General features: G+C 63.1%; 109 protein-coding genes and 1 pseudogene (2 of these 110 only partly in view). 46 read left to right on the top strand and 64 right to left on the bottom strand.

Translation table 11 applies throughout. From position 1 onward, the window contains the following. The 5 genes from HW932_RS01075 to HW932_RS01055 all read right to left on the bottom strand — a co-directional run. Positions 1–94, bottom strand: the beginning of a protein-coding gene (locus HW932_RS01075; RefSeq protein ID WP_176974653.1) for a peptidylprolyl isomerase. It extends 470 nt beyond the left edge of the window; the window shows 94 of its 564 coding nt (coding positions 1–94); it begins with the start codon at positions 92–94; its stop codon lies beyond the left edge, outside the window. 64 nt (positions 95–158) lie between these two features. Continuing rightward, positions 159–593 carry a rhodanese-like domain-containing protein gene (locus tag HW932_RS01070; RefSeq protein ID WP_176974652.1) on the bottom strand — a complete coding sequence of 145 codons (435 nt, stop codon included), beginning with the start codon at positions 591–593 and terminating at the stop codon, positions 159–161. A gap of 63 nt (positions 594–656) precedes the next feature. Then, positions 657–893 carry a Uma2 family endonuclease gene (locus HW932_RS01065; protein ID WP_176974651.1) on the bottom strand — a complete coding sequence of 79 codons (237 nt, stop codon included), beginning with the start codon at positions 891–893 and terminating at the stop codon, positions 657–659. 33 nt (positions 894–926) lie between these two features. Then, positions 927–4,088, bottom strand: coding sequence for an efflux RND transporter permease subunit (locus HW932_RS01060; RefSeq protein WP_176974650.1), 3,162 nt, complete (start codon positions 4,086–4,088; stop codon positions 927–929). Continuing rightward, entirely contained in the window at positions 4,085–5,320 is a 1,236-nt protein-coding gene (locus HW932_RS01055; RefSeq protein WP_176974649.1) for an efflux RND transporter periplasmic adaptor subunit, read from the bottom strand. Before HW932_RS01055 ends, HW932_RS01060 begins: the two co-directional genes overlap by 4 nt. A 96-nt stretch (positions 5,321–5,416) precedes the next feature. Between HW932_RS01055 and HW932_RS01050 the strand changes: the two genes are divergently transcribed. After that, on the top strand, positions 5,417–5,752 hold the full coding sequence (locus tag HW932_RS01050) for a flagellar protein FliT (protein WP_176974648.1): 336 nt from the start codon (positions 5,417–5,419) through the stop codon (positions 5,750–5,752). Between the two features lie 27 nt (positions 5,753–5,779). Here the strand turns inward: HW932_RS01050 and HW932_RS01045 are convergent, their stop codons facing one another. The 3 genes from HW932_RS01045 to HW932_RS01035 are packed head-to-tail and all read right to left on the bottom strand — an operon-like array spanning position 5,780 to position 7,603. Next, positions 5,780–6,619 carry a competence/damage-inducible protein A gene (locus tag HW932_RS01045; RefSeq protein WP_246296594.1) on the bottom strand — a complete coding sequence of 280 codons (840 nt, stop codon included), beginning with the start codon at positions 6,617–6,619 and terminating at the stop codon, positions 5,780–5,782. Beyond that, entirely contained in the window at positions 6,600–7,016 is a 417-nt protein-coding gene (locus HW932_RS01040) for a PaaI family thioesterase (protein WP_176974647.1), read from the bottom strand. Before HW932_RS01040 ends, HW932_RS01045 begins: the two co-directional genes overlap by 20 nt. Further along, on the bottom strand, positions 7,013–7,603 hold the full coding sequence (locus tag HW932_RS01035; RefSeq protein ID WP_176974646.1) for a Uma2 family endonuclease: 591 nt from the start codon (positions 7,601–7,603) through the stop codon (positions 7,013–7,015). The genes HW932_RS01040 and HW932_RS01035 overlap by 4 nt, the downstream gene beginning before the upstream one ends. Before the next feature lie 169 nt (positions 7,604–7,772). On the opposite strand from HW932_RS01035, the gene HW932_RS01030 reads away from it, so the two are divergent. Genes HW932_RS01030 through HW932_RS01020 form a run of 3 tightly spaced genes read left to right on the top strand, consistent with a single transcriptional unit; the run spans position 7,773 to position 11,736 of the window. Then, on the top strand, positions 7,773–9,944 hold the full coding sequence (locus HW932_RS01030) for an HAD-IIB family hydrolase (protein WP_176974645.1): 2,172 nt from the start codon (positions 7,773–7,775) through the stop codon (positions 9,942–9,944). Beyond that, entirely contained in the window at positions 9,941–10,777 is an 837-nt protein-coding gene (locus HW932_RS01025) for an HAD-IIB family hydrolase (protein WP_176974644.1), read from the top strand. Before HW932_RS01030 ends, HW932_RS01025 begins: the two co-directional genes overlap by 4 nt. A 14-nt stretch (positions 10,778–10,791) precedes the next feature. After that, positions 10,792–11,736: a PfkB family carbohydrate kinase gene (locus tag HW932_RS01020; RefSeq protein ID WP_176974643.1), complete on the top strand. Its 945-nt coding sequence runs from the start codon at positions 10,792–10,794 to the stop codon at positions 11,734–11,736. On the opposite strand, the gene HW932_RS01015 is transcribed toward HW932_RS01020, so the two are convergent. Together HW932_RS01015 and HW932_RS01010 are read right to left on the bottom strand one after the other, a co-directional pair. Next, entirely contained in the window at positions 11,733–12,146 is a 414-nt protein-coding gene (locus HW932_RS01015; protein ID WP_176974642.1) for a type II toxin-antitoxin system VapC family toxin, read from the bottom strand. The genes HW932_RS01020 and HW932_RS01015 overlap by 4 nt on opposite strands. Continuing rightward, a complete protein-coding gene (locus HW932_RS01010; RefSeq protein ID WP_176974641.1) occupies positions 12,146–12,406 on the bottom strand; it encodes a type II toxin-antitoxin system Phd/YefM family antitoxin in 261 nt (86 codons plus the stop codon). The genes HW932_RS01015 and HW932_RS01010 overlap by 1 nt, the downstream gene beginning before the upstream one ends. A gap of 145 nt (positions 12,407–12,551) precedes the next feature. On the opposite strand from HW932_RS01010, the gene HW932_RS01005 reads away from it, so the two are divergent. The 12 genes from HW932_RS01005 to HW932_RS00950 all read left to right on the top strand — a co-directional run bounded on the left by HW932_RS01005 (position 12,552) and on the right by HW932_RS00950 (position 29,557). Beyond that, complete coding sequence (locus HW932_RS01005) at positions 12,552–14,075, top strand: site-specific DNA-methyltransferase (protein WP_176974640.1); 1,524 nt, start codon at positions 12,552–12,554, stop codon at positions 14,073–14,075. Then, complete coding sequence (locus tag HW932_RS01000; RefSeq protein WP_176974639.1) at positions 14,056–14,310, top strand: DUF2442 domain-containing protein; 255 nt, start codon at positions 14,056–14,058, stop codon at positions 14,308–14,310. Before HW932_RS01005 ends, HW932_RS01000 begins: the two co-directional genes overlap by 20 nt. 13 nt (positions 14,311–14,323) lie before the next feature. Beyond that, positions 14,324–14,620, top strand: a complete 297-nt coding sequence (locus tag HW932_RS00995) for a type II toxin-antitoxin system RelE/ParE family toxin (protein ID WP_176974638.1) — start codon at positions 14,324–14,326, stop codon at positions 14,618–14,620. A 3-nt stretch (positions 14,621–14,623) separates the two neighbouring features. Then, positions 14,624–14,914, top strand: coding sequence for an addiction module antidote protein (locus HW932_RS00990; RefSeq protein WP_176974637.1), 291 nt, complete (start codon positions 14,624–14,626; stop codon positions 14,912–14,914). 33 nt (positions 14,915–14,947) lie between these two features. Further along, entirely contained in the window at positions 14,948–17,695 is a 2,748-nt protein-coding gene (locus HW932_RS00985) for a DEAD/DEAH box helicase family protein (RefSeq protein ID WP_176974636.1), read from the top strand. A 44-nt stretch (positions 17,696–17,739) separates the two neighbouring features. Next, a complete protein-coding gene (locus HW932_RS00980; RefSeq protein WP_176974635.1) occupies positions 17,740–19,713 on the top strand; it encodes an alpha-amylase family glycosyl hydrolase in 1,974 nt (657 codons plus the stop codon). A 67-nt stretch (positions 19,714–19,780) separates the two neighbouring features. Continuing rightward, complete coding sequence (locus HW932_RS00975) at positions 19,781–21,079, top strand: dicarboxylate/amino acid:cation symporter (protein ID WP_176974634.1); 1,299 nt, start codon at positions 19,781–19,783, stop codon at positions 21,077–21,079. A gap of 62 nt (positions 21,080–21,141) precedes the next feature. Next, complete coding sequence (locus HW932_RS00970) at positions 21,142–21,777, top strand: carbonic anhydrase (protein ID WP_176974633.1); 636 nt, start codon at positions 21,142–21,144, stop codon at positions 21,775–21,777. Between the two features lie 34 nt (positions 21,778–21,811). Next, complete coding sequence (locus tag HW932_RS00965; protein WP_176974632.1) at positions 21,812–24,883, top strand: response regulator; 3,072 nt, start codon at positions 21,812–21,814, stop codon at positions 24,881–24,883. Between the two features lie 113 nt (positions 24,884–24,996). Beyond that, positions 24,997–26,331 (top strand): ABC1 kinase family protein, encoded by a 1,335-nt coding sequence (locus HW932_RS00960; RefSeq protein WP_176974631.1) that lies wholly within the window; start codon positions 24,997–24,999, stop codon positions 26,329–26,331. 563 nt (positions 26,332–26,894) lie between these two features. Continuing rightward, positions 26,895–27,545 carry a hypothetical protein gene (locus HW932_RS00955; protein WP_176974630.1) on the top strand — a complete coding sequence of 217 codons (651 nt, stop codon included), beginning with the start codon at positions 26,895–26,897 and terminating at the stop codon, positions 27,543–27,545. 440 nt (positions 27,546–27,985) lie between these two features. Further along, entirely contained in the window at positions 27,986–29,557 is a 1,572-nt protein-coding gene (locus HW932_RS00950) for a methyl-accepting chemotaxis protein (RefSeq protein ID WP_176974629.1), read from the top strand. Between the two features lie 9 nt (positions 29,558–29,566). Here the strand turns inward: HW932_RS00950 and HW932_RS00945 are convergent, their stop codons facing one another. Then, a complete protein-coding gene (locus HW932_RS00945) occupies positions 29,567–31,054 on the bottom strand; it encodes a lipopolysaccharide biosynthesis protein (RefSeq protein ID WP_176974628.1) in 1,488 nt (495 codons plus the stop codon). Positions 31,055–31,156: 102 nt separating this feature from the next. Between HW932_RS00945 and HW932_RS00940 the strand changes: the two genes are divergently transcribed. Further along, positions 31,157–32,047, top strand: coding sequence for an ATP-binding protein (locus tag HW932_RS00940; RefSeq protein ID WP_176974627.1), 891 nt, complete (start codon positions 31,157–31,159; stop codon positions 32,045–32,047). Here HW932_RS00940 and HW932_RS00935 read toward each other — a convergent pair. From HW932_RS00935 to pyrG, 10 genes are all read right to left on the bottom strand, one after another. After that, the gene (locus tag HW932_RS00935) at positions 32,042–33,364 is read right to left on the bottom strand and encodes a TldD/PmbA family protein (RefSeq protein WP_176974626.1); all 1,323 of its coding nucleotides are present in this window, start codon (positions 33,362–33,364) and stop codon (positions 32,042–32,044) included. The two genes, HW932_RS00940 and HW932_RS00935, sit on opposite strands and share 6 nt — an antisense overlap. Then, positions 33,361–34,803, bottom strand: coding sequence for a TldD/PmbA family protein (locus HW932_RS00930; protein ID WP_176974625.1), 1,443 nt, complete (start codon positions 34,801–34,803; stop codon positions 33,361–33,363). The genes HW932_RS00935 and HW932_RS00930 overlap by 4 nt, the downstream gene beginning before the upstream one ends. 46 nt (positions 34,804–34,849) lie before the next feature. Further along, positions 34,850–35,773 (bottom strand): ATP-binding response regulator, encoded by a 924-nt coding sequence (locus tag HW932_RS00925; RefSeq protein ID WP_176974624.1) that lies wholly within the window; start codon positions 35,771–35,773, stop codon positions 34,850–34,852. Then, a complete protein-coding gene (gene truD, locus HW932_RS00920) occupies positions 35,766–36,851 on the bottom strand; it encodes a tRNA pseudouridine(13) synthase TruD (RefSeq protein WP_176974623.1) in 1,086 nt (361 codons plus the stop codon). The genes HW932_RS00925 and truD overlap by 8 nt, the downstream gene beginning before the upstream one ends. Before the next feature lie 8 nt (positions 36,852–36,859). Next, positions 36,860–37,339 carry a 2-C-methyl-D-erythritol 2,4-cyclodiphosphate synthase gene (ispF, locus tag HW932_RS00915; RefSeq protein WP_176974622.1) on the bottom strand — a complete coding sequence of 160 codons (480 nt, stop codon included), beginning with the start codon at positions 37,337–37,339 and terminating at the stop codon, positions 36,860–36,862. 12 nt (positions 37,340–37,351) lie between these two features. After that, entirely contained in the window at positions 37,352–38,053 is a 702-nt protein-coding gene (gene ispD, locus HW932_RS00910; protein WP_176974621.1) for a 2-C-methyl-D-erythritol 4-phosphate cytidylyltransferase, read from the bottom strand. Then, on the bottom strand, positions 38,050–38,352 hold the full coding sequence (gene ftsB / locus HW932_RS00905; RefSeq protein ID WP_176974620.1) for a cell division protein FtsB: 303 nt from the start codon (positions 38,350–38,352) through the stop codon (positions 38,050–38,052). Before ftsB ends, ispD begins: the two co-directional genes overlap by 4 nt. Before the next feature lie 61 nt (positions 38,353–38,413). Then, on the bottom strand, positions 38,414–39,691 hold the full coding sequence (gene eno / locus HW932_RS00900) for a phosphopyruvate hydratase (protein ID WP_176974619.1): 1,278 nt from the start codon (positions 39,689–39,691) through the stop codon (positions 38,414–38,416). 126 nt (positions 39,692–39,817) lie between these two features. Next, positions 39,818–40,651, bottom strand: coding sequence for a 3-deoxy-8-phosphooctulonate synthase (kdsA, locus tag HW932_RS00895; RefSeq protein ID WP_176974618.1), 834 nt, complete (start codon positions 40,649–40,651; stop codon positions 39,818–39,820). Then, positions 40,648–42,291, bottom strand: coding sequence for a CTP synthase (gene pyrG, locus HW932_RS00890; protein ID WP_176974617.1), 1,644 nt, complete (start codon positions 42,289–42,291; stop codon positions 40,648–40,650). Before pyrG ends, kdsA begins: the two co-directional genes overlap by 4 nt. A gap of 300 nt (positions 42,292–42,591) precedes the next feature. On the opposite strand from pyrG, the gene fnr reads away from it, so the two are divergent. After that, positions 42,592–43,359 carry a fumarate/nitrate reduction transcriptional regulator Fnr gene (gene fnr, locus HW932_RS00885; protein ID WP_176974912.1) on the top strand — a complete coding sequence of 256 codons (768 nt, stop codon included), beginning with the start codon at positions 42,592–42,594 and terminating at the stop codon, positions 43,357–43,359. Here fnr and dnaQ read toward each other — a convergent pair whose 3' ends face one another. From dnaQ to HW932_RS00870, 3 genes are read right to left on the bottom strand one after another with little or no spacing between them, the layout of a single operon-like run. Next, positions 43,360–44,082, bottom strand: coding sequence for a DNA polymerase III subunit epsilon (gene dnaQ / locus HW932_RS00880; RefSeq protein WP_176974616.1), 723 nt, complete (start codon positions 44,080–44,082; stop codon positions 43,360–43,362). Position 44,083: 1 nt separating this feature from the next. Continuing rightward, entirely contained in the window at positions 44,084–44,527 is a 444-nt protein-coding gene (gene rnhA / locus HW932_RS00875; protein WP_176974615.1) for a ribonuclease HI, read from the bottom strand. Further along, positions 44,520–45,287 (bottom strand): class I SAM-dependent methyltransferase, encoded by a 768-nt coding sequence (locus tag HW932_RS00870; RefSeq protein WP_176974614.1) that lies wholly within the window; start codon positions 45,285–45,287, stop codon positions 44,520–44,522. Before HW932_RS00870 ends, rnhA begins: the two co-directional genes overlap by 8 nt. A 181-nt stretch (positions 45,288–45,468) precedes the next feature. Between HW932_RS00870 and HW932_RS00865 the strand changes: the two genes are divergently transcribed. After that, positions 45,469–46,905 carry a LysM peptidoglycan-binding domain-containing protein gene (locus tag HW932_RS00865; RefSeq protein ID WP_176974613.1) on the top strand — a complete coding sequence of 479 codons (1,437 nt, stop codon included), beginning with the start codon at positions 45,469–45,471 and terminating at the stop codon, positions 46,903–46,905. Between the two features lie 58 nt (positions 46,906–46,963). Here HW932_RS00865 and HW932_RS00860 read toward each other — a convergent pair whose 3' ends face one another. The 7 genes from HW932_RS00860 to HW932_RS00830 all read right to left on the bottom strand — a co-directional run bounded on the left by HW932_RS00860 (position 46,964) and on the right by HW932_RS00830 (position 54,206). Then, positions 46,964–48,016 (bottom strand): extracellular catalytic domain type 1 short-chain-length polyhydroxyalkanoate depolymerase, encoded by a 1,053-nt coding sequence (locus HW932_RS00860; protein WP_176974612.1) that lies wholly within the window; start codon positions 48,014–48,016, stop codon positions 46,964–46,966. Positions 48,017–48,101: 85 nt separating this feature from the next. After that, positions 48,102–48,860: a phosphate signaling complex protein PhoU gene (phoU, locus tag HW932_RS00855; protein ID WP_176974611.1), complete on the bottom strand. Its 759-nt coding sequence runs from the start codon at positions 48,858–48,860 to the stop codon at positions 48,102–48,104. A 19-nt stretch (positions 48,861–48,879) separates the two neighbouring features. Further along, on the bottom strand, positions 48,880–49,722 hold the full coding sequence (pstB, locus tag HW932_RS00850) for a phosphate ABC transporter ATP-binding protein PstB (protein WP_425485081.1): 843 nt from the start codon (positions 49,720–49,722) through the stop codon (positions 48,880–48,882). 100 nt (positions 49,723–49,822) lie between these two features. Then, complete coding sequence (gene pstA / locus HW932_RS00845; protein WP_176974609.1) at positions 49,823–51,127, bottom strand: phosphate ABC transporter permease PstA; 1,305 nt, start codon at positions 51,125–51,127, stop codon at positions 49,823–49,825. Next, entirely contained in the window at positions 51,120–52,511 is a 1,392-nt protein-coding gene (gene pstC / locus HW932_RS00840) for a phosphate ABC transporter permease subunit PstC (protein ID WP_176974608.1), read from the bottom strand. The genes pstA and pstC overlap by 8 nt, the downstream gene beginning before the upstream one ends. Positions 52,512–52,596: 85 nt before the next feature. Then, complete coding sequence (locus HW932_RS00835) at positions 52,597–53,640, bottom strand: PstS family phosphate ABC transporter substrate-binding protein (RefSeq protein ID WP_176974607.1); 1,044 nt, start codon at positions 53,638–53,640, stop codon at positions 52,597–52,599. Positions 53,641–53,777: 137 nt separating this feature from the next. After that, positions 53,778–54,206 (bottom strand): hypothetical protein, encoded by a 429-nt coding sequence (locus HW932_RS00830; protein WP_176974606.1) that lies wholly within the window; start codon positions 54,204–54,206, stop codon positions 53,778–53,780. Positions 54,207–54,290: 84 nt separating this feature from the next. On the opposite strand from HW932_RS00830, the gene HW932_RS00825 reads away from it, so the two are divergent. After that, positions 54,291–55,475 carry a glycosyltransferase gene (locus tag HW932_RS00825; RefSeq protein WP_176974605.1) on the top strand — a complete coding sequence of 395 codons (1,185 nt, stop codon included), beginning with the start codon at positions 54,291–54,293 and terminating at the stop codon, positions 55,473–55,475. Here the strand turns inward: HW932_RS00825 and HW932_RS00820 are convergent. Next, positions 55,451–55,693: a hypothetical protein gene (locus HW932_RS00820; protein WP_176974604.1), complete on the bottom strand. Its 243-nt coding sequence runs from the start codon at positions 55,691–55,693 to the stop codon at positions 55,451–55,453. The genes HW932_RS00825 and HW932_RS00820 overlap by 25 nt on opposite strands. Before the next feature lie 203 nt (positions 55,694–55,896). Between HW932_RS00820 and HW932_RS00815 the strand changes: the two genes are divergently transcribed. The 5 genes from HW932_RS00815 (at position 55,897) to HW932_RS00795 (ending at position 58,873) form a co-directional block, all read left to right on the top strand. Continuing rightward, positions 55,897–56,136 carry a hypothetical protein gene (locus HW932_RS00815; RefSeq protein WP_176974452.1) on the top strand — a complete coding sequence of 80 codons (240 nt, stop codon included), beginning with the start codon at positions 55,897–55,899 and terminating at the stop codon, positions 56,134–56,136. Next, positions 56,136–57,341 carry an AAA family ATPase gene (locus tag HW932_RS00810; protein ID WP_176974603.1) on the top strand — a complete coding sequence of 402 codons (1,206 nt, stop codon included), beginning with the start codon at positions 56,136–56,138 and terminating at the stop codon, positions 57,339–57,341. Before HW932_RS00815 ends, HW932_RS00810 begins: the two co-directional genes overlap by 1 nt. Continuing rightward, positions 57,338–57,925, top strand: coding sequence for a DUF4276 family protein (locus HW932_RS00805; protein ID WP_176974602.1), 588 nt, complete (start codon positions 57,338–57,340; stop codon positions 57,923–57,925). The genes HW932_RS00810 and HW932_RS00805 overlap by 4 nt, the downstream gene beginning before the upstream one ends. Positions 57,926–58,085: 160 nt before the next feature. Beyond that, positions 58,086–58,664 (top strand): ATPase, encoded by a 579-nt coding sequence (locus HW932_RS00800; protein ID WP_176974601.1) that lies wholly within the window; start codon positions 58,086–58,088, stop codon positions 58,662–58,664. After that, positions 58,661–58,873 carry a hypothetical protein gene (locus HW932_RS00795; RefSeq protein WP_176974600.1) on the top strand — a complete coding sequence of 71 codons (213 nt, stop codon included), beginning with the start codon at positions 58,661–58,663 and terminating at the stop codon, positions 58,871–58,873. Before HW932_RS00800 ends, HW932_RS00795 begins: the two co-directional genes overlap by 4 nt. 158 nt (positions 58,874–59,031) lie before the next feature. Here HW932_RS00795 and HW932_RS00790 read toward each other — a convergent pair whose 3' ends face one another. The 6 genes from HW932_RS00790 to HW932_RS00765 all read right to left on the bottom strand — a co-directional run bounded on the left by HW932_RS00790 (position 59,032) and on the right by HW932_RS00765 (position 63,404). Beyond that, on the bottom strand, positions 59,032–59,805 hold the full coding sequence (locus HW932_RS00790; RefSeq protein ID WP_176974599.1) for a queuosine precursor transporter: 774 nt from the start codon (positions 59,803–59,805) through the stop codon (positions 59,032–59,034). Positions 59,806–59,820: 15 nt separating this feature from the next. Continuing rightward, positions 59,821–60,603 (bottom strand): PP2C family protein-serine/threonine phosphatase, encoded by a 783-nt coding sequence (locus HW932_RS00785; RefSeq protein ID WP_176974598.1) that lies wholly within the window; start codon positions 60,601–60,603, stop codon positions 59,821–59,823. A 27-nt stretch (positions 60,604–60,630) separates the two neighbouring features. Next, entirely contained in the window at positions 60,631–61,365 is a 735-nt protein-coding gene (locus HW932_RS00780; RefSeq protein ID WP_176974597.1) for a DsbC family protein, read from the bottom strand. Between the two features lie 13 nt (positions 61,366–61,378). Next, positions 61,379–61,861 (bottom strand): YajQ family cyclic di-GMP-binding protein, encoded by a 483-nt coding sequence (locus tag HW932_RS00775; RefSeq protein WP_176974596.1) that lies wholly within the window; start codon positions 61,859–61,861, stop codon positions 61,379–61,381. A 111-nt stretch (positions 61,862–61,972) separates the two neighbouring features. Next, complete coding sequence (gene xerD / locus HW932_RS00770; protein ID WP_176974595.1) at positions 61,973–62,866, bottom strand: site-specific tyrosine recombinase XerD; 894 nt, start codon at positions 62,864–62,866, stop codon at positions 61,973–61,975. Positions 62,867–62,873: 7 nt separating this feature from the next. Further along, positions 62,874–63,404, bottom strand: a complete 531-nt coding sequence (locus HW932_RS00765; RefSeq protein WP_176974594.1) for a methylated-DNA--[protein]-cysteine S-methyltransferase — start codon at positions 63,402–63,404, stop codon at positions 62,874–62,876. A 167-nt stretch (positions 63,405–63,571) separates the two neighbouring features. Between HW932_RS00765 and HW932_RS00760 the strand changes: the two genes are divergently transcribed. After that, positions 63,572–64,006, top strand: a complete 435-nt coding sequence (locus tag HW932_RS00760) for a YcgN family cysteine cluster protein (RefSeq protein ID WP_176974593.1) — start codon at positions 63,572–63,574, stop codon at positions 64,004–64,006. Here the strand turns inward: HW932_RS00760 and trhP are convergent. The 4 genes from trhP to HW932_RS00740 all read right to left on the bottom strand — a co-directional run bounded on the left by trhP (position 64,003) and on the right by HW932_RS00740 (position 69,384). Further along, complete coding sequence (gene trhP, locus HW932_RS00755) at positions 64,003–65,334, bottom strand: prephenate-dependent tRNA uridine(34) hydroxylase TrhP (RefSeq protein WP_176974592.1); 1,332 nt, start codon at positions 65,332–65,334, stop codon at positions 64,003–64,005. The genes HW932_RS00760 and trhP overlap by 4 nt on opposite strands. Before the next feature lie 71 nt (positions 65,335–65,405). Then, a complete protein-coding gene (locus HW932_RS00750) occupies positions 65,406–66,848 on the bottom strand; it encodes a hypothetical protein (protein WP_176974591.1) in 1,443 nt (480 codons plus the stop codon). Between the two features lie 332 nt (positions 66,849–67,180). Next, entirely contained in the window at positions 67,181–68,155 is a 975-nt protein-coding gene (locus HW932_RS00745; protein ID WP_176974590.1) for a hypothetical protein, read from the bottom strand. A gap of 80 nt (positions 68,156–68,235) precedes the next feature. Then, the gene (locus tag HW932_RS00740) at positions 68,236–69,384 is read right to left on the bottom strand and encodes a ChaN family lipoprotein (RefSeq protein ID WP_176974589.1); all 1,149 of its coding nucleotides are present in this window, start codon (positions 69,382–69,384) and stop codon (positions 68,236–68,238) included. Between the two features lie 274 nt (positions 69,385–69,658). Between HW932_RS00740 and HW932_RS00735 the strand changes: the two genes are divergently transcribed. The 4 genes from HW932_RS00735 (at position 69,659) to HW932_RS00720 (ending at position 72,733) form a co-directional block, all read left to right on the top strand. Further along, positions 69,659–71,497, top strand: a complete 1,839-nt coding sequence (locus tag HW932_RS00735) for a carbamoyltransferase family protein (RefSeq protein WP_222932172.1) — start codon at positions 69,659–69,661, stop codon at positions 71,495–71,497. A 12-nt stretch (positions 71,498–71,509) separates the two neighbouring features. Further along, positions 71,510–71,914 (top strand): SxtJ family membrane protein, encoded by a 405-nt coding sequence (locus HW932_RS00730; RefSeq protein WP_176974588.1) that lies wholly within the window; start codon positions 71,510–71,512, stop codon positions 71,912–71,914. Further along, entirely contained in the window at positions 71,914–72,066 is a 153-nt protein-coding gene (locus tag HW932_RS00725; protein WP_176974587.1) for a DUF5989 family protein, read from the top strand. Before HW932_RS00730 ends, HW932_RS00725 begins: the two co-directional genes overlap by 1 nt. 154 nt (positions 72,067–72,220) lie before the next feature. After that, a complete protein-coding gene (locus HW932_RS00720; protein ID WP_176974586.1) occupies positions 72,221–72,733 on the top strand; it encodes a hypothetical protein in 513 nt (170 codons plus the stop codon). 109 nt (positions 72,734–72,842) lie between these two features. Here HW932_RS00720 and HW932_RS00715 read toward each other — a convergent pair whose 3' ends face one another. From HW932_RS00715 to HW932_RS00700, 4 genes are all read right to left on the bottom strand, one after another. Beyond that, positions 72,843–73,982 (bottom strand): SGNH/GDSL hydrolase family protein, encoded by a 1,140-nt coding sequence (locus HW932_RS00715; protein WP_176974585.1) that lies wholly within the window; start codon positions 73,980–73,982, stop codon positions 72,843–72,845. Between the two features lie 14 nt (positions 73,983–73,996). Beyond that, complete coding sequence (locus tag HW932_RS00710; RefSeq protein WP_176974584.1) at positions 73,997–74,764, bottom strand: hypothetical protein; 768 nt, start codon at positions 74,762–74,764, stop codon at positions 73,997–73,999. Positions 74,765–75,189: 425 nt separating this feature from the next. Beyond that, the gene (locus tag HW932_RS00705) at positions 75,190–78,648 is read right to left on the bottom strand and encodes an acyl-[ACP]--phospholipid O-acyltransferase (protein ID WP_176974583.1); all 3,459 of its coding nucleotides are present in this window, start codon (positions 78,646–78,648) and stop codon (positions 75,190–75,192) included. Between the two features lie 28 nt (positions 78,649–78,676). Next, positions 78,677–79,810: a glycosyltransferase gene (locus HW932_RS00700; RefSeq protein WP_176974582.1), complete on the bottom strand. Its 1,134-nt coding sequence runs from the start codon at positions 79,808–79,810 to the stop codon at positions 78,677–78,679. A gap of 261 nt (positions 79,811–80,071) precedes the next feature. Between HW932_RS00700 and HW932_RS00695 the strand changes: the two genes are divergently transcribed. Further along, entirely contained in the window at positions 80,072–82,594 is a 2,523-nt protein-coding gene (locus HW932_RS00695) for a trypsin-like serine protease (protein WP_176974581.1), read from the top strand. A 195-nt stretch (positions 82,595–82,789) separates the two neighbouring features. Further along, the gene (locus HW932_RS00690) at positions 82,790–83,011 is read left to right on the top strand and encodes a hypothetical protein (protein WP_176974580.1); all 222 of its coding nucleotides are present in this window, start codon (positions 82,790–82,792) and stop codon (positions 83,009–83,011) included. Between the two features lie 42 nt (positions 83,012–83,053). Here HW932_RS00690 and HW932_RS00685 read toward each other — a convergent pair whose 3' ends face one another. The 10 genes from HW932_RS00685 to HW932_RS00640 form a co-directional block, all read right to left on the bottom strand. Beyond that, positions 83,054–83,479: an SUF system Fe-S cluster assembly protein gene (locus HW932_RS00685; RefSeq protein ID WP_176974579.1), complete on the bottom strand. Its 426-nt coding sequence runs from the start codon at positions 83,477–83,479 to the stop codon at positions 83,054–83,056. A 67-nt stretch (positions 83,480–83,546) separates the two neighbouring features. Further along, positions 83,547–84,848: a Fe-S cluster assembly protein SufD gene (sufD, locus tag HW932_RS00680; protein ID WP_176974578.1), complete on the bottom strand. Its 1,302-nt coding sequence runs from the start codon at positions 84,846–84,848 to the stop codon at positions 83,547–83,549. Next, complete coding sequence (gene sufC / locus HW932_RS00675; protein ID WP_176974577.1) at positions 84,845–85,597, bottom strand: Fe-S cluster assembly ATPase SufC; 753 nt, start codon at positions 85,595–85,597, stop codon at positions 84,845–84,847. Before sufC ends, sufD begins: the two co-directional genes overlap by 4 nt. A gap of 92 nt (positions 85,598–85,689) precedes the next feature. Continuing rightward, positions 85,690–87,135: a Fe-S cluster assembly protein SufB gene (gene sufB / locus HW932_RS00670; RefSeq protein ID WP_176974576.1), complete on the bottom strand. Its 1,446-nt coding sequence runs from the start codon at positions 87,133–87,135 to the stop codon at positions 85,690–85,692. Between the two features lie 122 nt (positions 87,136–87,257). Continuing rightward, positions 87,258–87,587, bottom strand: a complete 330-nt coding sequence (locus tag HW932_RS00665; protein WP_176974575.1) for a DUF190 domain-containing protein — start codon at positions 87,585–87,587, stop codon at positions 87,258–87,260. A gap of 56 nt (positions 87,588–87,643) precedes the next feature. Continuing rightward, positions 87,644–88,027 (bottom strand): fluoride efflux transporter CrcB, encoded by a 384-nt coding sequence (gene crcB / locus HW932_RS00660; RefSeq protein ID WP_176974574.1) that lies wholly within the window; start codon positions 88,025–88,027, stop codon positions 87,644–87,646. A 6-nt stretch (positions 88,028–88,033) separates the two neighbouring features. After that, on the bottom strand, positions 88,034–89,011 hold the full coding sequence (gene cmoB / locus HW932_RS00655; RefSeq protein ID WP_176974573.1) for a tRNA 5-methoxyuridine(34)/uridine 5-oxyacetic acid(34) synthase CmoB: 978 nt from the start codon (positions 89,009–89,011) through the stop codon (positions 88,034–88,036). Next, positions 89,002–89,733, bottom strand: a complete 732-nt coding sequence (gene cmoA, locus HW932_RS00650) for a carboxy-S-adenosyl-L-methionine synthase CmoA (RefSeq protein ID WP_176974572.1) — start codon at positions 89,731–89,733, stop codon at positions 89,002–89,004. The genes cmoB and cmoA overlap by 10 nt, the downstream gene beginning before the upstream one ends. Before the next feature lie 6 nt (positions 89,734–89,739). Beyond that, the gene (locus HW932_RS00645) at positions 89,740–89,982 is read right to left on the bottom strand and encodes a DUF2442 domain-containing protein (protein ID WP_176974571.1); all 243 of its coding nucleotides are present in this window, start codon (positions 89,980–89,982) and stop codon (positions 89,740–89,742) included. Between the two features lie 6 nt (positions 89,983–89,988). Next, positions 89,989–90,243 carry a DUF4160 domain-containing protein gene (locus HW932_RS00640; protein WP_176974570.1) on the bottom strand — a complete coding sequence of 85 codons (255 nt, stop codon included), beginning with the start codon at positions 90,241–90,243 and terminating at the stop codon, positions 89,989–89,991. A gap of 193 nt (positions 90,244–90,436) precedes the next feature. On the opposite strand from HW932_RS00640, the gene ppk1 reads away from it, so the two are divergent. The 8 genes from ppk1 to HW932_RS00600 all read left to right on the top strand — a co-directional run bounded on the left by ppk1 (position 90,437) and on the right by HW932_RS00600 (position 99,351). Beyond that, entirely contained in the window at positions 90,437–92,659 is a 2,223-nt protein-coding gene (ppk1, locus tag HW932_RS00635) for a polyphosphate kinase 1 (protein WP_176974569.1), read from the top strand. Positions 92,660–92,672: 13 nt separating this feature from the next. Then, positions 92,673–93,266, top strand: a complete 594-nt coding sequence (locus HW932_RS00630; protein ID WP_176974568.1) for a thermonuclease family protein — start codon at positions 92,673–92,675, stop codon at positions 93,264–93,266. 145 nt (positions 93,267–93,411) lie between these two features. Further along, positions 93,412–93,777, top strand: a complete 366-nt coding sequence (locus HW932_RS00625) for a TusE/DsrC/DsvC family sulfur relay protein (RefSeq protein ID WP_246296590.1) — start codon at positions 93,412–93,414, stop codon at positions 93,775–93,777. A gap of 79 nt (positions 93,778–93,856) precedes the next feature. Further along, a complete protein-coding gene (locus HW932_RS00620; RefSeq protein WP_176974567.1) occupies positions 93,857–94,057 on the top strand; it encodes a hypothetical protein in 201 nt (66 codons plus the stop codon). A 10-nt stretch (positions 94,058–94,067) separates the two neighbouring features. Continuing rightward, positions 94,068–96,809 (top strand): sensor histidine kinase, encoded by a 2,742-nt coding sequence (locus tag HW932_RS00615; protein WP_176974566.1) that lies wholly within the window; start codon positions 94,068–94,070, stop codon positions 96,807–96,809. Positions 96,810–96,819: 10 nt separating this feature from the next. Continuing rightward, positions 96,820–97,197, top strand: coding sequence for a response regulator transcription factor (locus HW932_RS00610; protein ID WP_176974565.1), 378 nt, complete (start codon positions 96,820–96,822; stop codon positions 97,195–97,197). A 33-nt stretch (positions 97,198–97,230) separates the two neighbouring features. Further along, positions 97,231–98,688: a DUF294 nucleotidyltransferase-like domain-containing protein gene (locus tag HW932_RS00605; protein WP_176974564.1), complete on the top strand. Its 1,458-nt coding sequence runs from the start codon at positions 97,231–97,233 to the stop codon at positions 98,686–98,688. Positions 98,689–98,742: 54 nt separating this feature from the next. Beyond that, positions 98,743–99,351: a hypothetical protein gene (locus HW932_RS00600; protein WP_176974563.1), complete on the top strand. Its 609-nt coding sequence runs from the start codon at positions 98,743–98,745 to the stop codon at positions 99,349–99,351. 67 nt (positions 99,352–99,418) lie between these two features. On the opposite strand, the gene HW932_RS00595 is transcribed toward HW932_RS00600, so the two are convergent. The 3 genes from HW932_RS00595 to HW932_RS00585 are packed head-to-tail and all read right to left on the bottom strand — an operon-like array spanning position 99,419 to position 102,004. Then, complete coding sequence (locus HW932_RS00595) at positions 99,419–100,429, bottom strand: S49 family peptidase (protein ID WP_176974562.1); 1,011 nt, start codon at positions 100,427–100,429, stop codon at positions 99,419–99,421. Between the two features lie 33 nt (positions 100,430–100,462). Next, positions 100,463–101,122 carry an HAD-IIIA family hydrolase gene (locus HW932_RS00590; protein ID WP_176974561.1) on the bottom strand — a complete coding sequence of 220 codons (660 nt, stop codon included), beginning with the start codon at positions 101,120–101,122 and terminating at the stop codon, positions 100,463–100,465. Positions 101,123–101,125: 3 nt separating this feature from the next. Then, complete coding sequence (locus HW932_RS00585; RefSeq protein ID WP_425485080.1) at positions 101,126–102,004, bottom strand: RluA family pseudouridine synthase; 879 nt, start codon at positions 102,002–102,004, stop codon at positions 101,126–101,128. A gap of 733 nt (positions 102,005–102,737) precedes the next feature. Here HW932_RS00585 and rne point away from each other — a divergent pair. Continuing rightward, positions 102,738–105,845: a ribonuclease E gene (rne, locus tag HW932_RS00580; RefSeq protein ID WP_176974559.1), complete on the top strand. Its 3,108-nt coding sequence runs from the start codon at positions 102,738–102,740 to the stop codon at positions 105,843–105,845. 108 nt (positions 105,846–105,953) lie between these two features. Here the strand turns inward: rne and HW932_RS00575 are convergent, their stop codons facing one another. The 3 genes and pseudogenes from HW932_RS00575 to HW932_RS21710 form a co-directional block, all read right to left on the bottom strand. Beyond that, positions 105,954–106,445 carry a low molecular weight protein-tyrosine-phosphatase gene (locus HW932_RS00575; RefSeq protein ID WP_176974558.1) on the bottom strand — a complete coding sequence of 164 codons (492 nt, stop codon included), beginning with the start codon at positions 106,443–106,445 and terminating at the stop codon, positions 105,954–105,956. Positions 106,446–106,565: 120 nt separating this feature from the next. Further along, a pseudogene (locus HW932_RS22145) lies at positions 106,566–106,808 on the bottom strand (tyrosine-type recombinase/integrase); the annotation flags it as partial. A 10-nt stretch (positions 106,809–106,818) separates the two neighbouring features. Then, positions 106,819–107,175, bottom strand: coding sequence for a hypothetical protein (locus tag HW932_RS21710; protein ID WP_246296588.1), 357 nt, complete (start codon positions 107,173–107,175; stop codon positions 106,819–106,821). Positions 107,176–107,365: 190 nt separating this feature from the next. Here HW932_RS21710 and HW932_RS00565 point away from each other — a divergent pair, with 190 nt between their 5' ends. From HW932_RS00565 to HW932_RS00555, 3 genes are all read left to right on the top strand, one after another. Further along, a complete protein-coding gene (locus HW932_RS00565; protein WP_176974557.1) occupies positions 107,366–108,685 on the top strand; it encodes an AAA family ATPase in 1,320 nt (439 codons plus the stop codon). A gap of 2 nt (positions 108,686–108,687) precedes the next feature. Next, positions 108,688–109,116, top strand: a complete 429-nt coding sequence (locus HW932_RS00560) for a hypothetical protein (RefSeq protein WP_176974556.1) — start codon at positions 108,688–108,690, stop codon at positions 109,114–109,116. 81 nt (positions 109,117–109,197) lie between these two features. Next, complete coding sequence (locus HW932_RS00555; RefSeq protein ID WP_176974555.1) at positions 109,198–109,668, top strand: hypothetical protein; 471 nt, start codon at positions 109,198–109,200, stop codon at positions 109,666–109,668. 198 nt (positions 109,669–109,866) lie between these two features. Here the strand turns inward: HW932_RS00555 and HW932_RS00550 are convergent, their stop codons facing one another. Beyond that, complete coding sequence (locus HW932_RS00550) at positions 109,867–110,088, bottom strand: hypothetical protein (RefSeq protein ID WP_176974554.1); 222 nt, start codon at positions 110,086–110,088, stop codon at positions 109,867–109,869. Between the two features lie 119 nt (positions 110,089–110,207). Here HW932_RS00550 and HW932_RS00545 point away from each other — a divergent pair, with 119 nt between their 5' ends. Beyond that, entirely contained in the window at positions 110,208–111,860 is a 1,653-nt protein-coding gene (locus HW932_RS00545; protein WP_176974553.1) for a hypothetical protein, read from the top strand. Positions 111,861–111,945: 85 nt separating this feature from the next. Further along, positions 111,946–112,536 carry a DUF4145 domain-containing protein gene (locus HW932_RS00540; protein ID WP_176974552.1) on the top strand — a complete coding sequence of 197 codons (591 nt, stop codon included), beginning with the start codon at positions 111,946–111,948 and terminating at the stop codon, positions 112,534–112,536. Positions 112,537–112,625: 89 nt separating this feature from the next. Here HW932_RS00540 and HW932_RS00535 read toward each other — a convergent pair whose 3' ends face one another. Beyond that, a protein-coding gene (locus HW932_RS00535) for an ABC transporter transmembrane domain-containing protein (RefSeq protein ID WP_176974551.1) crosses the window boundary here: on the bottom strand, positions 112,626–113,832 show its 3' portion. The gene runs 584 nt beyond the window's last position; the window shows 1,207 of its 1,791 coding nt (coding positions 585–1,791); its start codon lies off the right edge, out of view; it ends in the stop codon at positions 112,626–112,628.

Raw genomic sequence — 113,832 nt, 5'->3', positions numbered from 1 at the left:
TGACATCGAGCGCGACCCTGGGATTGGCGGCCAGGGCCGGCGTCGCGGCAGCGGCGAACAGGACGGTGGCGAGCACGAGCGGGGACGTCTTCATCAGGTTTCCTTCTTCGAGGTTGGTTGCAAGGGGTTGGAGATCCGGGATCGGCGGATGAACGGGATCAACAGTTGGTACAGGCATCCACCGGCAGACCGCGCCGCACCCAGCCCGGACCCGAGCGGCTACCCGCCATGCCCTCGGGGACGTTGTGGACCCGGCTGAACCCCATCTTCTGCAACTGTTGCTGCACATAGCCGCTGCGGTTGCCGGTCCGGCAGATCAGGGCGATGGGCGCCGACTTGTCGCCGCCCATGTCCTTGAGCAGACGCTCGACGAATTTGGGATCGGTCATATCGATGCGATGGGCCTTGGGGGCCACACCGGTCTCGCGCCACTCGGGCGGGGTACGGATGTCGATCAGCAGGATCTCGCCCGATCGGGCCTTGGCGAGCGCCTCTTCCGGACTGAGATCCAGGTCGCCCGCCTGGGCGCCGGCAGCGAAGACGAGACTGGTAGCGATGAGCGCGACGAAGCGCCGAACGGTTTTGTACAGCATGGTCATTTCGATGGTGACGTCGTTGGTTGATGGATCAATGGATTGATCAGGATTGGTGGCGACTCAGCCTGGAAACAACTCTGGGATCTCGAACGGGATCTCCACTTCCTCGATGGTAACGCTGATCCGGCCTTCGCTGACTGAGTGCAACTGCCGGTAACGTCCGCCGAAACGGTCGGGATCGCGATAGTCGTGCAGGGTGCGATGCGGGATGTCCGCGACCCAGTAGCGACCGATACCGGCGCGCGCATATTTGGCCAGCTTCAGACCCCGGTCGAGCGCCAGACTGCCATCCGTCATTCCTCCGCAATGGTCAGAGCGTCTTGAGCCGTATCATGGATGAACCTCACCGGGCTGGGCAGCGTCGGGTTCGACATGGCCGCCTCGGGAAGCACCGCCATGCACCCATTCGCGCAGTCGCTGGAACACCACATAGAGCATCGGGATCAGGAAGATACCGATCAAGGCCGCCGCCAGCATCCCGCCAAAGACCGCCGTGCCGACCGCGCGCTGACTGGCCTCCCCGGCTCCGCTGGCCAGGATCAGCGGCACCAGCCCCAGGATGAAGGCGAAACTGGTCATGAGCACGGCCCGGATCCGCAGACGCGCGCCCGTGACGGCGGCCTCCTGGATGGATTTGCCCAAGGCGCGCTGCTCCATGGCGAACTCGACGATGAGGATGGCGTTCTTGCTCGCCAGTCCGATCAGCACCACCAAGCCGACCTGCGCATAGAGATCGTTGGACAACTGAGCGACGAGCAGCGCGACCATGGCTCCGAGCACCCCGATCGTGACCGAGAGCAGCACCGCCGCCGGCATCGACCAGCTCTCGTAGAGTCCGACCAGGAACAGATAGGCGAAGAGCACCGCCAGTCCCAGCACGATCGGGGTCTTGCCGCCGGCCTCCTTCTCCTGCAAGGCCGTTCCGGTCCAGTCGAAACCATAGCCGTTCGGCAAGGTCTCGGCCGAGACGCGCTCCATGGCCGCGATCGCCTCGCCCGAGCTGTAACCCGGCTTGGGACCACCCTGGAGCGTGACACTGCGATAGTTGTTGTAACGTTGGATGAGCTGCGGGCCGACGATCAGCTTGGCGGACATGAGGGCACGCAGTGACACCATCTCGCCGTCGGTATTGCGCACATGGATGCGATAGACATCCTCGAAGGTCGCGCGATCGGACTCCTCGCCCTGGATCTGGACCTGCCAGACCCGTCCGAAACGGTTGAAGTCATTGACATAGTAACCGCCCAGCGTCGACTGGAGCACATTGAAGACGTCGCTGATCGGCACACCCAGTATCTGTGATTTTTCACGATCGAGTTTGAGGTCGATCTGCGGATTGGTGGTGGTCCAGGTCGAATAGACGCTCGAGAGCACCGGATCCCGGTTGGCCGCCAGCACCAGACCGCGCATCACAGCCGCCAGATCGGCCGGCTCGCGCCCCTGGAGATCGAGCAACTGATATTCGAAGCCGCTCCCCGTGCCCAGCCCCACGATGGGCGGCAGATTGAAGGGCATCACGCGCGCCGCCGGCAGGCCGGCGGTCTCGATGGCGATGCGCTGGATGACGGCCGGCGCCGCCAGATCCGGCGTGGTGCGTTCCTCGAACGGCTTGAGCCGACCGACGATCGCCGCCGCATTGGACTGGACGCTGGCATCGATGATGTTGAACCCAGGGATGGTGATCACATGCTCCACGGCCGGATCGGCGAGCACGATCTTCTCGATCTGCTCGACGGCCGCCAGGGTGCGGTTGAGCGAGGCGCCCTCGGGCAACTGGACATGGGCCATGAAGGCGCCCTGGTCCTCCGTCGGCAGGAAGCCGGTCGGCGTGACCTTGAACAGCCAGCCGGTCGCCAGCCCGACACCGGCGATCAACACCAGCACCAGGAGCGAGAATCGCAACAGACGCCGCACCACGGACGCATAGCCGTCGCGGATGCGGTCGATGCCGCCGAGGACATAGCGCATGGGGCCGCGTTTGTGATGCGTCGGCTTGAGCAGGATGGCGCACAGCGCCGGCGAGAGCGTGAGCGCGTTGATCGCCGAGATCAGCATCGAGAAGGCGACCACGGCCGCGAACTGCTGGAACAGTTGCCCGGTGATGCCGGGGATGAAGGCCACCGGCAGGAACACCGACAACAGCACCAGGGTGATGGCGACGATGGGACCTGTGATCTGGCCCATGGCCTTCTTGGACGCCTCGCGCGGCGACAACCCCTCTTCCTCCATGATCCGCTCGACGTTCTCGACCACCACGATGGCATCGTCGACCACGATGCCGATGGCCAGCACCATGGCCAGCAGCGAGATGGTGTTGAGCGAGAATCCGATCAGCAGCAGGAAGGCCAGGGAACCGATCAGGGCCACGGGCACCGCGATCAGCGGGATCAGGGTCGCGCGCCAACTGCCCAGGAACAGGAACACCACCAGGATGACGAGCACGAAGGCCTCGAAGAGCGTGTGGACCACCTTCTCCAGGCTGGCCTTGACGAAGTCTGTGGTGTCATAGACGACCGCATAGTCGAGATCGTCCGGGAAACGCTCGGCCAGCTTCTTCATGGCGGCGTCGACACCATCGGCCACAGACACCGCGTTGGCGCCCGGAGCCAGATAGATGGCCATGGCCGCCGTGGGCCGGCCATCGAGCCGGCTGACGGCGTCGGACTGCTGGGCGCCGAGTTCCACGCGCCCGAGGTCGCGTACCAGGATACGCGAGCCGTCCGCATTGGAGCGCACCAGGATGCGCTCGAATTCATCCACATCGCTCAGCCGGCCCTGGGTCTGGAGCGTGATCTGGAACTGCTGATCCGAGGTCATCGGCTGAGCGCCGATGCGACCGACGGCGGCCTGGACGTTCTGACTCTGGATCGCCGAGACCACGTCCGCCGGTGTCAGTCCGAGCGCGGTCAGCCGATCGGAATCGAGCCAGATGCGCATGCTGTAGTTGAGCGGCCCGAACTGCGCGACCTCGCCGACACCCGGCACGCGCGCCAGAGTGTCGATGAGGTTGATGGCGGCGTAGTTGCTCAGGAAAAGTCCGTCATAGGAGTCCTTGGGCGAATAGATCGCCACCACCTGCAGCATGGCCGAGGACTGCTTCTGGACCGTCACCCCCTGACGCTTGACCTCCTCCGGGAGCTGGGCCATGGCCAGGTTGGCGCGGTTCTGGACGTTGACCGTGTTGATGTCCGGATCCGTGCCGAGCGCGAAGGTGACGGTGAGCGAATAACTGCCGTCGTTGTTGCTCGACGACTTCATGTAGAGCATGTTGTCGACGCCGTTGATGCTCGACTCCAGCGGCTGAGCGACGGTCGACTCGACCACGGACGCGCTCGCCCCCGAATAGCTGGTGCTCACCGAGACCTGGGGCGGCACGATGTCGGGGAACTGGGCGACCGGAAGCTGGGTGAGGGCCACCAGACCGACCAGGGTCAGCACCACCGAGATGACGATCGCCAGCCGCGGGCGATCGATGAAGACGTCCGAGATCATGGCTGCGCCTCCGTCTCGGCCTGCTGGGGCGGAACGGCCTTGACCGGCTGACCGGGTATGACGCTCTGGATGCCCTCGACGATGACCAGATCGCCGGCGCTCAAGCCCTGGGTGACGGCGATCTCAGCCCCCTTGGCCGGGCCGGTCTTGACGCGGCGGATCTGCGCCTTGCTCTCGGCATCGACGATCAGGACATAGAACCCCTGCTGATCGACCTGCAGGGCGGACTGCGAAATCAGGATCGCCGCTTCCGGCTCACCGCTCTGCAACACCACGCCCACGTACTGACCATCGATCAGGATCCCCTCGGGATTGGGCAGCTCGGCGCGCAGGGTCACGGAATCCGTCGTGCGATCGGTCGTCACATCGACGAAGTCCAGGTGCCCGGAATGCTCGTAGAGCTTGCCGTCGGGCAGTCGGACCTGGAGCACGACCTTACTCGGATCACCGCCCTTGGACGCGATCCGACGCCGCGCGTCGAGCAGATCGCGCTGGGTGATGGGGAACTGGACATAGATCGGATCGCTGCTGACGATGGTGGCGAGCGCATCCGAGGACGACGGGCTGACCAGGGAGCCGACGCTCAGGCTCGACAAACCGATGCGCCCGGAGATCGGCGCGAGGATCTTGGTATAACTCAGATCCAGGCGCGCGGCATTCAGGGCGGCCTGGGCCTGGGCGATACCGGCCTTGGCGCCGACGGCGGCGGCCTGGAGCTTGTCGACATCGGACTGAGCGACGTTCTTCTGTTTGAGCAGCTCCAGACCGCGCGCAAGCTGGGCAGCGGCGTTCAGCGAGTCGGCCTTGGCCTTCTCCAGATCGGCCTCGCGCTGCTCGACCACGGACTGGTACTGATCGGGTTCGATCACGTAGAGCACATCGCCGACCGCGACCGCTTGTCCTTCCTGGAAGCGACGCTCCTTGAGGAAGCCCTCGACGCGGGCGCGCAGATCGACCCGATCGACCGCGACCACACGACCGACGAAGCGGGCTTCCTCCTCGATGCTCTGGGTCGTGGCGGCGACCGCGATCACGCTCGGCGGCGGCATCTCGCGTTGGGCGGACGTGGGCGTGGCCGGTTCGCAGCCGGTCAGGGCCAGGGCGAGCGCGGCGCTCAGCACCCCGCCCTGGAAGCCGCGAGCGGATATCGAGATCAGTGGGGGTAAACGCAAGAGCGAGGACGAACGAGCGGGCGAGATCCGGCGTTCCGGTAGGGCGGCATGAGCTGGCATCGAAAGAGATCCTCGTCGGCCGTGGGCGAAGCTGGCATATTAAACCGACACCCCCGGATCGGATACCGCCCAACACGCTTGAGATGGAGATTATCGATGGCCAATCTGACGGATCTCATCAGCGACCTGGTCGCCGCGACGGATCAGATGAAACCGGCTGCCCAGGGCGACGACTGGGACATGGTCGAGCGCTTGCAGAAGCGCCGCCGCGTCCTGATCGAGTCGATCGTCGAACGCGCCGAGCATGAACCCATCAGCGAAGAAGATACCGAGCGCCTGCGCGCCGTGCGTCGCCAGGAGGCGACTGTGGCCGCGCTCGCCGGGGCGCAGCGGCAGGCGTTGAGCGAGGCCATCGCCGAACTCCAGGGCGAGGGCCGCATCGACAGGCTCAGCCGGATGCAGCGCGCCTATCGCGACAGCGGACGTTCCTGAGCCGCATCCGGAGAGCGGAGGCGTTGTTCAGTCCTCCCGCGTCCCATCGACCGGCGCCTCGATGTACTCGAATGCGGCATCGTCGAGCGCCTGACGCAACTCGCGCATGGCGTCATCGAGTCCATCGCGTCCGCGAAAGCCGAGCCGGATGTGCGGATCTTCGCCCATGTGCGGCAGGCTGAAGTGCTTGAGTTCGGGATACTCCAGAGTCAAGCGGCGCATCAGCGGGATCAACTGACTCTCGGGCACGCCGCGCACCAGCACCGCTGACTCGCGCGCCTGGACGCAGCGTCCGAAGTGCCGGTCCAGCACCCACTCGGCCATCGGCCAGGCCATCTTCGGGAATCCGGGCAGGAACCAGTGCCGCGCCAGCGTGAACCCCGGCATCCGGTTGACCGGATTGGGCACCAGATCCGCCCCCGCCGGCAGATCGGCCATGAGGATACGATGCGGATAGGCCGACTCGCCGAATTTGTCTTCGATCAGTTGCGCCGCCTCGGGATGGCGCACCAGCTCGACATGCGCCGCTGCCGCCGCACAGGCGCGGGTGTGATCGTCCGGGGTCGCGCCGATGCCGCCGCAGACGAACACCGGCTCGGGCCGTCCCATCGAGAAGCGCAGATGCGCCGTCAGCACGTCCGGGTCGTCGGGGAGCATCCAGTAGCGGGCCAGGGTATGACCGCGCTCGCCGATCAGGCGCTTGAAGGCGGGCAGATGCCCGTCGACGCGCGCGCCGTTGAGCACCTCGTCGCCGATGACGATCAGACCGAAGGCGACCGGCTCACGGGCTTCGGTCTCGGTCTCCACGTCGTCCAGCGGCTCCGATCCGGCATCGGGCGAATATCCGTCAACGACCGATGTAGTCATCGAGCGCCTCCTGTTTGCGATAGACGGTCCCCTGCATCAGCGCCACGGCTTGACCGGCCTCGTCGCTGACGCGGATCACATAGGTCGCGAGCTTGGGATTGATCGAGACCTCCTCGGCCTCGGCGATCAGCAACCCGCGCCGTGCCGCCTTCATGAAAGAGACCGAGACGTTCACGCCGAGCGCGACCGTGCCATGCGAATTGGAGGCGACCGCGAACACCAGATCGGCCAGACTGAAGATGGCCGCGCCGTGCGCCACGCCGACGGCGTTCAGATGCCGGTCGTCGATCAGCAGCTGAGCGCGTGCCCGCCCCAACCCGACCTCCAGCAGCTCGATGCCGACATGGGCGGCGAAACGGTCGTTACGGAAAAAGTCCTGGATTTGGCTTGGATTCATACAGTGCGCTCCGCCGCAAAGACCACCTTGTCGTAGACCTCAGCCACCGTCAGCGTACAGCCGACGCTCGACAGATGGACAAAACCCGCCAGATCATCCACGCTGGTCAGCATCCAGCGCTCATCGTCGCCGCGCGTATAGAGCTCCAGTTGCACCCGGTGCTGAGCCACGAGCAGATATTCGCGCAGTGACGGCAGACGCCGGTAGAGCGCAAATTTGTCACCGCGATCATAGGCTTCGGTCGAACTCGACAGCACCTCGACGATCAGGCTTGGATTGAGCAGCAGATCGCGTCGACCATCGTGGAACTGCTGTTCGCCGCACAGCGCCATGAGATCCGGATACTTGCCCGCCTCAGCGGCCTGGATGCGCAGCTTCATGTCACTGGCATAGACCTGACAAGGACGCCCCTTCATCTGCATCCACAACTGACCGTGGATATTGCCGATGATGATCGCGTGCTCAGCCGTACCCCCGCTCATCGCGAAGACTTCGCCGTCGACATACTCATAGCGCGTCTCGAAACTCGCGCGCTCGCCGTCGAGCCAGTCGTCGAAACTCAAGCTTGGTTTGGGTTGAAGTGCCATCTGGATCTCCCATGATCGAGTCAGCCGCGATTGTAGACCGGATCACCGGGTGATGGCCTCCTGAGACGCCACGATTGGCATCAGCGGCAAAGTCACTTACCCTGAAACCCTATGGAGACAAGAAGGCGCCGCCCTTCGCGGTCGCCGGGAAACGGGGGAACTTCACCCGATGTATATTCTGATGCTCAGCATCCACGGACTGATCCGTGGTCATGACCTGGAACTCGGACGGGACGCGGACACCGGCGGACAGACCAAATACGTGGTCGATCTGGCCCGCGCACTCGGCGAACGCGCCGATGTCTCGCGGGTCGATCTGGTGACGCGGCGCGTCGTCGACCCGGCCGTCAGTCCCGACTACGCCGAAGCCGTCGAGCCGCTCAACGATAAAGCACGCATCCTGCGGCTCGACGCCGGTCCCGAGGGCTATCTGCCCAAGGAACAGCTCTGGGACCATCTCGACGGCTTCGTCGACAACCTGACCGCCTTTCTGCACGAACAGGGCCAGTGGCCCGACATCATCCACAGCCACTACGCCGACGCCGGCTATGTCGGGACGCGGCTGGCCAATCTCATCGGCGTGCCCCTGGTGCACACCGGCCACTCGCTCGGACGCGACAAGCGCCAGCGCCTGCTGGCCGCCGGTCTCGACAGCGACCAGATCGACGCGCGCTACAACATGCTGCGCCGCATCGACGCCGAGGAAACGACCCTGGCCACGGCCGAGCTGGTCATCACCAGCACCCACAACGAGATCGAGGAACAGTACGGGCTGTATGACTACTATCTGCCCGAGCGCATGCGCGTCATCCCGCCCGGTACGGATCTCAAGCAGTTCCATCCGCCGGCCGACGACGACCCGCTCCCGCCCTTCGCCGAGGTCGTCGAGCGCTTTCTCGACGAGCCGGACAAGCCGCTGATCCTGGCCCTCTCGCGCGCCGACCATCGCAAGAACATCGTCGCCCTGGTCGAGGCCTATGCCGAGAGTCCGCGTCTGCGCGAGCTGGCCAATCTGCTGATCGTCGCCGGCAACCGCGACGACATCCGCGATCTCGACGAGGGCGCGCGCGCCGTCCTGACCGATATCCTCATCACCATCGATGCCCATGACCTCTATGGTCGGGTCGCGCTGCCCAAGCACCACAGCGCCGACGAAGTCCCGGAGATCTATCGGCTGGTCGCGCGCTCGGGCGGGGTCTTCATCAATCCGGCGCTCACCGAGCCGTTCGGTCTGACCCTGCTCGAAGCGGCGGCGACCGGCCTGCCGCTGGTGGCGACCGAGAACGGCGGTCCGGTCGACATCATCGGCAACTGCAAGAACGGTCTGCTGGTCGATCCGCTCGACCGGACGGCGATCGCCGAGGCGCTGCTGAAGATCCTGGAAGATCGCGAAACCTGGCAGACCTATTCCAAAAACGGTCTGGCCGGCGTGCGCCGCTTCTATTCCTGGCAGGCCCATGCCGAGAGCTACCGCGCGCAGGTCGGGCCGCTGACCGAACGTCACGAATCGATCCCCGGCACGCCACCGATGCGCCGTAGTCTGGTCTACCGCGACCGCGCACTCTTCACCGACCTCGATCAGAGCCTGCTCGGCGATCCCGAGGGCGTCGAGCAGTTCGTAGCGATGATGAAGCGCAACAAACGCTGCGCCAACTTCGGCATCGTCACCGGGCGCCGGCTCGACTCGGTGCTGATCGAACTCAAACGCCACGGCATCCCGGTCCCGGATGTGCTCATCACCAGTCTCGGCACCGAGATCCATTACAGCGGCCAACTGGTGCTCGACGATTACTGGAGCGATCACGTCGACCATCTCTGGAAACCCAAGTCGGTCCGTCAGGCGCTGGCCGAGGTTCCGGGGCTGGTGCCTCAGGGCAAGATCGAACAGAGCCGGTTCAAGATCTCCTATCACTATGATCCGGCGATCGCGCCCTCGGTCGAGGAGATCTCGACCCTGCTGCGCACGCGCGAGCTGAGCGTCAACGTCATCCATGCCTTCGGGCAGTTCCTCGACATCGTGCCGATCCGCGCCAGCAAGGGTCAGGCGGTACGCTATGTCACCCACCGCTTCGGCATCCCGCTGGAGCATGTGCTGGTGGTCGGCGGCTCGGGCGCGGACGAGGACATGATGCGCGGCAATACGCTGGCGGTGGTGGTCGCCAATCGCCATCACGAGGAACTGTCGCAGCTCGCCGATCTCGACCGGATCTATTTCGCCGAGCAGGCCCATGCCAAGGGCATCCTGGAGGCGATCGACCATTACGACTTCTTCCGCTCCTGTCGCGTGCCGGACGCGGTCCCCCAGCCGGTCGCCGAACCTGAACCGGAGGCTCCAGCATGAACGCGCGTCCCCTGCTGCTGTGCACGGATCTGGATCGCACCCTGATCCCCAACGGGCGCGAACCCGAGTCGCACGAGGCGCGTCCCTGGTTCAGGCGTCTGGTGGCCGAACCTGAAGTAGCCCTGGCCTATGTCACCGGACGCCATCGGGCGCTGATCGAGTCGGCGATCGCCGAGTACGAACTGCCGGTCCCCAATTTCGTCATCGGCGATGTCGGGACCAGTCTGCATGTCATCGTCGATGGGGTCTGGGAGCGGGTGCACGACTGGGAGACAGAGATCGCGACCGACTGGGCCGGGCCGGCGGACATCGCCGACTGGCTGGCCGATCTCGACGGACTGCGCGAGCAGGAACGCGAAAAGCAGGGGCCGTTCAAACTGAGCTATTACACCCCGGCCGATCTCGATCCGGAGGCGCTGCGTGCCCGGATTCGCGAATGTCTGGAGCGTCATGAGGTTCGCGCCAATCTGATCTGGAGCATGGACGAGGCGGCTGGGGTCGGACTGCTCGACATCCTGCCGGCGAATGCGTCCAAGCGGCACGCCATCGAGTTTTTGATGTGCCGTATCGGGCGTGGTCTGGACACGACGCTCTTTGCCGGCGACAGCGGCAATGATCTGGAAGTGCTGGTCAGTCCGGTGCGTTCGATCCTGGTCGCCAATGCCCATCCCGAGGTGCGGGAGATGGCCGTCGCGCAGTCGCGTGAACTGGATCTGGCCGACCGGCTCTACTGCGCCCAGGGCAACTGGCGCGGGCTGAACGGCAACTATGGCGCGGGCATCCTGGAAGGCGTGGCCCATTTCAGGCCCGATCTGGCGGATCGGATCGGCTGATCGCGGAGACACTGATGAAACACACCAGCGTACAGATCTTCGGCGAGGTTCTCTTCGACCACTTCCCCGACGGGCGTCAGGTGCTCGGCGGTGCGCCCTTCAACGTGGCCTGGCATCTGGCTGGCTTCGGTGTCGCGCCGCGCTTCATCAGTGCCGTGGGCGCGGATGCGGAGGGCGCGCAGATTCGGGCGAGCATGGAGGACTGGGGGCTGATTACGTCCTGTCTCCAGACCGATCCCGAGCATCCGACCGGGGCGGTCACGGTCAGTCTGGTCGACGGCGAGCCGAGTTATGACATCGTGCCCGAGCGCGCCTATGACTTCGTGCGTGCGCCCGAGGACATCGCGCCGGGCGGTCTGCTCTATCACGGCACCCTGGCGCTACGCGGGCCGGTGTCGGCGGCGACGCTCGACGAACTCAAGAGTGCGGGGCCGGATCTGATCTTTCTCGATGTGAATCTGCGCGAACCCTGGTGGTCGCTCGACCAGACCCGCGAGCTGGTGACTGAGGCCGACTGGGTCAAGCTCAATCGCGACGAGCTGGCGCGGCTGTCGGATGCCGCGCCCGAGCACGAGGGCTGGCTGGCGTCGGACCCGGATTCGCGCTCGGCGCTGATCGAGTCGGCACAGCGTTTTCTGGAGCGCCACGATCTCGCCGGACTCATCGTCACGCTCGGCGCCGACGGGGCGCTCGGCTTGACTCAGGACGCCGATCCGGTCTTGGTCGCGCCGCCGCAAGCACTGGAGGTCGTCGATACGGTCGGCGCGGGGGATGCGTTCGCATCGGTCACGCTGCTTGGCTTGATCCACGGTTGGCCGCTGGCGACCATCCTCGAACGCGCTCAGGCGTTTGCGGCGCGGATCGTCGGCCAGCGGGGCGCGACCGGCACGGATCGCGCGATCTACGAAGTTCCGTGGAAAGGGGTCTTTTTCGACAGCAATGTATCCGACGCGCGCTAGGCGGCAGCCTCCCACGGATTGAGCACCTTGACACCTGTGGGCGTGAAGTGCCGAATGTTGCGTGTGACGACGGTCAAGCCGTGCTCCTGTGCCGTGGCGGCAATCAGCAAATCGGCGCTCTCATGGCCGATTTCGGCCGAGAACTGCCCCCAACGACGGGCGATCGCCGTGTCGATCCCGAGTATACGATCGGCGTACAGATGCAGGACCGTTTCCAACCACTGTGCCAGGGCGGCTGCAAACTCGGCGTTTTTGGTTCGTTGCAACAGGATGCCGCGCTCGATCTCGCCGATGGTCACAACGCTGAGGAACAGATCGGAAGGGCGCTGAGCCGAGATCCAGGCGACGACTCCGGGATGACGCTCACGGCGGCGGAGTTCGGATAGGACGACGGTATCGAGCAGGTACATCAGAACTCCACATCACGCTGCTGAAGCGGCAGGCGCTCAAAAGGTTCGTCGTCTTGCGGCAGATTCAGCAGCACGTCCGTAAACGACGGTGCGGAGGCTCTTTCCAGTTGCTGCAAACGCTCGAACGTCTCGGCGGAAATCACGACGCTGACCGGTTTGCCGCGTCGCGTGACCCACTGTGGTTCACCGCGCTGGGCGGCATCGACGACCGCACTGAAGCGATTCTTGGCGTCTTGGAGCGACCAGGTTGAAGCGGACATGATGGCGACCTGTCTAGTTGAGTCGGCTAGAGTCTAGGCGGCGCTGGGCTTGAGTGCAAAGGCTCGTTAAGATAGCTGTCGCTTGGGTCGCATCCACGGATCGCGGCTCGCTCTCTCGAATCACTCAGGACTGGACTGACCGACGATGCCCCAACTGACCTGGCTCGGCGATGCCGAGGCCAAGCGTGCCGCGCGGCGCGTGCCCTATCGATTGCTGGAAACGCAGTCCGTCCACGGCGACCCGGACGCCGACAACTGGCTCATTCAGGGCGACAATCTGGAGGCGCTCAAGTCGCTGTTGCCGTTCTGCGCGGGGCGGGTCAAGTGCATCTTCATCGATCCGCCGTACAACACCAAGAGCGCCTTCGAGCATTACGACGACAATCTGGAGCACAGTCAGTGGTTGTCGATGATGTATCCGCGTCTGGAGCTGTTGCGCGATCTGCTCGCCGAGGACGGGTCGATCTGGGTCACGATCGACGACAACGAGGGGCATTATTTGAAGGTCGTCATGGATGATGTGTTTGGGCGCGGGAATTTTATTGCAACAGGCATTTGGCAAAAGCTTCATGCTCGCAACAATTCAGCCCAGCATCTTTCTGACGACCATGATTTCATCATAGCGTTCGCTCGAAACCTCAAAATTTGGCGACCTAACAAAGTTTCAAGATCCTACGCAAGCGATGCGGATTTTTGGAATCCTGATGATGACCCTCGTGGGCTATGGCGTCGCTCTGACCTCACGGCTGCAAAACCTTATTCAGATGGACACTACGAAGTAACAGGTCCACATGGCGATATTTTCGTCCCGCGCAAGAATCGCTACTGGAGTCTATCCAGAGAAACTTTTGCGGCCCTCGAAAAAGACGACCGAATTTGGTGGGGAAAAACCGGCCGTACTTTTCCATTCCGCAAACGATTTCAATCTGAGTTAGGCGACTTGGTCCCAACAACTGTCTGGCTAAATACGGACGTTGGAAACAATAGAGAAGCAAAACAGGAAGTCGCAAAACTTTTCGGGCGAGATGACATTTTCTCTACTCCAAAACCAGAGCGTCTAGCACGGCACGTCCTCCACATCGCCACCAACCCCGGCGATCTCGTCCTCGATTCCTTCCTCGGCTCGGCCACGACCGCCGCCGTCGCGCACAAGATGGGCCGACGCTGGATCGGCATCGAGATGGGCGAACACGCCCGCACCCACTGCCTGCCGCGTCTGCTCAAGGTCATCGACGGCGAACCGGGCGGAATCTCCAAAGCGGTCGACTGGAACGGCGGCGGCGGATTCCGCTTCCTGACCCTCGGCCCGCCCGTCTTCGAGCCGGATGGACGAATCAACCCGGCCGTGCGCTTCCCGACCCTGGCCGGCTATCTCTGGTTCCTGGAAACCGGCACACCCTGGACGACCCATGACGCCACGCCCAGCCCCCTGCTCGGCCTCCACGACGACACCGCCGTTGTGCTGCTCTACAACGGCATTCTCGGCGACAGCCGGACCGACGGCGGCAACGTCCTGACCTCCGCCCTCTGGCGCGACCTCGAACCGCTCGCCGCCGGACGCGCCCGACGCTGGATCATCTACGGCGAAGCCGCCCTCATGCCCGAAACGCGCCGTCGTGAATTGAATATTCAGTTCAAGCAGATTCCCTATGACATTCAAATGCGTTGAGCCTGTAGATCCGCGCGCCGATCATATCGAATGCACCGAGGATGAACTGGTGGTGAGACTTGTCGATGGCCGTATCATCTCAGTGCCACTGGCGTGGTTTCCTCGTCTAGCCAACGCCATGCCGCCGGAGCGCGCTCAGTTCGAACTATTGGGCGACGGCAGGGGCATCCATTGGCCGCTGCTCGACGAAGATATCAGCGTTCAGAGTCTGCTCATTGGAAAATCGCGTCTTTGACGAATTCGCAAACATGATACAGATCAAGCAAACGGACGAGTTCGCGGCATGGTTGTCGGGACTTAAAGACGGACTCACCAAACGCCGTCTGGCCACTCGGTTGCGTAAAGCCTCGCTCGGCAACCTCGGCGACGTCCAACCTGTCGGCCATGGCGTTTTCGAGATGCGCGAACACTTCGGCCCCGGCTGGCGACTGTATTACGTCCGGCGCGGCCCGGTACTGATCCTGATGCTGGGCGGCGGCGATAAATCGACACAGGCCGCCGACATCGCCAAGGCCATCGCACTGGCGTCCACTCTTGAGGATTGAACCATGACCAAGAAAATCCGCATTGCCGACTTGCCTGAGTTCGACATCACCGAATACCTCGAAGACGATCAAGCGATCGTCGAATATCTGAGCATCGTACTCGAAGAAAATGATCCCGCCTTGCTGGCCGCCGCCATCGGCGACATTGCCCGCGCACGCGGCATGACCGAAATCGCCAAAGCAACCGGTCTTTCACGCGAGGCGTTCTACAAGGCATTACGCGCTGACGCACAAACACGCATCGACACCGCCAATCGTGTGTGTCAATCCTTGAGCATCAAGCGCGTTGCCTAGCCGCTCCATCAAACTCCGGCCTAACGACCACCCATGCCCCTGATCCTCAAGGACTACCAGAAACGCGCCCTGGGCACGCCCGACACCGAGGGCGCGCTCTCGGTGTTCCTGGAACTGGCGCGCGGCGCCCGAGACGCCAACGCCCTGAGCACCGCCTTCAACACCGCCCGCCGCCGCATCCTCGGCGAGCACCTGTGCGACGCACCCTATCGCCCGCTCTCCGCCGACGCCCCCGACATCCCCCAAGTCTGCCTGCGCATCCCGACCGGCGGCGGCAAGACTCTGATGGCCACGCACGCCATCGAACGCGCCGCCCGACTCTATGCCGGCGTCGACCATCCCGTCGTACTCTGGCTAGTGCCGACCAACACCATTCGCGCCCAGACCCGCGACGCCCTGCGCACCCCCGGCCACCCTTACCGCGAGGCCCTGCTGTCCTACTGGCCCGCCGACCGGCTGACGGTCATCGACATCGACGAAGGCGAACAGCTACGCGCCCAGGACTTCGGCGCGCGCACCATCCTCATCATCGCCACCATGCAGACCCTGCGCGTCGACAAGACCGCCGGCCGCGAGGTCTACGCCTACAAGGAAGCCTTCGAGCCGCATTTCAAGACCCTGCCCGACGCCGACTTCCTGGAACGGGTCAGCGACGCCGATCTCGCCGAACGCCCCTATCTGTGCAGCCTGATCGGCGACTCAAACGCGCGCCCGATCAAACGCTCGCTGGCCAACCTGCTGGCCTGGCATCGCCCCATCGTCATCGTCGACGAGGCCCACAACCACACCACCCCGCTGTCGTTCGAGGTGTTCCGGCGCATCCGCCCGGCCTGCGTCATCGAATGGACCGCCACCCCGGCCCCGGATCAGAACCTGCTCTATCACGTCTCGGCCCAGGAACTCAAAGCCGAGGACATGATCAAGCTGCCGATCCTGCTCGTACCGCATCCGAACTGGCGCGAGGCGGTGCGCGATGCCCTGCTGACGCGCGAGCGCCTGGCCGAACGGGCGCGGCTCGAACCGGATTACATCCGTCCGCTGGTGCTGTTCCAGGCCGAACCCAAGAACGGCGCGGTCACGGTCGAGGTCTTGCGCGCCCATCTGATCGAGGCGCACGGGATCGCCGAGCGACGCCTTGCCGTGGCCACCGGCGCCCAACGCGAACTCGAAGGCGTCGACCTGTTCGCGCCCGACTGCCCGATCGATTTCATCATCACCGTCGAAGCCCTGCGCGAGGGCTGGGACTGCTCCTTTGCCTATGTGTTCTGCACCGTGCAGAACATCCGCTCCAGCCGCGACATGGAACAGTTGCTCGGGCGCGTGCTGCGTCTGCCCTATGCACGCGAGCGCCGCGCACCCGAATTGAACCGCGCCTATGCCCATGTCTGCGGCTCGGGGAGCGTGCAGGTCGCGAGCGAACTGGTCGATCGGCTGGTGTCGATGGGTTTCGAGGAATTCGAGGCGGCGAGCGCCGTCCAGCCGGGAACGGACGATCTCTTCGGCGACCTTGACGACAACGGCAACGGCTCGGTCGCCGAACCGCCCCAGGTGCAAAGCGCCTTCGAGATCCCGGCGGCAGTCGCCGAACAGTTGCGCCGGAGCTTCGGCGAGCTGATGCCCGAGGGCGTGACGCTCGATCCGCCCGCGCCGGACACCGAGGCTCCACCCGTGGTCAGGGTGACTGGACTGCTCGCACCCGCGACCGTCGACGCCGTGGTCGAAGCCGTCCCGAAACGTCATCGGCCCGAGCTGTCGCGTCAGTTGGAGCGCCACCAGACCCGCGCCCAGATCGCCCTGGCGCCGGCTCAGCGGCGGCTCGACTTCGGCCCGCTGCCGCGACTGGCCCTGCCCGTGCAGGGTGAATTGCAGCTCCTGGAACCGGCCCTGCTCGCCGAACTGGCGCCGCTGTCATTGGCGGCGGCCCCGGCAGATCTGCCCGGCTTCACGCGCGAGGACGATGAAAAGCCCTTCCTGATCGACCTGGACCAGGGTCAGTTGCGGATCGCCGTCGAGCACCCGAACTACCGGCTCGATCTCGACAGCGGAACGGACGCCATGCCGCGCGCCGAACTGATCCGCCTGCTCGACCGCGCGATCCGGCGCGACAGTCTGCTGCAAGCCGATACCATCGCCTGGATCGGGCGTGTGCTCGATGGATTGAGCGCACGCGGGATCGATCTCAACTACTGCGCGCGTCACACCAACCGACTCGCCGAGGCCCTGGCGCAACGTCTCAAGACGCTGGTCGACTCACAGCGTCGTCAAACCTTCCAACACAGCCTGCTCGATGGATCGGCAGGCTTGTGCCTGTCGGAGCATCACGCCTTCCGCTTCGACCCCGAGCGCTATCCGGCACACTGGTGGTTCGAGGGACGCTACCACTTCGAGAAGCATTTCTATCCGCGCCCCGGCGAGCTGGATTCCGACCTGAACACCGAGGAAACCGCCTGCGCCATCGCGATCGACCGGCTGGACGCCGTGCGCTTCTGGGTGCGCAACCTGGAGCGCCAGCCGCTGACTTCTTTCTGGCTGCCGACCGCAACCGACCGTTTCTATCCGGATTTCGTGCTGCGTCTGGAAGATGAACGCCTGCTGGCGGTCGAGTACAAGGGCGGCGACCGCTTCAGCAACGACGACTCCAGGGAGAAACGCGACATCGGCGCCGTCTGGGCGGCGGCCAGCGGCGGGCGCTGTCTGTTCGCCATGATCACGGATGCCCGGACCGCCGGTTGCCCGGTCGAGCAGCAGCTAAAGCGTGCCATTGCCCAGAGCAGTGCCTGACGCACGCGATTCAGACCACCGACATCCAACAGGACGCGGCTCCCATGTACGAACAGGTTTCACACGCCCTTCTCAACGACATCCTCGACGATCTCAGCCATCAGGTGGTGCGCGAGGATCTGCGTCATTTCTACACCCGGCTGGGCGCGAACTTCTATGCCATCCATTCGCTGTTCGCCCATCTCTACGGCCATCGCGAGGACTTCAAGGAGCGGATCACTGAACTGACCGAGCGTCTGGCGCGCGCCTATATCGCCCGTCCCGAGCCGTTGCGCCGGCTCGACATGGAGCGTGAGGAGAACCACAACTGGTTCCTGAGCCAGGAGTGGACTGGCATGGCGCTCTATCTCGACGGTTTCGCCGGCAACCTCCAGGGCCTGATGCAGCGCCTGCCCTATCTCCAGGAGCTGGGCGTCAACATGGTCCATGTGATGCCGATCCTGCGCTGTCCGCTCGGGGCCAGCGACGGCGGCTATGCGGTCAGCGACTTTCGCGACATCGACCCGCGCGCCGGTACGGTCGAGGACGTGCGCGCGCTCGGCGAGGCGATGCGCGCGCGCGGGATGCTGCTCACCCTCGACGTGGTGGTCAACCACACCTCCAACGAGCACGCCTGGGCGCAGCAGGCACGTAACGGCGACAAGACCTATCAGGACTTCTACTACGTCTTCCCGAACCGCGACGTGCCCGATATGTTCGAGGAGACCCTGCCCGAGATCTTCCCCGAGACCGCGCCCGGCAACTTCACCTGGGACGCCGACATGGGCAAATGGGTGATGACGGTGTTCAACCACTATCAGTGGGATCTGAACTACTCCAATCCCGCCGTCTTCATCGAAATGCTCGACATCGTGCTGTTCTGGGCCAATCAGGGCGCCGACATCCTGCGGCTCGATGCCGTGGCGTTTCTGTGGAAGAAGATCGGGACCACCTCGCAGAACGAACGCGAGGCGCATCTGATCCTGCAAATGATGAAGGACTGCTGTCAGGTCGTCGCCCCAGGCACGCTGTTCATCGCCGAGGCCATCGTCGCGCCGTCTGAGATCATCAAGTATTTCGGCGAGGACGCGGTCATCGCCAAGGAATGCGAGATCGCCTACAACGCCACCTTCATGGCCCTGCTCTGGGACGCGGTGGCGACCAAGAACGCCAAGCTCCTGAGTCAGGGCATCAAGAGTCTGCCCGTCAAGCTCGACCGCGCCACCTGGTTGAACTATGTGCGCTGTCATGACGACATCGGTCTCGGCTTCGACGATGCCGACATCCGCGCCTGTGACTATGATCCCTACGCCCATCGGCGCTTCCTGGTCGACTGGTTCACGGGATCGTTCGAAGGCTCGCCGGCGCGCGGTCGGCCCTTCGGCGTCAATCACAAGACTGGGGACGCCCGTATCGCCGGGGCGCTGGCCTCGCTGGCCGGACTGGACGCGGCGCTCGACTCGGGCGATCAGACCGCCATCGACCACGCCGTCAATCTGATCCTGACCCTGCACGGCATGATCCTGTCCTTCGGCGGCATCCCGCTGATCTGGTACGGCGACGAGGTCGGCACCCTCAACGACTGCTCCTTCCTCGACGACGTGAACAAGGCGGGCGACGCGCGCTGGATCCATCGTCCGCGCATCGACTGGAACCGGGTCGAGCGTCGGCGCGAACAGGGCACGGTCGAGCAGCGGATCTTCGACGGACTCAAGCGCCTGATCGCGGTGCGCAAGAACACCCCGGCCTTCGCCGACTTCAACAACCGCGAGCTGATCGATGCGGGCAATCCGCACATCTTCGCCTTCCTGCGCACCCATCCGAGTATGCCGGGCAGTTCGGTGCTGGTGGCGGCCAACTTCGATGCCTCCTCGCAATATCTCGATCTGGACGCGCCGGCCTATCGCGGACTGTTCCGGGGCGGGCAGATCCAGGATCTGGTCAGCGGCGATTCACCGGCACTGCTCAACAACCGGGTGGTGATCCCGCCCTATCACTTCTACTGGCTCGCCGATCAGCGGGCGCGGTCGTTGCTCTGAATTCCCCCCCTCTCCCCAACCCCTCTCCCGCGAGGGGAGAGGGGCTTACAGCATGGGACACTTGGCTATGTCATTGCTCAAACTCAAGCTCCACTGGCAGATCCTGATCGCGCTCGTCCTGGCGGTCGTCGTCGGGCTGATCGTCGGACGTGAGATCGGTGTGTTCGGCGTGACCTTCCATGCCATCTTCGACTTCGTCGGCCAGCTCTTCCTCAATGCGCTCAAGATGCTGATCGTGCCCCTGATCGTCTCCTCGATCATCGTCGGCGTCTCCGGGCTGGGCGGGTCGGAACATCTCGGACGACTCGGCGGCAAGACGCTCGGCTATTACGCCATGACCAGTCTGCTGGCGATCCTGGTCGGTCTGACCCTGGCCAACCTGATCCAGCCCGGTGTCGTCGAGGGCGATCCGGCCGAGGTCTTCGGCTTCAGCGCCGAAGCCGCCGCGCTGCAGGAACGCATCGGCGATCGCGACGCGGGCGATGTGGTCGAGGTCTTCCTGCGCATGATCCCGACCAATGTGATCGAGGCCGCCGCCGATGGCCAGATGCTGGGACTGATCTTCTTCAGCCTACTCTACGGCTTCTTCCTCACCCGCCTGAACGAGACTCAGGGCGGCATCCAGCGCCGGTTCTTCGAGGGCCTGTTCGAGATCATGATGCGGATCACGGATCTCATCATGCGTTTTGCTCCGATCGGCGTCTTCGCCCTGGTCGCGCGCACCGTGGCCGACACCGGACTGGAGGCTTTCGGCCCGCTGGCGCTGTTCTTCCTGACCGTCACCCTGTCGCTCGCGACCCACTTCCTGGTCGTGCTGCCGCTACTGCTCTATTTCATCGGCGGCGTCGACCCGCGCCGCCACTATGCCGCCATGGGCGCGGCCCTGGTGACGGCCTTCTCGACCGCCTCGTCCTCGGCCACACTCCCGATCACCATGGACTGCGTGGAGAAGAACGCCGGCGTCTCCAACCGCACCAGCAGCTTCGTGCTCCCGCTCGGGGCCACGGTCAACATGGACGGCACCGCGCTCTATGAATGCGTCGCCGTGCTCTTCATCGCTCAGGCCTACGGACTGGAACTGACCCTCGGCACCCAATTCCTGGTCGTGCTGCTCGCGCTTCTGACCTCGATCGGCGTGGCCGGCATCCCGGCGGCCAGCCTGGTGGCCATCGCCGTCATCCTGAGCGCCGTGGGTCTGCCGCTCGAAGGCATCGGGCTGATCCTGGCCGTCGACCGCGTGCTCGACATGATGCGCACCGCCGTCAACGTCTTCAGCGACTCCTGCGGCGCCGTCATCATCGCCCGCAGCGAAGGCGAACGGAATGTATTGAAATTACAGCCAAACGACGCTGTTCCTTCGGTATAGAATGCGCGTTCGCCGCCCCGGCATCCCTCGAACATCACCGCCGAACCAGAGACATCCGCTCCATGCCCAACACGATCTCCGCCCTCGAGGCACTCGACCGTCTGCGCGAAGGCAATCAGCGCTTCTCGCAAAACCTCACCAGCCTCGACCGCATGATGAGCTATCAGCGCCGCGCCGAACTGACCGCCGGTCAGAAACCCTTCGCCATCATCCTCGGCTGCTCGGATTCGCGCGCCCCCGCCGAGATCCTCTTCGATCAGGGACTCGGCGACCTGTTCGTCATCCGGGTCGCCGGCAACGTGGTTGCGCCGTCGCAGATCGGCAGCGTCGAGTTCGCCGTCTCGCGTTACAACACCCGTCTGGTCGTGGTCCTGGGTCACTCACACTGCGGCGCCGTCTCCGCCACCATCGAGACCCTGCTCGAAGGCGAAGACAGCGAGTCGCGCAACATCGCCTCCATCGTCGACCGGGTCAAACCCTCCGTGCAGCCGCTGCTCGACACGGATCTGCGCCATGACCGCGACGCCCTGCGCGGCGCGGCCGTGCGCGCCAACGTCCGTGCCTCGGCCAACCAACTGCGTCACGGCTCGCGCATCATCGAATCGCTGATCGAAAGCGACGGACTGCTGGTGGTCGGCGCCGAATATGCGCTCGAGACCGGCGTGGTCGACTTCTTCGACGGGGTTCCGGACGTTTGAACGCTCACTCCCCGGATGTGGCCGGAGTCCGCCCGTGGATCCACAACTGAGCATTCCGGACCTGTTCTTTCTGTTCGCGCCCGACGGAACCATCCTCGAGTTTCGCGGGCCGACTGACAGGCTCTATGTGCCGCCCGAGCATTTCATCGGCAAGCATCCGGGCGAGGTGCTGCCATCCGAGGTGGCCGCGCTGTTCGATGCCCATCTCGCCGACGCCGCCCGGAGCGCCGAGCTGGTCAGCTTCCAATACGTCCTGCCCATGCCCGAGGGTCCGCGCGAGTTCGAGGCGCGCATCTGTCCCCTGGGCGCCAACGCACAATTCCTCGCCGTCGTGCACGATCTCACCGACAGACGCCGACTCGCCGAACGCGAACGTCTGATCGAGACCATGTTCTCCCAGACCACGGACTCCATCGTGCTGGTCGACCCGGAGACTGGTCGCTTCGTGGCGTTCAATGATGCGGTCGCGCGCGATCTCGGCTACACGCGCGAAGAATTCGCACAGCTGTCGATCGCCGACATCCAGGCCGAACATGATTCTGAGGAGATCGCCGCCAATATCGCCGCCATCCTGAACGAGGACATCGGCGGCTTCGAAACGCGCCATCGCGACAAGGGGGGCCGCCTTCACAACGTCGAAATCAACTTTCGGCGTGTCGTGCACGAGGGCCAAACGCTGATCTCCGGTGTCTGGCGCGACGTCACCGAACAGAAGAGGCAGGAACGCGAGCGCCTGAAGACGATGCGCGAGCTGGAAGCCTATCGCGGACATCTGGAGGAACTGGTCGCCACCCGCACCGCCGAACTGGAAGCGGCCAAGGTCGCCGCCGAGGGCGCCAATCGCGCCAAGAGCGCCTTCCTGTCGAACATGAGCCACGAGATCCGCACCCCGATGAACGCCATCATCGGCTACTCGCATCTCATGCGGCAGGATCCGCTCACCCCGCGCCAGATCGACCAGCTGAACCGACTCAACGACTCGGCCCAGCATCTGCTCCAGATCATCAACGACATCCTGGATCTGTCCAAGATCGAGGCCGAGAAGCTCACGCTCGAGGCCCGCGACTTCGAGCCGGCGCGCGTGGTCGATCACGTCTTCAATCTGGTCGCCGATCCGATCCAGGCCAAGGAGCTGGACGTGCTGGTGGATCTCGACCACATACCGGAACGGCTGCATGGCGATGGCGTTCGCTTCGGCCAGATCCTGCTCAATCTGGTCAGCAACGCGGTCAAGTTCACCGAGCGCGGTCAGATCGCCATCGCGGCGTACCCCCTGGCCGATCCGCCCGCCGGCGAATCCGATCCCGATGCGCTGTGGCTGGGCTGGACGGTTCGCGACACCGGCATCGGTATGACGCCCGAACAGCTCTCACGGCTGTTCCGTGCCTTCGAACAGGCCGATGCCGGCACCACGCGCCGCTATGGCGGCACCGGGCTGGGGCTGGCCATCAGCAAGCGTCTGACCGAACTCATGGGCGGACGCATCAGCGTGACCAGCCGTCCGGGCGAGGGCAGCGAATTCCGACTGGAGATCCCCTTCGCACCGGCGCGCGATCCGGCCCATCCCGACCCCAAGCTCGAAGGGCTGCGCGGACGTCGCGCCCTGGTCATCGACGATCATCTGGAGGCGCGCACCATCCTGCTGCACCTGCTCGAAAGCCTGGGACTGCGCGCCGAGGCCGTATCGAGCGGCCAGGAGGGGCTAGCGGCCGTCATCGGGGCCGACGGCGACGACGATCCTTATCACCTGGTCACGATCGACTGGAAGATGCCGGACATGGACGGTTTGGAGACGGTGCGGCGTCTGCGGGCGCTGCATCTGTGTCATCACCCGGATCTGCTCATGGTCACGGCCTATGGCGACCAGTTGCCCGCGCTACCGCCCGGAGAATCCATCCGCGTGCTCGCCAAGCCGGTCACGCCCTCGGGGCTGCACGATGCGCTGGTTGCTTCGCTCCAAGGGGCACGGGATCTGCCGGTCATCGAGACGCCCGCCTTCGAACAGCCGGATCATGCCGGGCGTCTGCACGGCGCGCGCATCCTCGTCGCCGAGGACAACGAGATCAATCAGGAGGTCATCCTCCAGCTGCTCGAAGCCACGGGCGCACGGGTGACGCTGGCCGAGAACGGGCTGGAGGCCCTGGAGATGGTGCGTGCCAACGCCTATGACCTGGTGCTGATGGATGTCCAGATGCCGGTCATGGACGGACTGGAGGCCACGCGCGCCATCCGTGCCGAACCCGAGCATCGTGAGCTGCCGATCCTGGCGATGACGGCCAATGCCTTCGAGAGCGACCGCCGACAGTGCATCGAAGCGGGCATGAACGACCACTTGGCCAAGCCCATCGAACCCGAGCAATTGACCGAGACCCTTGGACGCTGGCTGCCGCTCCAGGCGCAACAGGCTGAGGACGCGCCCCGGTCGCCGTGCGACGAGACCGACGACGACACGACAGTTCCGGGGACGCTGGTGGATCGACAAACCTTGGACTCGATTCCGGGACTGGATCCGGAACAGGGACTCAAGCCGCTGCGCGGCAATCTCGCGTTCTATCTCAATCTGCTCGGACGCTTCATCGACCAGCATGATGAGGAGACCGCCGCGCTGACCACGCATCTGGCGCGGGGCGATCTGGACGCGCTCGAACACGATGCCCACCGCCTCAAGGGTGCGGCGGCGACACTCGGCGCCCATGTGCTGCGCGATCTGGCCTACACTCTGGAGCAGTCCGCGCGCGCGCATGAACCCGTCGAGCGACTCCAGCCGTTGATTGATCTGCTCACCACCGAACTGGACGCCCTGACCGGGCATCTGCGAGTGGTCCTGCCGCATTCTGGGCCGGCTCAGCCGTCCGTCCCAGCCGAGCCGCCCGCCGCCGATCCGGATCACGCCCAATTGCGCGACATCCTGCCCCGGCTCGCCGAGTTGCTGACCCATCACGACACGGCCGTCAACGATCTCTTCGATCAGTCGCGATCATTGCTGCGCACCGCGCTCGGTGAGGTCGCCAACAAGCTCGAGCGTCAGATTCGCGGCTTCGACTATGAACAGGCGCTGGAAACGCTGCACACGATCCTCATTTCCGAGGAAGACTCTCGGGATTGAACTTTTCCGAAAATCGCCTTCAAAGGCTGTGTCTTTTGCCGGCGCCTCGCCGGCGATCCTCGTTCAATTCCGCCAACCTCTGGGTGGCCTAAGTCTTCACGGAACCTCGCTCCATGTCACAGCCTTCCGCTTCCGAATCACGCGGTCTCGCCGTCCCCAGTCAACGTCTGAGCCGACTGTGGCATCTCGGTCGCGCCACCGGCGATCTGGCCGCCGGCATCGGCGTCAAGGGTCTGATCGATCTGGCGCGCACCCGTGCTGGCGGTCAACCGGCGCGCATCCAGCTCTCGCCCGAGCACACCCGCCGCTTCACCGATCGTCTGGCGCGGATGCGCGGGGCGGTGATGAAGATGGGCCAGCTCATGTCGATGGACGGCTCGGACATCTTCACCCCTGAGGCGGCCGAGATCATGAGCACCCTGCGCGAGCGTGCCGAGCCGATGCCGCTGAGTCAGTTGGCGCAGGTTCTGGAGCGCGAGTACGGCACGGGCTGGGACAAGCAGTTCAAACGCTTCGAGTTCACCCCGATCGCGGCGGCCTCGATCGGTCAGGTGCATCGCGCCGAGACCCGCGACGGACGGCGGCTGGCGCTCAAGATCCAGTTCCCCGGCGTGCGCGAGAGCATCGACAGCGACATCGCCAATCTGGCCATGCTCGGGCGCTCGTTCGGGATGGCGCCCAAGGGGGTGGACATCGCGCCCTTTCTGGAAGAGGCGCGGCACCAGCTCCATCGCGAGGCCGATTACGACGCCGAGGCCGAGGCGCTGGAATCCTATCGCGTCTGGGTCGGGGATGATCCGGATTTCCATATCCCGGCGGTGCATCGCGATCTGACCACGCGCAACATCCTGGCGATGGATTTCGCCGAGGGCGTGCCGGTCGACCGGCTGGCCGGACCCGAATATCGACGCGCTGAGCGCGATCGGGCGGCGACGCTCCTGATGCGCCTGACGTTGCGTGAGCTGTTCGAGTTCGGGCTGGTGCAGACCGATCCGAACTTCGGCAACTATCTCTACGATGCGGCGAGCGGGCGCATCGTGCTGCTCGACTTCGGAGCGACCAAGCCGGTCGCGCCCCAGTTGGTCGAACGCTATCGCCAGCTTGCCAGCTCAGCCATTCGCGGTGATCGCGCCGGGATGCGCGCGGCCTCGGTCGCGCTCGGCTATGTCGGGGCCGATGATCCCGACGAGCACGTCGAGGCGATGATGGATCTGCTGGCGCTGGCCTCCGAGCCGCTGCGTCATCCGGGGCACTATGACTTCGGCCTCTCGGATCTGTTCGAGCGCGTCTACCATCGCGGGCGGGCGCTCTTCCACTCCGGCGTCTTCAGCACCGCGCCGGCGCCGGAGACGCTGTTTCTGCATCGCAAGTTCATGGGGTCTTTCATGCTGTCGCGCCGTCTGCGGGCACGCGTGGAGCTGAGCGAGATGGCGCGGATCTGTCTGTAGGCCGTCGGTCATCAGGTGCCGTTGTTGCCCAGTTGCAACCTGAACAGCTGATCGATCGTCAAGGTCAGGGCCAGACCTTGCTGTGGTGAGTCGAGGTTCAGTTCTTCCCTCAATCGCCTAGCCGATCTTGAGCCGCGACTCAACGCCGTCGGGCCAAACCAGAGTCATCGTCGGAACCCGGTTCGACGTCATGATCGGTTGTCGATCTCGCCGACGAAGAAGCCGAAGACGACCTTTTCTGGGTTCATGGGGGTGTGGTGTCCGGTGGTTGATGGTTCGGCACGAATCCGTGCCGCTATTCTAAACGGCTCTTGTCCGACTGTATCGGTCCGGAGCCGCTCCGGCGGTTCCGGGGCCTGCATCCAGGCATGTGTTTGTAGGCACTGCCGGCAGACTCGGCTCAGGCGACAAATCCGAATCGATCGGCGGGCACTGGGTAGCGGTCGATGCTTCGTTAGCTGCCGAACACATTAAGCGTAAATCTTGGGCATAAATATTGCTGAGAATTATAGGTACCAACCAACTCCATGAACGGCTCTTTACCTAAAGTCAGGAGATTTTTTATGAATAAACTAAAAGTAACCGCCGTTGCACTTACCTCATGGCTGGCTATTGGCCTGTATAGTGCGCCGGCTTCTTCAGCGATGATCTACGCTACCAATGCTGATTTTCAATATGTCACAGGCGAGGCTGGAATCGAGTCACCTCGCGGTAACAACGCGAATGCTCTTGGAGATAATATGAATACCTTTCGCAGCCTTGGCTCCGGAGGTGCCGGCGTCTTTAGCTTTGGCAGCGATTTTTCGGGAACGGTGACGATTTGGGAAAGGACTGGAGATAATAGCCAAAACCCCTCATGCACTGGCACTGGCACTACATGCTCAAACTGGCCGGAAGCCATTGATGTTTATGCAGGAAATACATGGAATGGCGACTTCGACTCCCTTAATACCTCATCAGGCTGGGAGTTTTTGGGAGAGCTTGGCAATGCTGAGGCATCTGGGATCAACGGCGGCAGCTTGCAGACCACTGGAACATTTAAGTATTTGCTCCTGATCGACAGAGGCTTGAGCACTAAAAGTCCAATCGATGGCTTCGATGTCGTCAAAGTTGGCGTCACGGCCGTTCCCCTCCCTAGCGCGGTCTGGCTGTTTGGCAGCGCACTCGTGGGCATGATTGGACTGGGGCGTCGGCATTCGGCAAAAAACGCTTAGATTATTGCAAACACTCACATCATAGCCCCGCCTCAAGCGGGGCTGTTTTATCCGGCTCGCATGAAAATCTCTATCGCACACAAAAAAGCAAAAATGCCTCACAAAAGATGCACGCCGCCTCATTCAATGCGTCACAAATTTGATACACACCACCACTGATTTACGATGACACCGTTCACCGTCACCACCGTACCCAGCTTCACAGCAAGCTACACGATCCAAGCCCGATCCGCTCCTCCAATCACCAAAACCGCATCCGCCTGACGCCACACGCACGGTTGCGCTAACATGCGCCATCGGCCCAAACCTGGCTCACGGCAAGATCCCAGCTTGATGTACGACTCTGGAGCGAGGATGCGCGGTTTGGCCGCGATGGACGCCAGTCGCTCACGGACAGCCCTCAACATCCATCAGCCAACGGTCAGCGGCGCCTCGAATCCATGAAGATCAATCTGCCGGTCACGCAACGCGAACACGACTACCCGGAATCCTGGGTCATCGTCTCCACCACCGACATCAAGGGCATCATCACCTACTGCAACAAGCCCTTCATCGAGATCAGCGGTTTCGATGAATCCGAACTGATCGGCGTCAATCACAACGTCATCCGCCATCCCGACATGCCGCCGGCGGCCTTCAAGAACCTCTGGGACACGGTCAAGAAGGGCAAGCCCTGGCGCGGCATCGTCAAGAACCGCTGCAAGAACGGCGATCACTACTGGGTGGACGCCTATGTCACCCCGGTCTATGAGGGTGAGACCCTGGTCGGTTATCAGTCGGTCCGCACCAAGCCGACCCGCGACCAGATCACCAGCGCCGAGCGGCTCTATGCGCGCGTTCGCGATCGTAATCTGGAGGAACTGCCGCACCGGCTCAATCTGGACTTCAGTCACACCATTTGGCTGAGTGCCGCCTTCGCCGTCGTGGGATCGGGAGCCGTCCTCGCCGGCTGGCTGGGCAACCCCTGGATCGGGCTTGGCGTACTGATCCTGGCGCTGATCCTGGCCCAGCTCAGTGCCCGCGCCATCTTCAAGCACATCCACGAATCCGTGCGGGTGGCCAAGAAGATCGCCGCCGGCGATCTCACCTCGTCGATCCAGGTCAAGGGCAACAACGAGACCGCCGAGATCCTGCAGGCGATCAAGATGCTTCAATCGCGACTGGCGACCGTGATGGGGCATATCCAGGAATCGGCGACCGGCGTCGCCTCGGCCGCCGCGCAACTGGCCCAGGCCACCAATTCCACCCACGGACTCATGGAGCAGCAGCATCAGGAGACCGACATGGTCGCCACAGCCATGAACGAAATGTCGGCCACGGTTGCCGAGGTCGCCAACAACACCACGGCCGCCGCCGACGCCGCGCACCAAGCCAGTCACAAGGCACGCGAGGGTCGCATGGTGGTTCGCCACAGCGTCGACGGTATCCGCGAACTGGCCGAAGGCGTGGGCGAGGCGGCCCGGACCATTCACCAGCTCGAGATCGAGTCGGCGAACATCGGCAAGATCCTCGATGTCATTCGCGGCATCGCCGGTCAGACCAACCTGCTGGCTCTGAATGCGGCCATCGAGGCCGCGCGCGCCGGTGAACAGGGACGCGGCTTCGCCGTGGTCGCCGACGAAGTGCGCGCCCTGGCGCAACGCACCCAGGAATCGACTCAGGAGATCCAGGACATGATCGCGCGCTTGCAGCAGGGTGCCCGCAGTGCGGTGTCCATGATGCAGCGCGGCCAGGATCAGGCCGAGCAGAGTGTGCAGGCCGCCAACGAGACCGATCAGTCACTCGACTCCATCACCCAGTCGGTCGAGCGCATCAATGACATGAGCGACCAGATCGCCACCGCCGCCGAGGAACAGAGCGCCGTGGTCGAGGAGATGAACCGCAACGTCGAGAGTATCCGTCACCTCTCGGTCCAAACGCTCCAGAGTACCGACGGCGTAGTGGGCGCCACCAGTCATCTGGAGGATCTGGCCGGGAAGCTGATGGGCTTGGTGCATCAGTACAAAACCTGAGTACCGGCGTCACGTGCCAGGGATGGCCGACGCCCCTCGCCGCAACCGCCACGCTTCCCAGCCGACCACGACCAGGAAGAGCGCCATACAGGCCGTCCCCGCCGCCAGTGTGTGCCATTCCTGTTCCGTCACCAGCCAGCGGCTACCCAGATAGAGTCCGACCCCGAAGGCGATATAGCCGAGTACGCGCCAGACGTCATAGGGCACCGGGTAGTAGCGTCGCCCGAGCGCGTAGGACAGGACCACCATCGTCCCATAGCAGACCAGATGCGCCCAGGCCGCGCCCATGTAACCGTGGACCGGCACCCACCAGAACAGCAGTCCGATGGTGATCGCCGAGCCGATCAGCGAGACACCGGCGCCCATGAGCGTGCGGTCGGTGAGCTTGTACCAGATCGAGAGATTCACATAGACGCCGAGCAGCAGATTGGCCAGCAGCAGCACGGGCACCACATCCAGTCCTTCACGATAGTCGGCCCCGACGAAATACTGGAAGACGTCGATGTAGAGCGTCACCAGCAGGAACAGGAAGACGCAGCAAAGCACGAACCAGTTGAGCACGACGGCATAGGTGCGCCCGGCGTCGTGCCGCTTGGCATAGCTGAAGAAGAAGGGCTCGCCGGCATAGCGGAACGCCTGGATGAACAGCGACATCAGGATCGAGAGCTTGTAGCAGGCGCTGTAGATGCCCAGTTGCGCCATGTTGGTCGCGTCGTCATAGGGCAGCAGGTATTTGAGGGCGGCGCGGTCGAGCATCTCGTTGACGATGCCGGCCATGCCGATGACCACCATCGGCAGCGAGTAGCGGATGAGCCGCTTGAACAGGACGCGATCGAAGATCCCGAGTCCGTCGACGAACCAGGGCGTAAGCAGCAGCAGCTTGAGCGCACTCGCCGCCAGATTGGCGATGAAGACATAGCCGATGCCGATCGCCGGATCCCAGAGCCGGCCGAGCAGAGTCTCGGGCGCGATGGCGTGAACCTCGCGACAGAGATAGATGAAGAAGATGGTCAGGCCGACATTGGCGCCGATCTCGATCAGCTTGATGGCGGCGAACGCTCCGGCCCGCTCCTCGGCGCGCAGTCGGGCGAAGGCCAGCGCCCCGATCGAGTCGAGCGCCAGGATGGCCGCGCACCAGCCGATGTATTCGGGATGTTCGGCATGACGCAGCAGCGCCGCGAGCGGCTGGCTCCACAGCAGGAAAGCCAGGAAGCAGAGCGCGTTGATCAGCACCAGGAACCTCAGCACCGTCCCGTAGACTGTCTCGGGAGCCCACTCGCCACCGGCGCGGAAGCGGAAATAGCCGGTCTCCAGCCCGAAGGCCAGAAGCACGGCCAGAAAGCCCATGTAGGCATAGAACTCGGCCACCACGCCATACTCGGCCGGGGCGAAGGTATAGGTCAGGAAGGGCACCAGCAGATAGTTCAGGAAGCGCCCGAGGACGCTGCTGACACCATAAATGGCGGTCTGCGAGGCGAGGCGTTTGAGTGGGTTCAAGGCGTTGCGGGATACGGCTGGTTGCGGGGAGTGCGGATGGTATCCTTAATCCGAATCGGATGGCGACCGGGACGCGCCTTGGATCATTGAACGGAGCCGGATATGACACCTTCACCCGCTTTCATCGACCGCTTGGATCGACTCATCGACCAACTGGAGCGTCTGCTGCCGCCGGCGAGCGCGCCGGTCGACTGGTCGGCCCAGGCTTTTCGCTGGCGTCGCGACGCTGCCGGGCGCGGCTGGTTGCAGCCGGTCCGCGCGCCGCATCGGCTGGAACTCGCCGATCTGCGCTGTCTGGAGCGTCAGGCCGCCGAGATCGAGCGCAACACGCGCCAGTTCCTCGCCGGCGGCGGGGCCAACAATGTGCTGTTGTGGGGGACGCGCGGCACCGGCAAGTCGTCGCTGGTCAAGGCCGTTTTCAATGCCCACCGCGACGCGGGGTTGCGTCTGATCGAGGTCGACAAGGACGATCTGATCGCGCTGCCTGACATCCTGGATCTGATCCGCGACCGGCCCGAGCGATTCATCCTCTTCTGCGACGATCTGTCGTTCGAGTCCGGCGAGTCGGGCTACAAGGCGCTCAAGGCGGCGCTCGAAGGCTCGATTGCGTCCACGCCCGAGAATCTGCTCATCTACGCCACGTCCAACCGTCGGCATCTGCTGCCCGAGTACCAGGCCGACAACCGCGATTCACGTATCCAGGACGGCGAGTTGCATCACGGCGAGGCGGTCGAGGAGAAGATCTCGCTCTCGGATCGGTTCGGGCTGTGGATCTCCTTCCATCCCTTCAGTCAGGCGCAGTATCTGGAGGTAGTGCGTCACTGGGTCGAGCGTCTCGCACCGACTGAGGCGCCGCGCGCTGAGTCGGACTGGGAGCCGATCGAACGGGCCGCGCTCCAGTGGGCGCTACGCCGGGGGGCGCGCGGCGGACGCACGGCCTGGCAGTTTGCGCGCGACTGGGCGGGGCGTGGTCTGGTCGATAAGGCACTATAACGTCAACTCGATCCCGGAGACCAGGACGCCCGGCAGCAGGGCGCTCGCGCTCGAACGCCCCTCATAGGTCTCGGGCGAGAGCCGTAGCTCGCGTTCGCGGGTGAGTGCTTCCAACCGCGTGCCGAGCAGTGCGTAGAGACTGTCGTCGAAGCGCATCACCTCGACCGGGCACCGGATCTCGCCGCCCTCGACCCAGAAGGTGCCGAAGCGCGTCATGCCGGTGACGCGCGCCTCATTCGGGTCCGACCAATTGCAGTACCAGAGATGGCCGATCCAGAGTCCGGTATCGAGCCGGGCGAGCACCTCGGATTCGGGCAGATCGCCCGGCTCCAGGCTCAGCGACTCGGGCGAACCGGAGGCGGCATTGACCGGCTCACCGTACTCACGCCCACTGCGAGCATCCACCAGACAGTCGCCGAAGGCACCGGCGTCGATCAGAGTCACGGACGGCGGCAGGATGAAGCCCTCGGGCGTGAATCCCGGCGTCAGACCCCGTGCATGATCCTCGCGCAGCGTGATACGCGGGTCGAAGGCGCGCTCGCCCCGGACCAGTTTGAGCAGCGGGGTCTGCTGGGTGCGGTGGTCACGCAGATCGAAGCCGCCCCAGGCCAGCATCCCCATGAGTTCCTCGACGGCCGGGGGCGCGAGATAGGCCCGATAGCGCCCCGGATCGAGACGGCGCGCCGGACGGCGCAGGATCTCCAGACCGGCGCGCATCGTGCGCAGACGCTCATGCACGACATCCGGGTTCCAGTCGAAACCGCTGTAGCTCGACTTGAGCGCCTTGTCGCCGCTGAGATAGACACTCCAGTCGAGATTGAAACTCGCACGCTCGTGCCAGTGACGATGACCGAGCGAGCTGGCCAGCCCGGTCTGGATGAGACCGCCAGCCCAGATGCCGACCAGATCAAGCCCCTCAGCCGCCTCGATCAGGGTTGCGACGGCCTCTTCAGCCGGCGGCAGCGCCTGAGATTCCTGACACGTCACCCCAGTGCTCGGTTCGGTCGCATACTGGAGATAGGGATCATCGGGCAGCACGGCGAGACGTTCGCGCAGCCGTCCGATCAGTGTGCGGCCGAGCGCCAGATCAGCCTCCGGATCGCCGCTCAGATCGAATGCCGCCTCGGCCTGACGCGCCCCGGCGATCAGAGTCAGCGTCAACCCAGCGGCGCGGACGTTGCCGGCCTGACGCACCCGATTGCGATTGAGCCGCACGAAATCCGAGACTTCGCCGCCCAGGTTGCAGAACAGCACCTCGTCGCCGGTCAGCCCTGCGGACAGCCGCTCGGCCAGCGCGAAGAAGGCATCCGGCGTCATTCGCCACCCCCGAACACCGCGACCCGCCGGAACAGACAGGGCGGCGCGGCATGGCCGACATAGACGGCCTGATTCGGCTCGCCCTTGCCGCAGTTGAGCACACCGCCGACACCCAGCGTCTCAGGTCCGCCGACACCGGCGAGACTGCGCCAGAACTCAGCCGAGAGTCCGCGATAACCGGGATTGCGCACCAGCCCCTTGAGCTGACCATCCTCGATCAGGCGTCCGAGCTCGCAGCCGAACTGAAACTTGTTGCGACTGTCGTCGATCGACCAGGAGCGGTTGGTGTCCATCAGGATGCCGCGCTCCACCTGCCCGACCAGATCGGCCAGACTCCCCTGCCCCGGCTCCAGATTGAGATTGCCCATGCGGTCGATCGGCGGACGATCCCAACCGCTGGCGCGACTGGTGGCCGTCCCCGGCAGCCCGGCACGCGCCTGCGACAGCGCACCGCCGAGCGGACGCTCCAGGATTCCGGCACGGATCAGCACCTCGCGCGCCGCCGGCGTGCCCTCGTCATCGGCTGCGACCGAGATCAGCTCGCCCGGCAGGGTCGGATCATGGGTGACGTTCAGCCACTCCGAGCCATAGCGATAGCGCCCAAACATCTCAGGCGTGACGAAGCTGGCGCCGGCATAGTTGCGCTCATCGCCGAGGATGCGGTCGAGTTCGAGCGGATGGCCGATGCTCTCGTGGATCTGGAGCGCCATCTGATTGGGCATGAGAATGAGGTCGCGCACGTCGCTCGGACACTCGGGCGCGTCGAGCAGGGCGATCGCCTCCTCGGCCAGACGTGCGGCGTCTTCCAGGAAGCCGAGCCGGACCAGATTCTCCAGTCCGCCCTGAAGCCCGCCATCGGCCCCGCCGCCGTGACGACGCTGGGTCTGGCTGCCGGCATTGGCGACGACCTGAAGACCGGGATGGACATAGTCGAGCACCTGGGTCACGCGCGCACCGACACTGCCGATCAGCAGTTGCTCGACACGCCGCTGAGTGAGCCAGGCCGACCAGTCCTGGATGCGCTCGTCGATCTCCAGCGCCTGATTGGCGGCCTGGAGCAGAGCGAGCTTGTCGGCCAGCGCTCGCGATTCCCAGGGTTCCTCTACCGGGGTGCGATAGTCGGCGACCGTGGTGCAGGGCGGCTGGAGCCGGGCGTCGAAGAGGCCGAGCCGGGCATGGACGCGCGCCCAGTCGAGCGCGCGCTCGGCGGCGGCGCGCAGACCGGACGGACTCAGGTCGCTGGCGGCCGCATAGCCGCTGCCCGCGCCCTCGACGACCGTGATCATGGCCCCGAGCGAACAGCCGATCAGGCTCGGTTCGACTACGCCCTGACGGACTTCCAGATGATCGCTGGTCTCGGCGATCAGACGCAGGGTCCAGGCGTCACAGGCCGGTGCGTGCGCGACGAAGCCCTGGGCGATGTCCAGGAGTCGAGCCATGTTCGGCGCACTCTCGTCGCGGGACGTGGTGATCCAGCGGCGAACCTCAGACCGCGTCATCGTTGGGCGCCTGGATCTCGGGAGGATCGGCCAGCGCCACAGTGACCTGGACTTCGTTGCCCGCGCCCCGATACTCCATGCTCGCGAAGGCCAGATGGCGCGCCATGGCGATGCCGCGGCCATGACTGTCGAAGGCGCGCGACGGATCGAGATCCAGATAACGCTGCCAGTCGAACCCCGGCCCCCGGTCGCGGATGGTGAAGCTCAGACAGGCCGGGTCGCGCCTCAACTCGACGATGGCATGACGCCCGGCCTGGGCAGGGTCGGCCAGCCGGCGCTCGACCTCCTCCTGCCAGAGCCCTTCTTCGATCAGGCGCCCCTTCTCGGCATAATCGATACCCAGATTTCCATGCTCCACGGCATTGAGCATGAGTTCGGACAACCCCATGGCCACGGTCTCGGGATTGGGGCACATCTGCGCCAGCGTCGAAGAGAGGGCCGAGACCTCGTCGAGCGTGCGGAAGCGGAAACTGGCCTGCTCGGTCAGGTCGAGGATGGCCTGGAGCCTGCCGCCGATATGGGCCAGATCCTTACGATTGCGCCGGTCGTCCAGGGCGGCGTTGACGATGCTGCGCAACGCCTTGGGTGCATAGGGCTTGGCCAGATAGTACCAGGCGCCGGCGGCCAGCCCTTCGGCGACCTGCTCGGAGCTGTCGGCCGCGCTCTGCATGATGACCGGCACGTCGCGAAAGCGCCTGTCGGCCTTGAGACGCCGAAGCACCTCCATGCCGTCCATGCGCGGCATCATGCGATCGAGGATCACGCCATCGTAAGCCTGTGGGGAAGCCTCCAGCATGGCCCAGGCTTCCAGCCCATCCTCGGCGAAGGCCAGTTGATGTTCGTCTTCCAGGCAATGACCGATGATCTCGAGGTTGATCGGTTCATCGTCCACTACCAGTAATTTAGCCATCGGAACCGTCCCGTCGTTGAACCTGCTCGAAAGTGTCAATGATTTCGCGCAACACGCTGGTTGCATAGGCCCCGGATGATAGCCCGAACTCGAGTGTCAGACAGCCATCGATCTGTTCGTGCTCCAGATTTTCGATCGTCAGACGCAGTGAACGGCGTTCCTGATCCAGCCCCTGTTCCGCCAGCCGTTCGGGCCAGGGCGCCAGTCCGGATGCGACCGCGAGTTCGAGCGCCTGAACGGTATGACGACTCGGCGGCTCGCCCCGGCCCCAGAGCGGACCCGTTGGATGCAGATCGAACCGCACGGCGCGCTCGTGCAGGGTCTCGTCGAGGGTCTCGGCGAGGAAGAAGGAATGACTGCCGGCCAGTTGCGGGCAGTCGCCGGGCTGGAGTCGGTCCCAGTCGCCACGGCGCACGCGCTCGGCCAGCAGTTCGTTGAAGATCTGAGAGCGCGCCGCGGAGAGCTGGAGACCGCGCTGATGCAGCGGCACCCGTTTGGCCGCGCCTGTCAGCAGCGCATGGGCGCGATGGAGATTGCCGTCGGCGTGACCGAAGCGTTGCTCGCCGAAATAGTTGGGCACACCGCGCGCGCGGATGGACTCCAGACGCGCATCGAGCGCTGCCGGGTCGAGTTGACAGTCACGGAGCCGAATCCGAAAGCGGTTGCCTGACAGGGAACCGCGCTTCAGCTTGCGCCGATGGGCGTGGACGGCGAGCACCTCGATCCCCTGCTCGGCGAGCGATCCCCAGTCCGGCTCGGGTTCACCTGTGCGCGGACGCGGCAGCGAGAACCACTGCTCGGTGACGGCCCAGCGGTCCTTGAGGCCGGCATAACCGACCGTCGAGACCGGCACGCCCGCCGTGGCCGCTAGCCGCCGCGCCACCCATTCGGTGTTGGCGCCGGTCTTGCGCACCCAGAGCAGCCAGTGATCGCCCTCCCCGTCCGGCTCGAAGCCCAGCACCTCCGTGACCTGGAAGTCTTCGGGTTCGACACGCAGCCGACCCGAGCCGAGCGGCTCGCCGTGGGCGCGTGGCAGATCGGTGAAGGTCGTCCAGCGGGGAAGCGTCGAATCGGACATCGCGTGATTCAGCCGTCCGCCTCGACCAGCAGCACCACCGCCGAGGCCGCGATGCCCTCGCCGCGCCCGGTGAAGCCCATGTGTTCCATGGTCGTCGCCTTGACATTGACGCGCTGGGGATCGCACTCCAGGTCGGCGGCCAGGGTCTCGCGCATGGCCGGGATGTAAGGGGCCAGCTTGGGCTGTTGCGCGATGAGCGTCATGTCAGCATTGTGGACGCGCAGACCGCGCTCACGCAGACTGTCGATCACGCGCCGCAGCAGGATGCGGCTGTCGATGTCGGCATAGGCGGCGTCCGTGTCCGGGAAGTGGCGTCCGATGTCACCCAGCCCGGCCGCGCCCAGCAGGGCATCACACAGGGCATGGATGAGCACGTCGCCATCGGAATGGGCGAGCATCCCCCGATCGTGCGGGATCTCGACCCCGCCGAGCACCAGCCGGCGATCCGGCGCGAAACGATGGGCATCGAAACCCTGACCAATCAACATTCTGGAGCCTCGTCAGATCCGTCCCTGGCGTTGTAGATGGAAGTGCGCGAGCGGCAGATCCTCGGCCCGCGTGATCTTGATGTTGTCGGCATGGCCCTCGATCAGACGCGGGGCCAGTCCCAGACGTTCGATGGCCGAGGCGTCGTCCGTGACCAGATCGCCGGCCTCCAGCGCCTCGTGCAGTGCGCGCCGCAGCAGACCGAGCCGGAACATCTGCGGCGTGTAGGCGTGCCACAGGCTGGAGCGATCCACCGTGGCGTCGATGCGTTCGTCCGCCCCGGCGCGTTTCATGGTGTCGCGCACCTGGATGCCGAGCAGACCGCCGACGTCGTCGTCGAGCAGAGCGTCGATCAGTCGGCCGAGATCGGCCACACGTAGACAGGGCCGCGCGGCATCATGCACCAGCACCCAGTCGTCGGCATCGGCCTCTCCGTCCAGGGCGGCGAGCGCATTGAGCACCGAATGACAGCGCTCGGCGCCGCCCGGCGCGCGCCGCACCCTGGGATGTGCGGCATAGGCGGTCGCGCCCCAGTAGCCGTCCTCGACGCCCAGCGCCACCACCACGCCCGCGATGCGCGCATGGTTGACGAAGAGCTCGAGCGTGTGCTCGATCACGGCGCGACCGGCCAGTTCCAGATACTGCTTGGGCACGGTGCTGCCCATCCGGCGCCCGACGCCCGCTGCGGGGAGAACGGCCCAGAGTCGTGTCGTCATGGTTTGCCCTCAGGGTTGACTGGCGCAGGCCGCTCGATGACCTGGATGAAGATCTCGCCGGGCTTGATCATGCCCAGTTCGCTGCGCGCGCGCTCCTCGATCGCCTCGGAGCCTTCGCGCAGGTCGTCGACCTCGGCCTGAAGCTCGCGATTGCGCGCGCGCAGACGCTCCAGCTCGGACTCCTCGAAGGCGATCTCGCGCTTGAGGCTGTGCAGCTCGGCGAGACTGCCCTCGCCGACCCAGAGCCGGTACTGGAGCGCGCCCAGGAGCAGGATCAACACCAGGATCAGCCAGTGCATACCCAAGCCTATGACGTTCAGGGTCAGGGAGCGCCAGACTCCGAGACCCCGACGGATGGCCTTAGAGCCACTTGAAAGCATCGCGGCCGGCATAGACAGCCTCGTCGGCCAACTGGTCCTCGATGCGCATCAGCTGATTGTACTTGGCCACGCGGTCGGAGCGCGACAGCGAGCCGGTCTTGATCTGACCGGCGCCCGTGGCGACCGCCAGATCGGCGATGGTCGAGTCCTCGGTCTCGCCCGAGCGGTGCGAGACGACCGCCGTGTAGCCGGCCTTGTGGGCCATGGCGATGGCGTCCAGGGTCTCGGTCAGGGTGCCGATCTGGTTGACCTTGATCAGGATCGAGTTGGCGATGCCCTTGTCGATGCCTTCCTGGAGGATGCGGGTGTTGGTGACGAAGAGGTCGTCGCCGACGATCTGCACCTTGTCGCCCAGGCGTTCGGTCAGACGCCTCCAGCCATCCCAGTCGCCCTCGGCCAGACCGTCCTCGATCGAGAGGATCGGATATTTCGACACCCACTGCTCCAGCAGGTCGATCATGCCGTCCGAGCTGAGGGTGCGGCCCTCGCCCTTGAGGACGTACTGACCGTCCTGATAGAACTCGGAGGCGGCCACGTCCAGCCCGAGATAGATGTCGGAGCCGAGCTTGAAGCCGGTCTTGTGGATGGCTTCGAGGATGGCCTCGATCGCCGCCTCGTTGGAGGCCAGATCGGGTGCGAAGCCGCCCTCGTCGCCGACCGCCGTGGCCAGACCGCGAGCGTGCAGAACGGACTTGAGCGCGTGGAAGACCTCAGCGCCGTAGCGCACGGCTTCGCGGATGCTGCCGGCGCCGACCGGCAGGATCATGAACTCCTGGAAGTCGACGCTGTTGTCGGCATGTTCGCCGCCGTTGATGATGTTCATCATCGGCACCGGCAGGCGGTAGGGGCCGCTGGCGAGCGACTGATAGAGCGGCAGGGCCTTTTCCTGTGCGGCGGCATGGGCGACGGCGAGCGAGACGCCGAGCAGGGCGTTGGCGCCGAGACGGGCCTTGTTGTCGGTGCCGTCGAGTTCAATCATGCAGCGGTCGATCGCGGTCTGATCGGCGACGTCCAGGCCGACGATGGCCTCGCGCAGCTCGCTGCGGATGTTGGCCACGGCGGTCAGCACGCCCTTGCCGTTGTAGCGCGACTTGTCGCCGTCGCGCAGTTCCAGCGCTTCGCGCGAGCCGGTGGAGGCGCCGGAGGGCACGATGGCGCGACCGATGGCGCCGTCGGCGGTGATGACATCGGCCTCGACAGTCGGATTGCCACGGGAATCCAGCACCTCACGGGCGCGGACGTCGACGATTTCGGACATGGTGGATGACTCCTTGAGGATTCAAGAGCTACGGATAGCTCGGTTTTATTCGATATGTTGATGCGGTTTGTGCAGAGGATGGTCTGGTGAATTCGGTCAGCACGCCAACCGATGGACAGCAAACGCCTAACCCTGCTCGACGAATCCAGCCGTTTTGACCAAGCGATCGATCTCGACGAGGGTCGACAGCAAGTCACGCATCCGCCCGAGCGGCCAAGCATTCGGACCATCGCTCAGGGCGCGATCGGGATCGGGATGGGTCTCCATGAAGAGTCCGGCGACGCCCGCCGCAACCGCCGCCCGCGCCAGCACCGGGACGAATTCGCGCTGCCCGCCCGAGCTGGTCCCCTGCCCGCCCGGCAATTGCACCGAATGCGTGGCGTCGAACACCACCGGACAGCCGGTCTCGCGCATGACGGCCAGCGAGCGCATGTCCGAGACCAGATTGTTGTAGCCGAAGGAGACGCCGCGCTCGCAGACCATGACGTGCGCGTTGCCGGTCGCGCGCGCCTTCTCGACCACATTCTTCATGTCCCAGGGCGCGAGGAACTGCCCCTTCTTGATGTTGACCGGACGCCCCTGCCGGGCGACAGCCTGGATGAAGTTGGTCTGACGACACAGAAAGGCCGGGGTCTGGAGCACGTCGACCACGGCGGCGACCTCAGCGAGCGGCGTGTCCTCGTGCACATCGGTCAGCACCGGCACGCCGATGGTCGCGCGCACCGACTCCAGGATACGCAAACCTTCCTCCAGCCCAGGACCGCGAAAGCTCGCGCCCGAAGAACGGTTGGCCTTGTCGAACGAGGATTTGTAGATGAAGGGAATGCCGAGCGCCTCGGTCAGCTCCTTCAGCGCCCCGGCGGTCTCCTGTGCCAGCGTCTCGCTCTCGATGACACAGGGTCCGGCGATCAGAAACAGCGGCCGGTCGAGACCGACCTCGAAACCGGCCAGCGGCATCATGCGGCGGGTTCTCCGTTGAACTGACGCTGTACCAGGGCCGCGCGCACGAAGCCCTCGAACAGCGGATGCCCATCGCGCGGGGTCGAGGTGAACTCGGGATGGAACTGACAGGCGATGAACCAGGGATGATCCGGGATCTCGATGATCTCGACCAGCCGATTGTCGAGCGACCAGCCCGAGAAGCGCATCCCGGCATCCTTCAGGGTGTCGAGATAGGCGTTGTTGAACTCATAGCGATGGCGATGGCGCTCGCGCACCTGAGGCTGACCATAGACCGAGCGCGCCAGACTGCCCGGCTCCAGCCGGCAGTTCTGACCGCCGAGCCGCATGGTGCCGCCCAGATCGTCGCTCTCCGAACGGGTCTCGATCCGCCCCTGCTCATCGCGCCACTGTGTGATGAGGGCGATGACCGGATGCGGGGTCTGGCGGTCGAACTCGGTGCTGTGCGCACCCTCCAGATCCGCCATGTGACGCGCATATTCGATCACCGCCACCTGCATCCCGAGACAGATGCCGAGATAGGGCACGCGCTGCTCGCGCGCATAGCGCACGGCCATGACCTTGCCCTCGACCCCGCGCTCGCCGAATCCGCCCGGCACCAGGATGGCATCGAGTCCGTCGAGACAGTCGGCGCCCTCGCGCTCGATGACCTCGGAGTCGACATAGACGATCTCGACCTTGGTGTTGGTGTGCACGCCGGCGTGCGCCAGCGCCTCCGACAGCGACTTATACGCCTCGGTCAGGTTCATGTACTTGCCGACCATGCCGATGCGTACCGACTGCTCGGGATGATCGAAGCCGTCCATCACCCGATCCCATTCGGCGAGATCCGCCTCCGGCACATCGAGATGGAACTGGCGCACCACCAGTTCGTCGAGGCTCTGGGCATGGAGCAGACGCGGGATGCGGTAGATGTTGTCGGCGTCGATGGCCGAGATGACCGCCTTCTCCGACACATTGGTGAAGAGCGCGATCTTGCGCCGTTCCTCGTCGGGCAGCAGGGTCGCGGCGCGGCACAGCAGGATGTCGGGCTGGATGCCGATGGAGCGCAGCTCCTTGACCGAGTGCTGGGTCGGCTTGGTCTTGATCTCGCCGGCGGTGCGGATGTGCGGCACCAGGGTCAGATGCATGAACAGCGAGTTCTCCGGCCCCTCCTCCACCCGCATCTGACGGATGGCCTCCAGGAACGGCAGCGATTCGATGTCGCCCACGGTGCCGCCGATCTCGACCATGGCGATGTCGGCGCCCTCTGCGCCGAGCCGGATGCTGGCCTTGATCTCGTCGGTGATGTGCGGGATGACCTGCACCGTGCGCCCGAGATAGTCGCCCCGGCGCTCCTTGCGGATCACGCTCTCGTAGATCTGGCCGGTGGTGAAGTTGTTGTTACGCCCCATGCGTGTACGCAGGAAGCGTTCGTAGTGGCCCAGATCCAGGTCGGTCTCGGCGCCGTCGTCGGTGACATAGACCTCGCCGTGCTGGAAGGGGCTCATGGTGCCCGGATCGACGTTGATGTAGGGATCGAGCTTGATCATGGTGACGCGCAGACCGCGCGCCTCCAGCAACGCCGCCAGCGAGGCCGATGCAATGCCTTTGCCCAGCGATGAAACCACACCGCCGGTGATGAAGATGAACTTTGTCATAGTGAATGGGAGCCGAGGGAGGGTCGAGGGAGTCGAGGGTCGCGACTCGGATACGCGGACAAGCTACCAAAATCGCCGCATCCGCTCAATGCGATCCTGCATAGTACCGGTTCGGCCCAAGCGTCTCGATCCCCGTGTCCGAGTCACCGACCCAGGGGCGATCCGATCCAAAAGTGTACGCTAATATAAGCACTTGAGTTTCAGAGGGGATCGGGTTAAAAAGCGGCGGCACTTGATCTAGATCAAAAACAAATCATATAGCCCCACATCGGGCCATGATGAGGAGCGAGGGTGGAAGTCTTGAATCAGAGTACGGTGATCTCGATCGAATCCATCCGCGTGGCCTGTCGCCATTGCACCCTCTCCTCGCTCTGCCTGCCCATGGGACTGACGCCCGAGGACGTCGAACGGCTCGACGACATCGTCAAGCGCGCGCGTCCGCTGCATCGCGGTGACATCCTGTTTCGCGAGGGCGACCGCTTCCGGTCGCTGTACGTCGTCAAGACCGGCTCGCTCAAGACCTTCGCCCCCAGCAGCGAGGGCGGTGAACAGGTGCTCAGCTTCCATCTGCCCGGCGAGATCATGGGGCTGGACGCCATCGACAAGGGCGAACACGCCTGCTCGGCCAGCGCGCTCGAGACCTCGGCCATCTGCGAGATCCCCTTCGGACGACTGGAGGAGCTGACCGCGATCATCCCCAGCCTCCAGCACCAGATGTACCGGCTGCTCAGCAAGGAGATCGGCCAGGACACCGACCTGCTGCTCCTGCTCGGCAAGAAGAACGCCGAGGAGCGACTGGCGGCCTTTCTGCTCAGCTTCTCGCAGCGCCTGCACAAGCGCGGACTCTCGGCCACGGATTTCCATCTCAGCATGTCCAGGCACGAGATCGGCAACTATCTCGGGCTGGCCGTCGAGACCGTCAGCCGTCTCTTCACCCGTTTTCAGGACGATGGTCTGGTGCGCGTCGAGCGCAAGCATATCGAACTGCTCGACCTCCAGGGGCTGGAAGAGATCGTCGGCGGCGTGGGCGCAGGACGACGCTCGCCGCAGTGTCGGCAGCACACCTGATCAACCGGCCGCGCCGAGCCAGACACACCCGCCGCTCGCCTTCTGGATCGCTTCCAGCCGGACGCGATGCGCCTCCAGTTCGTCCGGGGTCGCGCGCACCACCCGCAGACGCGGTCGCCCGGCGTCGATACGGCCGCGATAGACCCCACGCCCGCCCTCCCCGATGAGGTCGCCGCCCTCGCCGCCGAGATGCAGCGCGACCTGTCCGCCGGTCATCGCCAGATAGACGTCGGCCAGGATCTCGGCGTCGAGCAGCGCGCCGTGCAGGGTGCGGTGCGAGTTGTCGATCGCATAGCGTTTGCAGAGCGCGTCGAGTCCGTTGCGCTGGCCCGGATGGAGCTTGCGCGCCATCAGCAGGCTGTCGGTCACGGTGCAGAGATCGGCGATGCGCGGGGCCTCGCTGCCGCGCCACAGGCCGAACTCGTGATCGAGGAAGCCGACGTCGAAGGCGGCGTTGTGGATGATGAGTTCGGCGCCGCGCAGATACTCGACCAGCCGCTCGGCGAGATCGGCGAAGCGCGGCTTGTCGGCGAGGAAGGCGTTGCTGATCCCGTGCACGGCTTCGGCCTCGGCGTCGATCCGGCGCTCGGGATTGATGTATTCGTGGAAGTTGCGCCGGGTCGGGCGCCGGTCGATCAGCTCGACACAGCCGATCTCGATGATCCGGTGCCCCTCGCGCGGCTCCAGACCCGTGGTTTCGGTATCCAGGACGATCTGGCGCATCTCAACGCCCTCCGGTTTTTGGAACACCCAGATTGGCGAGCTGGTCGGCGCGTTCGTTCTCGGCGTGCCCGGCGTGGCCCTTGACCCAGCGCCAGCTCACCTCGTGCGCGCCGAGCGCCGCGTCGAGCCGCTCCCAGAGATCGCGGTTCTTGACCGGCTGACGGTCAGCGGTGCGCCAGCCATTGCGCTTCCAGCGCGGCATCCATTCGCCGACCCCGCGTTTGACGTATTGCGAGTCGGTGGTGATCCGAATCGGCGTCGGACGTGTGAGCGCTTCGAGCGCCATGATCACCGCCATCAATTCCATGCGATTGTTGGTGGTCTCGCGCTCGCCGCCGTGCAGTTCCTTCTCGACCTCGCCCCAGCGCAGCAGCACACCCCAGCCGCCGGGGCCGGGATTGCCCTTGCAGGCGCCGTCGGTGAAGGCTTCGACACAGTCAGACATGCCCGGTTCCTCGGGTGGTGGGACGCACGGCGCTGCCCGGCAGCAGGGCATGGCGCTTGGCGCGATAGGGTTTGATCGGGGTGAGAGGCGCGACCCGTTTGACGGCGCGGATGGCATAGAGACCGCCGAACAGCGGCCAGAAGCGGCGACCGAGCAACTCGACGGTCCGACAGCGCGATCCGGTGGGCGAGACGATCGGCGGACAGAAGAGCGCCCGCTCGCAGACCTCGATCTCGAAGCCCAGCTCGTTCAGCCAGTGCTCAACCTGGACGGCGAGCCGCCAGCGTCCGTTCCAGGGCGCGCGCCGACAGGCCGGCCGCCAGAGACGTCCCAGCGCCCACAGACTCAGCGGATCGAATCCCAGCAGGATCAGTCGCCCCTCGGGGATGAGCACGCGCTCGACCTCGGCGAGGATCGCGCGCGGGCTATCCGAATACTCCAGGACATGCGGCAGGAGAACGGCATCGATGCTGTCGGAGGCCAGCGGCAGCGCGCCCGGCTCGCCGACGATGCTCAGGCCCTGAGCCGCCTCGGTCGGCAGCGCACCGGGCAGCAGCACGCGGTGCCGGATCCGGCTCGCCGCCAGGGCCTCGCCGAAGCGCTCGCTCGAACCGATCTGCACCAGATAGTAGCCGAAGGTGTTGGCCAGCAGACGCCGGACACAGTCGCCCTCGTGGTTTGCCACCTCGGCGCCGAGCGCCGAGCGATACCACGCCTGCAATGGATCGGGCTGGTCGGGCTGGAGTGGATCTCTGGTCATGCTCTCGGCCTCGTCGGGGAGACCATGTTAACCGCGATCCTCACCGCTTGTCCCGACGCCGAATCTCACGCACCGGCCGCCCGATTCTGGAATTCAGCGCGTCCTTTGCGTATGATAGCCGGCACAATTTTAATAATGTTTCGCTCAATCAGAGAGTTACGTTAACTCAGTCGGGGTTCCCATGCCAGAAGTCAAGCTTCTGGGGCCGACGGCCTGCGCGTTGTCGGCCCTCGCCTTGCCCTTTTTCACCGGTTGTGCCGGCCAAGGCGGCCTCGCCGAGGCCGATTACTCCAGCGATCTGTACGCCGGCGTGGTCTCGGCGCGTGAATATGGTTATGTCAGACCCGCCCGTGATGTCAAGGTGACGGCCCGCTCGCGCGTCGTGGAGCACGGACGGATCGGTCCAGGGGGGGATCTCTGGCAGCGCGTGCGCTCGGGGATGCAGCTCGATCTTCAGGCCAACGCCGGCATCGACAGCACGCTGGAACGCTTCAGGCGCGATCCGCGCTATCTGGAGCGGCTCTCGCGACGCGCCTCGCCCTATCTGCCGGTCATCGTCGCCGAGATCGAGCGCCGCGGTTTCCCGATGGAGCTGGCCCTGCTGCCGCATGTCGAGAGCCGCTACGACCCGGCGGCCACCTCGCCCAAGTCCGCCGCCGGCATCTGGCAGTTCATGCCCTATACGGCCCGCGAGATGGGTCTGCGCCTGGACGACTACACTGACGAGCGGCGCGACGTGGTGGCCTCGACCCGCGCCGCGCTGGACTATCTGGAACGGCTCAACAAGCGCTTCGAGGGCGACTGGGAGCTGACCATGGCCGCCTACAACTGTGGTCCGGGCTGTGTGTCCTCGGCCATCGAGGCCAACCGCCGCGAGGGCAAGCCGACGGATTTCTGGTCGCTCAACCTGCCGAACGAGACCCGGCAGTACGTCCCGCAGATCCTGGCCGCCTCCAAGCTGGTGGCCGAGTCACGCCGCTACGGCCAGCACCTGCCCTCGATCCCGGATCGCATCGGCATCGACGTGATCCGCTCCAATCGGCCGATGGATCTGGCCAAGGTCGCTCTGGACAACGGCGTCAAGCTCGACGATCTCAAGCGTCTGAATCCCGAGCTGAAGATCGGGCGCTGGTCGCGTCCGACCGTCACCGAGTTGAACGTGCCCCAGGGTCAGGGGGCGCGCATCAGCGCCGGCTCATCGGCGATCCAGCTCGACGCACTGCCCCTGCCGATGGTCGCCGGCCGCGCTTCGACTCAGGTGCGTCTGACGGAGCGCCGACCGGCCGCCGCTGCGCCCACCGGCACACGCAGCCATACCGTCAGGAACGGCGAGACCCTGTCGGCCGTCGCACTGCGTCACGGCCTGGATCTCAAGACTCTGGCGGAGGCCAATGGTCTCTCCGAGCGCGATCCCCTGCTCCCTGGCCAGACGCTCGAAATACCGACCCGTCAGGCGCAAGCCGTCATCACGCATCGCGTCCAGCCCGGCGAATCACTCACTGGACTGGCGCGCCGCTATGGGGTCTCGATCGAAGAGATCCGGCGTTGGAACAAGCTCGCCGACAATACGCTCAAGAGCGGCGCCACGGTGCGGATCTATAAAAGCAATCGTTCCTGAGCGAACGGCCAGGACCGGCGGATCTTCGACCGGTCTGGTCGCCTTGGCGTACCCGGCCTCAAGCCGCCGGAGCGAGGCTCAGAAAGAAACGCAGCATTTCATGTGAGGCATCCGGCCCCTTGGACTCGGCGAAGGAGCCGGCCGGATCGCCGCCGAACCAGCCGTGTCCGCCGCCCTGCACCATCCAGAGCTCGGCGCGGATCGCGCCGTCGGCGTCCAGATAGCGGGTGCGGGTGTAGTCCAGACCGCCCGGCGCCCGCCCCGTCTCGCGCTCGATGCGCGGCTCGTCATCCCCGGCCAGCGCCTGTTCGACGATCCAGGAGGCATTGACCGGATTGACCCTGAGATCCGCGTCGCCCTGGAAGACGATGACCGGCACGCCGATACCTTCCATGTCCGCTTTCCCTCTGACGGCCGACGGTCCCTGATGCATGAGCGTCAGCGCCGACATCTGATCGCGCGCCAATCCATACGGCAGGCCGGAATGCACACCGACGGCAGCAAAGAGTTCTGGATGGATCGCAGCGAGCGTCAGAGCCATGGCGCCGCCGGCTGAGAGTCCGGCGACATACAGACGGCGCGGATCGGCGCCATGCCGGACGGCGATATCACGGGTCAGGGCCGCGAGCAGTGCCGCCTCCCCCTGATCGGGACGCTGATGCTCGGGCAGGAACCAGTTCCAGCAGCCCGTGGCATTGGCGGTGCGTGACTGGCTCGGATAGAGGACGATGAAGCCCAGCTCGTCGGCGAGCCAGTTGAAGCGGGTCAGACGCGCAACATCGGCGGCATCCTGCTGGCAGCCGTGCAGCATCAGGATCAGCGGACGCGGCGCACCATCCGTGTCAGCCGGTACATAGAGGTCATAGTCACGCGCCTCAGACCCATGCGTGTAGCGACCATGGAGCGAGCGTCCGCCCGTGGGGCCGACATCCTCGATGGCCTCGAAATCACCGTCGATGATGCCGTGACGATCAGCGGCGGCGGCATCCGCCCTGGCCGTGTCGCGCGTCAGATGCAGACCACGCTGAATGAGGGCCGTGGCCTCGGTGAAGCGACCATCGCGTCCCAGATGCATGGCTTCGGCCAGGATCGTCTTCAGTGTCTCGTTCATCATCGATCGACGGTTTGCCACTCGAACTGAGTCCGGACAGATTAAACCGTTCCGTCGACGGCGTCGATCGCCAACGCCGACGCGCTCAGTAACCGTGATGACGCAACGTCTCGATCAGGATCTCGCGGTTGCGATAGCGCACGTCCTGGCCGAGCGCCACATAGATGACCTGCTCGGCGATGCTGGAGGCATGATTGCCGATGTGCTTGAGCGCCTGCGCGCAGTGGAACAGCGCAATGGTCTGACGCGGCACCAGTCCATCGGTATCCGATTCGCTCAGCAGATCGCGCAATGCACGCGCGGCCTCGTGGAGCTTCGACTCGTTTTCGAAGATGGTCAGGGCTTGGGTCACGTCGAAGCTGGTGACGGCATGGACACTGCGCTCGAACATGCAGCAGGCCTTGTCGTCGAGGCGCTGGAAGGCGGCACGCAGCGGTTCGACGAGCAACTCGCCGCCCGACTCCTGCTGACGCAGCTCCAGCGCCTGACGGGCGATGCGCGCCGCCTTGTCGCCGGCACGCTCGACCTCGCCGGCGATCTTGGACAGCGCCAGCACGATGCGCAGATCCACCGCCGTCGGCTGACGCCGGGCGATGACCCGAAACACCTCTTCGTCCGCATCGAGCGAGAGATAGTCGATCAGGGGTTCGCGATCGAGCACACGATAGGCCTGGGACTCATCGTCCTCGATCAGCGCGGCGACCGCCGCCTGGGTCTGGTCGACGACACGCTCGCCCATCTGCAGGATGATGGCGCGCAGCTTGGCCAGCTCCTGGTCGTAGCGGCGCACGGTATGGCCGGTGGTGAGATCGCCGGCCGGCTTGTCGATGGCTGTGTCGCTCATCCTCGACTCCGCGCGCGCTTCAACCGAAGCGCCCGGTGATGTAATCCTCGGTGAGCCGGTGCTGAGGATTGGTGAAGATCTGGTTGGTCTCGCCGACCTCGATCAGATCACCGAGATGGAAATAGGCGGTGCGCTGCGAGACGCGCGCGGCCTGTTGCATCGAGTGGGTGACGATGGCGATCGAGTAGTTGGCCCGTAGTTCGTCGATCAGTTCCTCGATGATGGCGGTGGCGATGGGGTCGAGCGCCGAGCAGGGCTCGTCCATCAGGATCACCTCGGGCGAGACGGCGATGGTGCGGGCGATGCACAGTCGCTGCTGCTGACCGCCCGACAGGCCGGTGCCGGGCTGATCGAGCCGATCCTTGACCTCATTCCAGAGTCCGGCCTTCTGCAGACTGGTCTCGACCAGTTCGTCCAGCTCGGCCTTGTTGTTGGTCAACCCATGGATGCGCGGCCCATAGGCGACGTTCTCATAGATCGACTTGGGGAAGGGATTGGGCTTCTGGAACACCATGCCGACCTGGGCGCGCAGCGGCACCGGGTCGAGTCCCTTGTCATAGATGTCCTGCTCGTCGAGCTTGATCGAGCCTGTGACCCGACAGCCGTCGATGGTGTCGTTCATGCGATTGAGACAGCGCAGGAAGGTCGATTTGCCGCAGCCCGAGGGGCCGATCATCGACAGCACCTCGTTCTTGCCGATGTCCAGGCTCACGCCCTTGATGGCCTGCTTGGCGCCGTACCAGACGTCGACGTTGCGGCAGGTCATACGCGGATCGGCGACCGTGACGTCGCCGACGGTGGCCGCGGACGGCCGGTCTTGTGCCAAGTCGGCGGAGCTGATGGCGCCTGTCGTCTTGTCCATTGTTTCAACCAGGGTATTCATAAACACTTAGCCTCTAGCTCGCACCGCGCCGGCCGTTCGGAGACGCCCGGACGCGGTGCGAGACGATGGATGTCAGGCCCTACCAGCGTCGCTCGAACCGGCGGCGCAGCAGCACGGCGGCCAGATTCATGACGAACAGGAAGGCCAGCAGCACGAGGATGGCCGCTGAGGTGCGCTCGACGAAGCCGCGCTCGGGACTGTCGGCCCACAGGAAGATCTGCACCGGCAGCACGGTCGCGGCATCGTTGAAGCCCTTGGGGATGTCGACGATGAAGGCGATCATGCCGATCATCAGCAAGGGCGCGGTTTCACCGAGCGCGCGCGCCATGCCGATGATCGAGCCGGTCAGGATGCCGGGCAAGGCCAGCGGTAGTACATGATGGAACTGGGTCTGCAAGGGCGAGGCGCCGACGCCGAGCGCGGCCTCGCGGATCGAGGGCGGCACCGATTTGAGCGCCACCCGGCTGGCGATGATGATGGTCGGCAGCGTCATGAGCGTCATCACCAGCGCCGCGACCAGGGGGGTGGAGCGCGGCACGCCGAAGAAGCCGATGAACACCGCCAGCCCCAGCAGACCGAAGACGATCGAGGGCACGGCGGCGAGATTGTTGACGTTGACCTCGATCAGATCCGTCCAGCGGTTCTTGGGCGCGAACTCCTCCAGATAGAGCGCCGCGCCGACGCCGATCGGGAACGACAGCAGGAAGGTCAGCACCAGGGTGTAGAACGACCCCATGAGCGCCCCGGCGATACCGGCCAGTTCCGGCTCACGCGAGGTGCCGTGAGTGAAGAAGATGGTGTTGAAGCGCTTGGCGACCCGGCCCTCGGCCTCCAGCCGGTCGACCCAGGCGATCATCTGATCTCCGACGCGACGGTCGGACGCCGGGGCGTTACGGTCGATGTAGCCCTTGACCAGCATGTCGATGTCGTCGTCGGCCAGGATCCACAGCTCCTGCGTGGTGCCGATCAGCGCCGGATCGGCCATCACCCGCTCGCGCAGCAGATCGGGCGCGCCGACGCTGATCATCGAATTCAGCAGTCGCCGGTCGCGCCGATCCTTGACCTCGGGGAACTGCTCGCGCAGCGCCTCGCGGATCAGCTTCATGTAATCGGCGCGCGCCAGCGTCGCCGGATCGCGCGCGCCGTCCGGATCGATGGTCGCGGCGGCCAGCTCGATCGGCAGCTGGATATAGGTCTGCTGGAAGGCCGTATAACCCTTGAGGATGATGTCGGCGAACAGCAGCACCACGAACACCATGCCCAGCGTGACCGCCGTGGCCCCGAGCCACCGGAAGCGGCGCTCGCGGGCATAGCGGCGTTTGAGCGAGGCGTTGACGATGTCGATGGCGCGACGCGGCGGCGTCGTGTCGGCTGGATTATTCATATTGCTCCCGATACTTGCGCACGATCGACAGGGCGATCACGTTGAGCGTGAGTGTCACCAGGAACAGCGTCAGTCCCAGGGCGAAGGCGGCGAGCGTCTTGGCGCTGTCGAACTCCTGGTCGCCGGTGAGCAGGGTCACGATCTGCACCGTCACCGTGGTGACGCTGTCGAGCGGATTGGCGGTCAGGTTGGCGGCCAGTCCGGCGGCCATGACCACGATCATGGTCTCGCCGATGGCGCGCGAGACGGCGAGCAGGATGCCGCCGACGATGCCGGGCAGCGCCGCCGGGATGACGACGCGCCGAATGGTCTCGGACTGGGTCGCGCCCAGGGCATAGGAACCGTCGCGCAGCGACTGGGGTACGGCGTTGATGACGTCGTCCGACAGCGAGGAGACGAAGGGGATGATCATGATGCCCATGACCAGACCGGCGGCGAGCGCACTCTCCGAGGCCACGTCCAGCCCCAGACTCATGCCCAGATCGCGGATGAAGGGCGCGACGGTCAGGGCGGCGAAGAAGCCATAGACCACGGTCGGGATGCCGGCCAGGATCTCCAGGGTCGGCTTGGCGATGGCGCGCACCTTGCGATGGGCGTATTCGGACAGATAGATCGCCGACAGCAGCCCGATGGGCACGGCCACCAGCATCGAGATCAGCGACACCATCAGGGTGCCGGTGAACAGCGGAATGGCGCCGAATGAACCCGAGGCCCCGACCTGATCGGCGCGCAGCGCGATCTGCGGACTCCAGTTGGCGCCGAAGAAGAACTCGAGCGGCGAGACCTTCTGGAAGAACAGCAGCGATTCGAACAGCACCGAGAGCACGATCCCGAGCGTGGTCAGGATCGCGATCGAGGAAAAGATGATCAGAATGACGGTGAAGGCCGATTCGACCCGATTGCGCGCACGCAGACGCGGCTGAGTACGCATCCAGGCATAGGCCAGACCGGCCAGCGCCGCCGCCAGCACCACCGCCCACATGGCCCACTGCGAAATGAGGTTCAAGCGATTGTACTGATCCGCCGCCGCCTGGATCTCGGGCGTCACCTCAGCCGAGACGATGTTGCCGGTGGCCAGATTGCGGATGTCGTTGATCAGGAGTCCCAGTCGTCCCTCCGACAGCCCAGCGACCATCTCGGTGGGGAGATGCGAGGTCACGAGGCCGATGACGATCTGATCCTGGAGTCCGATCCACAGCCCCATCAGCATCAAGGCGGGCAGCCCGGCCCAGAGCGCGGCATAGAGTCCGTAGTAGGTCGGCAGTGAATGCAGTTGCTTGATCCGGGTCGGACCGCCGGCGCTGGCGATGGCGCGTTGACGCCCGATCTGATAGGCCCCGGCCATGGCCGCGAGCACGACGAGCATGAGGATCCAGGAGTACATCGGTATCTCGTCTGGGTTTGAATGCAAAGGCCGATGCCCGAGAGAACCGGGCATCGGCAACGAGCGGGAGGCGTTCCGTGCCGCCTTACTTGGCGGGCTTGTCCATCGGCTTGAGCGACTGCGCGGCCTCGGCGGCGGCGGCACGCTCGTCATCCGGCAGGGCGATCAGACCCTTGTCGGCCAGATAGCCTTCCGGCCCCCAGGCCTTGTCGCTGGTGAATTCGGTGACGAACTCCTCGATGCCGGGAATGGTGCCGACATGGGCCTTCTTGACATAGAAGTAGATCGAGCGCGAGACCGGATAGGAGCCGTCGGAGATGCTGTCATAGGTCGGCTCGACGCCGGCGATCCTGGCGCCCTGGACCTTGTCGGCGTTCTGGTCCAGGAAGCTGTAGCCGAAGATGCCGAGCGCGCCCGGATTGGCCACCAGCTTCTGCACGATCAGGTTGTCGTTCTCGCCGGCCTCGATATAGGCGCCGTCCTCACGGATACCGTGGCAGACGGCCTTGTGCTTGTCCTTGTCGGTCTTCTTGAGTTCCTTGATCTCGGGGATGCTGTCGCAGCCTCCCTCCATGGCCAGCTCGACGAAGGCGTCACGGGTGCCGGACGTGGGCGGCGGACCCAGGACTTCGATCTTGACTTCGGGCAGGTCGGCGTTGACGTCCTTCCAGGTCTGGTAGGGGTTGGCCATGAAGCCGCCCTTGCCGTCCGGAACGTCCTTGGCGAGCGCCAGATAGATGTCCTTGAGGGTCAGATCCCAGGCGCCGGCCGTCTTGGAGTTGGCGATGGCGATGCCGTCATAGCCGATCTTGACCTCGGTGATCTCCTTGACGCCGGCTTCCTGGCAGGCCTCGAACTCGCTGGCCTTCATGGCGCGCGAGGCGTTGGTGATGTCGGGATGATCGACGCCGACGCCGCCGCAGAACAGTTTCATGCCGCCGCCGGTGCCGGTGGACTCGACCTTGGGGGTCTTGAAGTTGCCGGCACGACCGAAGGTCTCGGCCACGGCGGTCGAGAAGGGGAACACGGTCGAGGAGCCGACGATGTTGATGGTGTCGCGGGCCATGGCCTGGGTCGAGAGCGTGGTCGCGGCCAGAGTCACGGCTGCGGCGATCAGAGTCTTGTTCATGTGTTGGGAATCTCCTGAAAGTGGACGAAAGCGCACGGGGCGCTATTGTCGTCACGGCTGGTTCCCATTGTATGAAGACAAGATGACGATTCCGTGACAGCGCGCGTCGTGCGCGAGCGTGCTGTCAATCCGGATCTCTACTGCTTCGCCCGGCCTGAGTCGCCCTGTAACTGCCCGAGCGAACGGATCAGGCGCAGACTGGTATTGAAGAAATCCTCCTGCGGCTGCTTCTCGCAGAGCGCACCGATGCGCAGCATGGCTGCATCCAGCTCACCGCCCGCGAGCACGTCGCGCCCCACGGCCAGATTCAGTCCCGTGACCAGCCCCGCCAGCCACTGACGATAGAGCCGGTATTCCTCACTGGCGATCCCGGCCGGCGTGCCCGGTCCCGGACGACTGGCGAGATAGGCCGCGCAGCTCTTGGTTCCCTGCCCCCAGAGCGCGGGCACGGCGAGACGCTCGACAGGAGACTCGGGGGGAGGCTCGGCCGCATGAACCGGCAGTGACAGGCTCAGAGCCAGCCCGGCCGCGCACCCCAGCCGAACGAGAGACGAATGATCACCCATGACAGGATTCCTGAAAGGTTCGGGACGATGAAAGCGATTGATTCGGGTATGATCGCCGGATTTTTCGGTTTCGGGCAATGATCCATGCGCGTCTTGATGATCTCGGATGTCTATTTTCCCCGCGTGACCGGCGTCTCGACGTCGATCCAGACCTTCGCGCGTGAATTCGGCGCCAAGGGACACGAAGTCACCCTGATCGCGCCCGATTATGGTTCGAGTGACTATGATTCGAAGCTGAACGAGTCGTTCGAGATCATCCGCATCCCCTCGCGCTATCTGCCGATCGACCCTGAGGATCGCATCCTCCAGCCGTTCAGGATCCGTGGTCTGACGGACGCTCTCAAGGGGCGCGGATTCGATCTGCTGCACATCCAGACGCCCTTCATCGCCCACTATTCCGGCCTGGGGCTGGCCAGGCGGCTCGAACTGCCCGTGGTCGAGAGCTATCACACCTTCTTCGAGCAGTATCTGCATCACTATGTGCCCTGGGTGCCGGCACGCTGGATGCGGGGGGCGGCACGCCACTTCTCGACCAGTCAATGCAATGGCGTCGATGCGCTCGTGGCGCCCTCCCGGGCGATGCTCGACGTGCTGCGCGACTATGGTATCCAGACCCCGGCCGAGGTCATCCCGACTGGGATCGATCTGGACCAGTTCAGCCAGGGCGACGGCCGGCGCTTCCGGGCGCGTCATGACATCCCGCCCGAACGCCCGGTGCTGGTACTGGTGAGCCGGCTCGCCTTCGAGAAAAACATCGAGTTCATCCTGCGCGCGCTGGTCAGGATCAAGGCCGAGGTGCCGGACGTGCTGCTGGTGATCGCCGGCGAGGGTCCGGCCCAGCGCGATCTGGAGCGTCTGGCCGAGCAGTTGGGCCTGGCCGACAACACACGCTTCCTGGGCTATCTGAATCGCGACGGCAGTCTGGAGGATTGCTACCGGGCCGGAACCGCCTTTCTCTTCGCCTCACGCACCGAGACCCAGGGGCTGGTGCTACTGGAGGCCATGGCGCTCGGCGTGCCCGTGGTCTCGACGGCCGTCATGGGGACCAAGGAAGTGCTGGGCGATGGACAGGGCGCGCTCATCGCCGAGGAGGACGAGGCGGATTTTGCGGGCAAGGCGGTGCGGCTACTGAAGGAGCCGGACTTACGCCGGCGGCTGGCGCGCGAGGCGGTCGAACATGCACACGACTGGTCGGCCCCGGTGCTGGCCGACCGTCTGCTGAAGTTCTACGAGCAGGTGATCGATCAGGCGAGGATATCGATCAGATAGTTGGACATATCGTTATCGGCTTGCACGACCTTGGCCGAGGCCTCGACCTGACGCAGGTTCTCGGTCTGATCGACCAGCGGCGCGCTGATGTCGCGCACCGAGGCGCCTGCCGGCGACTTGACGCTGGCACTCGCGATCTCGCTGGCATTCTGACTCAACCCATCCATACCCCGCTGCATCCCCATCCAACCGGCCTGGCCGACGATTCCGGTGATCATCTCGGTTCCTCCGTCAAAAAATCATTGCCTTGATGGAAGCTTAGTCCAGACGGGCCGAAGGCGCTGGGATCGCGCACCGATTCGCGGCCTGTCTCACGGACAGCGTGCGCAAGACACGCCGCCGGCACACTGACTGCACCGATCGCGGCCTGCTAGACTGCGCCTGATCGACAAGACATGTGAAATTCTGCCCGGATGCCTCCATGAGCGCCAGCTTCCATCAATTCGCCTACTTCATCTGGTCGGTGGCCGACCTGCCATGCGATCCCTATCGTCCACTGCAGTATGAGCATGAGCTCGTGATGTTACCGTTGAACATGCTGCGCTGTGCTCAAGCGCCACGACGCGCTGCGGCGGGAGGTGACAGAGTGAATATCGAGCGCGCCGAGCATGGACCCATAGTCAAAAGCATGACTCGGCCATTTCCAAAAGGGGCTATTTAGTGAGCGATAAAGCCTTCATTCACCGTGTCGTCCTACGGAACTACAAGAGCATCGGCCACTGCGATGTCCGGTTGGGAGCCTTGACCTATCTGGTGGGCGTCAATGGCTCCGGCAAGAGCAACTTTCTCGACGCGCTGCACCTAGTGCGCGATGCGCTCAACGGCTCGCTCGACAATGCACTGAATGAGCGCGGCGGCTTAAGCGAGGTGCGCCGGCGCTCCAGCGGCCATCCCACCCATTTCGGCATCCGGCTGGAGTTTCGACTTCCGGACGGACGGTGCGGCCATTTCGCCTTCCAGGTCGGGGCGCTGAAGGATCGCGGCTACGAAGTCCAGACAGAGAAATGCGTGATCGACGGCATCGGCAGGGGACCGTTCTACCGGATCGACCGTGGAGCATTGCGCGACAGCAGCGAGTCGTCTTTCCCGGCGATCACCTCGGATCGCTTGGCCCTGGTCGCCGCCTCGGGACTCACCGCCTTTCGTCCGGTGTTCGATGCATTGACATCCATGAGCTTCTACAACATCAATCCCAAACTCATGCGTGAACTGCAAAAGCCGCAAGAGGGGCGCCTGCTCAAGTCTGCCGGTGAAAATATCGCCAGTGTCATCGGACATCTGGAGCGCGTGGGACGCGAGCAATTGGACATCATTGAGGATTATCTGCAAACGGTGGTTCCCATGGTGCATGGCGTGGAACGCAAGCAGGTTGGTCCCATGGAGACGCTGGAGTTTCGGCAGGATATGGCCGGCTCCAAACACCCCTGGCGCTTTCTGGCACAAAACATGTCTGACGGCACCCTGCGTGCGCTGGGCATTCTGGTCGCCCTGTTTCAAGGCAATCGAGACTATTCCACTACCTTGGTCGGCATGGAAGAGCCGGAAACCGCGCTACACCCGGCAGCCAGCGCCGCCTTACGCGAGGCGCTGATTCGAGCGTCACGGAGCACGCAGGTGATCGTGACCAGCCACAGCCCCGACCTGCTCGATGATCGCGGCATTCCTATCGAAGCCTTTCTGGCAGTCGTTTCCGAGGGTGGTGAGACACGCATCGCGCCGCTCGATGAGGCCACGCGCGAGGCCATGCGTCGGCAACTCTTCTCAGCCGGCGAGTTGTTGCGGCTCAATCAGCTTGCACCCGATCGAAAGTTTCTAGCGGTCCAGGAGCGGCGCCAGCCCGATTTGTTCGGGGATGTCGAAGCATGAAAGTCGCTTGCATCGTGGAGGGAGACGGAGAAGTCGCGGCTCTGCCGATCCTGTTGCGCCGCTTGGCCGAATGGCGCTCACCTGGAATCTATCCGGACGTGCCGACGCCCATACGCGTTCACCGTGATCGCTTTTTGAATCGGGACAATGAGTTCTGCCGCCACCTGCATCTGGCCGCCGGAAAATGCGGTGAACACGGCTGGATTCTGGTGCTGTTGGATGCGGATGACGACTGCCCGGCCAAGCTGGGCGAGAACATCTTGCAGCGCGCGCAAGACTGTGTTCCCCATCGTCCGGTGTCGGCGGTGCTGGCCAACCGTGAGTTTGAGGCGTGGTTCATCGCAGCTGCGCCATCGTTGGATGGCTACCGTGGTTTCGTGTTCGATCCGCATGACGCCACCGAGCCCGAAGTGCCACGACATGCGAAAGGCTGGATCAAGGAGCGCATGACCAGTCGCAGTTATGGCGAAACTACCGACCAGCCGGCTTTCACTGCGCGCATGGATTTGCAGCAGGCGTTCGAGCGCAGTCGCTCGTTCCGCAAGCTGTGCGGTGAATGGGATCGGCGAATGGGGGGCATATGAATGGAGTGAACGCCATCGACCTTCTCGCTTCGCTACCTGACGAGCGGGATGGCGTTAGGTTGAAAGCGGTTTGCGATTCCATATCCTTTGTCAAAGAACACCGCGTCACCCTCATGACCGCCTCCGTCAACGGCCATATTCCGCTGGAGGCCATGCGGACATGACGACGCCCAAGTGTTGGATCGTCGCCGGCCCTAATGGCGCGGGTAAGACCACCTTCGCTCTGGACTACCTGCCCCAGGTTGCCGGCTGCTCCCGCTTCGTCAACGCCGATCTAATCGCCGCCGGACTCTCACCGCTCGCACCCGAACGCGAGTTGCTGGCCGCCAGCCGGATTTTTCTGCGCGAAATCGAAGTCTGCATAACGGACCGCAAAGATTTCGCCTTCGAAACAACCCTGGCGGGACAAACCCATCTACGCACGGTCGAACGCTTACGGCGGGAGGGTTGGTGGGTGGAAATCATCTACCTGGCCCTACCCAGCGTGGAAATGTCGAAGCTGCGAGTCGCCGAACGTGTGGCCCACGGCGGACATGATATTCCAGAGGTCGATATCAAACGGCGCTTTCCACGCGGCCTGCGCCACCTACTCAACGACTTCAGTCACCGCGTGGACCGCTGCACCTGTTTCATGAACGCTGGAGAACACCCGATGCTGGTCTTCGAACAGCAAGCAGAAAACCGAGACATCCTGCACGAGGATCATTTTCAGCGTCTGCTCAAGGAGTCACAATCATGAACATTCATCGTAAAACCATGCCATCGGAGGAAGGTCGCCGGCTACTGGGTGCACTCAGCCAAGCCGTGGACAAGGCACTGGAAAGAAAGCGGCGGCTCGGTCAGTACGCTGTGATCTGGCAAGGTGGCAAACCGGTCGTGCTAGGTGAAGACGCACCGCAGTCGGCTGCAAGCACCCACGAAACAGAAATCGGGTTACTCGGGAGCTGACCCCGTGAAGCCGCTTTCTAAACCGCCATCGAAGCCACGCTGCCGACCAGCGGTTATCACGTTCGCTACCCTGGGCCGCTGCCCCAAGTGCTTCGGCAGGACACCGCGACTCGCCTTTTTCCACTCGCCCACGGCCTGCACCCCGAACTGGAGGCCCACTAGCAGGCCAACCCTTCAGCCGCCGCCGCGCGTTCACGGATCGTTTTGGAGAGTTCATCGCCCAGATAGCGATCGATCAGGGCGCGCCCGAGATAGATCAGGGGCGTGAGCGCGATGGCGACAATGAACTTGTAGACATAGTTCACAGTGCCCACCGCGAGGAACAGCTCCATCGGCCATTGCTGCGGCCCGAGCACGAAGGCGACATAGAGCACCACGAAGCTGTCGATGAACTGCGAGATCAGGGTCGAGCCGGTCGCGCGCGCCCAGATGTAGTGCCCGCCTGTCAGACGCCGGATGCGATGGAAGACGATCACATCGACGATCTGGCCGATGAGGAAGGCGACCACAGAACCGACGATGATCCACATGCCCTGGCCGAAGATAGCGCTGAAGGCCGCCTGCATGTCCGGCACGCCCTGCCCGGACTGGATGCCGACCCACCAGTCGGCCGGCGCCAGCCCGATCGACAGATAGGCGAAACCGAAAGCGTAGAGAATGAGACCGACCGTCAGATAGGACAGCAGCTTCACGCCGCGCCGGCCGTAGTACTCGTTGATGATGTCGGTCATGATGAACACCACCGGCCACAACAGCACGCCGGCGGTGAAGCTCAGTGAACCGGACTGACCGAACAGATTCCAGTCGAGGGGCGCCAGTCCCAGGGTCGTTTCGAGGGCGAAGATCTTCACCCCCAGGAACTCGGCGATCAGGGCGTTGCAGACGAAGAAACCGCCGAGGACGATGAACAGCTTGGTCGGTCGGTCGAACATGCGGATCTCAGTGCTTCAGACCGCCAGACGCTCCCCGACGCGCAGCAGGGCGAGCGTGATGTTGTCGTTTCCGCCGCGCTCGTTGGCCAGCCGCACCAGCGCATCGGCGGCCGATTCGAGCGGGTCGTCCCCGATCGAACTCAGGATCTGCGTCAGCCAGTCATCCGGAACCAGACCGCTCAGCCCATCCGTGCAGAACAGAAAGAGATCGCCGCTGTCGATCGCGATCACATCCGATGAAACGGCCACGCTCGGCGTCGACCCCAGGGCGCGGGTCAGGATGTTCTCGCCGATCCCATAACGGCGAGCATCCTCGCGCGTGTTGAAGAACCCCTGATCGACGACCTCCTGGATGAACGAATGGTCACGTGAGAGCTGGACCAGCTCCTCGCCGCGTAGTCGGTAGAGTCGCGAGTCGCCGACATGGGCGAAGGCCAGCCAGTCCCGGCCGACCGCACCGACGACCACGGTCGTGCCCATGCCGGAGCATTCGCGGTTGTCCTTGGCATGGCGCAGGATGGTGATGTTGGCCTCCTCGACGGCGGCCTGGAGATAGAGCCGCGCCTTCTCGGCATTGGCGCTGGCGCCGACGCGCCGGCTGAAGCGCTCGGCGATGGTCTCGGTCGCCAGACGGCTGGCGACATGACCGGCCGTGGCCCCGCCGACACCATCGGCGACCACGACCAGACCGAACTCGGGACGCACGACCACCGCGTCCTCATTGCGCTGGCGCACCCGTCCCTGATCGGTGCGCCAGGCGAAGTCCAGTTCGAAAGCACTGACGGGCTTGGCGTCCATCACGGCGCGCTCGGGCCGGGTGCTCGCTCAGCCGCCGGACTGGCCGTTGAGCTGGGCGGCCAGACGCTTGGGCTCGACATAGCCGGGAATCATCTCGCCGCTATCGGTGATGATCGCCGGGGTTCCGCGCAGCCCGAGATCGGCCCCGAGCGCCATGTGTTCCTCGACCGGATTGTCGCAGGTCTTGGAGGCGATCGACTCACCGGCCTTCGCCTTGGTCATGGCCGTGCGACGAGCCTCATCGTCACCGGCGCACCAGACCGAGACGGCCTCGTCGTAAGCCGGACTGCCCTTGCCGGCACGCGGGAAGAACAGGTAACGCACCCGGATGCCTTCCTTCTCGTAGTCGGCGATCTGGCTGTGCAGCTTGCGGCAGTAACCGCACTCGATGTCAGTGAAGACGGTGATGGTGTGTTCAGCGTCCTTGTCGCCGAAGACGACCATTTCGTTCTCGCCGATACCGTCGATCAGCCGCTTGCGCGCCTCGGACAGACGCGGCTCGGTGAGATCCTCGCGCGTCTTGAGATCGACGATGTGACCGCTGATGAAATGACGGCCATCGGCGGTGATGTACATCAGATCGGTGCCGGCCATGACCTCGTAGAGCCCCTTGATCGGCGAGGCCTGGATGTTGGTGACTTTGAGATCGGGCGCGATCTCCTTGAGCGCTGCACGGATCTTCTGCTCGGGCGAGGCGAGCGCCAAGCCGCTGGAGAGCACCAGCGCGGCGGCGATCAGGAGGCGTTGGGTCGGTCTGTTCATGGGTGTCGAAACCTTAGTCGCGGAAATTGTTGAACTGTAACGGCAGCCCCCAGTCACCGCCACGCAGGAGCGCGATGACCTCCTGGAGATCGTCGCGCTTCTTGCCGGTGACGCGGAGCTGATCGCCCTGGATCTGGGCCTGCACCTTGACCTTGCTCGCCTTGATGGCCTTGACCAGGGTCTTGGCGGTGTCGGAGTCGACGCCCTGCTTGAGCTTGACCTCCTGACGCGCGCTGCTCAGGTTGGTCACAGGTTCGCCGGGGTCGAGACTCGCCAGGTCGATTCCGCGTTTGACCAGCTTTTGGCGCAGGATATCCATCATCTGCTGGAGGTGGAACTCCTGCTCGCCGGTGAGCAGGATCTTGTCGTCGCTCAGCTCGAAACTGGCTTTGACGCCCTTGAAATCGAAGCGGGTGCCGATCTCGCGGTTGGACTGATCGACCGCGTTGCGCACCTCTTGCAGATCGATCTCGGAGACGACGTCGAATGAAGGCATGACGGGTAAGGCTCTCGGTAGGACGGTGTCGAGTGATGAATGGTCTGAATCTTAACCCATTCGGCGGAGTTCTGGCGTCTGGGATTGAGGGCCGTGTGTCGCCTCCAGCTTTCAACCACGCGGATGATGACGCGCATGGAGCCGTTTGAGTCGCTCGCGTGCCACATGGGTGTAGATCTGTGTGGTCGAGAGGTCGCTGTGACCGAGCAACATCTGTACGACGCGCAGATCGGCGCCGTGATTGAGAAGGTGGGTGGCGAAGGCGTGGCGCAGAGTGTGCGGGGAGAGTGGTTTGGCGATCCCGGCCTGGATGGCATAGCGCTTGATGAGCTGCCAGAAGGCCTGGCGCGTCATGCAGTCGCTGCGGCTGGTCGGAAACAGGAAGTCGCTGACCCGGCCGCCGAGGATGTCCAGCCGTGGACCGCGTGCATAGTCGCGCAGCCAGTCGCAGGCGTCCTCGCCGAGCGGCACCAGACGCTCCTTGCCGCCCTTGCCGAGGATGCGCACCACGCCCTGGGTCAGACTGACCTGGCTCGGGGTGAGATTGACCAGTTCGCTGACGCGCAGACCGCTGGCATAGAGCACTTCCAGCATGGTGCGGTCGCGATGGCCGCGTGCGTCTTCGGTGTCCGGGGCGTTGAGCAGGGCTTCGACGTCGGCCTCGCTCAGGCTCTTGGGTAGCGGGCGTCCGAGCTTGGGCGCCTCGACACGGGCGCTGGGATCGACCTCGATCAGACCGCGCCGACGCAGATGTTGATAGAACTGGCGCAGACAGGAGAGCAGACGCGCGCTGGAGCGCGGGTTGCGTCCCTGCTGGGCGAGTCGGGCCAGATAGTCGAGCAGATCGGCGCGCTCGGCGGCGATCAGCGAGCGCCCGCGCTCCTGGTTCAGCCAGTGGGCGAAGGCGCGCAGGTCCGACTGATAGGCGGTGAGCGTGTTCCGGCTCAGGCCGCGTTCCATCCAGAGCGCATCGGCGAAACCTTCGATCAGTGTGCGGTCGTCCATCCTGTCTTCAGGGGGCCGGTGCCGGCCCGAGCGTGCTGTCGGTCGGCGTTGAATACCGTAAAACGCCCTCGTGTTCCAGCAGTCGGCGCTTGATGGCGAGCCGCCGGCCCGTCCGGTCTCCGGCGAAGCCGCCCAGTCCGTGCCGGCCGACGACGCGATGACAGGGCACCACGATGGGACAGGGATTGGCACGGCAGGCCTGTCCGACGGCGCGTGCCGCGCTGCCGAGTTCGCGGGCGATCTCGCCATAGGTGCGCGTCTGGCCAACGGGAATGGTGCGCAACAGCGCCCACACCCGTTGCTGAAACGCCGTTCCGGTCAGCCCCAGCGGTAGATCGAAGTGCGTTTCAGGGGTGTGGAAATAGGCATCGAGCTGGTCCATGATCGCCTGTGGCGGACGTGGCGGCTCACATCCTGATGGTGGCGGGTGAGCAGTCGGCGGCGGGTCCAGATCGATGCCGGTCAGGACATCGCCCCGCCAATGCAGGCCCAATCGGCCGATCGGCGTCTCGATCAGGCACTGAGCGTCATGGCACATACTCTCGTTCTCCTCCGCATCAATGTCGATCATCGATCGGTAACGGTTCGAACGCCCGAGATCGAATGTGGTCGACGGCCGGACATCCTGGCCTCAGAATCGGCGTCCCGATCCAGTCTCACCGGCCGTGATCCATGGCCGCCAAGCCAAACACGAGTCCTCACCCGATGAACGAACGCTTTTGGGAAACCACGCCCCTGACCGAATTGACCGCCGAGCAGTGGGAGTCGCTCTGCGACGGCTGCGGCAAGTGCTGTCTGGAAAAGTTCGAGGACGAGGAGACCGGCAACATCGTCTACTCGCGCGTGGCCTGCGCCCTGCTCGACCTCAAGACCTGCCGTTGTCGTCATTATGCCGACCGCGCCCGGCTCATGCCCGACTGCGTGACCATCGTGCCCCAGGTGCTGGCCTGGCCCAAGTGGCTGCCGGAGACCTGTGCCTATCGGCTCCTGGCCGAGGGCAAGCCGCTGCCAAGCTGGCATCCGCTCGTCAGCGGCGACCCCGACTCGGTCCTGGAGGCTGGGCAGAGTGTGTTCGGGCGTGTCATCGGACCCGAGACGGGCGAAGATCCGCTGATGAACCTCATCGACTGGATTCGTTAAAGCGCGCGCGTCAGCAAGGCGCTGTCGCCAACGGGATCGGGCACCGGGATTCGCACTCGCCAGCCGGAGCCGGGGGCGACCTCCAGCGGCTCGCCGGTCGAGTTCTCCAGACATTCCAACCGAAAGTCATGGTTGCCGCTCGGCGTCATCAGTTCCAGCGTATCGCCGAGTGCAAAGCGGTTCTTGACCTCGACCTCGACCCAGCCCGGCTCGGCGTCGCGCACGTCGCCGACGAAGATCCGGCGCCGGTTGCGTGAGACGCCGTCGGTATAGTTTTGTGTTTCATGCGGGGCATGACGGCGATAGAAGCCCTCGGTATAGCCGCGATTGGCCAGGCCTTCCAGATCGTGCTTGAGTTCGGGCCGGAAGGGGCGTCCGGCGGCCGCGTCGTCGATGGCCGCGCGATAGGCTTGGGTGGCGCGCGCGACATAGTAGTGCGATTTGGTACGCCCCTCGATCTTCAGACAGTCGATCCCCATGGCCGCCAGACGCTCGACATGCTCGATGGCGCACAGATCGCGCGAGTTGAGGATATAGGTGCCGTGCTCGTCCTCGAAGATCGGCATGTAGTCGCCGGGGCGTTGGGCCTCTTCCAGCAGATAGATCGATTCGGCGGACGGATGACGCGGCGCCGGATCCGATTCGGTTTCAGCCTGTTCGTAAACTTGGTCGAGTGCGCCCCCCTGCCCGGCTTCGGCCTCGCTCAGCCGGTACTCCCAGCGGCAGGCATTGGTACAGGCCCCCTGGTTGGCATCGCGATGATTGAAGTAGCCGGAAAGCAGACAGCGCCCCGAATAGGCGATGCAGAGCGCGCCATGGACGAAGACTTCGAGTTCCATGTCGGGACAGGCGTCACGGATCTCGGCGATGGCCGAGAGCGACAGTTCACGCGAGAGGATGACGCGCTTGAGCCCCTGCCGCTGCCAGAAGCGCACGGCAGCGGCATTGACCGTGTTGGCCTGCACCGAGAGATGGATCGGCAGTTCGGGCCACTGCTCGCGTGCCAGCATGATCAGGCCCGGATCGGCCATGATCAGTCCGTCCGGCCCCAGCTCGACGATGGGCTGCATGTCGTCGATGAAGGTCTTGAGCTTGGCTCCGTGCGGCATGAGGTTGGCCGCCAGATAGAGCCGCTTGCCCTGTCGGTGCGTCTCGGCGATCCCCGTGGCCAGATTGGCCAGATCGAAGTCGTTGTTGCGCACGCGCAGACTGTAGCGCGGCAGACCGGCATAGACGGCATCGGCGCCATAAGCGAGCGCATAGCGCAGGTTGCGCAGCGTGCCGGCCGGGGCCAGGAGTTCTGGGGTCTTTCGGGGAGTCGGAGTCAAGTTGGGCTTGGCCTGTGGGGGTGGTGCGAGATGGCCGTCATAACGGCCATGTCCGCAATACGCGACGAAGACTAATAAGCGATGGCGCTGGCTCCGGAGAGATCGTCGACGAACTTCCGATACCAGCGTCCGTCGATATGGAGCCAGGTATCCCGGATCATATAACGAAGGGGCGCACCTGAACCCTTGGAACGTTCGTCCGCTGGGACGGAGGGGAGGTCGGCCAGAATGGTTACTTGGGCCTCGTTGCCCTGGACGACCAGATCCTGGATCGCGTATCCCTGGAGCGCCAAAGGAGTCACGCTGGATCGGTATCGCTCGAAATCCACCTTGGCCCGATAGAACGGATCATAGGCTTCATAGACAGCCGCTCGATCCCCGGCCGTGATCGCCCTCCAGACCGCCTGCACGGCGCTCTCCAGTTCCGACGTCCTGTCGGCTGGTGCGGACGTCGCTTCGGCTTGGCTGGCCATCGCCCTGGCTTCGTCCCAGCTCAGTGTCCGCAGGATCAGATCCGCTCGATCCCGACTGTCCGAGCGATACTGATGCCAGGCCACCGAGAGTTCGCCATCGATATGATCGATCCGGGGACGCATGGCATAGGCGCTCTGCGCCGACAGGGGGATGTCCCGCGCGAGCCAGTGCTCGCCTCGATCCCCGGATAGCTGCATACGGATACGTGCGCGAATGTCACGCGAATCCTCCCACACCACGGCCACGCGCTCCCCATCGACGGTCAGACGCGGAAGCCAGGCTCGGGTATTGGCGAATTCAGCGCTGTCCAATTGCTGCGTTCGCCAGTGGGCGCCCAGGTCGTCGCTGAGCGCGGCATAGACTCTTTGCTTGGTCCTCTCCCGCTGCTCGCCGCTGAACACCACGAGCAGTCTGGCGTCCGGCCAGACGTGCCAGTCGAGACGGGCGACATCGAGTCCATCGGCCCCGGCGACCGGCGAGACGCGCCAGCCATCGCCCTCGCGCACGGCCAGATTCAGGGAGAAATGGCCTTGCTCATAGGCCTTGAACAGAAGCGCGGGGCGTTTCGCGATGACCAGCGCCTCGATCAGCGGCGTGAAAGGCGTTTCGACCACAGTCTCCAGTGAGGAGACTTTTTCGGACAGGGTGTCGTATGCGAGCACCCCGATGAGTTCACGCCCCATCCGGCGACCATTGAAGAAGATGTACAGCGTCCGATCCAGGGACAGTGTCGAGATCTCGCCCAATTCATCGAGATTCGGGATCGGCAAGCTCTGACGTGATGATATGTCCGAGTCAGAAAGTCGAGTCAAAGACAAAGCTGGCTTCTTGCCTAGGGTCGCATCGATCGCATAGAGCCCGTCGCCGACCGGCTCCAGACGTATCAGGGTCGAGCCGATCTTGTCAGCCATCGCTTCGACCGAATCCCAACAGGCTTTGCCGTCGCCGCAAGCGGATGCGAGCAACCGATTGCCCTCGGGCCGCTTTTCCAGCCAGACCGCCGTCGAGCGCCCGCCGGCGTCATGCAATCCGGGACTCAACACGCGAACTCGCGTCGATTCGAGACGCGGCCCGATCGGCTGTGGAGACGCGAGTTCCCTCGTGATCGAATACAGACCGTCCTGGCCGACGTAAGCGGCCCTATCGCCGGCGAGCAGAGGCTCGACCCCGACGTCCACGGGACCGCCACGAGACATGGATTCCGCCAGGGCGCCACCGGAGCAGCTCAATGCAAGCGCAATCGCTATCGATCTGCCTGCCCTGCAAGGATTGCGATCACTCATGCTGCACCCTGAAGCACCAAAAACCGCCGATAAAAAACAGAAAAGAGGGAGACCCTCTTTTCCGTCGAAGAACGAGAACCCCCTGTCAACTATGGAAGCGCAGAGTCACTGAGCAGGAACCCATTGTTGACCGTTCCGTTGTATTGTGGATCAGAGGAATATTCGAGCTTGTAGATGACGGCATCGTTCGCCCCGAAAGAGGCCCAGCCACCGGTATTCTCGACCGCTGCCCAGGTACTGCTGTCGACCAGATCCCGCAGGTCGACGGCTGCAGTACAGGTCACGCTCAAAACGATGGAGGTAAAGGGTCGGGACTGACCATCCCGGTCATAGAGATCGGCTACGGATACGGGAGCCGTCAATTGAGCGGAATCCATGTTGGCGCCGATCGGCGTCACGAAGAAGCGTGTGGACCATTCGCTGGGTGGCGCAAAGGTGAAACGACGGTAAGGCGTCCCATTCGAGGGAAGCGCCGAATAGACGCCACCGCCGGCGATATTGGCATTGATGAAATCGAAGTTTTCCCGATTGACGTCATTGATGGCCTTCCCGCCCCAGGCGGCTCCACCCGCGATCTCCATGACGACGAACTCACCGGACAGATCCAGATTGTCACCCACCGCCAAGGGGCTGCCCGTGGAGTTGGTGTTCGTCACCAGCAGATAACCACGCTGTGGCCCGGTCACGCCGAGTCCGAAGCCCCCGCCATAGAAATTGGCATCTCCGAACAGGGCATTGCCGCCCTCGAAGGCGCCGGCGACATCGAAGCTGACCACGTCACCACTGATCGATGAGCGAGTCAGGGTTCTGGTCGAGCAGTTTCCATTCCGATTCGCCACCCCGGAGGAGTCGAAAGCGTCTTTGTAGCGATAGATGTACGTCAGATGGGTCGCCCCCCCGCCGGCGGTGGGTCCATCCACGACCGAGGCGATCGTGGTCACGTTAGGAGCATTGCTGACCAGCACGGGAAACAGCAGGCTGTCTGCACCCGCCGGCTCGATCGTCGAGCCAGCGACGACGAGCAGCAGGCTCGAGATTCGAATCAAGGAGATATCGCTATTCATTGTCAACTCCCACGGCACTGTTTGAAGATATCACGACCCATGCGCGAACCAAGCGCGCATCGAAGTATACCCCAGTCGATTCAACGTAGCTCGACCTCGACCGTCAGTTGCTCGTCGCCACCGAGCCGACGCGAGCGGATCGCCTCGACCTCGACCTTGCCATTCGGTTCGGCATCGAGCAGGGCAAGACGGATGTCGGCATAGCTTGCGATTGGCTGTCCGTCGACCCGGACGAGACGATCGCCGACCTGCAGACCGGCCGTCTTCGCGCCGCTGTCTTCGGCAAAACCATCGATCGTCATCCCGCCTTCTGCCGCCGGCTGGCCGAGCAGTACGCCGAGTTTGCCCGTAGGCGGCAATTCGACTGGATCCGGATAGAGGAAGAAGTCGGCGGCACTCGGATCCGGTGTGCGCCCCTGGCCATCGAGCAGAGTGGCCATGGGGACCGGCACGCGGCGGGCGAGCCGTTTGGGGATACCCTGACCGTATTCGATGTGGCCGTCGCCACTGATCACGACCAGCGTGCGTTCAGGGTGCTCGGTCAGGTAGCGCGCCGCGCGTTCGGCCATGCCCTCGTCCCAGAGGAGTTGGACCTCCAGGAAGTGTTCGAAGTCACGCTGCTGTTCGGCTGGATGGTGCTTGAAGATCGCCTCCAGCCGTGCGCGATGGTCCGCGTCCGAGCGGTCGATCTCGGGCAGGCGCGCGCGATCGGCTTCGCTCAGGCTCGCGACCCCGCCATCGCCGACCTGACGTGTGAGTTCGGATTCGAGGTTGAGTGCGATCACCGGAATCCGATGTGCGCGTGCCAAGCGCAGGATGGGACGATAGAGCCGGTAGTCGAAGCGCCAGCGGTCGAAATACTGGGTGCGGCGAAGTAGCTCGGCCTCGTCGATCTCACCGGCGACATAGGCGTCGAGCGCCGGCTGATAGGGCTGCTGGAACATCTCCATCCCGATGGCCACCGAGCGACCACGCGCCAGCAGACCTTCGATGATGGCCGCTTGGTTGAGATGATCGGCGTAGCGGTCGTGCTGCTCGCCGACGAAGATCACGCGCTTGTCGGCCAGGCGCTCGATCAGCGCGTCCATGTCGGTCAGATGCGCGCTCTCCAGCACCCGTGTCGGGTTGCCCTGGAGCGACGACATGGGCGATTCCCCGGCCAGGGTCAGGTTGCCTGCCATCGTGAGGATGAACGCCAACGTCAGTCTGTCATGGATTCGATGCAACATGCGCTACCCCGTCGTCTTGGACGCCAAACCGCGTCCGTTATGATCGGCTCAGTTCACGACCGCCTTCAAGCGCCGGCGTGCCCTGTTTTCATCCTCAAAACCCACTGAACACCAGCCTGTTCAGCAACCATCGACTTGCCGGCAGATTGCAAGATTGCAATAGTCTGTTGAATAAATAAAACTTTTTGGCGGATAATCAGCCCTTTTTCGATGCTGGTTCGCTCGCACCCTGATGGATCAGGGCGCGAAACGCCCCGCTACATATGGATCGATCATGGATATCCTGGGAATCTCTGCCTTCTATCACGATAGCGCCGCCTGTCTAGTTCGTGACGGCCGGATCCTGGCCGCCGCCCAGGAGGAGCGCTTTTCGCGCAAGAAGCACGATGCCGGATTTCCGGCCGCGGCGATCCGGTTCTGCCTGGAGAAGGGCGGTGTCGGCCTCGACGACATCGACCATGTCGTTTTCTACGACAAGCCGCTCCTCAAGTTCGAGCGGCTTCTCGAGACCTATCTCGCCTATGCACCGGGCGGTCTGCGCTCCTTTCTCACGTCGATGCCGGTCTGGCTGAACGAGAAACTGGATCTGAAGCGTCTACTGAGGCAGGAGCTTGCCGCCATCGGCACGCTCTCCGAGCAGCAGCGGCCCCCGCTGCTATTTGCCCAGCACCATCAGTCTCATGCCGCCTCGGCCTTCTTTCCGAGTCCCTTCGAGCGCGCCGCCGTGCTCTGCATGGACGGCGTCGGCGAATGGGCCACGACCTCGGTCTGGCTGGGCGAAGGCAACCGGCTGGAGCCCAAATGGGAGATCCGCTTCCCTCACTCGCTCGGACTCCTCTATTCGGCCTTCACCTATTTCACCGGCTTCAAGGTCAACTCGGGCGAGTACAAGCTCATGGGACTCGCGCCCTATGGAGAACCGATCTTCAAGGATCTCATCCTGGAGCGGCTGCTCGACCTCAAGGAGGACGGCACCTTCCGTCTGGACATGCGCTATTTCGACTATGCCCAAGGGCTGACCATGACCAACCGGCGCTTCGAGCGGCTGTTCGGCGGTCCGCGACGCCAACCCGAGGCCGAGATCACCCAGCGCGAGATGGATCTGGCCGCCTCGATCCAGGCCGTGACGGAGGAGGTCGTCCTCCGACTCGGTCGCACGGTCCATCAGGAACTCGGTGTCGAGCATCTCTGTCTCGCGGGGGGCGTCGCGCTCAACTGCGTCGCCAACGGACGTCTGCTGCGCGAAGGCCCCTTCGAGTCCATCTGGACCCAGCCGGCGGCCGGCGATGCCGGCGCCGCCCTGGGCGCGGCGCTCTCGGTCTGGCACCAGTACCTCGACCGTCCGCGCATCCCGGCAGCGGGCGACGCCATGCATGGGGCCTATCTGGGGCCTGAGTTCGCGGACGACGAGATCGCCGCCTTTCTCGACGCCTCGTCCATTCCGAACCAGCGTCTCGACGACGAAACCCTGATGATGCGCGTGGCCGAACTGCTGGCGGAAGAAAAAGTCATCGGCTGGTTCCAGGGGGCGATGGAGTTCGGACCGCGGGCGCTCGGTGCACGCTCCATCCTGGGCGACCCGCGCAGTCCGCGCATGCAGTCGGTGATGAACCTCAAGATCAAGTATCGCGAGTCGTTCCGCCCCTTCGCGCCGGCCGTGCTCGCCGAGCGGGTGTCGGACTACTTCGAGCATTCGGGGCCAAGCCCCTACATGCTGATCACGGCGGCCGTGCAACCGTCCCGGCGTCTCGACACGGAAGCCGAGGGCGCCTCACTCTTCGGCCTCGACAAGCTCAGGGTCCAGCGCTCGCAGATACCGGCCGTCACCCATGTGGATCATTCGGCGCGCATCCAGACCGTGCATCGAGAGACCAATCCACGCTTTCACCGGCTCATCGAGACCTTTGCTGAGCGCACGGGTTGCCCCATGCTGATCAACACCTCTTTCAACGTTCGCGGCGAACCCATCGTCTGCACCCCGGAAGATGCCTTCCGCTGTTTCATGCAGACCGAGATGGACTATCTGGTCTTGGGCAACCACGTTCTGGCGAAGCATGAGCAGAGACCGGCGGCGCGCGACCAAGCCTGGCTCAGCCAATTCGAGCTGGACTGAGGACGACACGACATGCACCCCATTCCAGAGATCGACACCCCCGGCCTGAGACGTTTCGGGCTCATCACGGGCGGACTCATCGCGACGCTCTTCGGCCTCGTGCTGCCCTGGCTGGCCGAGGCGTGGCTTCCAGTCTGGCCCTGGGTGACCGCCGCCGTTCTGGCCGTCTGGGCGCTGGCGAACCCCAAGAGTCTGCGGCCGGTCTATCGCGGCTGGATGCGCTTCGGCCAGCTCGCCAACCGCATCGTCACACCGATTCTGCTGTCCGTGATCTATCTGACCCTGTTCACCCCGATCGGCCTGACGATGCGTCTGTTCGGCCAAGATCCCATGCGGCGGGCGCTCGACCGGAATGCATCGAGCTATCGCGAGGCCAGCCCGTCCGCCCCCCCTCGATCCATGGAGCGCCCGTTCTGATGCTCGAACTCTTCAAAGACCTCTGGGATTTCATGCGTCAGCGCAGAAAATTCTGGCTGATCCCCATCCTGGTGGTGATGATGCTGCTCAGCGCCCTGTTCATCCTGGCCCAGGGCTCGGCTGTGGCGCCCTTCATCTATACGCTCTTCTGAAATCATGCCGCGCTCAACGAAAGGCACACCGAATTGGGCGCGGCTCCGCTTTGGCTGCATGTCGCGATCCGCAAATATTGGTCATTCGGCGTGCAAGACAGCGACTTTCGACACCGGATAGATCTTACGATATATCTTTTGAAGCTGGAGCATCATGTTCAAGGCCGATGAAATGCGCAGAATATACGTCATGGCCGCACCTTGCAGCGGCAAGTCCACATTTGCAACCAACGGCATCTATAAAGGAGTAAGGCTTGTCGACTTCAACGTTCACTTTGAGCAGTGGGCTCGCGATTCAAACATCGACCTTATTGAATTCAGCCGCAAGAGCCTAGAAGAAAGGGAAAAAGTTTATAACGAATCAAATATTGCTTATCTTGAAGAGCAAGTAGACCCTGTCTGTATGCTCGGTGTCATTGGACCGAAAAATCCACGAGCGTATCCCGACATATCCTTCGTCATCGTGCAGCCGCCGACCTCGCGCGCAATGACATACTGTCTAAAGAGAAAATGGAACTTACTGAAAAAACAGCAAAAAAGCATATGGTCCAAGTGGAGCAATATAATGGAATATCGCCAAAAACTCGCCTCATACTCACAAGCAAATGGAATCCCCATCTATCCCAGTTTTGAAAAAGCCTTGGATTCGATTTTAGAAGGACGATAAAAAGATCGATGCGGCCTTTTTGACGCTCATGATGCGGCGTGACTGTGTCTCGGATCCTGGGCTGACAGGATTTTCACAAGCCTGAACTCACACCGATGTCGGCCGCTCACTACAGCCGACCATGTTCACGCAGCCAGTCGGCAATCCGCCGGGCGATCAGGCGATTGCCTTCGGGCGAGACATGGGCGAGCAGGAAGAGGTCATTGAGCGACCGCGCCTCCTCGGCTTCCAGATACTGTGTGAAGCCTGAAACCATCTCGATGCAGTCGAGTGAGCGCGCTTCGCAGTGATCGAGAATCCGCTGCACCGCGTTGGGCAGACGTCCGGTACGCCGCCGTTCCTCGACGTCCTCACGCTGCGGCAGGATCAGTAGCAGCGGATGCGACCCCAGCTCTCGCGCATCGGCGAAAAAGCGATCGAAGATGGCGAACATGAGTGAGCGCGGCTCTTCCTGCTCCCAGAGTTCCTCCCAGGGCCGTGGATTCATGTCGGTCACTGGGCGCTCCAGCTTGCCGGAGACGGCCTCCTTCCAGATACGCTGATTCAGGAGGATGGCACTGTAGGGAAAGCCCAGAACCGGATACTCGTCGCGATTGAACCACCAGTCGTGCCGACCGACCGCGCGCAGGAAGTCGTCGTCCATGAGCTTTGACAGGTCGCCCTTGTCCTGGATCGGATTTTCCAGCAACACCAGATCGCCCTCATGCTCGATGAAGCGCGGCTTGGTGAAGCGCAGTTGGGTGCCGGGATAGTAATAGGGACGATAGACATTGACCACCCGATTGATATTCTCCGTGATCAAACCGAGTGCTACTACAGGGGTTTGATGGGTGGCGAACTCATCACGGAACCTCAAATACGCCTGATCGGTCCCGAAACCACCGACGCCATAGTTGTAGACCTCAGAGCCTGTTTCGTCCGCGAGAAAAGACTGCCAGGTCTGATCGTCATCGACCTCGTCGCAATGGGTATATGAGTCCCCATAGGTCGACATGAGCGCCGAACCAGCGTGCGTGGATTCCGGTCGAGGACGCTCGCCCCACGGGGTCGGGTAGTGCTCGCTCCAGCCGAGACGCACATCGAAATGTCTTTCGACGAGCGGCAGATCGGCCTGGGATAAACGATACAACCCGGTATCCAGGAAGCTGAAGCGATCCTGGAAGACCTGGAAGAAGCCGAAGCTCATCAGCTCGATCGCACCCATCAGAAAGAGGACGAGAAAGGCGTAGGGAAAGAGTTTGCGGGCCATTGGGATTCCGAGGATCAATGGATGCAGGCTTCGCGCATGGGAACAGCCTGCTCAAGGGCGGAGACAGTCTTTTGGACCAGCGGATTCGACCGGGTCTGGTCGATTCCTCGGTCGACGATCTTGACGAAGTTCCGTTCACCATGCGGATACTGATCCTCACCGTCGAACCAGGTCCAGGTATTCAGTCCGGCCGGTCTGGCGTCGAACTCCGTGCGCTGATAGATGCCACGGATGTCGAAGAAGACATCCTGGGAAAAGCGGGCTCGAAACGACGGCAGGTTCCAGTCGCCGAGATCCAGATAGACGGCCTCGTCCGCGTGGAAGAGCACCACTGTGTTGAGCACCCAGACATCCTTCCCGTAACGCACGGCCGACTCCCTGACCGCCTGATTCACCCATCGATGGTGAATGTGTCCATACTCACCCCAATTGTTGTGCGTCACGATCCGGCTGAAGTCGGACCTGGAGACCCAGGGATCGACGGCCGAAAGGATGCGCTCATAGTTCCAGTCCTTGTCGCGCTCGCAACGGTCGCACAGGCCAAAGACGTCGAACCATTCCTGGTCCGTCGTCGTGCCTGAAAAGAGGCTGCACCATCGCTCGCGATAGGATTCCGGGTGCTGCGCCACAACCGCCGCATGGGCCGGCGCGGGCGGAGCCGCCGCGAGCAGCAAGGCTGCGGCAGAGTCCTGAAAGGGTTGCATCCAGAGTAGATCATCGTCCTGATGGGCAAAAACGAGCAGGGTCGCTCCATCATCGAAGCGTTCGTCGGTCACAGGCATTTGGAATCGGTCGATATCGGGGAAGCGAGACGGCCATCGCAGATGGCGAGACGGATCAGGACTCAAAAGCTCGAAGAGTCGCTAGCGGGCATGAGATGCAAAGACAGATAGGCGTTTCAGGGCTGATCTCCGAAATCGGGCAATAAGCGCAACAGGGCAAAAAAATCCGACATAAAAACAATTAAAATCAAAGTCTTGAGCCGTCATTATACACGGAATCGCGTCTACTGACAGCTACTTGTTTAGCGAAAGGCCCTCCAGACCAGGCATCGAGTACAAAACCGACCGAGCAGGAGCGGCTTGCGTTCATGCTCCAGGCATTCCAACCTGCCCGGTCTCCTCCATGGCGACGCGCTTGATGCTGATGAGTCGATACTGAAGCCTCTACCAAAAAAGCTTACAAAACAATATTTTGACTTTTTAGCCTAATGAACCTCGGCCAACGCCAGCCGGCGTGCAGAGCCGAAATCCGTCTTGCCGCTGCCGAGTTTGGGAATCGTGCCGACACGTCGCACCTCGGCCGGGATGGTCAGCGGATTGGTCCCGCCCGCCAGCATGGCACGGCGCAGGCTTTCCAGATCGATAGCCCCCTCTTCGGCGACGAGCAGGACGATACGCTCACCCTTGCGCTCGTCGGGCACATTGACCGCGACCAGCTCCAGGTCCGGTTGCTCCAGCGCCTTCCGCACTGAATCCTCGACGGCCGTCAGACTGATCATTTCGCCGCCGAGCTTGGCAAAGCGCGAATAGCGGTCGACGATGGTCAGGAAGCCGTCGGTATCGAGATGGCCCTTGTCGCCGGTCTTGTACCAGCGCATGCCGTCCAGCTCGACGATGGCCTCGGCGGTCTTCCCTGGCGCGCCCAGATAGCCCTTCATTACCTGCACCCCGCCGATCAGGATCAGACCATCCGCGCCGGGCGGCAGTGTCTCCAGCGTCTCGGGATCGACGATGCGGAAGCTGGTGCCGGGCAGCGGCATCCCGACCGTGCCCGGACGCGAGCCGGTCTGGACCTTCCAGGTGTCGGTCTCCAGCGCATCCGGCACGTTGACGCTCGCCACCGGCGTGGTCTCGGTGGCGCCATAGCCCTCCAGGATCTCCTTGTGGAACTTGAGCGCGAAGCCCTCGCGCACCTCGGGCGCCAGCCGCTCGGCCCCGGCGACGACGATCCGCAGCGACTGGAGCATCAGCGGATGCACCTTGGGACTGCGCGCATAGAGCCGCAGGAAGGTCGAGGTGCCGCAGAGCACCGTGGCGCGATAGCGGGCGATGGCCTTGGCGGTGCCGACCGCGTCGGTCGGGTCGGGATGACAGACCATCGGCACACCTTCGAGCAACGGCATGAAGGTGGTCGCCGTCAGCCCGAAGGCATGGAACAGCGGCAGATTGGCCAGCAGCACGTCGTCGCGCTCGGTGTTGAGCACATCCGAGATCTGCCGCACGTTGGCCAGGATGTTGCGGTGGGTCAGCTCGATGCCCTTGGGCGTGCCTTCGCTGCCGCTGGAAAAGAGGACGGCAGCGGTGTCGTCCGGGCGGCTCGGATGACCGAACAGGCGTCCGATGGCCGCCGCCGGCAGCAGGCTCGTCAGCCCCAGCGTCAACAGCGCCTCGACGCGCCCGATCCGGGCGCGCAGTCCTTCCATCGGATGCAGGGTCACGCCCGGCAGGGCGCTCGCTGAATCGATGCCGCGCTGTTCGAGCTTGCGCAGGAAGCGGTCGGCGGTGATGACATGCCGCACCCCGGCCTGCTCGACGCTGGCCTGTAGCGCCTCTGGGCTGGCGGTGTAATTGAGGTTGACCACGGTCTTGCCGGCAAGCAGCGCGGCCAGATTGGCGATGACCCCGGCGCTGCTCGCCGGCAGCAGGAGACCGATCGCCGGCTCAGGCGCCAGACGCCGGATTCGGCGCGCAAACAGTGCCACGGCCGTCAGCAGGCGGCGGTTGGTCAGCGTGGTTCCGACCGAGTCGACGATGGCCGGCGCACCCGGATCACGCTTGGCTGTTTCAAGCCAGACCGCCGGCAAGGTCGGCAGGGTCTCGACATAGGCCCGCCAGGACGTCACCGACAGCTCGAACACCGCCTGCTTGACCCGCTCGGCGCCCGACTCCAGCGGCAGCGGCGCCCCGAAGGCGACGATCACCTCGCGCACCCGCCCTTGGCGGCGATTGGTGCGCAGCTTGCCGCTGGCATAGGAGAAGCGGCTGCCCCAGAGTCCGCGCTGATAGAACGGCAGGATGACGCCCGAGCCGGCCGCCCGCGCCGACAGCTCGAAACCGCGCTTGAACTCCGAGAGCTGACCGTTCTTGCTCAGCGTCCCCTCGGGGAACAGACACACCACCTCGCCGGCATCGATCAGTTGTGTGATGGTCTGGATCGCCTGACGGCTGCTGGCGCGCGAGATCGGCACCACGCCGAAGAAGTCCAGGAACCAGCGCAGATACCAGCGCTCGTAGATCCAGCGCTCCATCACGAAGCGCACCGGACGCGGACTGGCCAGTTGCACCATGGCCCAGTCGATCCAGCTCACATGGTTGCCGAGCAGCAGCACCCCGCCCTGGGCCGGCATGTTCTTCAGCCCGATGACGTTGAGCCGGTAGCGCGTCGCCATCAGGCGTCCGATCAGAAAGCGCACCAGCGACTGCGGAAGCTGATGGATGGTATAGAGCGCCCCGCCGAGCGCGATGACCGCCAGCGCCAGCATCAGGACCAGACCGCCGACCTCCAGCCAGGCCGCCAGCACCGTCAGCCCCAGGAACCCCAGCATCACCAGGTTCTGCACGAAGTTGTTGGCCGCCAGCACCCGTCCGAGCCCGGACTCACCGGCGTTGAACTGGATGAGCGCGTTGAGCGGCACCAGGAAGAACCCGGCCAGCACCCCGAGCACCAGGAAGTTGAGCGCATGCGCCCAGCTCGATCCCAGCCCCGGCAGCAAGAACAGCGCCAGCGCGATGCCGCCGGCGCCGACCGGGATCAGCCCGGTCTCGATGTGATGGCGCGAGACGCGCCCGGCGATGATGGAGCCGAGAATGATGCCCACGCCCGAGCAGGCCAGCATCCCCTGGATGACCACGGTGTTGGTCTCGCCCAGAGTCTCCTTGGCGAAGGCCGGGAAGGCGGCCAGGATCACCTGCGAGATGGCCCAGAAGATCGACAGCCCCACGATCGACAGCCAGATGACCTGGTTGTCCCAGGCCGCGCGCAGGTTGTCGCGCAGATAGCGCCCGCTTGCGTAGCGTCCCCAATCGAAGCCGAGTGCTCCGCCCTCGCTGGTGCGCGGCAGCCGGTAGGCGATGGCCAGTTCCACCACTGAGCACAGCACCAGCACCCAGCCGAGCGGCGCGATCAGCCCCATGATCGCGTCGGGCGTGTCGAAGGTCGCACCGGCGAGTCGGCCCTCGAACAGAATCGAGAAGACGAAGATCCCGGCCAGGATGGCGGTGGTGGTGGTCGCCTGCACCCAGCCGTTGGCCGTGGCCAAGGCTTCCTTGCCGACCAGTTCCTTGATGTAGCCGTACTTGGCCGGCGAATAGAAGGCGCTCTGCGCCGCCAGCAGGAAGGTCATGGCGAAGGCCGGCCAGAACCAGCCGAGATAATAGAAGAGCGTGATACAGAGCGTCAGACCCACCGCAACCCAGGCCGTCGCGCGCATCACGCGGTTCTTCGGGAAGCGGTCGGCCATGAACCCCGAGGGCGTGAACAGCAGCACGAAGGGCAGCAGGATGAGCGCGTTGACGATGGCCGTCAGCAGGATCTGCGCGTCGCCGTCATAGATCTTGAACAGGGTGTTCTGGATGACGATCTTGTGCCCCAGGTCGACGAAGGCATTGAGGAAGATCATCAGGACATAGGGCAGGAATCCGGCGATGCGAAAGAGTTGACCCACGGCAAGCCCCCTTGAGATGTGACAGGATTCAGACCGGCGCCGACACGCCCAGCGCCTCCAGATAGGCCCGCGCGCTGTGCATCCATTCGTACTCGGCCACGGCGGCACGCAGGTCGGACGCCGGGCGCGGATGGGCCAGCGTCTCCAGCATGGCCGAGGCCAGCGCCGCGACGTCGCCCACGGGCGCCAGCGGCCCATGACGCCCGCCGGCCAGGATCTCCGACGGCCCGCTCGGGCAGTCGGTCGCGACCACTGGCACGCCCAGCGCCAGCGCCTCGGTGAGCACGTTCGGCGAGCCTTCCCAGGCCGATGAGAGCACGAACAGCGCCGCGCGCGCCAGATAGGCCGGAAGCTGGGGCTGGAATCCCGGCAGCGCGACATCGGCGCTCAGACCCAGCTCGGCGATCAGCGTCTCCAGTCTGGCGCGCCCGCCGCCCTCGCCCAGGATCATCAGCCGACAGTCGTGCTCGGCCCGGACGCGGGCGAAGGCGCGGATCAGGGTCGGAAAGTCCTTCTGACGCTGAAAACGACCCGCACCCATGATGACCGGCGGCTGTCCGGGCGTCAGCCAGGGATGCGGACAGGGACTCCCCGCTGCTTCATACAGACTCGGCGTGATGACCGGATTGCGGATGACCCGGATCCGCGCGCGCGGAATCCGGGCGATGCGTGCCGTGTCCTCGGCCACGCCCTCGGAGACGGCGACGATGCGGTCGAGCGCCGGATAGAGCCGGCGGATCGGCCAGTAGCGCAGCCAGCGTTCGACGGCGCTACGTTCGGCCATGGCGGTCGAGAGGTTGGTTCCGAGCCGCAGCACCAGCCGCGTATCGACGCCGCTCAGGGTGCGCGCCAGCACGGCGGCACGTCCGGCGCGATCCTTGGCCGCCAGCAGGGCGCGCGGTCGACGTGCGCGCAGATAGCGCGCCAGCTCGGGCGCCGCCAGCAGCGTATGGCGCGCGCGCAGCCGGATTTGCTCGACCGATGCCGGACAGTGCGCCAGATGCGGACTCTCGTCACGGATCAGCACCAGCTCCACCCGCTCGCCCAGCGCGATGAAGCCATGCAGCAGATGGATCAGCATGCGCTCGACCCCGCCTGCGCCCGAGAAGGAGGCGAAGACGGCGATCGGGCGTTGGTCCCTTGACGAGTCCTGACGGGGCATGAGGTGGCCTGTGGTGAGTTTTCCACATATCGCGCTGATCCCGGAGACGCGCTATGCTCTCCATACAGGACGCTACAGGGCGCTCGGTGGTGCTGGACGCAGATGAGACAGGGTGCATCATAAACCACAGCCGGCCGGTCGCACGCGGTTTGATCCGGATGGCGCGCGCATCCCGTCCTTAGTCTAACCTTGAAAGCACCTTTACCAGCGCTGCATCCGAACCCCACGCTTGGGTATCTCACAGTCAACAGGAGTATCGTGATGGATAGAAACACGCTGACCGAGAGACTGATTCCGATCGTCTTGCTGGTCGCCTCCGGGGCCGTGTCGGCGGCCGAAGTTTTCCCACAGCAAAGCAGTAAGGCTTTACAGCCTCTGCCATCCTCTACGCAAGTCGTCACTCCTCAATCTTTGGAGGCTAGGCTTGGAAAAAAACCATCGAGTCCAGCTTTAGCCGCCGAGCTAACAGCAGACGATCGACAAAAAATCGCCCATAACAACGAAAATCGTCCCACTGGAAAACCGCTGCAAATCGGTGTCGTCAAACCGCTTGATTTTAAAGTCGATTTGCAATTACTCGATGTCAGCGCCATGACTGATCAAACCTATTCCTATGAAAAAGGATTGGTGCGTCTGGAAAATAACGAATTAAGTTGGGGCATGAGGCTCGATACACTTAAAGCCAGTGGAGTGAGATTGCGCTTTGATAACGTCAATCTTCCAGAGGGCGCTGTTATCCACGTTTTCGATGACTCCGGAAATCTGCACAGCTACAGCAGGCGTGAACCTAGCTTCTGGAGTCACACTTTTGCAGGTGAACATATTTACATCCAGATTGAGGTCACAGCCGCTGCTTCGGATGATGCACGTTTTAGCATCGGCGCTGTCATGTTACGTGACCCGGAACCACAGGGATTGTGTCCAGAAAAAAATGCGCCTTGCGTTGAAGATGCATCATGCTTCAATGAAACAGACTGGACGGAAATCGATAAGGCACGTCGAGCTATTGCACATATCAATTTCGAAAAAAATGGAGAACAATATATTTGTACAGGCGGCCTGATCGCCGACACTGATAGCAACACTGAAATTCCCTACTTCCTAACGGCCGATCACTGTATCAGCGATGGTGAAGTGGCAAAAACCATTGAAACTTGGTTCAATTATCAAACACCGGAATGTAACGCAAGCTGCCCTAAACTTGAGCCAGGCACTGCGTCTACACTTGGAGCCACATTGATACAAAATTCAGCGGTTGACGACCATGCCCTATTAGTTCTCGACGAGCCCCCGCCAGAAGAAGCTTGGTTTCTTGGATGGAGCAGCGAACCTGTCGCTTGGAAAAACGATGACACCACGCTTTACCGCCTAAGTCATCCGCAAGGGTCGCCACAAGCTTATTCAATACACAAAATTGACCCATCCGCCAGCGCTGCTGAAAGCTGCGACCCACCAAAGTCACTACCACGCGGCCCATATATTTACAGCCGCAATGTCATTGGCGCTACTGAAGGCGGAAGTAGCGGCGCACCCGCATTGACGTCATCAGGGCAAATCGCCGGACAACTTTTCGGCAAATTTGGCACTAACCTCAACAATGTTTGCGATTCAGTTAGCAATGCCACAGTCGACGGCGCTTTTGCAAACTATTATCATCAAGTAGCACCTTGGCTGAGCCTGAATTCATCAAAAATTCCAGTGACAGTTTATAAAACTGGAACTGGCGATGGGCATATTATCTCTTCAATTCCAAAAGAAGATCAAAAAAACGAAGATACCCCTTACCATAACCACCCAATCCCTGTTGACTTTAAAGCTCCACCCCAGATGGATTGGCCGTGGCAGGCATCTCTCAAAATCACAACATGGCGCATCAACGGAAAATGGGACTGTGGCGGATCGGTCATTCATCCGAACTGGATATTAACCGCTGCACACTGCATTGTTGATAAAGTCGATGATGGAAGATATGCGACGATTTCACCCTCAAACATACAAGTTCGAACTGGCGCAAGCCGATTCGACCAAGGAGGACAAGAATCTAAAGTCAAGCGCATCATCAAACACCCCGAATTCGACCCTATTACGCGCGACCATGACATTGCACTACTGGAACTCAAGGAACCCGTCTCTGTAGAGCCGATTCGGCTCATGACCTGGGCACAAGAAGAAAACCTAGCTTGTTCCGGAACACGGAGTTGGATTACAGGTTGGGCGTCAAAAGAAATTTGCGGATATACAGCAATGCCAACTTCCAGCATCCAAGTGCCGATCGTCAATCCGTGCCGCTGCGGCGATGCCATGACTAACAACATGATCTGTACGGAGCCAGAGCAACCAGACTCAAACGACCAATATCAAGACTGCCAATTTGATGATGGAAGCGCTTTGCTCGTAGTTAATGGAAGAGGTGGATATGCTCAAGCAGGCATTGTGAGTCGAGGAGTAAAAGACAATATTGATGACATTTGCTCGTCAAGAGCAGCGACCATCCATACTCGATTGTCCAATTACATTCAATGGCTAGAGTCAAGCACAGGAGTCGATCTATCTTCTCCGCTAAACCCAGCCGTGATCGACTGTGGAAATGCCTGTAATGGCGAGTTCGCCAAAGACACGTTGATCCGCTTGACTGCACTGCCCGCCGAGGGATCAACTTTTGCGGGATGGGAAGGAGCCTGTAATGGGGCAGATGAAACTTGCGAGTTAACGGTGACTCAAGCACACAATGTCAGAGCTATTTTCAATGCTCAGCAAACTCGCGTATCTGCCTGTGCACCCTGAGATGTGATTTCAGAGGCTAGAGGGCCGGAGGGGATACGTTCTCTCCAGCCCTAGCTCAGCCCGCTTACCTAATTCGCTCGACGATCATTGCAACCCAAGCAGCACCAAAGTCGCGCACACCAAATGGCCCATCACGATATCGGCTACGAGGAACTCTTCAGCTAGCCGAAGTTCGTTCAGCAATGGCTCGAAGGATTGGCCTCGCCCAAAATTGCGACGCTGACGGATTTCTCCGAGCCGACCAGCCACGGCGACTATATATCCAGCCGATCCCCATCCAACTCGTATCGACCGCACGCCGAGGCTGCGAAGCTGCAATCGACCAACGATGAGGTTCAGACCGTCGACACGGCCGCGTGTGAGACCCGGCTGGCGTTGACCGACATCAGCGAGAGCAAGGCGCTGGAAAAGCCGTGATCTCCGCCTCGCCCATTACTCGGATTCAATACGTCTCCCAGCTCACATCAACCCGAGCTGCAAACGCGCCTCGTCGCTCATGTTGTCGGCGCTCCAGGGCGGATCCCACACCAGTTGCACGCTGACCTGCCCGACGCCCTCGACCCGTTCCACCGCGCTCTTGACCATCAGCGGCATCATGCCGGCGACCGGACAGCCGGGCGCGGTCAGCGTCATGTCGACCGAAACGTCGCCATTGCCGGCGATATCGATGCGATAGATCAGACCCAGGTCGTAGATGTTGACCGGGATCTCGGGGTCATGGACGCCGCGCAGCGAGGCGATGATCGGCTCGCGCAGCTCCTCGGGGTCCATGCGCTCCACGGCGACCTCGACCTCTTCCTCGTGGAGGACGGCCGTGTCCCCATCCTGTGCGTCCGGTTCTTGCTTGCGCCGGCCGAAACCGGCAAAGCGGGCCAGTCTGTTCATCACGTCCTCCGCGAAACATCAGGCGCGGGTTGAATCAACATCGTCGTATTCGTTTCAGCCGCCACCGTCAGGCCAGCCGTTGTCCGACCGCCTCGGCCACATGCTCACGCATCGCCTCGTCGCCGAGCCGGTCGATGATCTCGCCGGCAAACCCGAGACAGAGCATCCGCCGCGCCTGCGCCGCGTCGATACCGCGCGAACGCAGATAGAACAGCATCTCAGGTTCGATCTGGCCGACCGTGGTGCCGTGACTGCACTTGACGTCATCGGCATAGATCTCGAGCTGCGGCTTGGTGTCGATCTCGGCCTGTTCGGAAAGCATCAGATTGCGGTTGGACATGGCCGCGTCGCTCTTCTGCGCGTCCTTGGAAACCAGCACCCGACCGTCGAACACCGCCCGCCCCTGCCCGGTGAGCAGACCCTTGAAGTTCTCCTCGCTGCGGCAGTTCGGAACGGCGTGCTCGACGTCGAGATGGTAGTCGAGCAACTGTCCGTCGCCGGCCAGATAGAGTCCCTGAAGCAGGCACTCGGCGTGCTCGCCCCGGAAACGGGTGTTGAGATCGGTCCGCGCCCAGCGCGCGCCCAGCCCGATGTTGACGCCCGCATAGCGGCTGTTTTCGTCCTGGACCAGATAGAAGCCGGTGAGATGGAAGGCGTTGCGGCTCTCCATCTGCAACCGCTCGTGTTTGAGCACGGCATCGCGCTCCAGCACGACTTCCATGACCGCGTTGGTGCAGTAGAGCGACTCGCCCAGGCTGACATAGCGCTCGACCAGGGTCGCTTGTGCACCGGCCTCCAGATGCACCAGATGGCGCGGCTGGGCCACGCGCGGCTCATCCAGCCCGACCGAGAGATGGATGAGTTCGAGCGGACGGTCGAGCATCACGCCGCGCGCCAGCCACACCACCAGACCATCGTCCAGCCCGGCCGTGTTGAACAGCGCGAAGAAGGTCTCCGAATCGCCGCGCGTGGCGTCGAGCTGGCCGCGCAACGACTCGGGATCATGCCCGAGCCAGTCGCGCAATCCGCCGACCCGCGCGCCTGCAGGCAGCTCGCCCAGCACCGAGAGTTCGGGCGCGAAACGGCCGTTGACCAACACCACGCGATAGGCGTCGAACCCTGGGATCAGGATCGTGTCGAGATCCTCGGGCTGGAGCGCGCTCAGCGGCTCGTCGATGGCGGTGAACTGCTGTTCGAGCAGACCCTTGAGGCTGGTGTAGCGCCAAGCTTCGTCCTTGGAATGCGGCAGCGGCCGGGCGCTCAGACGAGCGCGTGCCGCGCGGCGGCGTTCCAGGAGCCAGTCGGGCGCCGGGCTGTCGTCCGGCGCGCTCAACCAGTGTTCGAGACCGCTGTGCAGTGGCGCGTTCATGCCGCCAGCTCCGCGTCGATCCAGCCGTAGCCCTTCTGTTCCAGCTCCAGCGCCAGTTCCTTGCCGCCCGAGCGGATGATGCGCCCGCGCGCCAGGACATGCACGTAATCCGGCTGGATGTAGTCGAGCAACCGCTGATAGTGGGTGACGACGATCATGGAACGCTCGGGCGAGCGCAACGCATTGACGCCCTCGGCCACCACGCGCAGCGCGTCGATGTCGAGTCCGGAGTCGGTCTCGTCGAGGATGGCGAGCTTGGGTTCCAGCAGCGCCATCTGGAAGATCTCGTTGCGCTTCTTCTCGCCGCCCGAGAAACCGGCGTTGACCGCGCGCTTCAGGAGCGAGTCGTCGAGATGCAGGATCTTGAGCTTCTCCTTGATCAGGCGCAGGAAGGAGACGGCATCGAGTTCAGACTCGCCGCGCGCCTTGCGGATACTGTTGAGCGCGGCCTTGAGGAAATAGGTATTGTTCACGCCCGGCAGCTCGACCGGGTACTGGAAGGCGAGGAAGAGTCCGAGCTGGGCGCGTTCCTCGGGTTCGAGTTCGAGCAGGTCGCGTCCCTCGAAGGTCGCGGAACCGGCGGTGACGCTGTAGCCATCGCGTCCCGAGAGGACATGCGACAGCGTGCTCTTGCCCGAACCGTTCGGCCCCATGATGGCATGGACCTCGCCCGGCCCGACCTCCAGATCCAGTCCCTTGAGGATCTCTTTATCACCCACGTTGGCCCGCAGGCCCTTGACAGACAACATCTTCATGACTCCTGAACCGCGTGGGGCGCCGGACTCGCCCGGCGTCGGCGACGACGCGGTTCGGCTGAATTTCGATTGAACGGGATGCGCGATCAGCCGACCGCGCCCTCCAGGCTGATGCTCAGCAGCTTCTGGGCCTCGACCGCGAACTCCATCGGCAGCTCGTTGAAGACTTCCTTGCAGAAGCCGTTGACGATCATCGACACCGCGTCTTCCTCGGTCAGACCGCGCGAGCGGCAGTAGAAGAGCTGATCGTCGCTGATCTTGGACGTGGTCGCCTCATGCTCCATCTTGGCCGAGGGATTCTTGACCTCGATATAGGGCACGGTGTTGGCGGCGCAACGGTCGCCGATCAGGAGCGAGTCGCACTGGGTGTGGTTGCGCGCTCCCTCGGCGCGCTGCCCGATGCGCACCAGGCCGCGATAGGTCTGGCTCCCCTCGCCCGCCGAGATGCCCTTGGAGACGATGGTGGAGCTGGTGTTCTTGCCGATATGGATCATCTTGGTGCCGGTGTCGGCCTGCTGACGGCCCTTGGTGACGGCGACCGAGTAGAACTCACCGATCGAGCCGTCGCCGCGCAGGATGCAGCTCGGATACTTCCAGGTGATGGCCGATCCGGTCTCGACCTGGGTCCAGGAGATCTTGGAGCGCGCGCCGCGACAGTCGCCGCGCTTGGTGACGAAGTTGTAGATGCCGCCGCGACCCTCGGCATCGCCCGGATACCAGTTCTGCACCGTCGAGTATTTGATCTCGGCGTCTTCCATCGCGATCAGCTCGACCACGGCGGCATGGAGCTGGTTCTCGTCGCGCTGGGGCGCGGTGCAGCCTTCCAGATAGCTGACATAGCTGCCGGCCTCGGCCACGATCAGAGTGCGCTCGAACTGGCCGGTGTTGCGGGCGTTGATGCGGAAGTAGGTCGAAAGCTCCATCGGGCAGCGCACGCCCTTGGGCACATAGACGAAGGTGCCGTCGCTGAACACGGCTGCATTGAGACAGGCGTAGAAGTTGTCGGTGTAGGGCACGACCGTGCCCAGATACGGCTTGACCAGCTCGGGATACTCGTGCAGCGCCTCGGAGATGGAGCAGAAGATGACCCCGGCCTCGGCGAGCGTGGCGCGGAAGGTGGTGGCGACCGAAACGCTGTCGAACACCGCGTCGACCGCGATGCCCGCCAATGCCTTCTGCTCCTCGATTGGGATGCCGAGCTTGTTGTAGGTTTCGAGCAGCGCCGGGTCGATCTCGTCGAGGCTCTTGGGCATGTCCTCGGGACGCTTGGGGGCCGAATAGTAGGAGATCGACTGGAAATCGATCTTGGGATAGTCGACCGCTGCCCACTCGGGTTCGCGCATGGTCAGCCAGTGCCGGTACGCCTTGAGACGCTGCTCGGTCATGAATTCGGGCTCACCCTTGCGCTTGGAGATGGCCCGCACGACCTCCTCGTCCAACCCCGGCGGCAGGGTATCGGACTCGATCTCGGTCGTGAAGCCGTGCTCGTATTCCGACTTGACGATGTCTTCGACGGCTGGGGCTCCGGTCATGGTCCTGGCTCCGCGTTCTTGAGTGATTTTCTTGGTTTTCGATATGCGACCGCTAGGACTGGAATCAACACCCCTGAACGGCTCGATGAGCGCTCGATTATATTCTGAGTCTTTCGCTTTGCCTAAGACTGGCGACGCGAACCTGTCACGCCGGCCTCGACCGGCAGCTTGATATAGAAGAGATCCAGCCCCTCCTGGCCGAGGTGATCGAGAAAGCGGTCGGCTTCGTCCTCGCTGACCACGAAGCCGACCTCGACCGGCAGGTCGCCCGAGAGTTCGAAGAAGCGTTCCTCGTGCAGTCGTCCGTGGCGGCCGAATCCGGCCAGGGCGCGGAAGGCCGAGCCGCCCTGGAGTCCGAACGACTTGGCCTCTTCCAGCAGCCATTCATAGATCAGCTTGTGATGATGGCGGCGGCTTTCGGCGACGTAGAATTTCAGGAAGCAGTTCGACATGGTTCGGGGTCTCCAGGGGGTCGAGATCGAAGTGATGGCGTCCGTGGCGTCGCTGTTCAAGCGCGCGCCAGCAGCAGATGCACGAGCCAGATCCCTAGGGCGGTCATGGTCAGGGAGCCGATCAGATGTGTTCCAATCGCGACCAGGCCCCAGAGGAGTTCGCCCTTGGACAGCAGGGTGACGACTTCGGCGGAGAAGGTCGAGAAGGTGGTCAGTCCGCCGAGAAAGCCGGTGATGACGAACAGGCGGATCTCGGGCGGAAGGCCGGGGTGACGTCCGGTCCAGGCGATGGCCAGGCCGATCAGCAGGCCGCCGAGCAGGTTGGCGGCGAGTGTGCCAAGTGGCAGGCTCGGGATGATGGCGTTGAGCCGCTGGCCGAGGAACCAGCGGAGCAGTGCGCCGAGACCGGCGCCGGTGAAGATGGCGAGGACAGCGTTCATGAGTATTCAGGCTCGACCGATGAGGATCGACCGCACCGGGGCTGGATGGCCCTCGATGGTGCGGCTCGGGTCTGTTGGGTCGAGATGGTCCGGCAGGGACTGGAAGCGCATCCAGTCGGTCGGGCGCTGTTCTTCGAGCGTGGTGCGACTGACGTCGACGACCTCGATGTCCTTGAAGCCGACGCGCCCCATCCAGACGGCGAGCGCTTCGACGCTGGGGATGAACCACACGTTGCGCATGCCGGCATAGCGGTCGGGCGGAACCAGCACCTGTTGCGCCTCGCCCTCCAGCACCAGGGTCTCCAACACGAGCTGGCCGCCCGGTCGCAGCAGGGCGCGCAGGTCGGCCAGATGATCGATCGGCGAACGGCGATGATAGAGCACGCCCATCGAGAAGGCCGTGTCGAAGCCGGTCAGTCCCGGCGGCAGATCTTCGATGCCGAGCGGCAGAACGGCCAGTTCGTCGCGCGCCAGATAGTGATTTACGGCGAGGAACTGGCACAGGAACACCTGGGTCGGGTCGATGCCCATGACCAGCCGTGCGCCCGCGCCCAGCATCCGCCAGGCGTGATAGCCGTTGCCGCAGCCGACGTCCAGCACCAGCCGTCCGTCCAGCGGGTCGATGGCGGCGGCGAGCCGGTCCCATTTCCAGTCCGAGCGCCATTCGGTGTCGATGTGCAGGTCATGCAGACGGAACGGCCCCTTGCGCCAGGGATGCAGTTCCATCAGGGTCGTGCGCAGACGGGAGGCGATCTCGGGCGGGAGCGGCTGATCCGAGTGGAGTCCCACGCTGGATTGGTCGAGCACGACACGGCTGGGCGGCAGCTCAGGCAGTGTGGCCAGTGCCGCTTCCCAGCGCGCCAGATCGCCATGCGCGCGCGCTCCAAGCCGTTCGCGCACGGCATCCGACAACGGCTCGGCCCAGGGCGCGAGCCTTGTCTGAGTCAGATGCTCCAGAAAGGGTCGGAAGGTCGTCAGATCCATGCCAGCCAGGCCACGAAGTTGAGGCTCTGGAACCAGCGCACCGAGCCGGCGAAACCGGCCTCGGCGAGCCGTCGCTCGTGCTCTTCGAGGCTTTCCGGGATCAACACCTGCTCCAGCGCGGTCCGCTTGCGCGCAATGGCCAGTTCGCTGTAACCGTTGGCGCGCTTGAAATCCTCGTGCAGCCGAATCAACCAGTCGCCTGCGCGCCCTTCGGGGCTGGCGAACTTCTCGGCCAGAATCAGTACGCCGCCCGGCATCAGTCCGGCGCGGATACGTTGCAGGAGCCCGAGCCGCGCCTCGATCGGGACGAACTGGAGCGTCAGATTGAGGACGACGAGGCTCGCCTCTTCGATGGCGATCGACTGGATGTCGGCGCACAGCGTCTCGACCCGCGTCACATCGGTCTCGGCAGCCAGACGCGCCTGCAAACCCTCGATCATCGCCGGTGCATTGTCGACCGCGACCACCGACACGTCAGGCCCGGTCTGGCGCAGGATCGAGCGCGTCACGGCGCCCAGTGAACAACCCAGGTCATAACAGCGCGCTCCAGGCCCGGCCACACGCCGCGCGATCAGCCCGCTCAGGCCAACCAGTTCGGCATAGCCGGGCACCGAGCGGCGCACCATGTCCGGAAAGACGCGCGCCACATCGGCATCGAATTCGAAGGGACGGACCGGGCCGACCGCGCGGTCGAACAGGTCATCGATCACAGTGTCATGCATCGCGACTCACGCCGCCCGTTTGTCTTCGATGAGTCCGGCATAGCGCAACAGCGTCTTGGGTTCGATATCCACACGGCCATCCAGAAACTCCAGACATCCCCACTCCGGATCGATGCGTGCGGTTTGCACCTCACCCAAGGCGACATGCTGACCGATCAAATCCTGTAGATCGACCTCCCGACAAGCGTCATTTTCGAAGGTGAGCACAAAACGGTAGGCTGCTTGGTGTTCAATGCGCTGAAGTTTCATCAAAGCTCACTCCAAGGGCTGAATGGGATGAAATTGCTGTGTCCTCCACATCTCGACCAGCTCTTCCTGATGCAGTTCGGCCCACTCCCGGACGAGTTGGCGGCACTTTTTCGGTAGACGACCGTCGATCAGATTCAGGTTTTCAAGCTCCATCACCGCCTGATGTTCACCGTATTTGATGTGAAAATGCGGCGGCGGATGTTCACGGTCGATCAAATACATCCTGATGACGATTCCATAGAAACGGCAGATTTCGGGCATCAGCGTGTCGAGTATCTTCGCGATCAATGAGAGGTCACGGTATGGCTGGTCGCCTAAAACACAGACGAAGCCCAGTCATTGTAAATATTCCGATCGCTTCTCGCGAACCGGCGTGTTCCACGCGCGGTAACAGAACATCGGTAGCCGTTGGGTTAGAATCCCAGCATCCACGCCGACGAGGACCGAGACCGCCATGAGCACGAGCCAAGCCCTGACTGAAGACGCGACCTACAGCGAGTCGACCGCCGAAGAGATCCCGCTCCCGCCGCCCGAAGTCGACCTCGACGACCCCAGCCTCTATCTGAGTCGCGAACTGACCTGGCTCGCCTTCAACCGCCGCGTTCTCCATGAAGCCGAGGATCCGCGCACCCCGTTGCTGGAGCGCGTCAAATTCCTCGCCATCGTCAGCAGCAATCTCGACGAGTTCTTCATGAAGCGCATCGGCGGTCTCAAGCAGCAGATCGCCGCTGGCATCCACACCGCCGGACTCGACGGACGCACTCCGGCCCAGCAGCTCAAGGAGTGTCAGGCCGCCGTGCGCGATTTCCAGTCCGCACTGCGCCGCATCCATGTCGAGCTCATGGCCGAACTCGACGCCTATGACATCCGCATCTGCCTGTACAAGGATCTCCCCGACGACGCCCGTGAGCGTCTGCGCGAACACTTCCGCGCCAACATCTTCCCCATGCTCACGCCGCTGGCGATGGACCCGGCGCACCCCTTCCCCTTCATCTCGAACCTCGCACTCAACCTGCTCGTCACCCTGCGCTACCCCGGCGGCACCGAGGTCTACATGGCCCGCCTCAAGGTGCCAGTGCACAAGGACGTCTCCAAGCGTCTGATCTCGGTCGACGGCACCCATACCTATGTCACGCTCGAAGACCTGATCGTCAACAATCTCGACATGCTGTTTCCGGGCATGGAGTTCGTCTCCTGCGCGCTCTTCCGCGTCACCCGCAACGCCATCGTCGAGCCGGACATGGAAGCGGCCAACGATCTGCTGGAGATGATCGAGAGCGAACTGCGCGAGCGCCATTTCGCGCCCATCGTGCGGCTGGAGGTCGATCCCGGCATGGAAGCCACGCATCGCGGCATGCTCGCCGCTGAGCTGGGCCTGAACGAAGCCGAGGACGTCATCGAGGTCGAGGGCATGTTCGCCCTGCGCGATCTGTTCGAGATCGCCGGCATCGAGATCCCGGATCTGCACGACAAGCCCCATCGTCCGGTCGACCATCCGCTGCTGGCCAAGGATCGGCGCAACATCTTCCACATCATCCGCGAGAGCGGACCGATCCTGCTCCAGCATCCCTATCAGCCGTTCAGCACCTCGGTCGAGCGTTTTCTGCGCACGGCGGCCGAGGATCCCAAGGTGCTGGCGATCAAGATGACGCTCTACCGCACCTCGGCCGGGGCCATCCTCGACTCGCTGATCCAGGCGGCGCGCAACGGCAAACAGGTCGCGGTGCTGGTCGAGCTCAAGGCGCGTTTCGACGAGGCGGCCAACATCCAGTGGGCGCGGCGGCTGGAGGCCGAGGGCATCCATGTCAACTATGGCGTCATGGGCCTCAAGACCCACAGCAAGCTGATCTTCGTCGTCCGGCGCGACTACTCGCAACTGCGCCGCTACTACCACATCGGCACCGGCAACTATCATCCCGGCACCGCCAAGCTCTATACGGATCTCGGGATGCTCGGCTGCGACGAGGACATCGGGCAGGATCTGACCGAGCTCTTCAACTATCTCACCGGCTACTCGCCGCCGCCGAGCTATCGCAAGATCCTGGCCGCGCCCTACAACCTCAAGCGCGCCATCCTCGACAAGATCAACCGCGAGATCGACCACCACAATCGTGACGGCAACGGCGTCATCCAGATGAAGATGAACGCGCTCGAAGACCCCGACATCACCCGCGCGCTCTACAAGGCGAGTCGCGCCGGGGTGCAGGTCGATCTGATCGTGCGCGACACCTGCCGCTTCCGACCCGGCATCCCGGGACTGAGCGAGCGCGCGCGCGTGGTCTCGATCGTCGGACGCTTTCTCGAACACGCGCGCATCATCTATTTCCGCAACGGCGGTGACGAGGAGTATTACATCGGCTCGGCGGACATGATGCGGCGCAATCTCGAAAGCCGGGTCGAGGTCCATGCTCCGGTCGAGAATCCCGAGCTGCGTCAGGAGCTGCGTCTGATCCTGGATGTGCAGTTCGCCGACAGCCGCTCGGCCTGGGACATGGACGCCAACGGTCATTACACCCAGCGCACGCCCGAGGACGACAGCAAGAAGGGCGCCCAGGAGACCCTGATCGGCGTGGCCGAGAAGCGTCTGGCCGCCGCCGCCAAGCACAAGGAGAAGAAGGTGCGCTCCAGGCTGCTGAGTCATTTCCAGTGGCGTCTGCGCGAGAAGGGACAGGCTTGAGACCGGATTCGACATGCGACCGCAAACCTTTCTGAAACAGTATCTGCGCGCGAAGCTCCGGGGCCATGGCCGAAGTCCGCTCACGCCGCGCTCGGCGCTCGCGATCGCCGTGATCGGGCTGGCGCTCTGGGCCGTCGACCGCTGGAGCGGCGACCTGATCCCGAGCGCCTGGAAGCTGCCCTTCAGCGGCAAGGACTGCCGCGTCGAGAAGATCAGCGACGGCGATACCATGAATCTGCGCTGCGGCGCCCAGTTGGTGAAGGTGCGGCTCTACTGCATCGACGCGCCCGAGATGGCGCAGAAACCCTGGGGCACGCGCTCGCGCGAGCATCTCCAGTCCATCACGACGCCGACGGTCAAGCTGGTCAAGATCGATCAGGACCAGTACGGCCGCACGGTCGGCGAGATCTACACCACGGACGCCGAGCCGCGTCTGCTCAACCTGGAAATGGTCGAAGCCGGTCAGGCGGCGGTCTATGAGCAGTATTGCGACAGTCCGCGTTACCCCAGCGCCGAACGCGAGGCGCGTGCCGCCAAGCGCGGTATCTGGAGTCGTCGCGGCGAGCATCAGCGGCCCTGGGACTACAGACGTCGCTCACGGGGGTAGGAACCCGTATTGAACTCGCTCCCGAAAGGCTCGACACTCCAGTGTGACGATCGGATGACGTCATGGGCGCGCTCGAGCGCGCCCATCGCCGGCCCAGAGCCAGGCCGACATCACTGAGACACACCATGCTCGGGAGGACAACAAAATGACAACCACGACCATGCGCGAGATCCTGAATCCAGGCGCGATCCCTGCCACCGACCCCGACTTTCCGCAAGCCCCGGTCGACTGGACGCGATCGGTCGCCGAGGAGGCGGCCCAGCACGACGGACTCGAACTCACCCCGGATCACTGGCGCACGCTCCAGGCCCTGCAGGACTATTTCGCCCGCCACGAACAACCCAATGTCCGCGCACTCCATGACGCGCTCGACGAGTCCTTCCACGCTCAGGGCGGCCTCAAGTATCTCTATGGTCTCTTTCCGGGCGGCCCGGTCGCCCAGGGCTGCCGCTTCGCCGGTCTGACCGCCCCCTCGGGCGCGGTCGACAAGTCGTTCGGCAGTGTCCAATAACCTCTGAAACCATCGCGAGCGCCGGCCGGATACTCTGCAATCCGGCGCTACGCGACCGAACCGACCGCGAGCCAACGGGATGCCACGCTCGACCCTCTTCCGGCAGCGTCTGCTGACCCTGTTCCTCATCGCCCTGCTGCTGCTGTTCTCGCCGCTCGCACTGCGGCCCGAGTCCTGGGAGGATTGGCTCGGTCTCCCGCCGCTGTTCCTCTATCTCTATGGCGTCTGGGCCGGCGTGATCGCGCTGGCGGCCTGGATCGCGATCCGCGGCCGCGATTGAGTCGGACCGCATGATCCCGGGCGCGCTCATCATCGCGGTCTCCTTCACCTATCTCGGACTGCTGTTCGCCATCGCCCACTGGGCCGACCGTCGGGCCGATCATGGCCGCTCGGTCATCGCCCGTCCGACCATCTATGCCCTGTCGCTCGCCGTCTACTGCACGGCCTGGACCTTCTACGGCAGCGTCGGCCGGGCGGCGGAGAACGGGATCGGTTTCCTGCCGATCTATCTGGGACCGACCCTGATCGCCCTGCTCTGGGGGTCGCTGCTGCTCAAGATGGTGCGCGTCGGTAAGGCCGAACGCATCACCTCGATCGCCGACTTCATCGCCTCGCGCTACGGCAAGAGTCAGCTCCTGGGCGGACTGGTGACGGTCATCGCCGTGGTCGGCGTCGTGCCCTATATCGCGCTCCAGCTCAAGGCGATCGCCTGGAGCTTCGAGATCCTGCGTCACTACCCGGAAGTGCGGATGCCCGAGCCGACCGCCCTGCCCCTCTGGCACGATTCGGCCTTCATCATCGCCCTGCTGCTGGCGGCCTTCACCATTCTCTTCGGCACCCGCCAGTTGGACGTCAGCGAGCGCCACGAAGGGCTGGTCGCAGCCATCGCCTTTGAGTCGATCGTCAAGCTGATCGCTTTCCTGGCGCTCGGACTCTTCGTCACCTGGGGCCTGCTCGGCCTGGATGGTCCCGAACTGACGGATGCGAGCCGCGATCCCCGGCTCACCGAACGGCTCGCGCCCTTGCTGGCACCCAGTCTCTCGCCGGTACAGGACTGGTTCGCCATCAGTTTTCTGGCGGCGCTGGCGGTGATGCTGCTGCCGCGCCAGTTCCAGGTCGCCGTGGTCGAGAACAGCGACGAGCGTCAAATCCGGCGCGCCATCTGGCTGTTTCCGCTCTATCTGTTCCTGATCAATCTGTTCGTGATCCCGATCGCGCTCGCCGGTCTCCTGACCTTTCCGGACGGCTCGGTCGACGCCGACACCTTCATGCTCACCCTGCCGATCGCCTTCGAGCGACCCTGGCTGGCGCTACTGGTCTTCATCGGCGGGCTGTCGGCGGCGACCGGCATGGTGATCGTCGAGACCATCGCACTCTCGACCATGGTCAGCAACGATCTGGTGCTGCCGGTGTTGATGCGGTTCTGGCGCCGCCGTCAGCCGCCCGCCGAGCTGGGACGCCTGCTGCTGGCCGTGCGGCGCGCGGCCATCGTGCTGGTGCTGATCCTGGGCTATCTCTATTACCGGCTCGCCGGTGAGGCCTATGCGCTCATCGGCATCGGACTCATCAGCTTCGTGGCCGTGGCGCAGTTCGCGCCGGCGGTCATCGGCGGACTCTACTGGCGCGGCGGCACCCGCGACGGCGCCCTGGCCGGACTGGTCGCCGGCTTCCTGGTCTGGGTCTATACCCTGCTGCTGCCCTCCTTCGCCAAGTCCGGCTGGCTGCCGCCGGCCTTCATGGAGTCCGGACCCGGCGGTCTGGACTGGCTGGCCCCGCTGGCGCTCTTCGGTCTCACGGGCTGGAACGAGATCACCCATGGGCTGTTCTGGAGCCTGACGGCCAATGTCGGCGCCTTTCTGCTGGTATCCTCCTGGCGCGCGCCGAACGCGATCGAGGCGGCACAGGCGCGTCTGTTCGTCGACGCGCTGCGCTATCCACGCCGCGCCAGTACGGCCCTGTGGCGCGGACGGGCCGACATCCGCGAGCTCATGACGCTGGCCGAGCGTTTCCTTGGGGTCGCGCGCACCCGCGACGCCTTCGTCCGGTACGCCCGGTCGCGCGACACGGATTCACCCGAAGCCCTGCCGGCTGACGCCGAGACGGTCGGCTTCGCCGAGACCCTGCTCTCGGGCGCGATCGGGAGCGCCTCGGCGCGACTGATGGTCGCCTCTGTCACTCAGGAAGAGCCGCTGGGACTCGACGAGGTGCTCGACATCCTCGACGAGGCCTCGCAGATCCGCGCCTACAGCCATCAGCTCGAACAGAAATCGCGCGCACTGGAGGCGGCGACCGCCGAACTGCGCGCGGCCAACGAGCGGCTCCAGGAACTCGACCGGCTCAAGGACGACTTCATGTCCTCGGTCACGCACGAACTGCGCACCCCCCTGGCCTCCATCCGCGCCTTCTCCGAGATCCTCCACGACGACCCCAGGATCGACCTCGCCCAGCGCCGACGCTTCCTCGGCATCCTGGTCAGCGAGACCGAGCGCCTGTCGCGACTGGTCAATCAGGTGCTGGATCTGGCCAAGATCGAATCCGGACACGCCGACTGGCGCAACGAGTGCTTGAGCCTCCAGGAGGTCATCGATCAGGCCGTGGCCGTGACCGGCCAACTGGTCAAGGAGCGCGAGATCCAGGTCAGGCTCGATCTGCCGTCGGAGCCGGCGCTGGTCTGGGCCGACCGCGACCGCCTGGTGCAGGTGCTGGAGAACCTGATCGCCAATGCCGTCAAGTTCGCCCCGCCCCAGACCGGGTGCCTGGAAATCGGACTGGTGCGGCTCGGAACGGCCTGGCGCGTGACTGTCGCCGACAATGGCCCCGGCATCCCGGAAGAGGCGCTGGAACTCATCTTCGAGAAGTTCCGTCAGAGTCTGGTCGGTGACGCCAAACCGTCCGGAACCGGGCTGGGACTGCCGATCAGCCGTCAGATCGTCGAACATCTCGGCGGGCGCATCTGGGCCGAAAACCGGCCCGAAAAAGGTGCTAACCTCTGCTTCGAGCTTCCCGCTCACACCCCAGACACCCAGGATTAAGGGATAGACCATGAGCAAGCGCATCCTGATCGTCGACGACGAGCCCAATATCGTCATCTCACTGGAATTCCTGATGATGCGCGAGGGCCACACCGTTCATGTCGCCCGCGATGGTGAGGCAGGTCTGGTCGCCGTCCGCAACCACCGGCCGGATCTGGTGGTGCTGGATGTGATGATGCCCAAGCTCGACGGCTTCGCGGTGCTGGCGTCGATCCGCGCCGATCCCGATCTCGCCCGTACCCGCGTACTCATGCTGACGGCCAAGGGGCGTGAGGCCGAGCGCGAGAAGGGATTGACCCTGGGCGCCGATGCCTACATGCCCAAGCCCTTCTCGACCCGCGAGCTGGTCGACAGGGTCAAGGAACTGCTCGCCGCGACGGATGATTGAGCGCCGGTTTACACCAGGACGAGGGGATCGGACATGCCTGAGATCGAGATCGAAACCACATCCAGTGACAACGGCGCCGAGCAGGCGCCGCTGCGTTCCCTGTCGCGTCGCGAACCGCTGGTGGTCCCGCCCGAGACCCGGCTACGCGAGGTGCTCTACAGATTCAGTCAGGACGAGGAGGACGCGGCGGTCATCGCCGACGCCGCCAGCGAACTGCCGCTCGGACTGGTGACGCTGCGCGACATCCTGCACGTCGTCAGCTTCGAGAATGCCGAACTCGACGATCCGGTCGCCAATCACATGATCGGCGCGCCCTTGGCGCTTGCCGCCGATGCCCCCACGCACCGCGCCAAGGTCATGATGGCCAAGCGCGGCGCGCGCCATCTGATCCTGACCGAACCGGATGGGCGCCTGTTCGGTCTGGTGACTCAGGCCGATCTGCTGGGACTCAAGGCCGGCGGGGCCGAATCCCTGATCGCCGCTATCGGCGGGGCGCGCGACCTGTACGCCATGACGCTGGCGGTCGATCGTGTCAGACGCCGTGGAGCCGAGCTGTTTCGCGCCGGCATGGGGGTGGAGTCGCTCTGTCAGTGGATGTCCGGACTCAACGACCTCATCGCCATGCGCATCATCGAGCTCATCGAGGACGAGTTCGATCTGCCGGCCGTGCCCTGGTGCTGGATCGTCTTCGGCTCCGAGGGCCGACTGGAGCAGACCTTCGTCACCGATCAGGACAATGGACTGCTGTTCGTCCCGCCCGACGCCGAGAGCGCACCCGCACTGCGCGAGCGTTTCCTGCCCTTCGCGCAGGCCGTCAACGAGGCCCTGCACCATTGCGGCTTCGAGCGCTGCCGGGGCGGGATCATGGCCGGCAATCCCGACTGCTGTCTGAGCGCCGACGAATGGCGCCGACGCTTCAGCGACTGGTTGCAGGTTCCCGACCCCGAGGCGGTGCTGCACGGCGCCATCTTCTTCGACTTCCGCCCGCTCTACGGCAACAGCGAGCCGGTCGACCAGCTGCGTGCCTGGCTCATCCGCACGGCGCCCGAGCAGACGCGCTTCTTCCATGCGCTCGCCGCTCAGAGTCTGGAGGTCAGTCCGCCGCTGGGCTGGGCCGGTCAGTTCAGCTTCGACCGCCATCACGACTATCCGCACACCCTCGACCTCAAGCTCCAGGGGGCGCGTTTCTTCATGGACGCCGCCCGGCTCTGGGCCTTGAAGGAGGGTGTGTGGGCGACCAATACCGTTGAGCGTCTGCGCGCCGTCGGGCGTCTGCGTCAGCGCCGGCCCGAAGACATCGCCGCCGAGATCGAGTCCTTCCATCTGATCCAGCGCTTCCGCATTGAGCAGCAACTCCAGACTCAGGATCCGGACGCGGTCAACCGGGTCGACCCGGACGATCTCAACGAGTTGCATCGGCTGATGCTCAAGGAAGCCTTCAAACAGGCGCGCAAGATCCAGGGGCGGTTGCGTCAGGAGTTCGGCCTCTAGACCATCGCCGCCAGGGCCTGATTTCGTTCTTCTCTCTATCTTGGAGCACAACCCATGAGGATTCGACGCACCCTGAGGCTACTGCTCGCCGCGAGCCTCTGTCTGGCCGGCCCCATCCAGGCCGACGAAGTGAGTGATCAGATCGAGGCTGCCCGCAAGGCCTACGAGTCCGGCGAGCTGAGAAACGCCATCGAGACGCTCAACTTCGCCGTGGCCAAGATCCAGGAGCAGATGACCGCCAATCTGGTCAAGCTCCTGCCCGAGCCGCTCCCCGGCTGGACGGCGGATGAACCCGAGTCGCAGGCCGGCGGCATGGCGGCCATGATCACAGGCACCACCCTGAGCCGAATCTATCGGCGTGAGGACGGCGCCGAGATCACGCTCAGCCTGATGGCCGACTCGCCGCTGATGCCCATGCTGACCATGGCCATGTCCATGCCCTTCGTGATGCAGAACAACCAGGACATGAAGACCTATTCGTTCAAGGGCTATCGCGGAATGCTGGAGCACGCCGCCGACAGCGCCGACTATGAGATCACGCTCATGGTCGGCAACCGGCTGGTGATCCAGGGCAAGGGCAGCCGGCTGGCCGACAGCAAGCCGATCGAGGCCTATTTCGAGAAGCTGGATCTGGAGGCCATCCAAACGGCGCTCACACACTGAAGAATGAGGGATCGAGCCACGGTGCGGCTTGCCCGCTACCGTGGCTTGGCTCAGGAAGGCGGCCGCCTCAGTGCGGCAGGCTCAAACCTGTCGAGACGCCCAATCCTTCCAGCATCCCAATCCCGACCAGCGCCCCGAACCGCTTGGCGATGGATTCGAGCAGATCGCGCTTCTTGGTGTATTCGACGATCTTCTCGGCCTTGATCAGTTCGCGCGCCACCTGGCTGGAACTGCCCAGGCCATCGGCCAGCCCGAGTTCGACCGCCTCCTGACCGCTCCAGAACAGCCCGCTGAAGAGCTCGTCCCCGCCCTTGAGCTTGTCGCCCCGGCCCTGCTTCACCTCATCGATGAACTGGCCATGCAGCCGGTCGAGCACGGTTTGGATGAAATCGCGCTGTGACGGATCGAGCGGCGAGAAGGGATCGAGGATGCCCTTGTTCGCCCCGGCCGTCAGCAGACGGCGCTCGATGCCCAGTTCCTCCATCGCCTCCTGGAAACCGAAGCTGTCGATACGCACCCCGATGGAGCCGACCAGACTGGCCTTGTCGACATAGATGGCATCGGCGCCGACGGCGATGTAATAGCCGCCCGAGGCGCAGAGATCCACGGCCACGGCATAGACTGGCATGTCCTTGCCGTCGTGGTCCTTCTTGTATTTCTCCTTGAGACGCTTGATCTCGTCGTTGATGTAGCCGGCCTGGACCGGGCTGCCGCCGGGACTGTTGATGCGCAGGATGATGCCCTTGACGTGCTTGGCCTCGAAGGCGGCGCGCAACGCGGTGATGACGCGATCGGCACTCGCATCCGAGTCTGGGGCGATGACGCCCTTGACCTCGATCAGTGCCGTATGATCCTCGCCGACCTTGACCGCGTCGGACAAGCCCGTGCTGTTGGCCGCGATCAGCACGCCGATCAGATAGACCAGGATCAGCAGCTTGAACACGGTCGCCCAGCGCCGGCGTTTGCGCTGGTCATCCAGATACTCGGCGGCGAGCCGGTTGATCAGGGCGCGCTCCCAGTCCGGCTGACCGGGCGCGGGCATCGGCTCACGGCGTTTCTTCCAAAATTTCCAGTTCATGGCGGTCCTCGGACAGAGTGGATACGGCTGAAATCAATCGGCCTGCCTGGCGCTCAACCAGTCGCGGATCGCCCACAGCGAATCGAGACAGGCCAGCGGCTCGCAGGCCAGCAGCCGCCCCGGCTCATGGACACCGTAACAGACCGCCAGCGAGCGTACCCCGGCATTGTTGGCCATCTGCAGGTCGTATTCGGTGTCGCCGATCATGAGCGTCTCATCGGCGCGCGCGCCCAGCTCGTCCATGAGTTCCAGCAGCATCTGCGGATGCGGCTTGGAGAAGGTCTCATCAGCCGTGCGCGTGGCATGGAAGACGCCGTGCAATCCGGTCTCGTCGAGCGCCTTGCTCAGACCCGCGCGACTCTTGCCGGTGGCCACCGCCAGCCGATAACCCTGCCCGGTCATCCAGTCGAGCGTCTCGCGCGCGCCGGGAAAGAGTTCCGAGGGACTCTGGTCGCCGCCCAGGAAGTGACGACGGTATTGCAAGACCACTTCGGCACGGAGCCCCGCATCCCCCGTGGGCAGCAGACGCTCCATCGCCTCGTCCAGACCGAGCCCGATGACGTCGCGCGCGACTTCGCGCACCGGCTCCGGCAGTCCCAGATCGCGGAAGGCCGCCTGGATGCAGGTGACGATCCGCGCCTCGGAATCCATCAGGGTTCCATCCCAGTCGAAAACGATCAGTTCGAAATTCACGCTTCAATTCTCCAGGGCGTTCAGCACCTGTTGCAGTTCGTCCGGCAGGGGGCACTCCAGACGCAGTGGACGGGCCATGTATTCGAGTTTGAAACTCAGCGCCGCCGCATGCAGAAACAGCCGTTTCAGACCATAGCCCTTGAGCCGCTGGTTGGCCGCCTCGTCGCCGTATTTGTCGTCACCGGCCAGCGGCGCGCCGAGATGGGCGGCATGGACGCGGATTTGATGGGTGCGGCCGGTGATGAGTTCCGCCTCGACCAGGGTCAGCGCCTGACCGTCGATCGCAAAGCGCTTCAGACGCCGAAAGCGGGTGCGCGCCTCCTTGCCCTCGCGCGCATCGACCCGCACCAGACGCTCGCCGCTGCTCAGCACGTTCTTCTTGAGCGGCGCATCGACCAGCAGTTCAGCGCGCGGCAGCTCGCCCAGGATCAGAGCCAGATAGCGCTTGTCCATGCCGCCTTCGCGGATCAGGGCGTGCAGTTCGCGCAGCGCGCTACGCCGCTTGCAGACGACCAGACAGCCGGAGGTGTCGCGATCGAGCCGGTGCACCAGCTCCAGCTCGCGTCCGGGACGCAACTGGCGCAGCGACTCGATCAGGCCATAGCTCAGACCACTGCCGCCATGCACCGCCAGTCCCGAGGGCTTGTCGATCACCAGCAGCCGTTCGTCTTCATGGATGATCGCGCCTTCCAGCCGCGCCAACTGCACCTCGGGTGCGCGGGCGGGCGGCGCCGACTCGCCGAGCCGGATCGGCGGGATGCGCACCACATCCCCGGCGCTCAGCCGATACTCGGCCTTGATCCGGCCCTTGTTGACGCGCACCTCGCCGCGCCGCAGCAGCCGGTAGAGATGACTGCGCGGCACGCCCTTGAGGACGCGCAACAGGAAATTGTCGATACGCTGACCATCGCTCTGATCATCGATGTGGAGATATTGTGGCGCTTTCGACGCATCCCCACCTTGAGGGGACGAGAGCGATCGATCGGCGGTCCTTGAGTTCGTGACGGAGGCTGAAGCTTTCAATTTGGATCTGAACCTGAGCGTTTGGCTCAATTGCTGCTAAGTGGGGTTCACTGATACCATTGACGCCTTGCGCTGGCCAAGTGAAATGCGGAATTTTTCCGGAGCGGCAAGTGCATCCAGGGGTTCGCACCCAACGCCCATCCAAGAGGCGCCAGTCCGACCCACGGACCCAAGACCGGCATCCGACACCTGACCAGGCCACTTCGAGGGGCCGCGCCGTGCGTCCAGCCCGCTCGCGACGTCGAGCGAGGCCGAATTCTACACCCAGCGCCGTCCCCGAGTAGCCCGACGAGGCCGCCAGCGCCGCCGGTGCTACATCCGCCGCTCCGAAGCGGGCTGTCTATCGATCCTAGACCGCCCGAACAGACGCGGGAGCCTCAAGTGGCCCCGTATAACGATGGTTCATATGCGCGTGCCCGTTCCAGCCCGACCCAAGGTCGTCGACTGAACGGACTGTGCCGACGCCGTGCTCGCACCACTCGAGCGTCGAACGGCGACGCGCCGATCCGCCCGCTCGGGTCTCCGATCGAGACCCCAGGGGCGCGGCGCTCAACCACGGGACACGCGCCGTGGTGTGCAGGACAGGAACAACATGAAACGAATGCTCATCAACGCGACTCAGCCGGAAGAGTTGCGCGTAGCGACTGTCGACGGGCAGTTGCTCTATAACCTCGATATCGAATCACCGGGACGCGAACAGAAGAAAGCCAATATCTACAAGGGCGTCATCACCCGCGTCGAGCCGAGTCTGGAGGCCGCCTTCGTCGACTATGGCGCCGAGCGTCACGGCTTCCTGCCGCTCAAGGAGATCGCGCGGTCCTATTTCGAGCCCGACAGCGTCAAACCCGGCTCGCGTGTCAGCATCAAGGAGTCGGTTCGGGAAGGCCGCGAGGTCGTGGTCCAGATCGACAAGGAGGAACGCGGCAACAAGGGCGCGGCGCTGACCACCTTCATCTCGCTGGCCGGACGCTATCTGGTGCTGATGCCCAACAACCCGCGCGCCGGCGGCGTGTCGCGGCGCATCGAGGGTCAGGACCGCACCGAACTGCGCGATGCCATGAGCCAGCTCCAGATCCCCGAGGACATGGGGATGATCGTGCGCACCGCCGGCGTCGGTAAGAACGTCGAGGAGCTGCAATGGGATCTGGACTATCTGCTCCAGCTCTGGCAGGCGATCGTCAGTTCGGGTGAGAGCCGCAAGGCGCCGTTCCTGATCTATCAGGAGAGCGACGTCATCATCCGCTCGATCCGCGACTATCTGCGCGTCGACATCGGCGAGATCGTCATCGACGACCGCACGGTCTATGAGCGCGCCGAGAACTTCATCCGTCAGGTGATGCCGCAGAATCTCAAGAAACTGCGGCTCTATCAGGACGAGGTGCCGCTGTTCACGCGCTACCAGATCGAGACCCAGATCGAGTCGGCCTTCCAGCGCGAGGTGCGGTTGCCCTCGGGCGGCTCGATCGTCATCGATCACACCGAGGCTCTGACCTCGATCGACATCAACTCGGCGCGCGCCACCAAGGGCGCCGACATCGAGGAGACGGCGCTCAACACCAACCTGGAGGCCGCCGATGAGATCGCGCGCCAGTTGCGTCTGCGCGACCTCGGCGGGCTGTTCGTCATCGACTTCATCGACATGGGGCCGCCGAAGAACCAGCGCGCGGTCGAGGACCGGCTGCGCGAGGCGCTCAAGCAGGATCGGGCGCGGGTGCAGGTGGCGCGCATCTCGCGCTTCGGATTGCTGGAGATGTCGCGCCAGCGTCTGCGTCCCTCGCTCGGCGAGTCGAGCCAGCAGATCTGCCCGCGCTGCAAGGGCCAGGGCACCATTCGCGGCGTCGAATCGCTCGCGCTCTCAATCCTGCGCATCCTCGAAGAGGAAGCGATGAAGGAGAGCACTCAGCGTCTCCAGGCTCAGCTTCCGGTGAGTGTGGCGACCTTCCTGCTCAACGAGAAGCGTCGCGCCATCCTCGACATCGAGCAGCGCCAGGAGGTCGAGATCCTGCTGCTCCCGAACGAGCACATCCAGACGCCCGAGTACAAGATCGAGCGTATCCGCGCTCAGGACATCGCCGGCAAGGCGCCCGAGGAAGTGCCGAGCTATACGATGAAGAGCGTCCCCGAGCCGAGCGCCGCCGCGCCGCATTATGCCAAGCTCGGTCAGCCGGTTCGGATCGAGGAGCCGGCAGTCAAGCTCATCGCCCCGAGCACGCCCGCACCGCGTCAGACCGAGCGTCCGCGTCCGACCCCGCCGACCACGGTCAGCCGCAAGGAGACCGAGCGCGCCGAGTCCGAGAGCCTGCTCAAGCGCATCTGGACCGGGCTCTTCGTTTCGCGCTCGAACGAAACGGGCAACACTCAGCCGCAGGCCGCCGACAAGCGTACCGAGGCCGGTGGGCGTTCCGGTTCGTCGGCCGGGTCCGAGCAGGCGGCTACGTCCAGGTCGCAGGAGCGTTCTGCGAGCGGTACCGGCGCCTCGGGTTCCGGCGATGAGTCGGGACGTTCGCGTCAGGCGCGCGACGAGCGGCGGCGCGGTCAGCCACAGCCGACGAGCGATCGACGCCGTCCGCAAGAGGACGCGGGCGACGAGACCGGCGGTGACGAGAGCAGTCGCGAGGATCGACGCCGCAACAGTACGCGCGGACGCGGACGGCGCGGCTCGAATCCGAACGGCACTGGAACGCGAGCGGATGAATCGCGGGATTCACGCGGCTCCAATGCCAATGCTCAAGCGCGCCCGGCGCGTCAGGAGCGGGCGGTTGAGACGAATGCCGTGGCGCGCGAGTCGGCCGAGACGGCCGGCGATCAGGCCGCGATAGCCAAGCGGCGCGAAGCACGCACCGACGAGCGCCCGGCACGGTCCGCGCCGCCCGAGTCGAACGGCGCGCGTGAGCGCCGGCCTGCCGACACGACCGAGAGCGAGGCTGAGGACATTCAGTTCGACGGCGAGACCGATCGCGAGATGAACGCCTCCGGCACCGAGCGCTCACGTTCGTCGCGTCGACGTCGCGGCGGGCGCAACCGGCGCCGTCCCGCGACTCAGCGCCTGGACGAGAACGGGCGGGAGATCGACAACGGTAACGATGCCGCCGCCGAACGCTCGCCCAACCATGAGGTGACGGAACCGCGTGCCGAGCGTCAGGACGATGCGCGCGAGAGATCCGTCCGTCGACCCGACTCCGAGCGGGCGAGCAATACTGAGTCCAGGTCAATGGAAGCGGCATCGCCGGTGGCGACGGCTTCAGCTTCAACGGCGACCGCGACGACTGAGGCCGCACCGATGGCGTCGCCTGGAGTCTCGCCTGAACCGGCGCCGGCCCCAAAGCCTTCGGAGCCGTCCTCGCCGCCGCCGGTCGTCGTCGCGTCCGAGCCGGTTGCCGCTCCGGCACCGGCGCCAGCCGAGTCAGCCCCGGTCGCGCCGGCGCCGGTCCAGACGTCGGCTGAGCGTCCGTTGCTTTCGCCGCCGGCGCCTGTGACCACGATCGCTCCCCCGACATCAACCGAACCCAGTCCTGTGACCGCAACGGCTCCAGCGGCTTCAGCCGAGCCAACGCCGGCGCCCATGGCGAAACCGGCTCCCGTAACCGAAGCGACCACGCCTACGGCACCCGGCGAACCGCCGCCGCGCACCGCCGATACGGCCTCCGAGGTCGCACCTGAGCGCCGCGCCGAACCGGATCGGACAGGCCAGGACGCCTGAGGCCATTCCACGCCTCCCCAAGCCGAAGCCGCCATCCAATCGTTTCAGCCGACCCGGACACAGATCCGGTCGGCCAAACGGTTGGATGGCGTTCGATACCGCCCAGACTCAGAAATAGCGGCTCTTGATGTCCAGCAGCAGACCGCGCGCGGCGGACTCGACCATGTCGAACACCTGCTCGAAGCCGCGCTGACCGCCATAGTAGGGGTCAGGCACCTCGCGAATGCCCAGCTCGGGCGCGAACTCCATGAACAGTCTCAGTCTGTCTTCCAGGCCCTTGGGACAGATCTGCGACAGATTTTCGTAATTGTCCCGATCCATCGCCAGCACATAGTGGAAGCGGATGAAGTCGTCCGGTTCGGCTAGGCGTGCGCGCAGATCGCCGATGTCGATGCCGCGCATCCGCGCCGTGTCGCGCGCGCGTCGATCCGGCGGCTCGCCGATGTGATAGGCATGGGTGCCGGCCGAGTCGATCTCGATGCGGTGTGACAGGCCCTCGTCGATGACCAGCCGACGGAACACGCCGTGCGCGGTCGGTGATCGACAGATATTCCCCATGCATACGAACAGGATCCGGACCGGGTTGCTTTCAGTGTTCATCTGTCTTGTGCGAGAAATCCCGTCCTTCAGGGCGGGCAGGGACAGCCTAGTACGCGAAGTGTGGTTAGGCCACCCGTCTCGCCTCCTCCGTTAAGGTCATGGGTTGATGAAGCGTGGTCAATAGCCGGATTCCAGTAGATGGGTCGCGAAGGAATGGCGCAGACAATGACAGTTCACCTTCTTTGTGATTCCCGCTCGTTGCGCTGCCGCTTTCACCGCCTTTTATAATCCGTTCTCATGGACATGATGGCGGCGTGTCTGGCCGCTGCGTGGGTCGACCGAGAGCCGACCGCTCGGAAACACGTACTGCCAAATCCAATCCTTCGGGGCCTTCGGCCATTTGCGTGCCAGGGCCTCCGGCAGAAACACCGCGCTATCGTTGGGTGATTCGCCTCAAGCGTCCGCGCCGAAGCCCGCCAGAACTCCAATCCACCTCCGACGCCACCGGGACCTTCGCGGTCTCAAGCAGATTCTGTATAGCCTCGACGATCTGCACAAACTGCCAGTCATCGATTTCGTCTAATCGACCCATGTGCTCCAGATAACCGTCCACGTCCTCGCGGGTGTGTTGCTTTAGACGCTTATCCGGGAAGGCCGCGAGATAGGCTTCCGCGCGGCGGACATGCCACCGAAGCGCGTTTTCCTTGACGCCAGACTGACGGGCTCTGGCGATGAACTGGTCCCAAAAACGCTCCTTAGCAGCATTTTCGGTTGCTTGATGTTCCGGCATATGCTATGAGTCAGATTCACAGACAAAGCGTGTGGATTCGGTATAGCGTCGCTTGAACGAATCGGCGGCGTCTGGCGACGCTAGGCAGAATCCATGCTAACGGTGCTAGGCGGAATCTGTCTAGCACGCCGGACCAACATTCCGTCTAATTAACTGTTATATTTAAAACCACGTCTGCCAGGAGTGGACTTTGCAAAAATTAATGGTAAGAAATTTTGGCCCGATCAGTGAATGTGAAATTCAAATCGAGAATTTCTTAGTACTGATTGGCCCTCAATCCTCTGGGAAAAGCACCATTAGCAAGTTAGTGTTTTTCTTTTTGAGTATTCGAGAAAGCGCAATCGAGTTTATCCTTGACGAGTTAGATAGTTCGCGATCTAAGCTGGAATTCGCCAATTTCACAAAGCTCGTTCGTCGTCGTTTTATAGAATTCTGGGGACCGATTCCAAGCGCGAAGGATCTTTATATTAAGTTTGAGTATGGCCAAAATACGTGGGCCGAGATAGGTCTTGACAGCGAGCGCCACAAATATATCACACCTAGATTTAGCCAAAATATAATTTCTCTTATTAAGGACCATTTCGGTACTTTTAGGGAATTAGGAATCGAAGGTGGGAGCGCGCCGGGTTTGTTCGCTACACCAAACGTAATAGACAAGGAGCGAACACGAGCACAAATTATTGGCATATTGAAAGATCAACTCGGCAGACTGTTGTCTTTTAATAAAGAAATATTTTTTATTCCAGCGGGGCGGAGTTTGCTATCTACAATCTCTGATCAACTGCAGTACATCCATCCGCACCAACTTGATTACCCGATGCGTCAGTTTATCGAGCGAATTAATGCGACAAAAACATTTTTTAATAAGAGCCTAGAAGAAATCATTAAGGAAAGGCACGTTCTTGAAGCATCCGTAACTCATAGAGGCGCTTTAAGAAAGGCTGAGGCGATCATAAAAAAAATACTTAAAGCAGAATACAGACACGACAAAGAAGGCGGAAAACTGTATGTAGGCGCAGGAAAGTTTACAAAAATCAATTTTGCATCTTCTGGGCAGCAGGAGTCGGTATGGATACTATTGTCGTTGTTTCTTGTGCTTCTAGAAAAGGTAGAAGCACTGATTTTCATAGAGGAGCCAGAGGCTCATCTATTCCCCGTCGCACAGAAGGAGATGGTGGCATTAATTTGTTATGTCGCAAATTCCAGCAGATGTCAATTTATTCTAACCACGCATTCCCCATATATATTGTCCGCAGTTAACAATCATATATACGCAGGGCAAGTCGGCAAAAGAAATCGCAGAGCGGTTTCCGAAATTATCGCGGATGACGAATGGCTAAACCCAAATTCAACAGATGGGTACTTTGTTAGCGATGGTGGGGTGGCAGAGTTGTTCGATAAAGAGCTGTCGATGTATAAGACTGAATTAGTTGATATTGCATCCGATATGGTTAACGTTGAATACGAGCGTTTATTTGCGGTCGAGAACAAAACCAACAAGGAGGTTTGATAATGTTGTCTTCTTGTGCAGTTGTCTTAAGCGATGACAGACGAAAAGTGCCGCAGTTTAGTGAAAATGGGATGATATACAAGGCATTGAATGATGGCAAAAAGCGTGTAATCAGATATCAAATAGATAGTAACGCCATGTCATCTGATACGAAACGTTGCGATAATGCTTTAGAGGTAGTCGAAAACGATTTCGTCTTTTTTGTTGAATTGAAGGGCGAAGATATTAAGAAAGCCGCCAGTCAGATACATTCCACGATAAACCATTTTGCCACTGATCTTTGCGGTAAAATACTATTTGGCCGAATTGTCTGTTCAAGAGTGCCTCGACCGGATATACAATCGACGCAACTGGTCGCTTTGAAGAAGAAGTTGGCTGCAAGTGGCGGCAATCTGCTGAAAGGAAGCAGAAAGATTGAAGAGAAAATATAACAAGGCCGTAAACTCGGACGCAATTTTCGTTCGCTGCGCTCACTACAACTGCGCCGGTTACGGCTGGCGTTAGGATGAAGCATGAGTCCTGAATTTGTAGCCATCTTAGAAGAAGGAGAACAGCTGGGATCCTGGTTTATCTTGCTGCCTATCTGCTTAGGATTGCTGGCCTTAATTGTTTCTGCAGTAAAATCTCGGAAGGGCATCGCGTTTCTGTATATTACCTTTCTAGCAATAGCTTCTGTTGCAATACCTACGCTTATGTTTGGTTTTTGGTGGGTAGAGTTAAACGACCTGGCCACAAGTTCCGAAGAGAAAGAATGGATATTCAATCATGATGGTGGCGGATTATTAGTTTCGCCTTTTTTTTCGACCATGCTGGCTGCTGTATTTTGGATAGCCGCAGTATTGGTTTTATCAATTCGGGTTGTGATCGCACTTATTAGGGAAAAAGGTCTGGTTGAAACTATTTCCCAGGCACTAAATCAACCCGCAATCAAACGCCTAACGAATGCCTCCAGTCCGACCGCTCGCTACGCTCGCGGCGGCTGAAGCTGGCGTTAGCCATCATAAGGAAAGGATTATGAGAAAACTTCTGAAATGCAGTACAAAAGCAGGAAACTTTTATATATGCCAATCGCATGACGGAAGATTTCATCCTTATTACAACGGCGAAAGCTTGGGTAGCTATATCAATATTCATCAAGCAGTTGATGATCTAACTCAAAATGCCACATTTTCAGTTCTTCATCATTCAGCAGGCAATTTGCTTGATACATCAATGCTTGGAATACCAGAAGATCCTATGGAATGGGATAAGCTGTCATGAATCATTTTTACATCACTAACTGAAATATTGATTCTAATGATTTTCCCATTCTCCATATTGAATCCAATGCCCACCCTTTCATCCTCAATAGGAGAGGTGTTTCTTAATGAAGTAACTTCATAAACATCTGGAATTCTGTTCATGTTAAATCCTCAAAAAAAATGTCTAACAATGTAAATTGAGAGGGACGCTTCGCTGTCGCTCAGCGCCCCTCATTTACGGCGTTAGCACCTAAGGATATTCCAGAGACGATCCGATGAGCATGGAACAAGAATGCAAGCGGTTATCGCAAGAAACGATGCTTGAGTCGTTGACTCGCAATCTGCAACTCACCGATATGCTGCCGGTGTATTACTCAAACACCACCGCTCCGCACAGCCACGGTATCTACTGCGCTCTGGTGCCAAGTGATCGAGTTGATGATGTTCTGTCGTCATTAACATGGGATCTCTCGCATGGCGGTGGTGTTCCTGGATCTGCCGTGTACCATGACCATGAAGATGAGCGCGTTGAGTATCTTCGTTTCGGCGATGACGATGGGATTGAGCCGCTTGTTATTGATCGTGTCTTTCATGGGATGCGCGATGACTACAAGGAGATATCGGAAGAGTTTCGCCTCTTTCACAGGCTATATCACGATAGAAAGACGGATCGATACCTTAAGTTTGATGACGACGGAAGCGAAACAGTTGTGGCCGTCGTTGAAGACGATCGCGTCCTAATCAGGGTAAAGGAGATCCGACAATTTTTGGCGATACGTGAGATGCATCTATCAATCCAGTTCGACTGTCGCGAGCACTCAATCCATACATTGAAAGAACTCGAATTGGACGAGGGTGGCCAAGAACGGAGGGATGGCTTAGCTGCCTGGGGTCTTTTCTATGGCGATTTGCACGGTATTGGGGAGCAATGCGCATTCAGTCGGCTGTTGGGGAAGCGGCTGGTGGAACCCTTGCCAAAATCGAAAAGCGGCTTATGGGGTTTTGAAAAAAAGGCAGATAAGAAATACGTAGAGTTCATAATAGGTTTGGATGAATACGGCGATGAGGAAACCTACACCTCAGATCCTGGTGCCCTGGCGAATTTTTTCGGCGCAAATCGGGAAGCGCCAAATTACTTGACTCCGGTTCACTTTCGGAAGCAGGTTCTCGACAAGTACTTTCAGCAGCCATCCAAATATTCGGTTGAGGATTCGATGCTATGGTGCGGCAGTCTTTGGAGCATGCAGATTGACAACCATCATGAGGATAAGGTTTGCGCATGGCTAGGTGATTTGGGTAGAGATCTGCCGTTCAAAGAGCAACTTCACTGGCGCAGCTTCAATATCCACCCGCAAGGGGGTGTCAGCAAGACATACTTCCAGCGTCAGATACTGGCGCAGTTTGCGGATTCGGAACGCCCCGAACACTTGTTTGTTAACGGATACGCGCAATTACAGAGAGATTGTAGCGAGCACCTTGGTTGGCAAATCCTTCTGCCACTGGATGCCGGAGACGCGTATTTTATCAAAAGCGTACGAATCCCTGCATCTGACGAGCAGCGCGATTTTGATGAGCTGGTTTTAGGGCTAACGAAATTGCTTATTGACTCTTTGAATGAAAAGGAACTCAACAAGCTAGTTCCTGAAGCTGATCGGCCTAATCTCAAGGGCAGCATTTCGCGCCTTGAAGCGGCTCTGCAAAAAAGTAGTGTGGAAGGCGACGAATCGCAAATTGCTTTCCTGCGCAAGCTTCAAAATCTCCGCTCAAGTAGTTCGGCGCATCGAAAAGGAAGCAACTACAGGAAAATCGCCAATGATTTCGGGGTTGATGATCAGAGCCTGAGTGCAGTGTTTGCGGGAATATTGAGTCAAGCATTGGGTTTTATAGAGTTTCTGGCAACAACAGTCCGCGAGGGTCGCCTAAGAAAGTGCTAACAATGCCATTCACTCGGACGAAAATTCCGCTGCGCTCCATTCTCGCCAGTGATGGCGAACGTTGGGCTTGTAAAGAAGAGGCATCATGGATTGGTTGACATTCCTTTCAAACACAATAGGTCAGGTTCTTTCTTGGCCTGTTGCTATTGTGATTGTTGGTCTTATGTTCCGCAGACCAATCTCTGAGCGACTCAAGGATGTACGTCGCATTAAAACCAAGCATTTTGAAGCTGATTTCGGCTCCCATTTAGAAAAGGCAGAAGGAGAGCTAAATAAAGCGGTCGCAAAGTTGCCGTCTCAAAAGCCACTTCCAGCTCTCGAAAATCCTCCGCCGCCAAAAACAAGAAAAGAGATGATCGATGAACTGACGGAATTAATGCCGAACGCAGCAATTATGGAAAGCTGGCGAAATATTGAGAGAACACTTGACTTTTATTTTCAGAGTAGAGGCATTGAAAAACCGAGGTCAGGGCAAACTATTTTAGGCCACCTAGATTATGACCCAAATTTTCCACCACAACTTGTATCGGCTTATCAGGAATTACGGCTATTAAGAAACAGAGCAGCGCACGCATCGGAAAATGTCACTGCTGAACAAGCAAAGAGCTTTGCGGCTTTAGCGGATCGCTTGGCTCTTGCGTTAATTCAAGCGGCGGAAATGAGTAGTGGCAGTTGAATCAATGAAAGAAAATAAATGTTGCGTCCCGTGTGATCATGTTCCGCGAAGAAACGATTGTGATGCCCCCGGAACATCAGGACAGCCATTCAACCGCCGCACGGCTCCTGAAACTGGAGCGCCGCCAATCGCGCATAAAGCTCACCTTGAGCCATGAGCTCATCATGCCGCCCTGCAGCCACGATCCGCCCCTGATCGATCACCAGAATCCGATCGGCATTGCGCACCGTGGCGAGCCGATGAGCGATGACGATGCTGGTCCGGCCGTGCATGAGGGTTTCGAGCGCCTCCTGCACCAGACGCTCGCTCTCGGCATCGAGCGCGCTGGTGGCCTCATCGAGCAGCAGCAGCGCCGGATCGCGCAAGAGCGTGCGGGCGATGGCGATGCGCTGACGCTCCCCACCCGAGAGCCGCACACCACGCTCGCCCAGATGGGTGTCGAAACCCTGCGGTAGCCGTTCGATGAATTCCAGCGCATGGGCCGCCTCGGCGGCACGGCGCACGTCCTCATCGCTCGCGCTCTCCAGACCATAGCGGATGTTCTCCCAGGCGCTGGCGCCGAAGATCACCGGCTCCTGCGGTACCAGCGCGATGCGACTGCGCAGATCGCGCGGATCGAGCAGACGAATGTCGACCCCATCGAACAGCAGACTCCCCGCCGCCGGATCATAGAAACGCAGCAGGAGCTGGAACAGCGTCGACTTGCCCGCCCCCGATGGGCCGACCAGCGCCAGACGCTCGCCCGGCTCGACCGTCAGATCCAGCCCATCGAGCGCCGGCGTATCCGGTCGCGAGGGATAGACGAAACGCACCCCGCGCAACTCGATCCGTCCGCGCGACGGCTCGGGCAGCGGCTCGGGCGCGGCGGGCGGCAGGATCGCCGGCTGGATCTCCAGCAGCTCCATCAGCCGCTCGCTGGCCCCGGCGCCGCGCAACAGTTGCCCGGTCAGATCGCTCAGCGACCCCACGGCCCCGGCAACCACGATGGCATAGAAGAGAAACGCCGAGAGCTCACCGCCGCTCAGGGTGCCTTCGAGCACCCGATGCCCGCCGACCCAGAGCACCACGCCGATGGCCCCGAAGGTCAGCAGGGTCGCGATCCCCGACAGCGCCGCGCTCGACAGCGAACGGCTCATGGCCACATCGAACGCCGCCTCGACCTGATCGCCGTAGCGGCGACTGTCGATCGGCTCGTGACAGAACGCCTGCACGGTGCGGATGCCATGGATGACCTCGTCGACATAGGCGCCAACGTCGGCGACCCGGTCCTGACTGGCGCGCGAGAGCCGCCGCACG

The sequence above is a fragment of the Allochromatium humboldtianum genome (assembly GCF_013385175.1).
In the GTDB taxonomy this organism is placed as follows: domain Bacteria; phylum Pseudomonadota; class Gammaproteobacteria; order Chromatiales; family Chromatiaceae; genus Thermochromatium; species Thermochromatium humboldtianum.
This window is presented reverse-complemented; position numbering and strand designations above follow the sequence as displayed.

Excerpts from the sequence above, each read along its gene's own strand:
- cmoA (WP_176974572.1), bottom strand. The coding sequence starts at position 89,733 with ATGCATGACACTGTGATCGATGACCTGTTCGACCGCGCGGTCGGCCCG.
- HW932_RS00970 (WP_176974633.1), top strand. The coding sequence starts at position 21,142 with ATGCCCAACACGATCTCCGCCCTCGAGGCACTCGACCGTCTGCGCGAA.
- ispF (WP_176974622.1), bottom strand. The coding sequence starts at position 37,339 with ATGTTGATTGGTCAGGGTTTCGATGCCCATCGTTTCGCGCCGGATCGC.
- HW932_RS00990 (WP_176974637.1), top strand. The coding sequence starts at position 14,624 with ATGACCAAGAAAATCCGCATTGCCGACTTGCCTGAGTTCGACATCACC.
- HW932_RS00595 (WP_176974562.1), bottom strand. The coding sequence starts at position 100,429 with ATGAACTGGAAATTTTGGAAGAAACGCCGTGAGCCGATGCCCGCGCCC.
- HW932_RS00645 (WP_176974571.1), bottom strand. The coding sequence starts at position 89,982 with ATGAAACTTCAGCGCATTGAACACCAAGCAGCCTACCGTTTTGTGCTC.
- HW932_RS01015 (WP_176974642.1), bottom strand. The coding sequence starts at position 12,146 with ATGTACCTGCTCGATACCGTCGTCCTATCCGAACTCCGCCGCCGTGAG.
- HW932_RS00950 (WP_176974629.1), top strand. The coding sequence starts at position 27,986 with ATGAAGATCAATCTGCCGGTCACGCAACGCGAACACGACTACCCGGAA.
- HW932_RS00630 (WP_176974568.1), top strand. The coding sequence starts at position 92,673 with ATGCGACCGCAAACCTTTCTGAAACAGTATCTGCGCGCGAAGCTCCGG.
- sufC (WP_176974577.1), bottom strand. The coding sequence starts at position 85,597 with ATGTTGTCTGTCAAGGGCCTGCGGGCCAACGTGGGTGATAAAGAGATC.
- HW932_RS01065 (WP_176974651.1), bottom strand. The coding sequence starts at position 893 with ATGACGGATGGCAGTCTGGCGCTCGACCGGGGTCTGAAGCTGGCCAAA.
- HW932_RS00775 (WP_176974596.1), bottom strand. The coding sequence starts at position 61,861 with ATGCCTTCATTCGACGTCGTCTCCGAGATCGATCTGCAAGAGGTGCGC.
- HW932_RS00725 (WP_176974587.1), top strand. The coding sequence starts at position 71,914 with ATGCTCGAACTCTTCAAAGACCTCTGGGATTTCATGCGTCAGCGCAGA.
- xerD (WP_176974595.1), bottom strand. The coding sequence starts at position 62,866 with ATGGACGACCGCACACTGATCGAAGGTTTCGCCGATGCGCTCTGGATG.
- HW932_RS00550 (WP_176974554.1), bottom strand. The coding sequence starts at position 110,088 with ATGAACAGAATTCCAGATGTTTATGAAGTTACTTCATTAAGAAACACC.
- HW932_RS00820 (WP_176974604.1), bottom strand. The coding sequence starts at position 55,693 with ATGATCACCGGAATCGTCGGCCAGGCCGGTTGGATGGGGATGCAGCGG.
- HW932_RS00795 (WP_176974600.1), top strand. The coding sequence starts at position 58,661 with ATGAACATTCATCGTAAAACCATGCCATCGGAGGAAGGTCGCCGGCTA.
- HW932_RS00605 (WP_176974564.1), top strand. The coding sequence starts at position 97,231 with ATGCCTGAGATCGAGATCGAAACCACATCCAGTGACAACGGCGCCGAG.
- HW932_RS01050 (WP_176974648.1), top strand. The coding sequence starts at position 5,417 with ATGGCCAATCTGACGGATCTCATCAGCGACCTGGTCGCCGCGACGGAT.
- HW932_RS00780 (WP_176974597.1), bottom strand. The coding sequence starts at position 61,365 with ATGAACAGACCGACCCAACGCCTCCTGATCGCCGCCGCGCTGGTGCTC.
- HW932_RS00740 (WP_176974589.1), bottom strand. The coding sequence starts at position 69,384 with ATGTTGCATCGAATCCATGACAGACTGACGTTGGCGTTCATCCTCACG.
- HW932_RS01025 (WP_176974644.1), top strand. The coding sequence starts at position 9,941 with ATGAACGCGCGTCCCCTGCTGCTGTGCACGGATCTGGATCGCACCCTG.
- HW932_RS01000 (WP_176974639.1), top strand. The coding sequence starts at position 14,056 with ATGACATTCAAATGCGTTGAGCCTGTAGATCCGCGCGCCGATCATATC.
- ispD (WP_176974621.1), bottom strand. The coding sequence starts at position 38,053 with ATGACGACACGACTCTGGGCCGTTCTCCCCGCAGCGGGCGTCGGGCGC.
- HW932_RS00790 (WP_176974599.1), bottom strand. The coding sequence starts at position 59,805 with ATGTTCGACCGACCGACCAAGCTGTTCATCGTCCTCGGCGGTTTCTTC.
- HW932_RS00625 (WP_246296590.1), top strand. The coding sequence starts at position 93,412 with ATGACAACCACGACCATGCGCGAGATCCTGAATCCAGGCGCGATCCCT.
- HW932_RS01070 (WP_176974652.1), bottom strand. The coding sequence starts at position 593 with ATGCTGTACAAAACCGTTCGGCGCTTCGTCGCGCTCATCGCTACCAGT.
- eno (WP_176974619.1), bottom strand. The coding sequence starts at position 39,691 with ATGTCCGAAATCGTCGACGTCCGCGCCCGTGAGGTGCTGGATTCCCGT.
- HW932_RS00930 (WP_176974625.1), bottom strand. The coding sequence starts at position 34,803 with ATGGCTCGACTCCTGGACATCGCCCAGGGCTTCGTCGCGCACGCACCG.
- rnhA (WP_176974615.1), bottom strand. The coding sequence starts at position 44,527 with ATGTCTGACTGTGTCGAAGCCTTCACCGACGGCGCCTGCAAGGGCAAT.
- HW932_RS00710 (WP_176974584.1), bottom strand. The coding sequence starts at position 74,764 with ATGCCTGTGACCGACGAACGCTTCGATGATGGAGCGACCCTGCTCGTT.
- HW932_RS00975 (WP_176974634.1), top strand. The coding sequence starts at position 19,781 with ATGTCATTGCTCAAACTCAAGCTCCACTGGCAGATCCTGATCGCGCTC.
- HW932_RS00785 (WP_176974598.1), bottom strand. The coding sequence starts at position 60,603 with ATGGACGCCAAGCCCGTCAGTGCTTTCGAACTGGACTTCGCCTGGCGC.
- HW932_RS00985 (WP_176974636.1), top strand. The coding sequence starts at position 14,948 with ATGCCCCTGATCCTCAAGGACTACCAGAAACGCGCCCTGGGCACGCCC.
- HW932_RS00940 (WP_176974627.1), top strand. The coding sequence starts at position 31,157 with ATGACACCTTCACCCGCTTTCATCGACCGCTTGGATCGACTCATCGAC.
- HW932_RS00700 (WP_176974582.1), bottom strand. The coding sequence starts at position 79,810 with ATGCCCCGTCAGGACTCGTCAAGGGACCAACGCCCGATCGCCGTCTTC.
- dnaQ (WP_176974616.1), bottom strand. The coding sequence starts at position 44,082 with ATGCGCCAGATCGTCCTGGATACCGAAACCACGGGTCTGGAGCCGCGC.
- HW932_RS00765 (WP_176974594.1), bottom strand. The coding sequence starts at position 63,404 with ATGTGCCATGACGCTCAGTGCCTGATCGAGACGCCGATCGGCCGATTG.
- HW932_RS00665 (WP_176974575.1), bottom strand. The coding sequence starts at position 87,587 with ATGTCGAACTGCTTCCTGAAATTCTACGTCGCCGAAAGCCGCCGCCAT.
- HW932_RS00935 (WP_176974626.1), bottom strand. The coding sequence starts at position 33,364 with ATGACGCCGGATGCCTTCTTCGCGCTGGCCGAGCGGCTGTCCGCAGGG.
- HW932_RS00760 (WP_176974593.1), top strand. The coding sequence starts at position 63,572 with ATGAACGAACGCTTTTGGGAAACCACGCCCCTGACCGAATTGACCGCC.
- ftsB (WP_176974620.1), bottom strand. The coding sequence starts at position 38,352 with ATGCACTGGCTGATCCTGGTGTTGATCCTGCTCCTGGGCGCGCTCCAG.
- HW932_RS00805 (WP_176974602.1), top strand. The coding sequence starts at position 57,338 with ATGAAAGTCGCTTGCATCGTGGAGGGAGACGGAGAAGTCGCGGCTCTG.
- HW932_RS00685 (WP_176974579.1), bottom strand. The coding sequence starts at position 83,479 with ATGAACAGACTGGCCCGCTTTGCCGGTTTCGGCCGGCGCAAGCAAGAA.
- pstB (WP_425485081.1), bottom strand. The coding sequence starts at position 49,722 with ATGGACAAGACGACAGGCGCCATCAGCTCCGCCGACTTGGCACAAGAC.
- HW932_RS01005 (WP_176974640.1), top strand. The coding sequence starts at position 12,552 with ATGCCCCAACTGACCTGGCTCGGCGATGCCGAGGCCAAGCGTGCCGCG.
- rne (WP_176974559.1), top strand. The coding sequence starts at position 102,738 with ATGAAACGAATGCTCATCAACGCGACTCAGCCGGAAGAGTTGCGCGTA.
- HW932_RS00800 (WP_176974601.1), top strand. The coding sequence starts at position 58,086 with ATGACGACGCCCAAGTGTTGGATCGTCGCCGGCCCTAATGGCGCGGGT.
- HW932_RS00825 (WP_176974605.1), top strand. The coding sequence starts at position 54,291 with ATGCGCGTCTTGATGATCTCGGATGTCTATTTTCCCCGCGTGACCGGC.
- HW932_RS00720 (WP_176974586.1), top strand. The coding sequence starts at position 72,221 with ATGTTCAAGGCCGATGAAATGCGCAGAATATACGTCATGGCCGCACCT.
- HW932_RS00865 (WP_176974613.1), top strand. The coding sequence starts at position 45,469 with ATGCCAGAAGTCAAGCTTCTGGGGCCGACGGCCTGCGCGTTGTCGGCC.
- sufB (WP_176974576.1), bottom strand. The coding sequence starts at position 87,135 with ATGACCGGAGCCCCAGCCGTCGAAGACATCGTCAAGTCGGAATACGAG.
- HW932_RS00620 (WP_176974567.1), top strand. The coding sequence starts at position 93,857 with ATGCCACGCTCGACCCTCTTCCGGCAGCGTCTGCTGACCCTGTTCCTC.
- HW932_RS00835 (WP_176974607.1), bottom strand. The coding sequence starts at position 53,640 with ATGAACAAGACTCTGATCGCCGCAGCCGTGACTCTGGCCGCGACCACG.
- cmoB (WP_176974573.1), bottom strand. The coding sequence starts at position 89,011 with ATGGATCTGACGACCTTCCGACCCTTTCTGGAGCATCTGACTCAGACA.
- crcB (WP_176974574.1), bottom strand. The coding sequence starts at position 88,027 with ATGAACGCTGTCCTCGCCATCTTCACCGGCGCCGGTCTCGGCGCACTG.
- ppk1 (WP_176974569.1), top strand. The coding sequence starts at position 90,437 with ATGAGCACGAGCCAAGCCCTGACTGAAGACGCGACCTACAGCGAGTCG.
- pyrG (WP_176974617.1), bottom strand. The coding sequence starts at position 42,291 with ATGACAAAGTTCATCTTCATCACCGGCGGTGTGGTTTCATCGCTGGGC.
- pstC (WP_176974608.1), bottom strand. The coding sequence starts at position 52,511 with ATGTACTCCTGGATCCTCATGCTCGTCGTGCTCGCGGCCATGGCCGGG.
- HW932_RS01055 (WP_176974649.1), bottom strand. The coding sequence starts at position 5,320 with ATGCCAGCTCATGCCGCCCTACCGGAACGCCGGATCTCGCCCGCTCGT.
- HW932_RS00955 (WP_176974630.1), top strand. The coding sequence starts at position 26,895 with ATGAATAAACTAAAAGTAACCGCCGTTGCACTTACCTCATGGCTGGCT.
- sufD (WP_176974578.1), bottom strand. The coding sequence starts at position 84,848 with ATGAACGCGCCACTGCACAGCGGTCTCGAACACTGGTTGAGCGCGCCG.
- HW932_RS00980 (WP_176974635.1), top strand. The coding sequence starts at position 17,740 with ATGTACGAACAGGTTTCACACGCCCTTCTCAACGACATCCTCGACGAT.
- HW932_RS01010 (WP_176974641.1), bottom strand. The coding sequence starts at position 12,406 with ATGTCCGCTTCAACCTGGTCGCTCCAAGACGCCAAGAATCGCTTCAGT.
- HW932_RS00730 (WP_176974588.1), top strand. The coding sequence starts at position 71,510 with ATGCACCCCATTCCAGAGATCGACACCCCCGGCCTGAGACGTTTCGGG.
- HW932_RS00960 (WP_176974631.1), top strand. The coding sequence starts at position 24,997 with ATGTCACAGCCTTCCGCTTCCGAATCACGCGGTCTCGCCGTCCCCAGT.
- HW932_RS01040 (WP_176974647.1), bottom strand. The coding sequence starts at position 7,016 with ATGAATCCAAGCCAAATCCAGGACTTTTTCCGTAACGACCGTTTCGCC.
- HW932_RS00995 (WP_176974638.1), top strand. The coding sequence starts at position 14,324 with ATGATACAGATCAAGCAAACGGACGAGTTCGCGGCATGGTTGTCGGGA.
- HW932_RS00555 (WP_176974555.1), top strand. The coding sequence starts at position 109,198 with ATGAGTCCTGAATTTGTAGCCATCTTAGAAGAAGGAGAACAGCTGGGA.
- HW932_RS00545 (WP_176974553.1), top strand. The coding sequence starts at position 110,208 with ATGGAACAAGAATGCAAGCGGTTATCGCAAGAAACGATGCTTGAGTCG.
- HW932_RS00560 (WP_176974556.1), top strand. The coding sequence starts at position 108,688 with ATGTTGTCTTCTTGTGCAGTTGTCTTAAGCGATGACAGACGAAAAGTG.
- pstA (WP_176974609.1), bottom strand. The coding sequence starts at position 51,127 with ATGAATAATCCAGCCGACACGACGCCGCCGCGTCGCGCCATCGACATC.
- HW932_RS00870 (WP_176974614.1), bottom strand. The coding sequence starts at position 45,287 with ATGACCAGAGATCCACTCCAGCCCGACCAGCCCGATCCATTGCAGGCG.
- HW932_RS21710 (WP_246296588.1), bottom strand. The coding sequence starts at position 107,175 with ATGCCGGAACATCAAGCAACCGAAAATGCTGCTAAGGAGCGTTTTTGG.
- phoU (WP_176974611.1), bottom strand. The coding sequence starts at position 48,860 with ATGAGCGACACAGCCATCGACAAGCCGGCCGGCGATCTCACCACCGGC.
- HW932_RS01030 (WP_176974645.1), top strand. The coding sequence starts at position 7,773 with ATGTATATTCTGATGCTCAGCATCCACGGACTGATCCGTGGTCATGAC.
- truD (WP_176974623.1), bottom strand. The coding sequence starts at position 36,851 with ATGTCCGATTCGACGCTTCCCCGCTGGACGACCTTCACCGATCTGCCA.
- HW932_RS00640 (WP_176974570.1), bottom strand. The coding sequence starts at position 90,243 with ATGCCCGAAATCTGCCGTTTCTATGGAATCGTCATCAGGATGTATTTG.
- HW932_RS00745 (WP_176974590.1), bottom strand. The coding sequence starts at position 68,155 with ATGAATAGCGATATCTCCTTGATTCGAATCTCGAGCCTGCTGCTCGTC.
- HW932_RS01020 (WP_176974643.1), top strand. The coding sequence starts at position 10,792 with ATGAAACACACCAGCGTACAGATCTTCGGCGAGGTTCTCTTCGACCAC.
- HW932_RS00695 (WP_176974581.1), top strand. The coding sequence starts at position 80,072 with ATGGATAGAAACACGCTGACCGAGAGACTGATTCCGATCGTCTTGCTG.
- HW932_RS00715 (WP_176974585.1), bottom strand. The coding sequence starts at position 73,982 with ATGGCCCGCAAACTCTTTCCCTACGCCTTTCTCGTCCTCTTTCTGATG.
- kdsA (WP_176974618.1), bottom strand. The coding sequence starts at position 40,651 with ATGATGCCGCTGGCCGGTTTCGAGGTCGGTCTCGACCGGCCGCTGTTT.
- HW932_RS00735 (WP_222932172.1), top strand. The coding sequence starts at position 69,659 with ATGGATATCCTGGGAATCTCTGCCTTCTATCACGATAGCGCCGCCTGT.
- HW932_RS00575 (WP_176974558.1), bottom strand. The coding sequence starts at position 106,445 with ATGAACACTGAAAGCAACCCGGTCCGGATCCTGTTCGTATGCATGGGG.
- HW932_RS00615 (WP_176974566.1), top strand. The coding sequence starts at position 94,068 with ATGATCCCGGGCGCGCTCATCATCGCGGTCTCCTTCACCTATCTCGGA.
- HW932_RS01035 (WP_176974646.1), bottom strand. The coding sequence starts at position 7,603 with ATGGCACTTCAACCCAAACCAAGCTTGAGTTTCGACGACTGGCTCGAC.
- HW932_RS01045 (WP_246296594.1), bottom strand. The coding sequence starts at position 6,619 with ATGACTACATCGGTCGTTGACGGATATTCGCCCGATGCCGGATCGGAG.
- HW932_RS00600 (WP_176974563.1), top strand. The coding sequence starts at position 98,743 with ATGAGGATTCGACGCACCCTGAGGCTACTGCTCGCCGCGAGCCTCTGT.
- HW932_RS00610 (WP_176974565.1), top strand. The coding sequence starts at position 96,820 with ATGAGCAAGCGCATCCTGATCGTCGACGACGAGCCCAATATCGTCATC.
- HW932_RS00860 (WP_176974612.1), bottom strand. The coding sequence starts at position 48,016 with ATGAACGAGACACTGAAGACGATCCTGGCCGAAGCCATGCATCTGGGA.
- HW932_RS00830 (WP_176974606.1), bottom strand. The coding sequence starts at position 54,206 with ATGGGTGATCATTCGTCTCTCGTTCGGCTGGGGTGCGCGGCCGGGCTG.
- HW932_RS00815 (WP_176974452.1), top strand. The coding sequence starts at position 55,897 with ATGAGCGCCAGCTTCCATCAATTCGCCTACTTCATCTGGTCGGTGGCC.
- HW932_RS00540 (WP_176974552.1), top strand. The coding sequence starts at position 111,946 with ATGGATTGGTTGACATTCCTTTCAAACACAATAGGTCAGGTTCTTTCT.
- HW932_RS00925 (WP_176974624.1), bottom strand. The coding sequence starts at position 35,773 with ATGGCTAAATTACTGGTAGTGGACGATGAACCGATCAACCTCGAGATC.
- HW932_RS01060 (WP_176974650.1), bottom strand. The coding sequence starts at position 4,088 with ATGATCTCGGACGTCTTCATCGATCGCCCGCGGCTGGCGATCGTCATC.